Origin of the sequence: Zhongshania marina, from assembly GCF_002915595.1 — a bacterium.
GTDB lineage: Bacteria > Pseudomonadota > Gammaproteobacteria > Pseudomonadales > Spongiibacteraceae > Spongiibacter > Spongiibacter marinus_B.
In genome coordinates this window covers 57672-171096 of sequence record NZ_PQGG01000019.1, presented here as the reverse complement: position 1 = coordinate 171096, position 113425 = coordinate 57672, and the positions used below count along the sequence as shown (strand labels likewise).

General features: G+C 49.5%; 122 protein-coding genes, 1 tRNA gene and 1 other RNA gene (2 of these 124 only partly in view). 84 read left to right on the top strand and 40 right to left on the bottom strand.

What is annotated here, in order from left to right; genetic code table 11:
• Together C0068_RS08610 and C0068_RS08605 are read left to right on the top strand one after the other, a co-directional pair.
• Positions 1-2098, top strand: partial view of a methyl-accepting chemotaxis protein gene (locus tag C0068_RS08610; protein ID WP_103684083.1) — the 3' portion only. Its footprint begins 659 nt before the window's first position; only the last 2098 of its 2757 coding nucleotides appear in the window; its start codon lies beyond the left edge, outside the window; its stop codon occupies positions 2096-2098.
• Positions 2099-2145: 47 nt separating this feature from the next.
• The gene (locus tag C0068_RS08605) at positions 2146-3204 is read left to right on the top strand and encodes a protein-glutamate methylesterase/protein-glutamine glutaminase (protein ID WP_103684082.1); all 1059 of its coding nucleotides are present in this window, start codon (positions 2146-2148) and stop codon (positions 3202-3204) included.
• A gap of 58 nt (positions 3205-3262) precedes the next feature.
• Here C0068_RS08605 and C0068_RS08600 read toward each other — a convergent pair whose 3' ends face one another.
• Positions 3263-3541, bottom strand: a complete 279-nt coding sequence (locus tag C0068_RS08600) for a late competence development ComFB family protein (protein WP_103684081.1) — start codon at positions 3539-3541, stop codon at positions 3263-3265.
• A 295-nt stretch (positions 3542-3836) separates the two neighbouring features.
• Between C0068_RS08600 and C0068_RS08595 the strand changes: the two genes are divergently transcribed.
• Positions 3837-6470, top strand: coding sequence for a methyl-accepting chemotaxis protein (locus tag C0068_RS08595; RefSeq protein WP_103684080.1), 2634 nt, complete (start codon positions 3837-3839; stop codon positions 6468-6470).
• Positions 6471-6610: 140 nt separating this feature from the next.
• Here C0068_RS08595 and mutS read toward each other — a convergent pair whose 3' ends face one another.
• The gene (gene mutS / locus C0068_RS08590) at positions 6611-9196 is read right to left on the bottom strand and encodes a DNA mismatch repair protein MutS (RefSeq protein ID WP_103684079.1); all 2586 of its coding nucleotides are present in this window, start codon (positions 9194-9196) and stop codon (positions 6611-6613) included.
• Between the two features lie 161 nt (positions 9197-9357).
• On the bottom strand, positions 9358-10056 hold the full coding sequence (locus C0068_RS08585) for a spermidine synthase (RefSeq protein WP_103684078.1): 699 nt from the start codon (positions 10054-10056) through the stop codon (positions 9358-9360).
• Between the two features lie 283 nt (positions 10057-10339).
• Between C0068_RS08585 and recA the strand changes: the two genes are divergently transcribed.
• Positions 10340-11374, top strand: a complete 1035-nt coding sequence (gene recA, locus C0068_RS08580) for a recombinase RecA (RefSeq protein WP_103684077.1) — start codon at positions 10340-10342, stop codon at positions 11372-11374.
• 97 nt (positions 11375-11471) lie between these two features.
• On the opposite strand, the gene C0068_RS08575 is transcribed toward recA, so the two are convergent.
• From C0068_RS08575 to C0068_RS08520, 12 genes are all read right to left on the bottom strand, one after another.
• A complete protein-coding gene (locus C0068_RS08575; protein ID WP_103684076.1) occupies positions 11472-12632 on the bottom strand; it encodes a PilT/PilU family type 4a pilus ATPase in 1161 nt (386 codons plus the stop codon).
• 80 nt (positions 12633-12712) lie between these two features.
• A complete protein-coding gene (locus C0068_RS08570) occupies positions 12713-14725 on the bottom strand; it encodes a pilus assembly protein TadG-related protein (protein WP_103684075.1) in 2013 nt (670 codons plus the stop codon).
• Positions 14726-14732: 7 nt separating this feature from the next.
• Positions 14733-15002, bottom strand: coding sequence for a DUF3613 domain-containing protein (locus tag C0068_RS08565; RefSeq protein ID WP_103684074.1), 270 nt, complete (start codon positions 15000-15002; stop codon positions 14733-14735).
• Positions 14999-15700 carry a tetratricopeptide repeat protein gene (locus C0068_RS08560; protein ID WP_103684073.1) on the bottom strand — a complete coding sequence of 234 codons (702 nt, stop codon included), beginning with the start codon at positions 15698-15700 and terminating at the stop codon, positions 14999-15001. The genes C0068_RS08565 and C0068_RS08560 overlap by 4 nt, the downstream gene beginning before the upstream one ends.
• Before the next feature lie 16 nt (positions 15701-15716).
• Positions 15717-16586, bottom strand: a complete 870-nt coding sequence (locus tag C0068_RS08555) for a type II secretion system F family protein (RefSeq protein WP_103684072.1) — start codon at positions 16584-16586, stop codon at positions 15717-15719.
• A gap of 11 nt (positions 16587-16597) precedes the next feature.
• Positions 16598-17461, bottom strand: a complete 864-nt coding sequence (locus tag C0068_RS08550; RefSeq protein ID WP_103684071.1) for a type II secretion system F family protein — start codon at positions 17459-17461, stop codon at positions 16598-16600.
• Positions 17462-17478: 17 nt separating this feature from the next.
• A complete protein-coding gene (locus C0068_RS08545) occupies positions 17479-18732 on the bottom strand; it encodes a TadA family conjugal transfer-associated ATPase (RefSeq protein WP_103684070.1) in 1254 nt (417 codons plus the stop codon).
• 16 nt (positions 18733-18748) lie between these two features.
• Positions 18749-20062 (bottom strand): type II and III secretion system protein family protein, encoded by a 1314-nt coding sequence (locus C0068_RS08540; protein ID WP_158249951.1) that lies wholly within the window; start codon positions 20060-20062, stop codon positions 18749-18751.
• A gap of 41 nt (positions 20063-20103) precedes the next feature.
• A complete protein-coding gene (cpaB, locus tag C0068_RS08535) occupies positions 20104-21024 on the bottom strand; it encodes a Flp pilus assembly protein CpaB (protein ID WP_103684068.1) in 921 nt (306 codons plus the stop codon).
• Between the two features lie 317 nt (positions 21025-21341).
• A complete protein-coding gene (locus tag C0068_RS08530) occupies positions 21342-21803 on the bottom strand; it encodes a TadE/TadG family type IV pilus assembly protein (protein ID WP_158249950.1) in 462 nt (153 codons plus the stop codon).
• A gap of 67 nt (positions 21804-21870) precedes the next feature.
• On the bottom strand, positions 21871-22344 hold the full coding sequence (locus tag C0068_RS08525) for a prepilin peptidase (RefSeq protein WP_103684066.1): 474 nt from the start codon (positions 22342-22344) through the stop codon (positions 21871-21873).
• Between the two features lie 9 nt (positions 22345-22353).
• The gene (locus C0068_RS08520; RefSeq protein WP_233208776.1) at positions 22354-22578 is read right to left on the bottom strand and encodes a Flp family type IVb pilin; all 225 of its coding nucleotides are present in this window, start codon (positions 22576-22578) and stop codon (positions 22354-22356) included.
• 175 nt (positions 22579-22753) lie between these two features.
• Here C0068_RS08520 and C0068_RS08515 point away from each other — a divergent pair, with 175 nt between their 5' ends.
• Positions 22754-23194 (top strand): regulatory protein RecX, encoded by a 441-nt coding sequence (locus tag C0068_RS08515; RefSeq protein ID WP_103684065.1) that lies wholly within the window; start codon positions 22754-22756, stop codon positions 23192-23194.
• A 40-nt stretch (positions 23195-23234) separates the two neighbouring features.
• On the opposite strand, the gene C0068_RS08510 is transcribed toward C0068_RS08515, so the two are convergent.
• The gene (locus tag C0068_RS08510) at positions 23235-24386 is read right to left on the bottom strand and encodes an IS4 family transposase (RefSeq protein ID WP_103684064.1); all 1152 of its coding nucleotides are present in this window, start codon (positions 24384-24386) and stop codon (positions 23235-23237) included.
• A gap of 363 nt (positions 24387-24749) precedes the next feature.
• On the opposite strand from C0068_RS08510, the gene C0068_RS08505 reads away from it, so the two are divergent.
• On the top strand, positions 24750-25181 hold the full coding sequence (locus C0068_RS08505; protein WP_103684063.1) for a Spy/CpxP family protein refolding chaperone: 432 nt from the start codon (positions 24750-24752) through the stop codon (positions 25179-25181).
• Between the two features lie 68 nt (positions 25182-25249).
• Here C0068_RS08505 and C0068_RS08500 read toward each other — a convergent pair whose 3' ends face one another.
• The 3 genes from C0068_RS08500 to mnmC form a co-directional block, all read right to left on the bottom strand.
• Entirely contained in the window at positions 25250-28210 is a 2961-nt protein-coding gene (locus tag C0068_RS08500) for an insulinase family protein (protein WP_199176139.1), read from the bottom strand.
• Between the two features lie 183 nt (positions 28211-28393).
• A complete protein-coding gene (locus C0068_RS08495) occupies positions 28394-29254 on the bottom strand; it encodes a glutaminyl-peptide cyclotransferase (RefSeq protein WP_158249949.1) in 861 nt (286 codons plus the stop codon).
• 70 nt (positions 29255-29324) lie between these two features.
• Positions 29325-31388: a bifunctional tRNA (5-methylaminomethyl-2-thiouridine)(34)-methyltransferase MnmC2/FAD-dependent 5-carboxymethylaminomethyl-2-thiouridine(34) oxidoreductase MnmC1 gene (gene mnmC / locus C0068_RS08490; protein WP_103684061.1), complete on the bottom strand. Its 2064-nt coding sequence runs from the start codon at positions 31386-31388 to the stop codon at positions 29325-29327.
• A gap of 42 nt (positions 31389-31430) precedes the next feature.
• Here mnmC and C0068_RS08485 point away from each other — a divergent pair, with 42 nt between their 5' ends.
• From C0068_RS08485 to C0068_RS08420, 14 genes are all read left to right on the top strand, one after another.
• Positions 31431-33080, top strand: coding sequence for a peptide ABC transporter substrate-binding protein (locus C0068_RS08485; RefSeq protein WP_103684060.1), 1650 nt, complete (start codon positions 31431-31433; stop codon positions 33078-33080).
• 2 nt (positions 33081-33082) lie between these two features.
• Positions 33083-34027, top strand: a complete 945-nt coding sequence (locus C0068_RS08480; RefSeq protein ID WP_103684059.1) for an ABC transporter permease — start codon at positions 33083-33085, stop codon at positions 34025-34027.
• 13 nt (positions 34028-34040) lie between these two features.
• The gene (locus tag C0068_RS08475; RefSeq protein WP_103684058.1) at positions 34041-35348 is read left to right on the top strand and encodes an ABC transporter permease; all 1308 of its coding nucleotides are present in this window, start codon (positions 34041-34043) and stop codon (positions 35346-35348) included.
• Positions 35345-36358: an ABC transporter ATP-binding protein gene (locus tag C0068_RS08470; RefSeq protein ID WP_103684057.1), complete on the top strand. Its 1014-nt coding sequence runs from the start codon at positions 35345-35347 to the stop codon at positions 36356-36358. Before C0068_RS08475 ends, C0068_RS08470 begins: the two co-directional genes overlap by 4 nt.
• Positions 36355-37359: an oligopeptide/dipeptide ABC transporter ATP-binding protein gene (locus tag C0068_RS08465; protein ID WP_103684056.1), complete on the top strand. Its 1005-nt coding sequence runs from the start codon at positions 36355-36357 to the stop codon at positions 37357-37359. Before C0068_RS08470 ends, C0068_RS08465 begins: the two co-directional genes overlap by 4 nt.
• A 50-nt stretch (positions 37360-37409) precedes the next feature.
• Positions 37410-37889, top strand: a complete 480-nt coding sequence (locus C0068_RS08460) for a hypothetical protein (RefSeq protein WP_103684055.1) — start codon at positions 37410-37412, stop codon at positions 37887-37889.
• A 137-nt stretch (positions 37890-38026) separates the two neighbouring features.
• Entirely contained in the window at positions 38027-39721 is a 1695-nt protein-coding gene (locus C0068_RS08455; RefSeq protein WP_103684054.1) for an AMP-binding protein, read from the top strand.
• A 58-nt stretch (positions 39722-39779) separates the two neighbouring features.
• Positions 39780-43673 carry an ATP-dependent RNA helicase HrpA gene (gene hrpA, locus C0068_RS08450; RefSeq protein WP_233208775.1) on the top strand — a complete coding sequence of 1298 codons (3894 nt, stop codon included), beginning with the start codon at positions 39780-39782 and terminating at the stop codon, positions 43671-43673.
• 228 nt (positions 43674-43901) lie between these two features.
• Positions 43902-44354 carry an HvfA family oxazolone/thioamide-modified RiPP metallophore gene (locus tag C0068_RS08445; protein WP_103684053.1) on the top strand — a complete coding sequence of 151 codons (453 nt, stop codon included), beginning with the start codon at positions 43902-43904 and terminating at the stop codon, positions 44352-44354.
• Positions 44355-44405: 51 nt separating this feature from the next.
• Complete coding sequence (locus C0068_RS08440; protein ID WP_103684052.1) at positions 44406-45275, top strand: HvfB family MNIO-type RiPP peptide maturase; 870 nt, start codon at positions 44406-44408, stop codon at positions 45273-45275.
• A complete protein-coding gene (locus C0068_RS08435) occupies positions 45272-46018 on the top strand; it encodes an HvfC family RiPP maturation protein (protein WP_103684051.1) in 747 nt (248 codons plus the stop codon). The genes C0068_RS08440 and C0068_RS08435 overlap by 4 nt, the downstream gene beginning before the upstream one ends.
• Positions 46019-46095: 77 nt before the next feature.
• Positions 46096-46815 carry an MlaA family lipoprotein gene (locus C0068_RS08430; RefSeq protein ID WP_233208774.1) on the top strand — a complete coding sequence of 240 codons (720 nt, stop codon included), beginning with the start codon at positions 46096-46098 and terminating at the stop codon, positions 46813-46815.
• Between the two features lie 81 nt (positions 46816-46896).
• On the top strand, positions 46897-48078 hold the full coding sequence (locus C0068_RS08425; protein WP_103684049.1) for a PP2C family protein-serine/threonine phosphatase: 1182 nt from the start codon (positions 46897-46899) through the stop codon (positions 48076-48078).
• A gap of 4 nt (positions 48079-48082) precedes the next feature.
• Positions 48083-48571, top strand: a complete 489-nt coding sequence (locus C0068_RS08420; RefSeq protein ID WP_103684048.1) for an STAS domain-containing protein — start codon at positions 48083-48085, stop codon at positions 48569-48571.
• A gap of 29 nt (positions 48572-48600) precedes the next feature.
• Here the strand turns inward: C0068_RS08420 and C0068_RS08415 are convergent, their stop codons facing one another.
• Genes C0068_RS08415 through dusA form a run of 3 tightly spaced genes read right to left on the bottom strand, consistent with a single transcriptional unit; the run spans position 48601 to position 51073 of the window.
• Positions 48601-49053, bottom strand: coding sequence for a tellurite resistance TerB family protein (locus tag C0068_RS08415; RefSeq protein WP_103684047.1), 453 nt, complete (start codon positions 49051-49053; stop codon positions 48601-48603).
• 3 nt (positions 49054-49056) lie between these two features.
• Positions 49057-50007: a transaldolase gene (gene tal / locus C0068_RS08410; protein WP_103684046.1), complete on the bottom strand. Its 951-nt coding sequence runs from the start codon at positions 50005-50007 to the stop codon at positions 49057-49059.
• Positions 50000-51073, bottom strand: a complete 1074-nt coding sequence (dusA, locus tag C0068_RS08405) for a tRNA dihydrouridine(20/20a) synthase DusA (protein ID WP_103684045.1) — start codon at positions 51071-51073, stop codon at positions 50000-50002. The genes tal and dusA overlap by 8 nt, the downstream gene beginning before the upstream one ends.
• A gap of 74 nt (positions 51074-51147) precedes the next feature.
• On the opposite strand from dusA, the gene C0068_RS08400 reads away from it, so the two are divergent.
• The 3 genes from C0068_RS08400 to C0068_RS08390 all read left to right on the top strand — a co-directional run bounded on the left by C0068_RS08400 (position 51148) and on the right by C0068_RS08390 (position 54079).
• On the top strand, positions 51148-52275 hold the full coding sequence (locus C0068_RS08400) for a site-specific integrase (protein ID WP_103684044.1): 1128 nt from the start codon (positions 51148-51150) through the stop codon (positions 52273-52275).
• Positions 52276-52332: 57 nt separating this feature from the next.
• Positions 52333-53226, top strand: coding sequence for a P63C domain-containing protein (locus tag C0068_RS08395; RefSeq protein ID WP_103684043.1), 894 nt, complete (start codon positions 52333-52335; stop codon positions 53224-53226).
• A gap of 457 nt (positions 53227-53683) precedes the next feature.
• Positions 53684-54079: a hypothetical protein gene (locus C0068_RS08390; protein ID WP_103684042.1), complete on the top strand. Its 396-nt coding sequence runs from the start codon at positions 53684-53686 to the stop codon at positions 54077-54079.
• Between the two features lie 48 nt (positions 54080-54127).
• Here the strand turns inward: C0068_RS08390 and C0068_RS08385 are convergent, their stop codons facing one another.
• From C0068_RS08385 to C0068_RS08345, 11 genes are all read right to left on the bottom strand, one after another.
• Positions 54128-54406 carry a pyocin activator PrtN family protein gene (locus C0068_RS08385; RefSeq protein WP_103684041.1) on the bottom strand — a complete coding sequence of 93 codons (279 nt, stop codon included), beginning with the start codon at positions 54404-54406 and terminating at the stop codon, positions 54128-54130.
• 86 nt (positions 54407-54492) lie between these two features.
• A complete protein-coding gene (locus C0068_RS19520) occupies positions 54493-54663 on the bottom strand; it encodes a hypothetical protein (protein WP_158249948.1) in 171 nt (56 codons plus the stop codon).
• 134 nt (positions 54664-54797) lie between these two features.
• Entirely contained in the window at positions 54798-54974 is a 177-nt protein-coding gene (locus C0068_RS19515; protein ID WP_158249947.1) for a hypothetical protein, read from the bottom strand.
• Between the two features lie 167 nt (positions 54975-55141).
• Positions 55142-55639, bottom strand: a complete 498-nt coding sequence (locus tag C0068_RS08380) for a transglycosylase SLT domain-containing protein (protein WP_103684040.1) — start codon at positions 55637-55639, stop codon at positions 55142-55144.
• Positions 55636-55944: a hypothetical protein gene (locus C0068_RS08375; RefSeq protein WP_103684039.1), complete on the bottom strand. Its 309-nt coding sequence runs from the start codon at positions 55942-55944 to the stop codon at positions 55636-55638. Before C0068_RS08375 ends, C0068_RS08380 begins: the two co-directional genes overlap by 4 nt.
• The gene (locus C0068_RS08370; protein ID WP_103684038.1) at positions 55916-56245 is read right to left on the bottom strand and encodes a hypothetical protein; all 330 of its coding nucleotides are present in this window, start codon (positions 56243-56245) and stop codon (positions 55916-55918) included. The genes C0068_RS08375 and C0068_RS08370 overlap by 29 nt, the downstream gene beginning before the upstream one ends.
• Entirely contained in the window at positions 56245-56649 is a 405-nt protein-coding gene (locus C0068_RS08365) for a hypothetical protein (RefSeq protein ID WP_103684037.1), read from the bottom strand. The genes C0068_RS08370 and C0068_RS08365 overlap by 1 nt, the downstream gene beginning before the upstream one ends.
• Positions 56646-57098, bottom strand: coding sequence for a response regulator transcription factor (locus C0068_RS08360; protein WP_103684036.1), 453 nt, complete (start codon positions 57096-57098; stop codon positions 56646-56648). The genes C0068_RS08365 and C0068_RS08360 overlap by 4 nt, the downstream gene beginning before the upstream one ends.
• The gene (locus tag C0068_RS08355) at positions 57095-57349 is read right to left on the bottom strand and encodes a hypothetical protein (protein ID WP_103684035.1); all 255 of its coding nucleotides are present in this window, start codon (positions 57347-57349) and stop codon (positions 57095-57097) included. Before C0068_RS08355 ends, C0068_RS08360 begins: the two co-directional genes overlap by 4 nt.
• Before the next feature lie 176 nt (positions 57350-57525).
• Entirely contained in the window at positions 57526-57951 is a 426-nt protein-coding gene (locus C0068_RS08350) for a hypothetical protein (RefSeq protein WP_146047862.1), read from the bottom strand.
• A gap of 11 nt (positions 57952-57962) precedes the next feature.
• Positions 57963-58649: a helix-turn-helix domain-containing protein gene (locus C0068_RS08345; RefSeq protein WP_158249946.1), complete on the bottom strand. Its 687-nt coding sequence runs from the start codon at positions 58647-58649 to the stop codon at positions 57963-57965.
• 103 nt (positions 58650-58752) lie between these two features.
• Here C0068_RS08345 and C0068_RS08340 point away from each other — a divergent pair, with 103 nt between their 5' ends.
• Both C0068_RS08340 and C0068_RS19445 read left to right on the top strand, forming a co-directional pair.
• Positions 58753-58968: a helix-turn-helix domain-containing protein gene (locus C0068_RS08340; RefSeq protein ID WP_103684032.1), complete on the top strand. Its 216-nt coding sequence runs from the start codon at positions 58753-58755 to the stop codon at positions 58966-58968.
• A 90-nt stretch (positions 58969-59058) separates the two neighbouring features.
• Positions 59059-59400, top strand: a complete 342-nt coding sequence (locus C0068_RS19445; RefSeq protein ID WP_146047861.1) for a hypothetical protein — start codon at positions 59059-59061, stop codon at positions 59398-59400.
• Here the strand turns inward: C0068_RS19445 and C0068_RS08335 are convergent.
• The gene (locus C0068_RS08335) at positions 59351-59737 is read right to left on the bottom strand and encodes a hypothetical protein (protein ID WP_103684031.1); all 387 of its coding nucleotides are present in this window, start codon (positions 59735-59737) and stop codon (positions 59351-59353) included. The two genes, C0068_RS19445 and C0068_RS08335, sit on opposite strands and share 50 nt — an antisense overlap.
• A gap of 113 nt (positions 59738-59850) precedes the next feature.
• Between C0068_RS08335 and C0068_RS08330 the strand changes: the two genes are divergently transcribed.
• Both C0068_RS08330 and C0068_RS08325 read left to right on the top strand, forming a co-directional pair.
• Positions 59851-60120 (top strand): hypothetical protein, encoded by a 270-nt coding sequence (locus tag C0068_RS08330; RefSeq protein WP_146047860.1) that lies wholly within the window; start codon positions 59851-59853, stop codon positions 60118-60120.
• Positions 60113-60328 carry a hypothetical protein gene (locus C0068_RS08325; protein ID WP_103684029.1) on the top strand — a complete coding sequence of 72 codons (216 nt, stop codon included), beginning with the start codon at positions 60113-60115 and terminating at the stop codon, positions 60326-60328. Before C0068_RS08330 ends, C0068_RS08325 begins: the two co-directional genes overlap by 8 nt.
• 84 nt (positions 60329-60412) lie before the next feature.
• Here the strand turns inward: C0068_RS08325 and C0068_RS08320 are convergent, their stop codons facing one another.
• Complete coding sequence (locus C0068_RS08320; protein ID WP_103684028.1) at positions 60413-60631, bottom strand: hypothetical protein; 219 nt, start codon at positions 60629-60631, stop codon at positions 60413-60415.
• Between the two features lie 123 nt (positions 60632-60754).
• On the opposite strand from C0068_RS08320, the gene C0068_RS08315 reads away from it, so the two are divergent.
• From C0068_RS08315 to C0068_RS08150, 34 genes are all read left to right on the top strand, one after another.
• On the top strand, positions 60755-61036 hold the full coding sequence (locus C0068_RS08315) for a hypothetical protein (RefSeq protein ID WP_103684027.1): 282 nt from the start codon (positions 60755-60757) through the stop codon (positions 61034-61036).
• Positions 61036-61350, top strand: a complete 315-nt coding sequence (locus tag C0068_RS08310) for a hypothetical protein (RefSeq protein WP_103684026.1) — start codon at positions 61036-61038, stop codon at positions 61348-61350. Before C0068_RS08315 ends, C0068_RS08310 begins: the two co-directional genes overlap by 1 nt.
• On the top strand, positions 61347-61709 hold the full coding sequence (locus C0068_RS08305) for a DUF2513 domain-containing protein (RefSeq protein ID WP_103684025.1): 363 nt from the start codon (positions 61347-61349) through the stop codon (positions 61707-61709). The genes C0068_RS08310 and C0068_RS08305 overlap by 4 nt, the downstream gene beginning before the upstream one ends.
• A gap of 4 nt (positions 61710-61713) precedes the next feature.
• Complete coding sequence (locus tag C0068_RS08300; protein ID WP_103684024.1) at positions 61714-61917, top strand: hypothetical protein; 204 nt, start codon at positions 61714-61716, stop codon at positions 61915-61917.
• A 109-nt stretch (positions 61918-62026) separates the two neighbouring features.
• Positions 62027-62188 carry a hypothetical protein gene (locus C0068_RS19510; protein ID WP_158249945.1) on the top strand — a complete coding sequence of 54 codons (162 nt, stop codon included), beginning with the start codon at positions 62027-62029 and terminating at the stop codon, positions 62186-62188.
• Complete coding sequence (locus C0068_RS08290; RefSeq protein WP_103684022.1) at positions 62188-62970, top strand: DnaT-like ssDNA-binding domain-containing protein; 783 nt, start codon at positions 62188-62190, stop codon at positions 62968-62970. Before C0068_RS19510 ends, C0068_RS08290 begins: the two co-directional genes overlap by 1 nt.
• Positions 62967-63482: a hypothetical protein gene (locus C0068_RS08285; protein WP_103684021.1), complete on the top strand. Its 516-nt coding sequence runs from the start codon at positions 62967-62969 to the stop codon at positions 63480-63482. The genes C0068_RS08290 and C0068_RS08285 overlap by 4 nt, the downstream gene beginning before the upstream one ends.
• 151 nt (positions 63483-63633) lie before the next feature.
• Entirely contained in the window at positions 63634-63984 is a 351-nt protein-coding gene (locus C0068_RS19560; protein ID WP_199176138.1) for a phage holin, read from the top strand.
• Between the two features lie 26 nt (positions 63985-64010).
• Entirely contained in the window at positions 64011-64379 is a 369-nt protein-coding gene (locus C0068_RS08275) for a hypothetical protein (RefSeq protein WP_103684020.1), read from the top strand.
• Positions 64380-64673 (top strand): HNH endonuclease signature motif containing protein, encoded by a 294-nt coding sequence (locus tag C0068_RS08270; protein WP_103684019.1) that lies wholly within the window; start codon positions 64380-64382, stop codon positions 64671-64673.
• A 149-nt stretch (positions 64674-64822) separates the two neighbouring features.
• A complete protein-coding gene (locus tag C0068_RS08265; protein ID WP_103684018.1) occupies positions 64823-65326 on the top strand; it encodes a phage terminase small subunit P27 family in 504 nt (167 codons plus the stop codon).
• Positions 65289-67073, top strand: coding sequence for a terminase large subunit (locus C0068_RS08260; protein ID WP_103684017.1), 1785 nt, complete (start codon positions 65289-65291; stop codon positions 67071-67073). The genes C0068_RS08265 and C0068_RS08260 overlap by 38 nt, the downstream gene beginning before the upstream one ends.
• Positions 67070-67273, top strand: a complete 204-nt coding sequence (locus C0068_RS08255; protein WP_103684016.1) for a hypothetical protein — start codon at positions 67070-67072, stop codon at positions 67271-67273. The genes C0068_RS08260 and C0068_RS08255 overlap by 4 nt, the downstream gene beginning before the upstream one ends.
• Positions 67273-68910, top strand: a complete 1638-nt coding sequence (locus C0068_RS08250; protein WP_103684015.1) for a phage portal protein — start codon at positions 67273-67275, stop codon at positions 68908-68910. The genes C0068_RS08255 and C0068_RS08250 overlap by 1 nt, the downstream gene beginning before the upstream one ends.
• On the top strand, positions 68900-69499 hold the full coding sequence (locus tag C0068_RS08245) for an HK97 family phage prohead protease (RefSeq protein WP_103684014.1): 600 nt from the start codon (positions 68900-68902) through the stop codon (positions 69497-69499). The genes C0068_RS08250 and C0068_RS08245 overlap by 11 nt, the downstream gene beginning before the upstream one ends.
• Before the next feature lie 99 nt (positions 69500-69598).
• Complete coding sequence (locus tag C0068_RS08240; protein WP_158249944.1) at positions 69599-70822, top strand: phage major capsid protein; 1224 nt, start codon at positions 69599-69601, stop codon at positions 70820-70822.
• A gap of 73 nt (positions 70823-70895) precedes the next feature.
• Entirely contained in the window at positions 70896-71303 is a 408-nt protein-coding gene (locus tag C0068_RS08235; protein ID WP_103684012.1) for a hypothetical protein, read from the top strand.
• A gap of 75 nt (positions 71304-71378) precedes the next feature.
• The gene (locus C0068_RS08230; RefSeq protein WP_146047859.1) at positions 71379-71711 is read left to right on the top strand and encodes a hypothetical protein; all 333 of its coding nucleotides are present in this window, start codon (positions 71379-71381) and stop codon (positions 71709-71711) included.
• Positions 71698-72405: a hypothetical protein gene (locus C0068_RS08225; protein ID WP_103684010.1), complete on the top strand. Its 708-nt coding sequence runs from the start codon at positions 71698-71700 to the stop codon at positions 72403-72405. Before C0068_RS08230 ends, C0068_RS08225 begins: the two co-directional genes overlap by 14 nt.
• Positions 72402-72977, top strand: a complete 576-nt coding sequence (locus tag C0068_RS08220; RefSeq protein ID WP_103684009.1) for a head-tail connector protein — start codon at positions 72402-72404, stop codon at positions 72975-72977. The genes C0068_RS08225 and C0068_RS08220 overlap by 4 nt, the downstream gene beginning before the upstream one ends.
• Positions 72977-73294, top strand: a complete 318-nt coding sequence (locus C0068_RS08215) for a phage head closure protein (RefSeq protein ID WP_103684008.1) — start codon at positions 72977-72979, stop codon at positions 73292-73294. Before C0068_RS08220 ends, C0068_RS08215 begins: the two co-directional genes overlap by 1 nt.
• Positions 73291-73854: an HK97 gp10 family phage protein gene (locus C0068_RS08210; protein WP_103684007.1), complete on the top strand. Its 564-nt coding sequence runs from the start codon at positions 73291-73293 to the stop codon at positions 73852-73854. Before C0068_RS08215 ends, C0068_RS08210 begins: the two co-directional genes overlap by 4 nt.
• A complete protein-coding gene (locus C0068_RS08205; protein WP_103684006.1) occupies positions 73835-74575 on the top strand; it encodes a hypothetical protein in 741 nt (246 codons plus the stop codon). The genes C0068_RS08210 and C0068_RS08205 overlap by 20 nt, the downstream gene beginning before the upstream one ends.
• A gap of 109 nt (positions 74576-74684) precedes the next feature.
• The gene (locus C0068_RS08200) at positions 74685-74864 is read left to right on the top strand and encodes a hypothetical protein (protein ID WP_103684005.1); all 180 of its coding nucleotides are present in this window, start codon (positions 74685-74687) and stop codon (positions 74862-74864) included.
• A gap of 2 nt (positions 74865-74866) precedes the next feature.
• Complete coding sequence (locus tag C0068_RS08195) at positions 74867-75790, top strand: phage tail tube protein (RefSeq protein WP_103684004.1); 924 nt, start codon at positions 74867-74869, stop codon at positions 75788-75790.
• Between the two features lie 125 nt (positions 75791-75915).
• The gene (locus tag C0068_RS08190) at positions 75916-76302 is read left to right on the top strand and encodes a hypothetical protein (RefSeq protein ID WP_146047858.1); all 387 of its coding nucleotides are present in this window, start codon (positions 75916-75918) and stop codon (positions 76300-76302) included.
• 86 nt (positions 76303-76388) lie between these two features.
• A complete protein-coding gene (locus tag C0068_RS08185) occupies positions 76389-76637 on the top strand; it encodes a DUF1799 domain-containing protein (protein WP_158249942.1) in 249 nt (82 codons plus the stop codon).
• Positions 76630-83073: a coiled-coil domain-containing protein gene (locus tag C0068_RS08180; protein WP_103684001.1), complete on the top strand. Its 6444-nt coding sequence runs from the start codon at positions 76630-76632 to the stop codon at positions 83071-83073. The genes C0068_RS08185 and C0068_RS08180 overlap by 8 nt, the downstream gene beginning before the upstream one ends.
• A complete protein-coding gene (locus tag C0068_RS08175; RefSeq protein WP_103684000.1) occupies positions 83070-84524 on the top strand; it encodes a hypothetical protein in 1455 nt (484 codons plus the stop codon). The genes C0068_RS08180 and C0068_RS08175 overlap by 4 nt, the downstream gene beginning before the upstream one ends.
• A gap of 3 nt (positions 84525-84527) precedes the next feature.
• Complete coding sequence (locus tag C0068_RS08170; RefSeq protein WP_103683999.1) at positions 84528-85379, top strand: hypothetical protein; 852 nt, start codon at positions 84528-84530, stop codon at positions 85377-85379.
• The gene (locus C0068_RS08165; RefSeq protein WP_103683998.1) at positions 85380-85880 is read left to right on the top strand and encodes a hypothetical protein; all 501 of its coding nucleotides are present in this window, start codon (positions 85380-85382) and stop codon (positions 85878-85880) included.
• Entirely contained in the window at positions 85877-87226 is a 1350-nt protein-coding gene (locus C0068_RS08160; protein WP_103683997.1) for a hypothetical protein, read from the top strand. Before C0068_RS08165 ends, C0068_RS08160 begins: the two co-directional genes overlap by 4 nt.
• Positions 87227-87258: 32 nt before the next feature.
• Entirely contained in the window at positions 87259-87696 is a 438-nt protein-coding gene (locus C0068_RS08155; RefSeq protein ID WP_103683996.1) for a hypothetical protein, read from the top strand.
• Positions 87693-88091, top strand: a complete 399-nt coding sequence (locus tag C0068_RS08150) for a hypothetical protein (RefSeq protein ID WP_103683995.1) — start codon at positions 87693-87695, stop codon at positions 88089-88091. Before C0068_RS08155 ends, C0068_RS08150 begins: the two co-directional genes overlap by 4 nt.
• On the opposite strand, the gene C0068_RS19865 is transcribed toward C0068_RS08150, so the two are convergent.
• Both C0068_RS19865 and C0068_RS19440 read right to left on the bottom strand, forming a co-directional pair.
• Positions 88040-88225 carry a carbon storage regulator gene (locus C0068_RS19865; RefSeq protein WP_103683994.1) on the bottom strand — a complete coding sequence of 62 codons (186 nt, stop codon included), beginning with the start codon at positions 88223-88225 and terminating at the stop codon, positions 88040-88042. The two genes, C0068_RS08150 and C0068_RS19865, sit on opposite strands and share 52 nt — an antisense overlap.
• A 41-nt stretch (positions 88226-88266) precedes the next feature.
• Positions 88267-88602, bottom strand: coding sequence for a hypothetical protein (locus C0068_RS19440; RefSeq protein ID WP_233208772.1), 336 nt, complete (start codon positions 88600-88602; stop codon positions 88267-88269).
• A gap of 1048 nt (positions 88603-89650) precedes the next feature.
• Between C0068_RS19440 and gltX the strand changes: the two genes are divergently transcribed.
• The 18 genes from gltX to C0068_RS08050 all read left to right on the top strand — a co-directional run bounded on the left by gltX (position 89651) and on the right by C0068_RS08050 (position 106058).
• The gene (gene gltX, locus C0068_RS08135; protein WP_103683992.1) at positions 89651-91147 is read left to right on the top strand and encodes a glutamate--tRNA ligase; all 1497 of its coding nucleotides are present in this window, start codon (positions 89651-89653) and stop codon (positions 91145-91147) included.
• 126 nt (positions 91148-91273) lie between these two features.
• Positions 91274-91349: transfer RNA gene (locus tag C0068_RS08130), tRNA-Ala, on the top strand.
• A gap of 174 nt (positions 91350-91523) precedes the next feature.
• The gene (locus C0068_RS08125) at positions 91524-91802 is read left to right on the top strand and encodes a polyhydroxyalkanoic acid system family protein (RefSeq protein WP_158249941.1); all 279 of its coding nucleotides are present in this window, start codon (positions 91524-91526) and stop codon (positions 91800-91802) included.
• 96 nt (positions 91803-91898) lie between these two features.
• Complete coding sequence (locus C0068_RS08120) at positions 91899-93302, top strand: DegQ family serine endoprotease (protein ID WP_103683990.1); 1404 nt, start codon at positions 91899-91901, stop codon at positions 93300-93302.
• A 34-nt stretch (positions 93303-93336) separates the two neighbouring features.
• Positions 93337-93933, top strand: a complete 597-nt coding sequence (locus tag C0068_RS08115; RefSeq protein ID WP_103683989.1) for a DUF4136 domain-containing protein — start codon at positions 93337-93339, stop codon at positions 93931-93933.
• 116 nt (positions 93934-94049) lie between these two features.
• Positions 94050-94146, top strand: an RNA gene (gene ffs / locus C0068_RS08110) — signal recognition particle sRNA small type.
• Positions 94147-94260: 114 nt separating this feature from the next.
• A complete protein-coding gene (dnaX, locus tag C0068_RS08105) occupies positions 94261-96210 on the top strand; it encodes a DNA polymerase III subunit gamma/tau (protein WP_103683988.1) in 1950 nt (649 codons plus the stop codon).
• 12 nt (positions 96211-96222) lie between these two features.
• The gene (locus tag C0068_RS08100; protein WP_103683987.1) at positions 96223-96546 is read left to right on the top strand and encodes a YbaB/EbfC family nucleoid-associated protein; all 324 of its coding nucleotides are present in this window, start codon (positions 96223-96225) and stop codon (positions 96544-96546) included.
• 1 nt (position 96547) lies between these two features.
• Complete coding sequence (gene recR, locus C0068_RS08095; RefSeq protein ID WP_103683986.1) at positions 96548-97147, top strand: recombination mediator RecR; 600 nt, start codon at positions 96548-96550, stop codon at positions 97145-97147.
• The gene (gene rnd, locus C0068_RS08090; RefSeq protein ID WP_103683985.1) at positions 97140-98258 is read left to right on the top strand and encodes a ribonuclease D; all 1119 of its coding nucleotides are present in this window, start codon (positions 97140-97142) and stop codon (positions 98256-98258) included. The genes recR and rnd overlap by 8 nt, the downstream gene beginning before the upstream one ends.
• Positions 98255-98533 (top strand): YcgL domain-containing protein, encoded by a 279-nt coding sequence (locus C0068_RS08085; RefSeq protein ID WP_103683984.1) that lies wholly within the window; start codon positions 98255-98257, stop codon positions 98531-98533. The genes rnd and C0068_RS08085 overlap by 4 nt, the downstream gene beginning before the upstream one ends.
• 8 nt (positions 98534-98541) lie before the next feature.
• On the top strand, positions 98542-98997 hold the full coding sequence (locus C0068_RS08080) for a YcgN family cysteine cluster protein (protein WP_103683983.1): 456 nt from the start codon (positions 98542-98544) through the stop codon (positions 98995-98997).
• 7 nt (positions 98998-99004) lie between these two features.
• A complete protein-coding gene (locus tag C0068_RS08075) occupies positions 99005-99406 on the top strand; it encodes a hypothetical protein (protein WP_103683982.1) in 402 nt (133 codons plus the stop codon).
• Positions 99407-99578: 172 nt separating this feature from the next.
• On the top strand, positions 99579-100391 hold the full coding sequence (locus tag C0068_RS08070; RefSeq protein WP_158249940.1) for an FHA domain-containing protein: 813 nt from the start codon (positions 99579-99581) through the stop codon (positions 100389-100391).
• A gap of 86 nt (positions 100392-100477) precedes the next feature.
• Positions 100478-102133, top strand: coding sequence for a caspase family protein (locus C0068_RS08065; protein ID WP_103683980.1), 1656 nt, complete (start codon positions 100478-100480; stop codon positions 102131-102133).
• Between the two features lie 76 nt (positions 102134-102209).
• Positions 102210-103511 carry an autotransporter outer membrane beta-barrel domain-containing protein gene (locus tag C0068_RS08060; RefSeq protein WP_146047856.1) on the top strand — a complete coding sequence of 434 codons (1302 nt, stop codon included), beginning with the start codon at positions 102210-102212 and terminating at the stop codon, positions 103509-103511.
• 151 nt (positions 103512-103662) lie between these two features.
• Positions 103663-104463 carry an alpha/beta hydrolase gene (locus tag C0068_RS08055; RefSeq protein ID WP_146047855.1) on the top strand — a complete coding sequence of 267 codons (801 nt, stop codon included), beginning with the start codon at positions 103663-103665 and terminating at the stop codon, positions 104461-104463.
• A complete protein-coding gene (locus tag C0068_RS08050) occupies positions 104460-106058 on the top strand; it encodes a serine/threonine-protein kinase (protein WP_103683977.1) in 1599 nt (532 codons plus the stop codon). The genes C0068_RS08055 and C0068_RS08050 overlap by 4 nt, the downstream gene beginning before the upstream one ends.
• A 41-nt stretch (positions 106059-106099) precedes the next feature.
• Here C0068_RS08050 and cysK read toward each other — a convergent pair whose 3' ends face one another.
• A complete protein-coding gene (cysK, locus tag C0068_RS08045; protein ID WP_103683976.1) occupies positions 106100-107062 on the bottom strand; it encodes a cysteine synthase A in 963 nt (320 codons plus the stop codon).
• 208 nt (positions 107063-107270) lie between these two features.
• On the opposite strand from cysK, the gene C0068_RS08040 reads away from it, so the two are divergent.
• Entirely contained in the window at positions 107271-108119 is an 849-nt protein-coding gene (locus C0068_RS08040; protein WP_103683975.1) for an AAA family ATPase, read from the top strand.
• A 4-nt stretch (positions 108120-108123) separates the two neighbouring features.
• Positions 108124-109299, top strand: a complete 1176-nt coding sequence (locus C0068_RS08035; protein WP_103683974.1) for a vWA domain-containing protein — start codon at positions 108124-108126, stop codon at positions 109297-109299.
• A gap of 49 nt (positions 109300-109348) precedes the next feature.
• On the opposite strand, the gene rlmB is transcribed toward C0068_RS08035, so the two are convergent.
• Positions 109349-110119 (bottom strand): 23S rRNA (guanosine(2251)-2'-O)-methyltransferase RlmB, encoded by a 771-nt coding sequence (gene rlmB / locus C0068_RS08030; protein WP_103683973.1) that lies wholly within the window; start codon positions 110117-110119, stop codon positions 109349-109351.
• Between the two features lie 498 nt (positions 110120-110617).
• Here rlmB and C0068_RS08025 point away from each other — a divergent pair, with 498 nt between their 5' ends.
• The 3 genes from C0068_RS08025 (at position 110618) to C0068_RS08015 (ending at position 113300) form a co-directional block, all read left to right on the top strand.
• On the top strand, positions 110618-111922 hold the full coding sequence (locus tag C0068_RS08025) for an ammonium transporter (protein WP_434061418.1): 1305 nt from the start codon (positions 110618-110620) through the stop codon (positions 111920-111922).
• Positions 111923-112254: 332 nt separating this feature from the next.
• The gene (locus C0068_RS08020; protein ID WP_103683972.1) at positions 112255-112500 is read left to right on the top strand and encodes a glutaredoxin family protein; all 246 of its coding nucleotides are present in this window, start codon (positions 112255-112257) and stop codon (positions 112498-112500) included.
• Entirely contained in the window at positions 112500-113300 is an 801-nt protein-coding gene (locus tag C0068_RS08015; RefSeq protein ID WP_103683971.1) for an MOSC domain-containing protein, read from the top strand. The genes C0068_RS08020 and C0068_RS08015 overlap by 1 nt, the downstream gene beginning before the upstream one ends.
• Before the next feature lie 47 nt (positions 113301-113347).
• Here C0068_RS08015 and C0068_RS08010 read toward each other — a convergent pair whose 3' ends face one another.
• On the bottom strand, positions 113348-113425 hold the 3' portion of the coding sequence (locus C0068_RS08010; RefSeq protein ID WP_103683970.1) for a transglycosylase SLT domain-containing protein. Its footprint extends 1860 nt past the window's final position; 78 of the gene's 1938 nt are visible here — the last part of the coding sequence; its start codon lies beyond the right edge, outside the window; its stop codon occupies positions 113348-113350.

Sequence of the window (113425 nt, the reverse complement as noted above, 5' to 3'; positions counted from 1 at the left end):
TTTAGTTGTAGGTGAGCTAGTATTTAGTCTTAATGTGACAGCGCAATTAGACTCACGCGGTCATCACTCGGGCTATACCTTTGAATGGTGCGATACAACTGCACAGCGTCTTGAGCAGATAGAAGTTGCAAGAATGAAGGCTGGTGTCGATGGGGCAGAGGCAAATTTGATGATGTGTGATTCTGATTTGCGAATCACCTACGCAAACCCCGCTGTTGTTGCAATGTTTAAATATCGAGAGGATATCTTACGTCGTCACTTTCCCGCATTTGATGTTAATAAGCTAGTTGGTCAGTCTATTGATCAATTCCACAAAAATCCCAGTCATCAGCGCCATATTTTATCTAATATTGCTGCATTGCCGGCGAAGGCCGAAATCAAACTCGGTGATTTAGAGTTTGAAGTAAATGCGACGGCGGTACTCGATGCAGATGGCTGCTATATGGGAAATATGGTGGAGTGGAAGGATATAACAGAGCAAAAAGATGCCGAGCGAAAAATTGCCGATATTATTTCTGCTGCGGTTGATGGTCGTTTAGATCAGCGGCTTAATAGCGATAAATACGAAGGATTTATGAAACGGCTTAGCCAGGCCGTAAATGGCTTGATGGATACCATTGTTGCTGAACAAAATTTTGCAGAAGAGCAGATTAAGCAGCTAATTAATAGTGCGATTGCTGGTGATTTGGCAAAACGCATAGACAATGCCACTAGCTCTGGTTTCCTTCACCGAGTCTCTGACGGCTTAAATTCTCTTATGGATGCGATCGCAAAACCAGTTGAAGAAAGCGTTCGCGTGATGTCGAGTTTGGCAGAGGGAGACTTGTCGGAGGTTATGAGTGGCGAGTATCAAGGGCAGTTTCAGGCAATGCAGCAGGCTGTAAATACCTCGATTAGCAATTTGCGTGGGATGGTTGATCAGATTCGAGATGCGGCGACAAGTATTCGTAACTCTTCGTCTGAGATTGCTCAGGGTAATCTTGATTTGTCGAATCGAACGGAAAATCAGGCGGCTTCCTTAGAGAAAACGTCGGCTAGTGTTGTTCAATTTACCGCGACGGTTAAGCAAAATGCCGATAACGCTGCTAAGGCAAATAATTTAGCAAGCAGCGCCCGCAGTGAGGCGGAATTGGGCGGTAAAGTCGTCGGCGAGGCGGTTAGTGCGATGCGTGAAATTAATGCCTCGTCTAAGCGTATAGCGGACATTATTGGTGTAATCGATGAAATTGCTTTCCAGACGAATTTGCTTGCATTAAATGCAGCGGTGGAAGCCGCCAGAGCCGGTGAGCAGGGGCGGGGTTTTGCGGTTGTTGCATCGGAGGTCAGGAATTTAGCGCAGCGCAGTGCCGAGGCGGCTAAAGAAATTAAGGTGCTGATTAAAGACAGTGTCAATAAAGTGTCCGAAGGTTCCAAGCTTATAGACGAATCCGGTACACGTTTAGATGGGATTATGTCTAGTGTAAATCGGGTGTCCGATATAATTGGCGAGATTGCGATGTCGAGTCAGGAGCAATCTTTGGATATTGAGCAAGTCAGTAAAGCAGTCCGTGATATGGACCGTGTGACGCAGGAAAATGCAGCCCTAGTTGAGCAGGCCGCGGCTGCAAGCCAATCGATGGATGATCAGTCTCAAGTATTAACACAGCGGATTACGTTTTTTAAAACAGAGAGCGATAAACATGCGCGCCATCGTGGCACTCAGTTACAAAGGCAAGCGCGGCCGGTAGTTTCTGGGCGTACTGCCGAAAGACCAGCGATGAGATCAGGTCGAGAAAATACGGCTGAAACCAGAGCGCCCTTAAGTCGGCCTACGTCTGCGAGAAGTTCAGCAATTTCGGTGTCTTCTAAAGGGCCTCGATCAGAAGGAGTGGCGGAAAGGCGTCCGCCACAGGCGCGGTCTCCCGCTTCTTCGCAGTTGGTAAAACCGGTATCGGCCACAAGAACAAGTTCAGAGCGACTAGAGCGCGCGCAGCCGCCTAAATCCACTAGCTTCCGTAATTCAGCAGCTGATTCTTCCAGGGTCGCGGCGACAAGTTCTAGTGCGGTGAAATTAGTTTCGGCGTCTGCTCATGAGGACGATGATTGGGTTGAATTCTAGATCTGTAGTGTCGGTAAATGAATATCACTTAGCTTGGTGTTTACAGGATGACGGTAGAGAATAATCCTATTCGCGTTGTTGTCGTAGACGACTCTGCGTTAATGAGAAGGGTGTTGTCAGACATTCTCAATAGTGACATGAATATTGAGGTGGTGGCGACGGCACGAGATCCATTTGACGCGCGTGAAAAAATAAAACTACATAACCCAGATGTAATTACACTTGATGTAGAAATGCCTCGCATGGATGGGCTGCAATTTTTAAAAAACTTAATGCGCTTGCGTCCGATGCCAGTTGTGATGGTGTCTTCCTTAACGACGCGGCACGCCGGTGTTACTTTAGAAGCAATGCAGATGGGGGCTTTTGACTTTGTCGCAAAACCAGAAATTGATATTGCAAGGGGGCTTGCTGAATCTGGTCAGGATATCATTGAAAAGGTTAAAGCAGCTTCCCAGGCAAACGTCACCCATTTAGCTACCTTGGCTCATGCGCGAATTCCGCTTGCGGCGCCTAAGATCAGCAGTTATAGAACAACGGATCAGCTTATTGCGATTGGTGCGTCTACCGGTGGGACAGAGGCAATACGTGTGGTGTTGCAGGGGATGCCAGCAGACTGTCCGGGTATTGTGATTGTTCAGCATATTCCAGGTATGTTCAGCAGCTCTTTTGCAGAGCGCTTAAATTCTCTGTGCTGCGTCACTGTAAAGGAGGCTGAGGATGGCGATAGAATTTTAAGCGGTCACGTTTATATCGCGCCGGGGGAAAAACATCTAAGCGTTGTACGCGATGGTGCTCAGTATCGTTGTCGGGTGTCTGATGAAGACCCTGTTAATCGACATCGTCCTTCAGTGGATGTGCTATTTCATTCTGTGGCGACGGCTGCGGGGAGCAATGCTACTGGTGTTATTTTAACTGGTATGGGTAAGGACGGAGCAATAGGCATGAAGGCAATGCATGATAAAGGTGCATACACTATTGCCCAGTCTGAGCAGTCTTCAGTAGTTTGGGGTATGCCCGGTTCCGCGGTGCGTTTAGAGGGCGTTGATCGCGTAGTGGAGCTTGTCGATATCGCAGAATTACTCGCAAGTAGTACTGCCCACGCCTGAATTTTTTAACTATGATGGCTTAACCATCTATTTTTATTCGTTGATCGGATTGCTGTCTTTAATCTCGCATAGCCTCTCGTCTGCCTGATTTAACAATACTTATCGCTTTTTCTAGCGCGGTGTCTATACCGCGCAGTGCGGATTGATATTCCTCTGGTGAGAGGTTGATGCGCATATCCATTGTGCTTTTAACATACTGCGGCCTAAGTTGATTTAGAGTTAGGCAGATTACATCTTGAAGATGCTCCTCGCTCATGGACTTTTCTAGCTGTCTTTTTGCTATTGCGTCTTCTAGTAATATTTCAGAAAAATTGGTGATTCTGTCAGATATAAGCACGGTGAGACCCTATAAAAATACCTTATTTTATAGAAGGTACGCCGCCTAGTGCGTGTATAAAATAAGGGCTTACCGAAGAGGCGTCATTTAAGCCTTACATTTTTTAAGAAGTGTATTGCTAAAAATGTAAATGAATGCAGCTTGGTATGGCCTTTAATATCTAATACTGCTTATGCGTATTTTCCACAGTTTCATATATTGCGCTGACATGCAGAATAGGAAGTCACTAATTCTGTCTATTGCGTCGTTAACGCAATGGCCTGTCCCCGTCCGAAAGGCGAGCAAGGAGTTTTAAATGGCGACCAGAGCTAAGAGCGCAACCTCAACTGCAAAGAGCCGAGCGGTAAGCGCGGCGCCAACGCGGACTAGAAGCGCCAACACCGTAGAGTGCGGCCAAATACTCAAAGCAATAGGCGAGTCGCAGGCAATTATAGAATTTAATTTAGACGGTACAATACTCTCTGCTAATCAAAACTTTTTAAATGTCATGAAATACGATGAGGCTGAACTAAAAGGCCAGCATCACCGCATTTTTGTGTCCGATGATTATGCGGACTCATCCAAGTATTCAGCATTTTGGGAATCATTAGCTCGCGGTGAGTCTAAGTCTGGCGAGTTTGAGCAGTTTGATAAAAATGGCAATGTGGTGTGGATTCAGGCTTCTTATAATCCGGTTTTTAACAAAGCGGGAAAGCCGATTAGAGTTATTAAAATAGCGAGCGATATTACCCATAATAAATTACTTAATGCCGATTTTGAGGGGCAAATTCGCGCTATAGATAAAAATCAGGCGGTGATCCATTTCAGTCCAGAGGGCAAAATTCTCCACGCCAACGATAATTTTGTTAAAGCGTTGGGCTATTCCCTAGAGGAAATTTGTGGCAATCATCATTCCATGTTTATGCCAACGGAAGAACGAAATTCAGAGGCATATAAGCAGTTTTGGCAGCAATTAGCAGAAGGCCAAGCCCACGTAGGCGAATTTAGACGAATTAAAAAAGACCGTTCAGATATCTGGATTCAAGCATCGTATACACCGATAAAAGATTTATCTGGCCGCGTCATTAAAGTGGTCAAGTATGCTAGCGATATAACCGAGCAGAAACTTGCTAACGCAGATTTTAAAGGCCAGATAGATGGGATTAGCGCAACGCAAGCGGTGATATCGTTTAAGCCCGATGGCACTATTTTACATGCCAATAATAATTTTCTTTCCGCCTTGGGTTATAAACTAGACGAAGTAAAAAATCAGCATCACCGTATGTTTGTCGATCCTAGCTACGGGCGCTCGGCCGAGTATGACGCCTTTTGGGATCGCTTAGCCCATGGCGAAGCGCAAATTGGCGAGTTTCGACGAATCCGCAAAGACGGCAAAGATATCTGGATTCAAGCCTCGTACACTCCTATTAAAGATATGAGTGGTAAGGTATTTAAGGTAGTTAAATACGCTACAGATGTGACGGAGCAGAAATTACGCAATGCAGATTTTGAGGGGCAGATTGCCGGCATTCGATCCTCGCAAGCCGTTATCCAGTTTGAAACCGATGGCACGATTATCGAGGCAAATGATAATTTCCTTAATGCTCTGCAATATCGCCGTGAAGAAATAGAGGGGCAGCATCACAGCAAATTTGTAGACCCACAATTCGCACAGTCGTCAGAGTATCGCGATTTTTGGGCAGCCCTTGCTCGAGGCGAAGCTCAGGTCGGTGAATTTAGGCGCATTAAACGTGATGGTTCAGATATTTGGATTCAAGCCTCGTATACACCGGTGAAGGATGCGAACGGTAAGGTATTTAAAGTTGTTAAATATGCTAGCGACATTACTGAACAAAAGCAGACCGTTGTTGAGGTAGGTAAATTAATTGACGCAGCGAAACGCGGCGAATTAGATGATCGCGCGGCGGTAGAGGGAACAAGCGGCGATAGTCGAGTTCTGCGAGAAAATATTAATGCGATGCTCGATGCTATTACCGCGCCTATAAATGAAGTGGCGCTAGTAATGCAGGCCGTTGCTGAGAAGGATTTAACCTACTATGTTCAAGGCGAATACCACGGTAAATTTGAGGAGCTTCAAAACAACACCAACTCGGCAATTGGCCAATTAGCTGATTTTATGGCGCTGGTTATGAATTCATCGGGTGAGGTTTCATCGGCCTCTGCGCTGATCGCTTCTAGCAGCCATTCAGTGGCTACGGGCGCGGCTCAGCAGGCAAGTGCCTTAGAGCAAACCGGTGCATCCTTAGAGCAAATCTCGGCGCAAACAAAGCAGAATGCAGAGAATACTAAAGCAGCGAAGGGGCTTGCCGAGTCCACCCAAGGAATGGCGCAAAATGGTAGCGAAACCGTTGACCGCATGGTCGGTGCGATGGATAAAATCAAAGCGGCAGCGGTCAATACCAGCGCTATTATTGGCGATATTAATGAGATCGCTTTCCAAACGAATTTATTGGCGCTGAATGCGGCGGTTGAAGCGGCTAGAGCCGGCGAAGCGGGCCGGAGTTTTGCCGTCGTTGCTGAAGAGGTAAGAAACCTAGCCTTGCGCGCCAAGGTAGCAGCGACAAAAACCGAGAAGTTAATTGCCGAATCAACCGAGATGGCAGAGGAAGGAAGCTCACTGTCAAAAGACGTGAGTGTAAAGCTTGGCGATATTATTGCTGCGGTTGATAAGGTGACAAGCATTGTTGCAGAGATTGCCCTAGCGAGTGATGAGCAGGCCCTCGGTATTCAGCAGGTTAATTCGGCGATGGGTGAGATGGATAGAGTCGTGCAAACCTCCGCTGCAAATGCAGAGGAGTCATCTAGTGCGGCTGAGCAGCTTTCTGCTCAAGCTAAAGAACTCAATGCCATGGTTGAAGAGTTCAGGATCGAGCAAGGTTTTGAGCATGAGCCGGTCGCTAAGCAGTATGGTGTGCGAGGCGTTGCCTAAGCTCTGTGCACAATAGCGACATCCCACTTTATACGGCGGCGCCTAAGTTAGATGCATAGACGCCGCCGATAACATTTTTCGACGATATAACTTTAAGAGCCAGTGATAAAATAAAACTTGCGGCCTGTTTCCTTTCCCGATTATGACAATAGCTTTGCCTTTAAGGTGTAGAGCAATTCCTGTGCTTGTCTTGGGCTTAGGTTATCAGGATCAATATTTTCTAGAGCCTCAATGACGGGATGTTCCTCGGCCGGTGCCGCAAATAAATCTGTTTGCGGCCCCGCTGTAATGAGTTGGCCGTGGGCGATAGCTTGATTCTCTAATTGCTGTAATTTTGTTTTTGCAGCGCTGACCACGTTGGCGGGAATCCCCGCTAATTTTGCTACTTGTAGACCGTAGCTTCGATTTGCTGGTCCTTCTTCAACGCGGTGCAAAAACACGATGTGATCGTTGTGCTCGGTAACACCAAGATGGACATTGGCGGCTTTCGGGTGGCTGTCTGGCAGCACTGTTAGCTCAAAATAGTGGGTCGCAAATAGGGTAAAGCCCTGCACGCGATCAGCGAGGTCAATAGCACAGGCCCAGGCTAAGGATAAGCCGTCGAAGGTACTTGTTCCTCGACCAATTTCGTCCATGAGAATGAGGCTTTTGTCAGTGGCGTTGTGGAGAATGTTGGCGGTTTCGGTCATTTCCACCATGAAGGTAGAGCGGCCACCGGCAAGGTCGTCGGAGGAGCCAATGCGGGTGAAAATCTGGTCAACCAAGCTCAGTTTTACTGCTTTAGCTGGTACAAAACTGCCGATATGGGCTAGCAGAACAATCAATGCAGTTTGGCGCATATAGGTCGATTTACCGCCCATATTGGGGCCGGTAATGATCAGGGTACGGCGGTCTTGGGCCAGCTTTACATCGTTGGCGATAAAGGGTTCGTCAAGCACGCTTTCAACCACAGGGTGGCGCCCCTGGCTAATATCTAGCATGGGCTGGTCGCAAAATTCAGGCTGGCATAGCTCTAGCTGGACTGCGCGTTCAGCCAAATTTGCAATGACGTCTAGCTCACAAAGTGCCTGGGAAGAGGTTTGTAAGCCGTTGAGTTCGTCGTTTAAGGCATCTAATAGTGAATCATAAAGATACTTTTCCCGCGCCAGAGCGCGGCTTTTGCTACTCAGGGCTTTGTCTTCAAAGGTTTTAAGTTCGGGTGTGATAAAGCGTTCGGCATTTTTTAAGGTTTGTCTGCGTACATATTCCACGGGCGCTTGTGCGGCTTGTAGCTTGCTGATTTCAATATAGTAGCCATGAACTCGGTTGTAGCCGACTTTCAATGTACTTAAACCGGTTTTCTCACGCTCGCGGCGCTCCATTGCTAATAGGAACTCTCCCGCGTCGCTACTAAGGCTGCGCAGTTCGTCCAGCTCGCTGTCGTAGCCCTCGGCGATAACGCCGCCGTCTCTCAGCACCATCGGTGGATTTTCTGCCACAGCGCGGGCGAGTAAATCGTCTAAGGTCGGAAATTCGTTAACCTCAGTTCTGAGCTTCTGCAGATAAGGTATGTCTAAGGCTTTGAGTTGGCTTTGCAAAAGCGGCAATGTTGCTAATGAACGCTGAAGACGCGATAAGTCGCGGGGCCGTGCTGAGCGCAGTGCTACCCGAGACAGAATTCGTTCTAGGTCACCGATTTGTTTGAGTGTGTCGCGAATGTTTTCAAATTGATAATTTTCGATTAAACCAATAATGCCGCTTTGACGCGCTGTAAGTGTTGATTTATTGCGCAGCGGGCGATGTAGCCAGCGTCGTAGCAAGCGGCTTCCCATTGCAGTTTGGCAGCGATCAAACACCGAGGCGAGGGTGTTTTCGGTCCCGCCGCCGAGGTTTATATCCAACTCTAGATTCCGGCGGGTTGCCGCGTCCATTGCTACTGCGTCGTCGCGTGATTCGTGCTTGAGCTGGCGTATATGGGGTAGGGCGGTTCTTTGGGTATCTTTTACATATTGCAGTAAACAGCCCGCAGCGCCGATGCCAAGACTCAAGGTGTCGCAGCCAAAGCCTGCGAGATCCTGAACGCCAAAGTGCTGGCATAGTCCGCGGGTGGCGGCGTCTATATCAAATTCCCAGGGCGGCACGCGGCGCAGGCCAGGAAGCTTCGGCATGTCCTCGATCAGGAGGTCTTCCGACATCAATAATTCAGCGGGGCGTAAGCGCTGTAACTCACCAATAAATGCGGCGTGGTTGGGCACTTCTAAGACGTGGAAGCGGCCGCTACTCATATCCAGCACAGCGATGCCGATCTGTTGGCCAAGGCCGCAGGCCGCGAGCAGCAGGGCGTCTTTGCGTTCATCTAATAGGGCTTCGTCACTGATTGTGCCTGGGGTGACAATTCTTGCAACGGCGCGTTCTACCGGGCCTTTGCTTGTTGTCGGGTCGCCGATTTGCTCGCAAATCGCCACAGACCAACCGCCTTTAACAAGTTTGGCAAGGTAGCCTTCTACCGCGTGGTAAGGCACGCCGCACATGGGGATTGGATTGCCGCCTGATTTGCCGCGGGCAGTAAGAGTAATATCTAGCAGTTCTGATGCGCGCTTGGCGTCGTCAAAGAAAAGCTCGTAAAAATCCCCCATGCGATAAAAGACAATTTCATGCGGATGCTCAGCCTTAATTTTTAAATACTGCTGCATCATTGGCGTATGGCTGGAGAGGTCTGAACTGTGGGTGTTTGAGTCGAGTGCCATGGCGGTTAGGGTGGCCTTATTTATTGCATTGGTGTTTGACGGAAAGAGCGCAAGAATAGCAAACCAAGTGCAAAACCACTATTCGCAGGCGGAGTGAATGCGCGGATTTCTTTAAGGAGCTTCTGCACAACCAGCCTTGTACCCGGTTGTGCAGAGGCTCCTTAATTACTACTGGTGCTGCGCCAAGGTCGTTGGGCAATAAAGATAGTATGCCGACTTCCTTTGCCGACGCGGGCGCGAACAGTGTGGATTGACACTTTAAAACGCGCTTTTTTAAGACGGATGGTGAACATGCTGTCGGCGCCCGCCGACCAAATGGCCAAAATGCCTTCTGGTTTAAGGGCCTCAAATATTGTTTCCAAGCCACTTTGTGAGTACAGCCAGTTATTATCGCTATGGGTAAGTCCCTCTGGGCCGTTATCTACATCCAGCAAAATCGCGTCGTATTTCTCTATTTCGACCTTTAGTAGTTCGGCGACATCGCCCAAATAAACCTCTGTGCGCGGGTCTTGCAAAGGGTTCTTTGCGCATTCACCTAAGGGGCCCTTATTCCAAACTACGACCTCAGGAATAAGCTCTGCCACCGTCACTTTCGCGGTACTGGCTACTGCCTCCAAGGTCGCAGCCAAGGTGTAGCCCATCCCTAAGCCGCCAACCAGTACGTGGGCGTCGGCCTTGTCTTTTAATTCGGCGCAACCGAGTTCGGCAAGTACCTGTTCCGAATTAAAGATGCGGCTATTCATAAGCTCACCGCGCACGCCGGACAGGCGAATCGAGAACTCCTCGCCGCGTTGCGATAATTGCAGTTCACCGCCGTTATTGGGAATTTGGGCAATGCCGAGCTTTTTCCAAGGAATCATAGTGGCTCTAATGTTATGGCTATTGGTAGCATGGATAATTTGGACGCGAACTTTAGCACAGTTCTTTGCCGGTCTATTATCTATGGCCTCGGGTGCCGCCTAATTGGCTGAGTTTTGGGTGTTGGTGGGCGCCTATTTTTGTTTGAATAAGGGCTAGTGAAAGAAATTGCGTTCTGGCATTGACAAGCGCCTGGATAATACTGATCATATATACAGTTGTATGGCTGGTGACGAGTTAAGGCCATCGTAATTTACATCAACCTCCACAAAGGGTAGAGAGCACATGGATCCTAATAAGCAAAAGGCACTGGAGTCAGCGCTAGGTCAGATTGAGCGTCAGTTCGGTAAGGGTTCGATCATGAAAATGGGCGATAGCTCACGGGAAGTGATGCCCTCGGTTTCGACCGGATCGCTAGGTCTTGATATTGCCCTTGGCATAGGTGGCTTGCCCTATGGCCGTATTGTGGAAATCTACGGGCCGGAATCGTCTGGTAAAACAACGCTGTGTTTACAGGTGATGGCAGAAGCGCAAAAAGCCGGTAAGACCGTTGCGATAGTCGACGCCGAGCACGCGCTTGATCCGCAGTACGCGGAAAAATTGGGTGTTAACCTGGAAGATCTTTTGGTATCTCAGCCAGACACTGGCGAACAAGCCTTAGAAATTACCGATATGCTAGTTCGCTCTGGCTCAGTCGATGTCATTGTAATCGACTCGGTGGCGGCACTGGTGCCAAAAGCAGAGATAGAAGGCGATATGGGGGACTCCCATGTCGGTTTGCAGGCACGTTTAATGTCACAAGCCCTACGTAAGTTGACGGGTAGTATTAAACAAACCAATACCTTGGTTATTTTTATTAACCAAATTCGTATGAAAATCGGCGTTATGTTTGGTAACCCAGAGACTACCTCTGGCGGTAATGCACTGAAATTCTACGCCTCTGTTCGTTTGGATATCCGCCGTATTGGTGCGGTTAAAGAGGGTGAAGAAGTTACCGGTAACGAAACCCGCGTTAAGGTTGTTAAGAACAAGGTATCTCCACCGTTTAAACAGGCTGAATTCCAGATTCTGTACGGCCGGGGTATATATCGTCTTGGCGAAGTGATTGACCTTGGCGTTAAGCTCGGCTTGGTTGATAAGTCTGGTGCATGGTACGCCTATAAAGGGGATAAAATCGGTCAAGGTAAGGCGAATGCAGCCAAGCATCTTGCTGAGCATCCTGAGATTGCCGCTGAAATTGAAGGCAATATACGGGAGCAGTTGCTACCCAAGCCAAGCGCTAAAAAGATTGCTGATGAAGCGGTAGTAGAGTCTGAGTAAATAGCATTGGCAGTAAAGCGGGCGATATTTCGCGCTGCTTTACTGCTTTTTAGCTTACCGTGTGTTTTGTTTTAAGTTTGTTTCCTGAGCTGAAGATTTAAAGTACCTCACCGTCGTCGTCATTTTCGATGCTCAGTGAAAATGAGCTTCGTTTCTCTTCTTTCTCAATTTCTTCAACATTGCCCTCAGGAATGCCACGGCTGCTGCGTAGTTTTATTTGCAGGCGCAGGTTGTTTGCAGAGTCAGCATTTTTTAAGGCATCTTCGAAGGAAATCCTGCCGCTTTCATAGAGTTTGAATAGGGCAGAGTCGAAAGTTTGCATCCCCATATTTTCTGACTTCGCCATAATCTCCTTAATGGTTTCTATCTCTCCCTTGTGAATTGCCTGGGCGACGCTGGGTGTGCCTAAAAGAATTTCTATAGCTGCTGCGCGTTTGCCATCCGTGGTGGGAATAAGGCGTTGCGACACAAAACATTTTAAATTGAGGGATAAGTCCAACAGCAGTTGATTGCGTCGTTCTTCGGGGAAGAAGTTGATGATGCGATCTAGGGCTTGGTTTGCATTATTGGCGTGTAATGTTGAAATGCAAAGGTGGCCAGTTTCAGCAAACGCGATCGCATGTTCCATCGTTTCACGATCTCTAATCTCACCGATAAGAATGACATCTGGTGCCTGCCTGAGGGTGTTTTTTAGTGCCTGATGGAAGCTCCGAGTATCCATGCCGATCTCACGCTGATTAATAATGCTGCGTTTGTGTCGGTGCAAAAACTCGATGGGATCTTCAATCGTAATAATATGGCCACTGCTATTGGTATTGCGGTGGTCTATTAATGCGGCCAGAGAGGTAGATTTACCCGAGCCCGTCGCGCCGACAAACAGGACCAAGCCACGCTTAGTCATAATCACGTCTTTCAATATCGGCGGTAGACCGAGTGAATCGGCATTTGGTATTTCAGTGACAATATTCCGCGCAACAATAGAAATTTCATTGCGCTGCTTAAAAATATTGACACGGAAACGACCAACCCGTGGGATATGGTAGGCCAAGTTCATTTCTAATTCTTGCTCGAACTCTTCAACCTGGTCGCTATCCATAATGGCGTAGGCAATAGCTTTAATGTCGCCGGGTAGAAACGGCTCTTTTTGTAAAGGCTTAAGCTTGCCGTGAAACTTGGCGCAGGGTGGGGCGCCAGTGCTTAAAAAGAGATCTGAGCCATCGTTTTTGGCCAGTAGGGTTAAATAATCATCAAAAGTCACTTGTCCACCACCTGATTGTTATGACGTCATTGTCCTTTATTGTAGATCTATTTTACGGATGATGGAGTTCATGTGTACTTTTAATTGGTTAATCTCACCTTGTCATTCTCGCATGTAAGCGCTGCGCCTACTTCGGCATTGGCTAAATTGACACCAAGTGTATCCAGCAAGGAGTTAACCACTGGGTCTAGAATAGGCGAAAGCGCCGTTGTAATTATTGCATCCAAGCTAGAGACTAGGCTGTTGGCTACGTTACCGACTAGATTGAGTACGCCACCTAATAGGTTGCCGTTAGTTGGTTCATAGAATTCAAGCTCTATTCCAGTGAGCGTGCTCGACAAACTGGCTACAGGGTCGTCGGCAGAAAATGCTTGATATGAATTTTCAATATCTTCTTTCACGTCAGGTAAGTAAGTATCGTCAGGATTATTCTCGAATGAAGGTAAGTTTTCAGGGCCATCTCCGAGGATAGTTGTATCTAGCTTTAGGCCAATGCCACCTCCAGCAAAATCGTCACGATCTGCTAAGCTTTTATCCGATGTCCATCCTGCTCCCAGTCTGTAGCTGTAACTGCAAAATAGTAAAGCACAAGTTTTTCTAACGTGGATAGTGCCGATATCAATGATTGGGATGGGCTCTACTACAAGTTCATCTGAAGAAAAGACATTGTTCGAAGCATCTTCAGTATCACTGCCGAACTGTCCTAATGCTACAGATACCGTTGAGGTAGAAACCTCAGCATCAAGTGTTTTGGTGCCATCAATGTCACAATCTGCGTTTTTAACTCGGGCGATTCCTGAACCTGCATTAATTGCAATATCGACTCTAGGTGATTCTAATATTTTAATATCTATTTGGTCCTTTTCCTCGACGCAACTCACAAGACATAAAATATCACCAACCAAGCCAACTAGATCGAGGGATAACAAGCTGTTTACAATATTACTAACTTCAGAAATCAGGGGTGCAGACAGCAGCGCGTCAAGGCTGTTCAATACAGAGCCAACAATGGGTAAATCTAAAGAAATAAATGTTCTTACCTGCGATGTTTGGGCAAATATACCGTTACTGCCGTAAGGATTCATTTCCGCTAAGTTCGGATTGCCAATCCCTGTTTGTGCTGGTTCGGTGATTTTTGCACGTACCGTTGCATCTATAATCCCAAGTGGGATGCCAACGTCAGCAACTATACCGCTTTCACGATTTGCCAGCTGAATGCTACCTTCGATCAACTGCATAACACCTAAATCAACATCGACAGATGTCTCGGTGGCATCAGTTTGTATAGCCAATATTTCACCGAGCTGAATATTCGGTATACCAAGCGGGATATCTGATAACAGTGATTGCAATGCACTAACAGTTGCATTGCTGGCTCCATCAGCCTGTAGAACATCAGCACTTACATCGAGTATCTCAGATAGACTTACATCTGTAGTGAGAAGCGTGTCATAGGCGCCAGCTGTTACACCTATTTCTGAGGCAAGGGCATCAAAATAACTTAGTAGATTTATATTGGTATCTAACAGGCTTTGCCAGTCACCAACAGTTAAATTTAAAGTTGTACCGAGTAAACCACCAAGTACCGAATTAATTATCCCTTCGTCTACTGTTGCAATACTTGAACGTATGGATATTAGCGCGGTAGGTTCACAAGCCTTAGCTGTAGCGGATGCACTTAATTCGATTTTGTCATCTTCAGGTTTTAATATTCTTCCAAAAAGGGATGTATTAATTTTATAATCAAGAATAACGGTGACGGAATAACCTGAGTTGCTTACAGTGGCTGTTAGGTCATCAAGATTGCCATTGAAATTTCCGCGATCGCTTTTGAGTGTGTCGATTGTATCTACGCCTAGATCGCCGAGGGCATCTTCATCGATTACTCCGCGACAATAAAGCAACGCTGTCTCCAATGCTGCTAAATCAGCATTTTTCTGCAGCGACCTTTTTTCAAAATAGATCCGCCCTGTATCTGTAGTTATCGCGAGACAGGGCAACAGTACAAGTATTATCATTATTATGGAAAAGATTGTTGCGACGCCTCGTTGCGCATGATGAGGGCGAGCGTATTTTGGTCGCTGTTTTTGCATAGTTGTTTTACTCTACAGTGAAACTATCTTCGCTAAAACGTTCAGGAATCGCGTGGGAGAAGCTTTTAACGTAGCGGTTATATACTTCGGTACTGACTTTGCCGCTGAGATGTTGCTCATGCTCACTCGCATATTGGCCTGAGCGTTGTTGGTCGAGCAGTTTTTGCGTTGTCGTTTTTGGCGTTGAATTTGGCGTATAAATAATTTCCGGCTCAGCAAATGCGGAGATAGAAAGTGCGGATACGCTAAAAGCGAAGGCAATAGTTAGTTTTTTCATAATGCGGTTCCTCTTTTCACGATGTTGTTGCCGGCAATGGTAGGTTGTTTAAAACTGTTGGCTTGACTGAGTAGTTCTCTAAATTCTGAAGAGGGAATTCCGTTATTTTTGGCCATGCGAAGTGCAGTTCGGCCGTCCCCATCTAGTATTAAGCTCATGACCATATTGCGAATAGCGACTGGGTGGCCTGGTTGTAGTTGCAGGGCGGTCATAAATTCCCGTTGGGCAGCTTTAAATTCTTTGTGTGCCAGTAATATAAAGCCGTAATCATTACGAATGTCAGCATTGCTTGGCGCTAGGCGACGCGCTTTAAGCATTTGCTGATGCGCTTGTGGTATGTCGCCACGGGTTGCTAGAATTTTCGCCATTCCAGCGTGGCCGTAAGCAGCCATGCAGCTTAGGCTTAAATTGCGGTAGCTGGCGTATGCCTCTGTTAACAAGCCAGTATTGCGCTGCGCTTCGGCGCGCAGTCTCAGTACGCGGGGAGAGCTGTCTGGCGCCTTTTCGAGATACGCGAGTGCTGAGTAATATTGTTTTTCAGTGACTTGCTGTTCTATTAGGTCAAGAGTGACACTTTCTTCCTTACTCATTGCTTGATTGCAATTATTTGCTGCAATTTGTTTGCTGCTTGGCATGCTAGAGCAGCCACTGAGAATAATGAAGGCCAAGCTGCATACGGCCGCGGTGACTTTATTCATTTGAAATGCTCCTTCCTTAGTTACCTAAATTCCCTAGTGCACTAGTAACAGACATAAGGGCTGGACCCGCAACTACGATTAGTAGTGCTGGAAACAAAAACACCATCATTACCAACGACATTTTTCCCGACATTTTGTTGACTTGCTCCGCCAAATCCAACCTGCGGCGGTTTTGCAATAGTTTGTAAAGTTCATCTAGAGCCTTGTCTATACTGCCACCGGTAATGGCTTGTTGGCGGACTACGATTAGGTATTCTTTAAACCCTTCCGCATTGGTGCAGCCAATTAATTCGTAAAGCGCTTCTTCCTGGCTTTGGCCGGATTCAATTTTATTTACGGCGAGCTGTAGTTCCTGCGAGCAGGTGGGTGCAAGATTGCGTAATTGGTCACAAATAATCGCCAATGTTTTGGGAAGTGATAAGCCCACGCGCCATAGCATCCTTGTTGTTTGAACTAATATCAGCGTTTCCTGATTGAGTTTTTCTTGTCTATTAGCTGCAATCTGCTTAAGGAAAAAATAAGCTAAATAGACTAGTAGGATTAAACCCAATGTTACTGCGAATAGTATGGTCATTGGTGGGGTGCCATTGAAATATGTATATATACCAAGGCATATAGTGATAGTTACAATAGCAATGAATGTAATTGTCGTTGCATTGACTTGTTGTTCTGAGTTGAATAGCCCAGCACGGCGTAATAATTGTGATAGAGAGGCGATATGGGTGTTTTCTTCTCGTAATTGTCGCCACATATCCTTCGAGTTAAATTCAAACTCTTGCGATTTTCCCGAAGAAGCTGTTTCGACGTGAGCAATAGCCAAGAGCAGTACCGGTGCAGTACATAATATAATTGCACCCATTATATAATAGAGATGATGTGCTTCCATGTTAATTCTCCTTAGGCTCCAATCGATTTGATCATGCGCCACAGTACGACAACACCAAGAAACTGCATTGTTACCGCAAGAACAAGTGCTTGTTGTCCGCCAACACTATTCCACATATCTGTAAGAAAGTTGGGGTTGCTATAAAAAGTGTAGGCTGCAATAGCTGGCGGTAAAGCAGCTAGTATGGCGGCGGTAACTCTGGTTTCGCCGGTCATTGCGCTGAGCTCGCGCTTGCCTGAGTCCTGCATTCTTAAGATATCGACGATGTCATCGAGAATAGATCGAATGCTGCCGCCGTATTGTTCGTTTATACGTAGAGCCGTGGCCAGTACATCGAATTCGTTCAGTTGATTTACCCTAGCTTCACGTTCAAAGGCTTGATGGAGGTCGTAGCCATAATGAACTCGACGTACAACCCGTCTCATTACTGTTCCTAGGGGGCGCTCCAATGTCTCGACTGAGTCAGCAAAGGCATTTTCTACGGAAACACCAGCAGATAGTCGACGAGTTACTTGATTTACGAATGAGGGGAGTTGATTCAACATCTTGGCGCGGCGCTGTGAGCCAATAATCTTTACCAGCGAGTAGGCAATAAATATAAGCCCAGCCGTGCTAAGTACGCCTATGTTAAGCGGCAAAAGTAGTAGGCTTAATGCAATACCTGTAATTAGAGTTGCAATTGCAGCGTAGACAATAGCGGGGGGAAGCTCTACGCCATTGCTGCCCAGATAATTCTCTAGGGCTGCGGGTAGTTTTGCTCCGGCTTCGGGTATTATTTCATTCTCGGGTGTTGTTTCCTCAGATTCTCCGCTGATGATCATCAACACAACGAAGGCTAAACCGATTAAGAGCAACGCAAGTGCAATCCATAACATAGTGATGCCTCCTTTACTTATATGTGCGCCATATCTGCGGAGCGGGCGGTATTTTTTGCGCCATCAACACGGAGGACTTTTCTGCTTGCATCGTCGTAAGCAAAAATATCTTTGAGCGTTAATTCGTTATTGATGACGTGTAGCTCCGAGATTTGTAAAACGCAGCGACGGCCATCGGATTTACGACCGATGTGTACGATTAAGTCCAATGCACTTCCGATCATTTTTAGAATTAAATCGCCAGTGCCTTTAAACCCAGAAATTCCCACCATCATTTCTAGGCGGGTGATTGCGTCTCGTGCTGAGTTGGCGTGAACGGTACTCATTGAGCCGTTGTGCCCAGTGTTCATTGCTTGCAAGACGTCGAGTATTTCACCGCCGCGGCTTTCACCTACGATAATTCTGTCGGGTCGCATACGCAGTGCATTTTTTACTAATTCTCTGGCGCTAACTTCACCGACGCCTTCATTGTTTTCTGGGCGGGTTTCTAAACGTACAACGTGGCCGTTTCTAAGCTGAAGTTCGGCGGCATCTTCTATGGTGACAATTCGTTCGGTATTCGGGATGAACTGACTTAATATATTCAGCAGCGTGGTCTTACCTGAGCCCGTCGCTCCACTTATCAGAATATTGGTGCGGTTAGCGACGGCATTGGTTAAGTATTCCAATACCTCTTCGCTGATAGAGCCTGTTGCTAATAGCTCTTGTGCGGTAAGTGGATCTTTCCGGAATTTACGAATAGATAGGCAGGGGCCATCCAGTGCTAGAGGTGGCACTATTGCGTTGATACGGCTGCCGTCTTCAAGGCGACCGTCAACGATAGGGCTAGACTCGTCTATGCGGCGTCCCAGTGGTGAAATCATACGCCGAATAACTCGCAGAACATGACGATTATCGAGAAATCGTATATTCGCTTTTTCAAGGACACCTGCGCGCTCGATATAAATACTATGCGGCCCATTAATTAAAATGTCGTTGATGGTAGGATCCTCTAGCAATCCCTGTAGGGGCCCGAAGCCGACTATTTCATTCAGCAAGTGTTTTTCTAAGGAATTGAACGTTTCGCGGTCAATTGTTGCCTCGTATATCCGGCAATACTGGCGGATATACGCCGAAATGGCTTCTTCTAGTTTTCTTTGATTGTCGTCATAGATAATTTTGTCATCTTCAATTCTGTCGATAACAAATTTATGCATGTCCGATTTTAGTTTTTCATAGTCGTCAGTAGGTGCAACTTGCTTACTGGGTGCTTTACGTTCCATGAGTTTCATGACGAATACCTAATAATCAGTTAGAGAAGCCGACGCCGGCTGACGATTTTTTAGAGACAGCTGGCTTGCTACCTTTCTGGGGGTTGCCGAATAACATGCTCGTAAATGAGGGGGTGTAATCCTTGTATATGTCTCCAGGTAATTCACGTAGCTCTGTGTTTTTGGCAATGGGTTTTACCAAATGTGGCGTGACAATCATCACCAATTCTTTGTCGTCCTGCTCAAAGCGAGTGGAGCGGAATAGTGCACCTAGAATTGGGATGTCGCCGAGACCTGGGATTTTATCGGCGTTGTTATAGGTGTTGCGAGTAACCAAGCCGCTGATAATGAAGCTTTCGCCAGGTGCAAGTTGAATCGCGGTGTCGGTGCGCCGCACGCGTAGAGCAGGTACTGATACGCCGCCAGACTGTACGCCGCTACTAAAATCTAAATCGCTCACTTCTGGTGCGACTTTTAACATAATGCTGTTTTCGCTTAGCACGGTGGGTGTAAGGCGAAGGCGAACCCCAAACTCTTTAAATTCTATTTGGACTTGGCCATCGTTACTTGACACTGGGTAGGGGAACTCACCACCGGCTAAAAAGCTGGCCGTCTGGCCAGATAAACTCACTAGCGATGGTTCTGCCAAGGTATAGGCATAGCCATTCTGTTGGAGTGCATTAACTGCGGCGTTGAAGTTAGAGCCCGCGTGGCCGATCAGGATGGATGAGGTATTGCTCGATGTAACAAGCCCCCCCATTAGTGAGTCTATACCGCCAATTATGCCTGATATGTTTGGCAGTAAACCCGCTGCACCAACCGCAAATGCTGTGTCGCCACCAGTACGCGCTAGTGCTGTACCGATTTGTTTTAATTGCGAACGACTATATTCGACAATTCTGATGTCAGTTTGAACTTGAATTGCGCCTTGTTGAACAGTGTTGTCGATGACTTTTTCACCGGCTTCGCTGATCAGTTGATCATGTTGAGCTAGTGACTGGGTTCGTCCTTGAAGCACAATATTATTACCGCTAGCGTCTATCGCCACACCAGCGGTGCTTGAGTTGGCAATATCTGGCACAACGTCAATTTTAAAGGTGGTTGGATCGCCGCTACCTTGCCAGAGCAATAGCTGTGTTGAGCCAACTTGTTTGGCCGTGATTAAAAACTGCTTAGAATTCAGCACTTTTAGGCTTGCGATAGCAGGATTACCCATGGCAGAGCGTTTTACACTGTGCTGTGTTGTTAGCGCCTGTTGCTCACCGGTTGTCATCCGCAGAGTTTTATATGGACTTGCCTGAGCCACCGTAGCGAGTGCAATCAGCAAGCTGAATATGAATCCTTTTTTCATTGTGGATACTCCTTGTTGGCTTGGTAGTTTGCTCGCGTTCATTAGTTACGTACCGTGATAGTTTCGACCGAGTCACCGCTGTATACATAAACAGATTTTGGTGCTGGTGGTGGTTTTAAGCCGGTAACGTCGCGAATAAATGCAGTGCGATCCGCGTCGTTAATATGCTTGTTTTTGGCTGGGTCTGAGTTATTTGTTGTGGTTGTTGCCAGATATGACTCTATGTCTGCTTCGCCCAAGGCGACTAAGCGGAGCTCGCCACTTTCTTCAGCTAAGCTAAGTAAAGGGATATCCTCTAGCGCAATCTCAAGAACGGCAGAGCGGCTGCTTTTTCCGGATCCTTTTTCGCTTTTAGAGGTGGATTTACCTTTCTTGTCCGTCACGACGATGTTTTTGTCCTTGCTTTCTACATCGGTACCAAATGCTATCAAGCGAACATTTTTAAGTAGGCGGCGTGACATACTTTTGTTGTAGGTTGCTTTAGATGCTCTAGTAGAGAAGATGACATCTACGCGGTCACCCGCTTGTAAAAAGCCACCGGCGCTCGAGGTCTCATTCACTTTGATGGCCAATGCCCGATAACCAGGGGTGATGTGGGGTGCTAATGTGCTTTGCTTTTCAAAGTCGCTTTCTCGCAATATGGCGCCAGCAGCCACTTTAGACTCAAGCTTTTTATTGATGATGTCACTCGCCTGTGTGAAGCTGCCATCAACCATTAATGGGTAGGGGATAAGTTGTACGTCTTCGGTACGGATAATCTCGCCCTTATTCATGCCTCGGTTGGCAATATATAGCTTTTGGGCATAGGCAAAATCGCTTTGCTCTGCTGTGCTGGCTTGAGCTTGAGAAACGGAGCGACTTTTTGATGAGTCTTCTTGGCTAATTTTGTAGCCAATTATCCCCATGAATACGGCGCTAATGATTAGCAGTGCCGCGATAATTTTTAATGTCCTTGCTTGCATAGTCGTATCCCTAAAGGTCAATAAACTGCTGGTTTATTTATTACCGCTGTCTTTGAGTTGATCTTATGCACTGTGTCGTAGTGCTGCTATTGTGGGTGTTACGTATAGGGGTTAAGAGTTGTGTGCTTATGTATGGTGAGGAAGATTAGAAAGGTGCTTTTGCGGGGTGAAAATGTGAGAGGTATCACAGATTTTTATGGTTAATAGCTTTAGCTGATTCCGGTTATAGCCTGATGTCTTGTGTATATGAAAATGCATGTATATTTGCGTAAATAATTTTGTATGTTGGTGCGATTTAAGGTTTTATCTGGCCTATGCTAAAAGAGCAGGCTTGCTCTGCCAACCAATTTACTCTCCGTGTTATTACTTAGGTCAAGCAGCTTAAATCCAAAAATTGAAACGGCTGTTAGCGGGGTGGCCCGTATTTCAAGAGTGCATATGAGATCTGCGTCGCAAAAAGTATTGTCCTTTGAGTAGTATGAAGAGGGGGATATGAGAAGAAGGTCTGCTGCGAACTCCGCATATGTTTGACTTATTTCACAGTCATATTTTAATTTTTCTTCCTCAATGTCGGTGCAAGCGGCATATTCGGAACCGATGGCCTTACGAAGTATTTCTTCACTTGCATAAGTCATGTTTTGGATTACGAGAAAGGCGAGTGCATAAGCGATTACCGCGTAGCATATAGTAAATAACACGGGAAATATGATGACAAATTCAATCGCGACGACGCCTTTTTGCCGCTGCGAATTTGAGCGAAAAAATGTTGTGTTTGGCATCGTTTTTGCTCCATGCATAGTGCGCAAATAAATTGACCGTTTATTCTTGCTGATTGTGCCTTATATGCTAACTAAGTATATACGTGTATATGCTCATAAATAGAGCGCCTATTGCTATTGCGCTTCCTAGCGGTACGCCACGTTTAAGTGTGCAGCTAGTTAAATTAACTCTGTTATCACTGAGAGTGTTTGTTAATAATGTTTCTGAAAGTAGGTTGATGAATAGCATTAATAGCAGCAGGCCAAATACGCCTATTGAAAATACCCACAGTAATTGTGAAGGTGGCCACAGCGGGGCGATTGCCAGCATTAATTTTACATCGCCGCCGCCTACGATCCCTTTTAGATAGCCGGGTAGGGTAAGCGCTAGTCCAATGCCGATATTTATCATGATATATTGAATGGATATATCTGAGTAAAAGGCGGCACTAAATGCCGCCCATCCTGCGAGTATTAATACTAATTTATTGGGTATTCGACGTTGCTGCCAGTCAAGGTTCCCAATTAACATTAATAGAATAATGGTCGTAATTGATACCATACTTAAGAATTATTCTGCCGCGGGGTTTATTGCATCAATTTTATCGGTAATGTTATCGAACGAGCCTTTAAGACCGGCAGTCCCGCTTCCGTCAGTGGTGCCCGTGCCTAATATGTAGATAGCTGCAAGTATTACAACAACCAGAACAGCCGCCATAACCGCATACTCAATTGCGCTAGCGCCGCTCTCGTCATTTTTGAAGTTGTTTAGTTTGCTCATAATTTTGTTTAACATGATTCATTCTCCGTGATTAAAGTAGTAGGTCGAACATCGCAGGTTTCCCTCTCGGCCTTGGTGCTTACTTTGGTCTTTACACACATTGAAAGAAATAAGTAGTTGCCGAAGCTGGCTTAAGGGAAAACGTAGGTTTTGTGCGGAAATTGGACTTTTTTGTGATTTGGAGCACGTTTTGGCTGAAAGCCCGATAAAAAATATTCGCTTAAAAGCGATGGATTTTCTTGCAAGGCGGGAGTACTCACACAAAGAATTGAAGCAAAAATTGTTTGAGCGCTTTCCTGATAGTGCAGAAATTGAGCAAGTGCTAGATGGGCTTACAAAAGATGGCTTGCAATCTGATGCCCGCTTTGCGGATTCTTTTTTTCGTTTAAGGGTGAATGCCGGGTATGGCCCTAACTATATTCGAGCTGAATTACGGCAGCGCGGGATTGATGAGGCATTAGTTGCTGAGGTGTTTTCTGAGCAGGGCGTTGATTGGGGAGAGGCGGCTAGACAGGTATTTGACAAGAAGTTCAGCGGAGTAGATTTAAGCGATCAAAAAGCGCGCGCGAAATGTATGCGTTTTATGCAATACAAGGGCTTTACCTTCGATCAGATTAAAGATTTGTTTTGAGGTGATGTTAAAAGCCGACTCATTGCTGTCCCACAAATATTCATAGCAAGCAGAGCTGCGGATGATTGACGTTGTTCATCTGCTCTGGCGGATCGCCTCTCAGCAAAGGCAGCAACTCTCTGCGCTCAAATAAATTGAGCTGAAGAAGGCGAATCATTTGCTGCAGGCTGCGATCAATTTGGCTGCTGAACTTAATCCAGGCCAGCAGCAGATAGGCACACATGGCGATCCAAATCTGGGTCATGACCGCGTTTTTGGATGTGCCAACAAAGGATTTGATTTTCAGGTTTTGCTTGATGCATTTGAAGAACAATTCGATTTGCCAGCGGGACTTATAGATATCGGCAATCGTCTTGGCGGCAAGATGGAAATTATTGGTCAGAAACACATAGTGCTTGCCGGTTTCAGGGTCACGGAAGCCGATCCGGCGCAAAGGACCAGGGCAAGACTTTGCATTGGCGCCGGTGATGAGAATTGTCTGATCGCAGGTCAGGCCTTTGGATTTGATGGCATCGCGGCGTTCAACAATACGGTACGTGGCATTACGTTTTTGCCGGATGACAAAGAAAATTCCTTTATCATTCAGGGCGTTAAACCATGAATAATCAGTGTAGGCGCGATCCATGACCACAATGCTATCCGCAGGGAATTCAAGAACGCGACCGATAGTGACATCGTGCTTTTTACCATCGGTAATACTGACGAAGCTGGGAAGCAGTCCATCATGATCGAGGCCCACATGCACTTTTACCGCCCCTTTGGCGCGGCGGAATTTTGCCCAGGGAAACACGGAAAGGCAAAGGTCAATAGTGGTGGAGTCGAGGGAATACAGCTTATTCCCGAAACGAAATCCATGCTTTGGTGCGACGCCGTGGCAGCGGGAAAGCAGCTTATGAAACAGCGCTTCGTAAAGCGTATAGGGCTGACTTTCGTTGACGCGGGAAAGGGTGCTTCTCGTCACATTGCCGGCGCCGAGGTGGTAAAGCCGGGCTGCTTGAGCAGACAGGTTACTGACGATATCGCGCAAGCTGGATCGGCCAGAAAGTTGTGCCAGGCTCAGCGCAACGAACTGAGACCAGCGCGACATTTTGCGCAGTTTTTGCCCCTCGTGGTGCTGTTTAGCGAGGGTTTCAAATTCATGTCTCGATACCAGTTTCAGCAATTGAGAAAATACCGTGTTATGATGTGCCAAGGCTTGGATCTCCCTGTTTTTACAGTGTTTGGTCGCACATCCATTGTAGCAACTTGTTGAGGTTCAAGCCTTTTTTATGTCTGATTTATGGGACAGCAATGAAGCCGACTCTATTATTGATTTAAGATCGCTTCCGTTATTTTTATAGGTATTTTCTACCCTGTCCATCAGTCACTTTTTCCGATTACTATGGTTCGAGGCTTAGGCAGCATTGCTGCATTTGCCAACAAGCGTTAAAAATTTGCTTAAAATGCGCATTTACTACTGTAAACTGCGTTTTTGTACAGTTTTTCGCCTCGGTTTGGTGTCGTTTGCGACCTTAAACAGAGGCCTCGTCTCAGTACAACTGTTTGTGGGGAAGTTATGAAGAAATTTAGTTCTATTGTTTTGTTGACGGCGGCATTGGCCGGTTTTGCTAGCGCGCCTGTCTATGCGCAAGATGCCGCTTTTGGTGGTGCGCGCTTAGAGACCTTAACAGAGCAACTGAAGTTAACAAATGACCAGCAATTGAAAATAAAGGCATTGTTGGAAAATTACGCTAAAGAAGCGGCGGTAATTCGTGATGGTCTTATTGCTGCGCAAGAAAGCATCCGACGCGTGAATCTAGCGCGGCTCGGCGATGCCGATGTGAAGCGTTTAAGCCGGGAGGCGGGACGTTTGTCCTCAGAGCATACCGCGGCGTTGTTGAATACTCAGCGGGGTTTCTACGCGCTTTTGGATAAGGGGCAAAAGCAGGCTTATAACAAAATGCGTGCAGAAGCCCTTGAAGCCGCGGCGATTATGAACGGCAAATAAGGAATATCTATTAACAAAAAAGGGTAGCTCAAATATGGGCTACCCTTTTTTATTGCTTGCAATAAAGTTTATAAGCGCTGTATTGAAAGACCCTGTTGCGCAATCCACCCACTTAGCGCCTCGGCCTTGGTTTCATTACTGACAATGGCAATACTCGCTTCGGTATTACTAAAGTAGCGTTCACAGACGCGAACTAAATCTTCCGCTGAGACTGCCAGTACACGCTGACGGAAGAGGCGGCGCTCTGCGATTGTGCGACCAAATATATTGCTGTGATAGTCCTGCTTGGCTTCGCCCGCTGGGGAGCCCGGTTTATCGATACTGCCGACAACACCTAAAATTGCCTCCTCTAAACCCTGGGCAGACACCGCAGTATTGAGCATCCACGCGATGGATTTGTCGAAATCCTCAAGTGTTTCTTGTAAACGCGGATCGCGGTAAGAGTAGAAGCGGAACGCCGCGATGTTTGAGTCTTGGGATGCGCCGCCGCCGTAGGCGCCGCCTTGTTCGCGGATGGCACGGTGTAAATAACCATTGCGTAAATAGACTGCTAATACCGTGAGTACCGGTGCGTCTGGGTGGCCGGAGGGAACGGTTGGATAGGCTTTTGCGCAAAAATTAACTTGCGAGTTGGCTAGCCAAAACTCCTTATTTACCTCGCGTAGCTTGGGCAGCCCAAACCTGCTGAGGGGATCGCTATTAAAATCCTGCCAAATTGGCGCAAGGTCGCTGCATAAACTTTGTAATTGGTCGTCTTCAGCAATAATGAGCAATTCTTTGCTGCTCGCCAGCATTTTTTGATGGATTGCTGCCAGCTCACCGGCAAGACCAGCGAGTGATTCTTTGTTCTCGATACGCGTAGAGAGTTGCTTGAGCATTCTAATCCCACTCAAGCCGCCTAGGTCCTCGTTCACCTTGGCGATTGGGCTCATGCCCGCACTGGCAGCGCTCATGGCGAGGCCGTGACCATTGCCGGTGATTGCGGACTCTCTGCGGCCCTTCAATTGGGCGATAAGCTCCTTTAGGCGCTCGAACTCGTCAAAGCGTAGTTGTTCGAAGGTGTCTCGCATCAACTTGGCTTGCTCTTTTGCGTTTCTTAGCAGCGCCTTGGATGACAGCACCAAATAGGCTTGGGTTTCTTGTTCGTCGTTGATACCGCCACGCATGGTGGTATAGGCGCTAATACCGCCGCAAACCTGAGCTTGGCGGGCTTGTACTTGCAGATAGCTCTGTTCGCCAAGGCCTAGTTCGGTGGCAACCAAGGTGTAAATTGAAAGCAGAGACAGCTCGTGCTCCGTGAGTTCAGGAAGACTAATCAGAAGTTGCTGATATACCAAGCCATTGGTGCCACGGCCATATTGGGTGTAGGGCAGATTGCCAAACTGGGCAGTGTCAAACTGCAGGGCAGGGGTGTCCAATGGGACATCTTGGAGTGTGACTTTGGGAAGAATAGATTCATCTTCCTCCATAGTTTGGCGCTCCGCCAAGGCCGCAGCCTGTTCTATAATCTGTTGTTTTTGTTCATCACTAAGTGTGATTTTAAGCGCATTTAAACGGTCTTTTTCGGCTTGCTCGGCGCGGGCTTGAATTTGCTGGTCTGGACTCATGACCAAAGTGACACGGTGTGGATTGTCCAGCAGGTTTTGAGCAAGCTGTTTAATGTAGTCTGGGCTGGCTGTTTTTGCTCTGATTGCCTGCAGCGCAGGGTCTAAATTCAGTAGCTCAATTGGTTTGCCACGATGGGTGGCACTGCCAAGCGCCGTCAAAATTAATTGCAGACCGTAAGGGTAGCCGTCACCGCCAATCTCACGTTGGCGCAGTTCGAGCTGATGCAATACCGCATCGACGTCTTCTTTTGGAATGCCATTTTCGACCACGTTTTTGAGGGTGTCGAGTATGAGCTTTTCAACCTCATCGGCACTGCTGACATTGCTGCCCTCTACGCCGCAGGCAAAAACCATTTCACGCATGGAATCTTCAAGCCCGCACATGGGCGACGGTGCGCTGCCCAGTGAGCTTGTTTCCAGTGCGTGCAAGAGCGGGCTGGCGCTATTGTCGAGAAGCACGCCAGCGAGGAGTTGTGCTTCTAATTGGGTTTCGAGTTCAGTGCTTTTGCCCATTAGCCAGGCTACAACAACGTGGGTTTTGTCGGCAGTGTCTTCAGAGGGTGGCAGCGGGTAGCTTTCTTGTACCCGCAGAGGTGCGTGGTAGCGCTTTTCGTCGCCAACGGCGATATGGGTGTTTAGCGCCTCAAAGCGATTTAAGGCTAAGTCTTCAAAACGCGCTTGATGCTCTGCGGCGGGTATATCGCCAAAGGTCATGAAAATAGCATTACTTGGGTGGTAATGGCTTTGATAGAACGACTGTAATTGTTCGTAGCTTAGGTCGGGAATCGCTTCAGGGTCGCCACCGCTATTGTAATGGTAGGTTGTGCTCGGGAATAAGTATTTGCACAGGGTTTGCCAGAGTTGGCTTGGCACCGAACTCATGGCGCCTTTCATTTCATTAAATACAACACCTTTAAATTCCAATTCTGAATTGGGATCTTTGGGATTTTTAAATTCTAGGCGATGTCCCTCTTGCGCAAAGTCCAGCGGGTGCAGGCGTGAGAAAAATACTGCATCTAAATAGACTTGCAGCAGGTTTTCAAAATCTTTGCGATTGCTACTGGCGAAAGGGTAGGCGGTCCAGTCTGAACTGGTAAATGCGTTCATAAAACTATTTAAAGAGCGCCGAATCATCATAAAAAACGGGTCGCGAACGGGGTATTTTTCGCTGCCGCACAGTGCGGTGTGTTCTAGAATGTGGGCGACACCGGTCGAGTCTTTGGGCACCGTCCTCAGCGCGACTAAAAAAACATTCTCTGGATTATCGCTCGCAATATGGTAGTGGCTGGCGCCGGTTTTGCTGTGACGGTATTCCGCGATGCTCACCCCGAGAGCGGGTACGTCTTCGTTGCTAAGTAATTCAAAGCTGGGAAATGCAGTGGGGTTGGCAATGTTTTGCGCGGCGATGTCGGCTTGAGTCATGCGTAATCCATATGGTTGGCGAAGAAATAATACGTTTATAAACCTTTGTACGATTTTATTGTGCACATTGGCAGCGTTCGCTAAATCGCGTCCTAGCTGCTCGCTCCATTCGCGGGGCGGTCAGCGTTTAGGCTTCTGCTGGTATTCTAGGGCCTGTGAGCTGCAATTGCATTACTACTATGGCTAGGTCGATGGTTGCACCGGCAGTGCAGGTAATGTGAATTTGATTCGGAAGATCGTTGGCCACAATTTTCCGGTGACCAACCAGCTATCATTGCTGGCATCGTAGGCGACGCCGTTTAAAACTGCTTCAGGTACGAGCGGGGTGGGTTTGTTCGCAGCGCTTGCCAATGCGCTTAAATCGAGTTTTTTTAATACCTCACCACTTCGCCCGTCAATAATAAGCAAGTTGTTGGTATGCCATTGATTTGCGACGACGTAGTCGCCAAGGCACTCCAACTCGTTCAAATTATCTATGGCTTTCCCGTCTTCTTTCACGGTGACGGTACTGAGCAATTTCATGGTGTCTGCGGCTAGGCGTTGTAATTGATCGCTGCCATTACTCATTACAAAGTGGTCGGCCCGTCCTTCGACAATACTGGCGCATAGCCCCCACCCCTGACCTTGGTATGGAAAGACCCCCAGCAATTTGAAATGTTGAGGGTCGATAATCAGCCCTCGTCCCGCCCGCCATGTCAGCATATAGAGTTTGCCGCGGTATTGGCTGATACCTTCAGCAAATATATTAGCGGGTAAGGCGGTGCCGGTAATACTGTCTGTTGCTGAAGGAGGGAATTTGCGAGCGATAATTTTAGAGTGGCCGTAAAGGCCGCTGCTCTCATAGAGCTTACCTTGATAAAGCTCTAATCCCTGAGTGAATAAAGCAGGTTCATGGGGATAGGTATTCAGCAATTGATAGCTCGCATCATCAGCACAGGCAATATTTGGTATAGCGAGTATGGCGAGAGCAAATAGCCGTCGCGCCACACGCTTTGTTGCGCGAAATGAGTCTGTGCTAAGCGCGTTCAACACGGTTTCCGTCATTGCGGTCATCTTGTCTGGGCGGTGATATAGGAGTCTGCCATAAAATCGCTTGCGCGCCTAAGGTGCGAGATTATTCTAAGGGCTGATTTCTAACGAGCTTACGAATAAGGAAGCGCGCGGGGGATAGGCTTTCACAGATATGACGGGGAAGTGGACGAATTTCATGACAGATATAGCTTGTTATTAATTCGGCGCTTAGCGGTGTCGAGGTAAGCCCCCGTGATCCGTGGCCAACATTTATGTAAATATTGCGGTAGTTGCTCGCTGGGATGCTAATGCGGCGTCGAGCATCTTTGCCAAGCGGGGCATAGAGCTTGGCGAAGTCTTCTACGATGGGGGCGGCGCCAACGAGTGGCAGGTAGTCTGCACTGCTACAGCGCAGCGAAGCGCGGCCCCCGCGAACAGTGACGGGCGGGTTTAGTAGTTCGGGCGATAGCGCATCTAGTTGCGCTAAATTCCACTCGTGGTCACGGTCCTGTAAGTCGACGCTGACATCGTGCAAATTAAAACTCGCGCCTATGCAAAGACTGCCGTTAACTGCTGGGGCTAAATAGCCGTCGTGGCAAATCACGCATTTGGGCTCACATTTTAGGGCAGACGCTTCTATATAGCTGAGTTGGCCGCGAATGGGTTTGAGCGGCAGATGTCTGGTTTGAGGGAACTGCTTGGCGTCGTTGCTATTGGCTATGATAATCGCATCGCCACTGGCGACGGTATTTCCGCTGTTGTCTTTTATGTGCCATTGCGATGTGTCATCTACAAGCGAAATAGCCTCACGGTGTGAAATAAGACGAATATTGGGGTGGGCTAAATCCGCAGCGCAAACGCTAGGCGGAGAAAGCCAACCTGCCTGCGGGTAGTAATAGCCGCGCCCGCTTATTGGGATGCCGCTTATGTCTTGAAGTTCGCTTCCCTGTTTAAATTGCAGCCAATCCTGATCTTTGAAGAGTTCTTGTAACTGATCAAATTGAGCAGCGTCTTTTTTAGAATTTGCCAGTTGCAGCACCCCGCATAGATCGCCCTGAATACTGCCCTTGTTTAGACGTTCGCGGTAATAGGCTAGCGAAAATAAAAAGCTATGCAGGGTAAATAAATTCAATTCACCGGGGGTGGGCGAGAGCTTGGTATATAAGACCCCCTGGGGGTTACCAGAGGCACCGCTAGCCGGTTCATTTCGATCGATCACCGTGACCTCTATGCCGCGTTTGGCCAAGGCCGCCGCCGTGCTGCATCCAGCTAGTCCCGCGCCAATAACTAGAGCGTGTTTGACTGGCGTTTGCGCACTGGGGCGGTGCCAAGGCACCGCAACACGTTGGGGAAAAGGAGCGTTAATTTCGGCACTGCCTGTGAATGTGCCCCGCAGCATTTCTCTTTTACGGCCGTAGCCTGCAACTTTTTCAACATGAAAGCCCTGTGCACGTAGGCCGCGCTTAACAAAACCTGCAGAGGTAAAGGTGGCAAAGCTTGCCCCGACTTTACTAAGTGACCCCATGCAGCTAAATAATGTGTCGTGCCACATTGCAGGATTGCTCGCGGGGGCGAATCCGTCTAAGAACCACGCGTCTACCGCCGCAACGCTGCCTTTCGACGGACTTTGGGTGCGTGTATCTGTGCGGTTTGGGGAGTCTAACAGCGCCGGCAGGCAGTCAAGCGCATCGCCGAATAGTAAATCTAGGCAAACTTGTGCACTATTCAACATTCTGCGGTGCTGTCCAGATAACAGCGGTGGATAATTGTGCTGTAGTATAGACGCCAAGGTGTTTAACTCTGGCCACAAAGAGTGCGCTCTTTGTAAGTCATGCGGACGCAATGGATGTTTTTCGACGGATATATAGTGTAGCCGCCAATTTGCCGGTGCTAAGGTTTGCCAAAGTTGCCACGCAAGTAAAAAATTTAAACCGGTGCCGAATCCGGTTTCAACGATGGTGAACCGTCCTGCGGTGTTAGGGTCTAGTGTTTGCCAGCGTTCAGCTAGTTGATTATGCAATAAAAATACATGGCGGCTTTCGTCAATTCCGCTTTCTTGGCTGAAGTAGATGTCTCCGTAACTATCGGCTCGTGGGCTGCCGTCTTCGCCCCAAACGATGTTGGCGGGGTCTAGAGAGTAGGGACTGTGGTGAGAACTGTCGGCCATTATAATAGTGATGTCAGAATTAAAGAGGGATGTATTGTAGCAGTGAACATAGCGAAATCCTTGGCTAGTCGATTCGCGCAGACGCTTTCAGGGCAATGGCGATGGCTAGCGACTTTTTTATTTTGCTTTAGTGCTAGCCTCCCAGTAAACGCGCAGGCAGTCGATGCCGCAAATGCTAAGGTCACCCTTGCCTTGGCAACAGAACCCCCGACATTAAATAGTGCGGTTGCGACAGACACCATCGCCAGTTTTGTTCTCGCTCACATTATGGAAGGTCTGCTGGTATACGGCGCAGATGGTGAATTGGCGCCGGGTGTGGCGGAGCGTTGGGAGTTAGATGCCAATGGCGCGAGCTTTTGGCTGCGGGAGACTGCGAGGTGGAGCGATGGTAAACCCGTTACCGCCCATGATTTTGTTTTTGCTTGGCAGCACGCTCTGAAGCCAAGTACGGCTTCGCAATACGCGTTTATCTTTTATCCCATTAAAAATGCCGAGGCGGTCAATAGCGGTAAAGTGCCTGCTGCTGAACTTGGTGTTGTCGCGGTTTCGGATTATGAATTGCGGGTAGAGTTTGGGCAGCCCTGTCCTTATTTTCTTAGCCTTGCTGCCTTTATGACGTTCCTGCCGATGCGCGAAGATATAGTGGCGCACTGGGGTGGTCGCTACGCTGCAGACGGCGATAAATTAATATTTAATGGTGCGTATACACTGGATAAGTGGGTGCACGGCGCGCATTTGCGTTTACGTAAAAATAGCCATTACTGGCAGGCAGACGCCGTAAAAATTAATGAAATTGATATGCCCTATATCACTGCGGATCCCAGTGCGCAGTTTAATTTATTTCGCGACCAGCAAATTGCCATCGCACCGCTTGATACTGGGCTATTGAATGAGGCGGTAGAGCGGGGCTTTGATATTGAATATTTTCATACTGGGTCGCTGTTTTTTCTTGAGTTCAATTTTCGAGAGGGGCGTATCACCGCCAATCACTCCTTCCGCAAGGCTGTACAGCGCTTAATCGATCCTGATTTATTGGTGAACAAAATTATTGGGCTGCCGGGGATTAAACCCGCGTATTCACTTTTTCCTGTCACCGTAAAGGGTAACGAAAAGTCTTTCAGGGAAGAGTATCCGGTGATGCGGGTTGATCCAGATATTGCGGCGGCGCGCGAACATCTACAAAAGGCCAAGGCTGAATTGGGCTTCAGCGAATGGCCGCCACTGGTGTTATTGGCGGGCGATAGTCCAAGAGCGCTGCAAGAGGCAGAGTATTATCAATACCTCTTTAAAAAGGGGTTAGGGATTGAGCTTCGTATTGACCAGCAGGTTTTTAAACAGCGCCTAGAGAAAATGCGTCGAGGTGACTTCGACATTGTCGCCGCCGCTTGGGGGCCAGACTACGACGATATAATGACCTTTGCAGATTTGTTCGCGTCTTGGAATGATAATAACCGTGGTCGTTACGACAACCCGCTGTATGACCGGTGGATTCGTTTGGCGCAGGAGAGCAACGATGCTCGAACGCGATTTAATGCAATGGCGCAGATACAGCGCTTAGTGGTTGAAGACGTGCCAATACTGCCAACCTATGAAAATGGCGCGCTTTATGTGCAAAATCCGCGTTTAAAAGGGGTGCGACGTTCGATTTTTGGTGGCGATCCGCTGTTTCGTTACGCATGGATTGAAGAATAGCGATGCTGAGTTTTATTGCTAAAAGGTTGTTGTCGGGTGTGATTACCATTTGGTTTATCGCCACTGCGACGTTTTTTGCGATGCACGCTGTGCCTGGCGACCCTCTTACCCAAGAAAAGGCAATGACGCCAGCGGTGCGGGCCCAGCTTGAGGCGCGCTATGGTTTAGACAAACCTTTGTTTGACCAGTACCGTCTTTTTCTTGGCAATATGTTGAAGGGCGACTTTGGTATTTCCTTCACCCAAGAAAACCGCCGCGTGAATGATATTATTCGCGAGCATTTTCCCATCTCCGCTATTTTAGGTATCGCCGCTGTGCTAATCGCTTTGGTAGGAGGTATCGCAGCGGGTTCAGTTGCCGCCTATTGTCGCAACCGCTGGCCAGACCGGCTGGTGATGGTTGCCGTCATTGCCGCTATCTCGGTGCCCGGTTTTGTGATTGCCGGTCTCGCTCAGTTGGTGATTGTGGCGATGAATAATGCCGCAGGTAAAACATTATTACCGGTTGCCGGCTGGGGGAGTGTGAGTCAAATTTGGGTGCCAGCGCTGGTATTGGGCTTGGGTACTATGGCTTATTTAAGCCGAATTATGCGTGCTTCTATGCTTGAAGTGCTCAGCGCAGATTTTAATGTCGCCGCCAAAGCCAAGGGCGTTCACGGCTGGCGCTTGTTTTTTCACCATCAATTGCGAAACGCCGTGCTGCCAGTAGTCACCGAGTTAGGGCCAACCATTGCGGCAATTACCACCGGCGGTTTTGTTGTGGAATTGATTTTTGCTATTCCGGGGCTTGGGCGTTATTTCGTGCAGGCTGTGCAGCAACTTGATTACACCGTCATTATGGGAACAACCGTGTTTTATGGCGCGTTTTTGGTTTTAGTGGTGGTCTTGGTTGATATTAGTTATGGCTTGATTGATCCGCGGATTCGTTTGCATCGGGGCAGGTCATGAGGCTGTTAACATAATGGCAATTTCTGTATTCCGATTTGCCCCCAAAACCTGGGGCGCCGCTGACGACGTAGAAGCTGTTGCTCCGCTTCCTTTGCCGCCTATGGCAAGTCCGATGGTTGTTTTATCGGCACTCATGGTCTTGTGTTTGTTGTTGTTTGTGACTGTAGGCCCATTGCTGTGGCAGCAGAGCCCATCACAGCAATGGCTGTCGCAAATTTCTGACGGTGCGAGTAGCGCCTATTCCGTACGCATTGTGTCTGACAATGGGGATTGGCGACCCTCTGCAAAGAGTGATTCACCTCGGGGCTTAACAATTCACACCGCCAATACAGAGTATGTGCGCTTGCACTGGCCCAAGCTGGCGGGAGTTGAGCGCTACCGAATTTATCGTGGCGACGCGAATAAGCCGGGCCTAGGCTTGGCAATGGCGGAAACAGGAGATAACTATTATCAAGACCGCTTGCAGCTAAGTCGCGAGGTGTATCGTTATACCATTGCCGATGCAGAGACAGGCTTGCTGCTGTTGGCGCGGGAGGTTCGTCCTGAGCCTGCTATGTCTGCCTTTGAAGCTCAGTTGCAAGGCTTGATTCCGCTGGGCGGAAATGAAGAATGGGTTGATATTCCCGCACACCCGCTAGGCACCGATGCCTTGGGGCGCGATATTTTGGCGCGGTTAATGGCGGGTGGTAGAACGTCTTTATTCGTGGGCGTGGTAGCACCCTTGCTATATATCAGTTTTGGCTGTGTTTTTGGTGCTATCGCCGGTTTGATGGGGGGCTGGGTGGATCAGCTCGCCATGCGTTTTGTCGACTTTGTGGTCGCACTGCCATTTTTATTATTCATGATTTTATTCCGCGTCGCGTTTGGGATTGGTCCGGGGGAAAACGGCATTATGCCGCTTATCGTGGCGATGCTGGTGTTAAGTTGGCCCGGTAGCGCCAGACTGATTCGGGGGCAGGTGTTGGCCCTGCGCAGCCAACCGTTTGTTGAGGCGTCGCGGATTGCGGGGGTGGGGACGAGCCGCATTATTCTGCGTCATATGCTTCCTAATGTGCTGCCAATGATTTTAGTTGCCTTTAGTTTTGCGATTCCACAGGCCATTTTTACTGAGGCATTTTTGTCGTTTATTGGTATGGGGGTTTCACCACCGACCACCTCTTGGGGGGCTTTGTGTAACGACGGCATTAAAACGCTGCTGTCGCACCCTCGGCAATTGCTGTTGCCGGCCTTGCTGATCAGTATGTCGGTGCTCGCCTTTAATATCTTAGGTGATGCCCTGCGCGACGCCACTGATCGACGCTCGGGGGTGGTGCGCGCATGAGTTTGTTAAATCTTGAATCACTGCAGGTTAGTATCGGCTCTGTTCAGGCTGTTCGAGATGTGTCTTTGAGTTTGCAAGCGGGCGAGTGCCGAGCCTTGGTTGGCGAGTCGGGCTGCGGGAAATCCGTCACTGCAATGAGCTTGTTAGGCCTGATGCCAGGTGCTGCTAAAACGACGGCCCAGCAGTGGCAATTCGCGGGGCGCGATATGACACAGTTAACTGAACGCGATTGGCGTCAGTTGCGTGGCAATCAGATCGCCATGATTTTTCAAAACCCAATGACGGCCTTAGACCCTACCCAAACTATTGGCGCGCAAATCGCCGAGCCCTTGCGAATTCATAAGGGTATGTCGCGGCGCGACGCTAAAATGCGCGCAATTGCGCTGTTGGAGCGTTTGGCTATTGCCAACCCTGCTCAGCGCGCCGAGCAATATCCCTTCGAGTTTTCTGGCGGAATGTTGCAACGGGCCATGATTGCGATGGCGGTGGTGTGCGAGCCAGAGCTGCTTATTGCAGATGAACCCACGACGGCACTGGATGTCACCGTGCAGGCCGAGGTGCTCTGTTTGCTGCAGGAAATGCGGGAATCAAGCGGCACGGCAATGTTGTTTATTACCCATGACCTAGGCGTAGTCGCAGAGATTGCCGACTCAGTATCGGTTATGTATGCGGGGCAAACAGTTGAGTCTGGTTCCTTAAATCAGGTTTTTAGCACCGAGGCACATCCTTACACCCAGGCCTTAAAGCGGGCGGTGCCGAGTTTAGAAAACCCCAGACCGCTAGAGGCGATCGCCGGAACCCCACCGGATTTGCGCAAGCCGCCGACGGGCTGTGGATTTGCAGCACGTTGCTCACAGCGCATGGCGGTATGTGAACAGGCACCGCCGCCAATGCCTGTTGGTGAGCATCATCTAGCGCGTTGCTGGCTTTGGCACGAGGATCACCCTCAACGCTGGCGTGAGAAAGAGGGCTTTACCAAGACCTCGGTGATTGGGAGTAGTCGTTCATGACGAGTCCTTTTATCAAGGTGAGCCAACTGCGCTGTCATTTTAAAAGCGGTGAAAATTATTTGGCGGCGGTGGATGGCGTCAATTTGCAAATAGGCGCTGGTGAGGTGCTGGGCTTGGTTGGGGAGAGTGGCTCAGGCAAGTCTACCTTGGGACGAATTATCGCCGGTTTGCAGGCGAGAAGCGCTGGAACAGTGTGCATAGATGGCAAAGACATGCCGCAGCACTATAGTCGCCGTCAGTTCCGCGAGATGTCGACGAAAGTACAAATGGTGTTTCAGGATAGCTATGCGAGCTTGAATCCGCGGATGACCATCCTCGCCAGTTTACAAGAGCCCTTGTGGAGTCTTGGTGTTCGGGGTAAAGCCGCCCTCGACAAGGCAATGTATTGGCTAGATAGGGTTGGATTGCCGAGGTCGGCGGGGGAGCGCTATCCCCATGAGCTGTCCGGTGGTCAGCGTCAGCGAATTGGTATCGCCCGAGCCTTTATTGCTGAGCCTCAGCTTGTTATATGTGACGAGCCGGTGTCGGCACTAGATGTGTCTGTGCAGGCGCAAATCATAAATTTACTGCAGGAATTGCAGCGCGAGCACAATACGGCGATGTTGTTCATTGCCCACGATCTTGCGGTTGTGCGGTTTTTGGCAAGTCGTACAGCGGTAATGTATTTGGGCGAAATAGTCGAAATTGGGCCAACCACCGCAGTATTTGAGTCGCCTAGGCATCCATATACGGTAAAATTATTGGCCGCGCATCTGGACGGAAATCCCCGCGAGCGCGTATTGGGTTCACTAGCCGATGTGAAAGCGGTAGCGAATAAGGCGCCGTTGGCAAGCGACAGTGGCTGTCGATTTGCGCCGCGCTGCCAATTGGCTATTGCGGCCTGTTGTGAGAGCCCGCCGAGGCTCTTGCCTAGCTTGGTGGACACAGAAGCTGCGTGCCATCGCTTGGCGCTTATCGAAGAAGGTAGTTCGCAGATTGAGCTACTTAGCGAAAAAGAATAATTTGCTTCATAGTGATGAAGTGTTTTGTAGATGAATCAGGTAACTAAATCATGAATGTAAATCTAGATGCCCCGAGTGTGCTCGCTATTGCGGTGAATTTATTCAAAACCTGCCTACTGGATGTGGGTAGAACCGAGGCCAAGCGCTATTTTAAAGAGTTGGAGGCGGGGCGTGAGCTGTATTTAACTGAAATGTCGATGCCAGATAAATCAAAACTGCGAGTGCGTTTGCAGTTGATGCCACAGGAGTTTAACGGGCATCTCAATTTCAGCGCCTTTAAGCTACAGCTGCAGATGCTGTGCGCAGAAATCGTTAAAGTAATTAAAGCTGAGTCTGAACCAATTGTAATGAGCGACGATAGTGGTCGCCAATTGATGTTTAATATTCCAGCGATTAGTCATATCGACGGTGATTTTAACGCCTTAGTCTTAGGTGCAGACCTGCGTCGAGCCGGTGAGTTGGTCTTACAGTTGATGTTTATCGACCCTGAACAGTACCGCAAGAAGGAGGAAATTAGCGCTGAGGCGTAGCGGTGCGGGACGCTAGTGTTGACAGTGAGTACAAATACCGATAGCTTGCCACTTTTAGTATGTGTGGTTGGACTGCCAGTAGTTTAGGCACGACATTAATAACAACAAGGCATGAAGAGGGGACTACTTTGTCAGCAATGGAAGAGATCGCAGCAGCTATAAGTGCTGCACGGGAAAAGGCCAGCGTGCCAAGCAGCGTTGACCTTAGTCAATATGCTAACTTAGTCGAGATGTTCGCCTACTGTGCTACGCAGTTTGCCGATCGCCCCGTTATGTCCTGTATGGGTAAGACCTTGACCTACGGTGATTTGGACGTTTTGTCTGCCCAATTTGCCTGTTATTTGCAAAACCATACTAGCCTGCATGCCGGCGATCGTATTGCTTTGCAAATGCCGAATATTCTTCAGTATCCCGTCGCGCTTTTTGGCGCAATTCGCGCGGGTATGGTGGTAGTTAACACCAATCCGCTTTACAGCGAGCGTGAGCTTAAACACCAATTGAACGATTCCGGCGCCAAAGTGCTGGTGGTGTTAGCAAATGTTGCGGAAGCCGCTGCGGCAGTCGTTGCTGATACGCCGGTAGAAACCGTGATTGTGACTGAAATTGCCGATTTACATACTGGCTTCAAGCGGCCCTTAATCAATAACGTCGTGAAATACGTTAAGAAAATGGTGCCTGACGTTAGTTTTAAAAACGCAGTTGCGTATCGCAAGACCTTGGCTTTGGGTAAAAGTGGTCGCTATACGCCTGCAAATCCTGCGGCGGAAGACGTGGCTTTATTGCAATACACCGGTGGTACAACGGGTGTGTCTAAAGGCGCCATGATTAGTCATCGCAATTTGATGGCCAATGTATTGCAGAGCAAGCAACTGTTTGAAAGCTACGGGCTAAAGGAAGGGACAGAAACCTTTTTGTCGCCCTTGCCGCTGTACCATATTTATTCCTTTATGCTGTCTTTCTGCGTCATGATGCAGGGCAATCATGCTGTGCTTATTCCAAATCCACGGGACTTGGGTAGCGTGATTAAAGAAATGAAACGCTGGCGCTGGAGCGGTATGAGTGGCATTAACACGCTGTTTGTTCAGCTCTGTAATCATCCAGAGTTTAGAGACTTAGATTTTTCATCCGTTAAAGCAACACTGTCTGGTGGTATGGCTCTAACTGCGGGTGCAGCTAAAGAGTGGATGGAAGTCACCGGCGCTCAAGTTTATGAAGGCTACGGGCTGACAGAAACATCGCCGGTTGTCTCCATTAATCCGGGTGGTGCCAACCAGATTGGTACTATCGGCATTGCCTTGCCAGGTACGGAAGTTCGTATTGTTACTGAAGCCGGTGAAGATGTCGGTATTGGTGAGCGCGGTGAATTATGTGTGCGCGGCCCTCAGGTGATGATGGGCTATTGGCAGCGCCCTGACGAAACTGAGAAAACCATTAAAGACGGTTGGTTGCATACCGGCGACGTGGCGATTGTTCAAGAAGACGGTTATATGCGGATTGTTGATCGCATGAAAGATATGATCATTGTTTCTGGCTTCAATGTATATCCTAATGAAATTGAAGATGTACTCAGCGGGCACCCCAATATTGCAGAATGCGCCGCAATTGGTGTGCCTGATGAAAAGTCAGGCGAGGCAGTTAAAATCTTTGTTGCCGCTAAAAAAGGCGATATTGATAAAGACGAATTGAAAGCATTTTTGCGTGAACGCTTAACCGGCTATAAAATGCCGCGTTATATAGAAGTGCGTGATGAATTACCAAAGACTAATGTCGGTAAAGTATTGCGCCGTTCACTTCGAGACGAGGAGCTTGCCAAGCTCGCGAAAGCTGAGTAATTCGTCAGTTCTTAGCAAAAAGGCGCCTTAAGGCGCCTTTTTTATTTATACGGTGTTTATGTCTGAAATTACCGCGGCCAGCTTAATGGCCAGTATCGACGAATGTATGTTGGGCGACCGTTTTGGTTTTGCTAGGCAGTGTCGAGCCTTGCAAAAGCAGGCTGCTCATGCGGATACGAGTAAAAAATTACTTGCCCTTGCGCAGCGTATAAATGCCTCTGCGCTGAGAGTTAAGTCGCGCCGCGACAATTTACCGAAAGTACTTTATCCGGAAGATTTGCCAGTTGCGCAAAGGTTAGAGGATATTCGTAAGGCTATTGCCGACCATCAGGTAGTGGTTTTGGCCGGCGAGACCGGTTCGGGTAAAACCACTCAGATCCCCAAAATATGTTTAGAAATGGGGCGGGGTGTTGAGGGCTTGATTGCCCACACCCAGCCAAGGCGTTTAGCTGCTCGGGCGGTGGCGCAGCGTTTGGCAGAGGAACTGAATACGCCACTTGGCGACGGCGTTGCTTATCAAATTCGCTTTCAAGAAGTCGCGTCGCCTAACAGTTATATAAAATTAATGACCGACGGTATTTTATTGGCCGCAATCCAGCGCGACCGGTATTTGAGCGAATATGACACCATCATTATTGATGAAGCTCACGAGCGCAGCCTGAATATCGATTTTTTGCTTGGCTATTTAAAAACCCTCTTACCTAAGCGACCAGATTTAAAATTAATTATTACCTCGGCGACAATTGATGTAGAGCGCTTTTCGGCGCATTTCAATAATGCACCCGTTATCGAGGTCTCTGGACGCAGCTATCCCGTTGAATATCGGTATCGGCCTCAGGAAGAATTGAGTCCAGATAATGACCTAGGGGAGGCGGTAGAGGCGGTGCTGCGGGAGCTAATGGCAGAAGGCGCCCATCGCCACGGCGACACCTTGGTGTTTTTAAGCGGTGAGCGTGATATTCGGGAGCTAACCCGTCACCTAAAACGTGCTGACCTGCCGGGTGCCGAAGTGTTGCCTCTGTATTCTAGGCTTAGTAGTGCAGAGCAGCAGCGTATATTTGATTTGCGTGGCCGTCGCGGTTGGCGGGTCGTACTTGCCACTAACGTAGCAGAAACCTCTCTCACGGTGCCAGGCATTCGCTATGTAATCGACGGCGGCACCGCCCGCGTCAGCCGTTACAGTGTGCGCAGCAAAGTTCAGCGCCTGCCGATAGAAGCAATTTCTCAGGCTAGTGCAAATCAACGGGCGGGGCGCTGTGGCCGTGTCGCGGCGGGTATTGCTTACCGGCTTTATAGCGAAGCGGATTATTTGACTCGGCCCGAATACACCGAGCCGGAAATTCAGCGCACAAACCTTGCCGCTGTAATATTACAAATGTTACAGCTTAAGCTTGGAGATATCTCCGAGTTTCCCTTTGTTGATGCACCGGATAAAAAATTCGTCAACGACGGTTTTGCGCTACTAGCTGAGCTGGGTGCAGTAAACGATGGCCGGCTAACAAAGCTCGGCGAGCAACTTGGCCGTTTTCCGGTTGATCCCCGCATTGGCCGTTTACTATTAGCCGCTGCGGAGTCATCTTGCTTGCGCGAGATGTTGATCATCGCTAGCGCTTTAAGTATTCAAGACCCTAGAGAAAGGCCGGCAGATAAGCAGCAGGCCTCAGACGAGAAGCATCGCCGCTTTTGGCAAAAAGATTCCGACTTTGCCGCTTTTGTTGCGCTCTGGGATTACGCCGAGGAACAGCGTCAGGCTTTGTCAGCCAGCCAGTGGCGAAAACTCTGTCAGCGTGAGTTTTTGTCGTGGACAAGAATGCGTGAGTGGCGGGAAGTCCACCACCAACTTACTTTGATGTGCCGGCAGTTGGGCCTTAAGCAAAATAAAGACGCAGCAGACTTTGATAGTATCCATAAAGCCTTATTGCCAGGTTTTCTAGGGCAAATAGCAACAAAAGACGAGAACCGCGAATTTATTGGTGCCCGCAATCGCAAATTACATATATTTCCTGGTTCGGCACTATTTAAAAAACCGCCGAGTTGGATTGTCGCTGCTGAGTTAGCGGAAACCAGTCAGCTTTACGCCCGCTGTGTTGCCAAGATTGATCCGGAATGGGTATTGGGCGTGAATGATAGTCTGCTAAAGCGCAGCTATTACGAACCCCACTGGCAGGCGCGCAGTGGTCGCGTTATGGCCTTTGAACAGACCTCGCTTTATGGCTTGATAATTCGCGATAAAAAGCGTGTTCATTACGGCCCTATTGCACCGGAAGAAAGTCGAGAAATACTTATTCGCCAAGCTTTGGTGGAAGGTCGTTATCAAGGGCGCGCAGAATTTTTTCGTCACAATAAGCGCTTGATGGCAGAAATCTCTGAACTTGAAGACAAGGCTCGCCGCCGCGATATCTTGGTTTCTGATGAAGAATTATTCCAATATTACAATGAGCGTATTCCCGCCGGAATTACCACCGCTAAACATCTTGAGCACTGGTTAAAAGCAAGCGCACCACCTAAGACCTTGTTTTTAAGTCGCGGTGAATTGATGCGCCATAACGGCGGTGATGTGACCGAGCAACAATTTCCGGATTCGCTGCAGTGCGCGGGTATGAGTTTGGCGCTGAGCTATCACTTTGAGCCGGGGCATCCCGCCGACGGGGTCAGTGTTTCGGTGCCGCTGGGTAATTTAGTGCACCTAGCAGAGGGGCGTCTTGAGTGGCTTGTGCCAGGCCTGCTACGGGAAAAATGTATTGCATTGGTGAAGACCTTGCCCAAGGCACAGCGCAAGCAGTTGGTGCCGGTGCCAGATTTTGTTGATCGGGCACTGCCTATGATTAGCGCCAGTGATCAGGCATTGCTACCCCAGTTAGCTGACGCCCTGCGTCGATTAAGCGGTTTGCAAATTGATGTTAAAGAGTGGGCTGCTAACCGCCTAGACGATTATTATCTAATGAATATTCGAGTCTTAGATAATGCGGGTAAATTACTGGCCCAAGGGCGTGATTTAGCGGCTCTAAAAAGCCTGTTGGCTAACCAAGTACAGCAGGGTATATCTGAAGAGAGTCGCGGTGGATTTACGACAAAGTTACTACAGGATTGGAACTTTGGTAGCTTAGAAAAAAGTCACGAATTCAAACGCAGTGGCGCGACCTTAACCGCTTATCCTTGTCTTCGCGATGATGGCGACAAGGTCGTATTGGAATTGGCCGAATCAGAACAGGATGCGCAGCAAAAAAGCCTTTTTGGCGTTTTGCGCTTACTGTTACTGCGAATGGCTCAGCAGGCAAAAATGCTGAGGGCGAATTTGTTTCGCAGCAATGCCGTCCAACTTCAGTTTGCCGCAGTGGGGGAGCAGAAAAAGCGCTGGCTTGAAGACTGCTTGCTCGCGGCAGCGCGTCAAAGTTTCGCCGTCGATATAGAACAATTGCCAGAAACCGAAGCAGATTTTCACAGAATGTGGGAAGCAGGGCGGGCAAATTTCAGCGCTGATGCGGAGAGCTACGCTGCCTTGTTGGCAGAAATACTCGGCCACTATTCAGATATTCGACGAGTATTGAAAAAACTTAATTCTCTGAGTTGGATTCACAGTATCAATGACGTGAATACTCAGCTTCAAGCCTTGTTCTTTGAGGGCTTTATTACCGAGCTTCATCGCGAGGAGTTAAACCAGTATCCGCGCTATCTGCGGGCTGTTTTGCAACGCCTTGAAAAACTAGACGGTCATTATCAGCGAGATCGCCAATGTACCTTGGTACTGGAACCGCTTCAGCAGCAGCTGATAGATTTCTTGGCGAAGGCCCCGGCGTCGGTAAGGTCGCATCCATTATTGCGTGAGTACCGCTGGCAGCTGGAGGAATTCCGCATATCACTTTTTGCACAAAATATTGGCACGCGATCACCGGTATCAGAGAAGCGTTTAAAGCAACTTTGGAAAACCGTATATCAAGATGTAACATTTTGAGACTAGCTTGGTCTACTGTGCAAGGCCGTATATAAACAGATGATGGGGATCGGAAAGCCCTCGGGTAACGTAAACCTGCCATCGTGTTGTTAAATTTTGGTATGCGGCTATGCTAAAACGGAGTGGATATACCGAGTAGTGCCGATATTGTTTGGCCGGTTTCTACAAAGCGTGATTGCACGTATTTAACTAACTAATTCGGTGCTGAGCCGATATGGAGATTAAAGAATGGCTTCTTTTACTAAAAAACCTTTAGCAGCGGCGTTTGGTGCGGCAATGTTGGCGTCAGCGGTTAGCCCCGCAATGGCAGATAGCAATCCTTTTGCGGCCAAGCAATTAAGCGCTGGCTATGAGTTAGCAATGGGTAGCTCCGATAAAGCGGCGAAGGCTGAGCACGAAGCTAAATGTGGTGAGGCAAAGTGCGGTGCCGATAAGGCTAAAGCAGCACATGAAGGTAAGTGTGGCGAGGCAAAATGCGGTGCTGATAAAGCCAAGGCTGCCCATGAAGGCAAGTGCGGTGAAGGTAAATGTGGCGAAGGTAAGTGCGGAGCAGACAAAGCCAAGGCAGCCCACGAAGGTAAATGCGGTGAAGGTAAATGTGGAGCTGATAAAGCTGCGATGGAAGGCCAGTGCGGCGGTGATAAAGCGGCAAAAGAAGCTTCATGTGGTGCGGCTAAATAAACATCGCTACTTTTAGCATGCAAGGTATTCTGGGCAACGATGGCAGTATCAATGAATGATGGCAAAGTAGAAAACCGACGTCAGCTTGCAGGCCTTGGCCTGCGTCGCGGTCTAATGCCGGAGTTTAAACAGCTCACGCCCTCTGATATTGACTTTGTAGAAGTTGCGCCAGAAAACTGGATAGGTATCGGCGGTCGTTACGGCCGCTTGTTCCGCGACATTGCGGAGCGCTATCCAGTATATTTGCATGGTTTGTCTTTAAATATCGGTGGATTTTCGCCACTAGATAATAATTTATTAACGGCTATTAGGCGGTTTATGGATGAGTTTGACTGCCCCCTGTATTCTGAGCATTTAACTTACTGCGGTGACGAAGGTCAGTTATATGATTTGCTGCCGATCCCCTTTACCGAGGAGGCTGTGCATCATGTTGCCGAGCGTGTAAAGCGCGTTCAGGATGTATTGGGGCGGCGTATTTTGCTAGAAAACGCCTCTTATTATGCCGCGCCAGCCCAGCAAATGAGCGAAAGTGAATTTATAAATGCGGTGTTGGCGGAGGCGGATTGCGAGCTGTTATTAGATGTTAATAATATTTACGTGAATAGCATTAACCACGGCTACGACCCTTACGAATTTCTGCACTCACTGCCGCTTGAGCGCGCGAGCTATATTCATATTGCCGGTCATTACGATGAGGCCGAGGATTTGCGCGTTGATACCCACGGCGCTGATGTTATCGACCCTGTGTGGGCCTTGTTAGATGCCGCTTATGAGCGCTGCGGTCCATTGCCAACTTTATTAGAGCGCGATTTTAATTTTCCACCGATGACTGAGTTGTTAATGGAAGTACAGCGTATTAAGCGGGCTCAGCAGGTATGTCTGCAAGCGACACCTGCTCAATTCAGTGCGGCGATTCGATGAGCTCATTTCAGCAGGTTCAGCGTGAACTAACACAGTTTATCCGCGACCCAGAGCATTGCGCGGGGCCAAGCGGCATAGAGTCTCGCCGATTAGATATTTACCGTGACTTATTTTTTAACAATATTCATGGCTTTTTAAGCAATGGCTTTCCCGTTTGTCGGAGCTTGTACTGCGACGCAGACTGGGACGCGATGGTGCGGGATTTTATGATTCAGTATCAATGCTCAAGCCCTTACTTTTTAAAAATTGCTGAAGAGTTTCTGGCTTATTTGCAGCAGCGCAACAAGCTTGATAATGATCCGCCGTTTCTCATTGAACTCGCACATTACGAATGGGTGGAACTTGCCCTCGACGTTGCAGAAGAAGAACTAGCACCCCAGTGTGATGCGACTGATGATGTATTGAGCAATCAGTTATCTTTGTCACCCTTGGCGTGGTCCTTGGCCTATCAATTTCCGGTACATTTAATTAGTAGTGACAATCAGCCTACACAGCCGGGTGACGACCCGACCTATATCGTTGTGTACCGCAATCGTGCTGACAGTGTTGAATTTTTAGAAATCAATGCAGTGACCGCGCGCTTATTGGCTTTGTTTGACGGTGAAACTCCGCAAACAGGTCTTTCCGTACTTAGTATCATTGCCGATGAACTGGCTAGCAATTTAGAATCGCTGCTCGGCTTTGGTCGCGAGCTGGTGGCGCAATTAGTCAGTCTCGATATTCTGATTATTGCCGAGTCGTAATTATCAAAATAGTGCCAAGCTTCAATGCATTGCGTATAGTAATGACTGTTATCAAGACTTGATGAGTAATAATTTCAATGGAACGAATCGCCTGCACTTGGGTACTGCTGCTGTCGGTATTTTACGGCGCGCTAGCGTTTGCGGATGAGGGTGGAGATCCTCGCGACCCTTGGGAGGGGCTCAATCGAGCGATTTTCGCATTCAATGACACTGCAGATCTTTATTTGCTGCAGCCCGTTGCGCGCGGTTACAAAAAAGTGACCCCTACGTTTGTTGATCAAAGTTTAGCCAATGTTTTTAATAATATCGGTGAAGTGCAAAACATCGGTAACGATATATTACAGGGCGAGGGCCTTGATGCCCTTACTAGCACTGGTCGCTTCGTTATCAATACCACGGTAGGTGTATTGGGTATTTTTGATGTAGCAGGTGCAATTGGTTTAAAACGCGACTCCGAAGACTTTGGTCAAACCCTTGCGGTATGGGGTGTCGGTAATGGCCCTTTTATTATGCTGCCATTGCTTGGCCCCAGCACCCTGCGTGACGGTGTGGGACTTGGTGTTGACTCCTACACAGCCATTACGCGGGAGATTGACCCGGAAAGGGCGCAATACGGTATGACTCTGCTAGACTTACTACAGGTTAGGGCGTCTTTGCTGGGCTCCGAAGATTTGGTGTCTGGTGATAAATATACCTTCTTCAAAGATGTCTATTTGCAACGTCGGGACTTTCTTATCAATGACGGCAAGCTTGAAGACGATTTTGGCGATGAAGATTTCGAATCCTTTGATTTCTGAATGTGCTTGTTTTACCCCGAGCGTAAATTCTCCGCATAAATACGGCTTGTGTGTGCACTTAGATGCGAGTAAAAAGGCCGGATGAACGCAACCTTCCCCCAAAGCATCTTATTGGTCCAGCAGGCTGACGCTGTACACGCGGAGCTTGTGTCCTCTTTGAAAAAACTCGGCATGTCTGTGATTGCCGTCGCCGATTGCGCGGCTGCAATGTTGGGTTTTAGGGAAGAAGACATCGATATAGTGATGGTCGATATAGATTTTCCCGACGATCGAGGAATAGATCTATTGGGGAAAATGGCCGCTGACCCTCGGGAATTACCGTTAATTGGTGTGTCCCGACGTAAGAGTTTGGCGGATGTTGTTGAGGCGGTGCGCCACGGCGCGACAGATTACTTAATGCTGCCGCCAGAGAATTTAGACGTTATTCGCCACGTCATAGACCGCGCCGTGGAGCGCGGTACTTTAAAGCGCGAAAACTTGGCTTACCGTACCAAGCTCGAAAATGCTAACCGCGACCTGCTTGAAAGCCTGACGCTATTGCAGCAAGACCAGCAAGCGGGCAAGCACGTTCAGCAACTTTTACTTCCCGATACGCCAAAGCAAATTGGTGGTTATAGTTTCTGCCACTATATTTTGCCGTCCTTGTATTTAAGCGGTGATTTCGTTGATTACTTTTTGGTTGGTGACGATCACGCCGTGTTTTTTGTGGCCGATGTGTCTGGTCACGGCGCAAGTTCGGCATTCGTGACGGTATTCCTTAAGAATTTGTTCGCCCGTAAGCGCAGTGATTTTTTGCACCGTGGTTCAACGGCGATTTTGTCACCCGCCAAGATGCTTGCTATTGCTAATCGTGAATTATTGGAAATGGGTATCGGCAAGCATGTCACCATGTGCGTTGGCGCGTTTGATTTAAAATGTCATCAGCTATGTTATTCGGTGGCGGGTCACTTGCCTGCGCCAGCAATGGCACTAGACGGTAAAGCGGAGTTTTTGCCGGAGCACGACATGCCGGTTGGTTTATTCGCTGATGCCGAGTACAGTGATCACATGATCAGCTTCCCGGCGGGGGCTGTGCTGACCTTGTTCTCTGATGGTATATTAGAGGTCTTGGACAGCGACACCCTTGAGGAAAAAGAGCAAAAAGTGCTCGATATTCTCAAAGATGGTGAGAGTTCGTCCACGGGACTGGCGGAAACCTTTGGTCTATCAGAAATAGACGAAGCGCCAGACGATATCGCAATTTTAGTCGTGTGTAGGTTATAGGCAAATGCAGCCTGGTAGGATATTGGTAGCAGGACAGGACGGCGCGTTTGTTATCAAATTAGTTGGTGACGTGCGGCTGACGCTTTGTACAACCTTAGACGAGTTTTTCGACGAGATGCTGTCTGTCGAAGGCTTCGCCAGCGTTGTCGTAGATCTTTCTGACGCCTTAAATGTCGATAGCACCACCTTGGGCTTGCTGGCTAAATTAGCCATTAAGGCCAAAGAGCGTTTTAAGTTTGTTCCCCTTATTTTGTCCACCAACCCTGATATCACCCGCGTGCTAGAAAGCATGGGCTTTGATAGGGTGTTTAGAATTCGAGAAGAGCCCTTGCTTGACGATGAAGACCTTGGCGAATTGCCGGTCTTACCCTGTAGCGAAGACGCCGTTAAAAAGCGTGTGCTGGAGGCGCATCGTACACTAATGGGATTGAGCGACAGCAATCACGCAAAGTTTCGTGAGTTAGTGTCGCTGCTTGAAGGTCAGTGTTTTTAATTTTCTGCTAACGCAAACCCCATCCCAATCTATTTGCCAGCCGCTTTTTCTGTGCATGTTAACTTCGCGCGGATAAACTCGGTGTGGGGTAAATAGATAAGGTCAGATATTTTGCGAATTAAGTGGTCTTCGTATTTATCGATATTGCCATCTTCTATTGCCACTTCCCACAGCGCCACAATCAACTCGTATTTTTCTAGATTGTTGCAGTTGTCATTGATGTAGCGTGTAAAGGGGTAGAGCGAGGTGCTGTCTTTGTTAAGCGCGGCAGCCGTTGCCATAAACTCTTCGATGTCCGCCAGGGAAACCGAAAAGCGGCTAACTAGCAGGCCGCGTATTTTTTCAATTTCCGCAGGATCTTGCTGGTAGTCAGACTTGCTGACTTCAATGAGCAGGGCCGCCGCGGCGAGCTCTAGCGACATGGCAGAATCTTTGCTGTCTTCGTCTGCGCCACTAAAGAGCTGTTTTAATTTTTCAAACATCGCTTAATTCCACTCGCTAAGTAGGGTTTCGAGTTTAACTTGGTCGGCGGCAAAGGCGCGAATGCCTTCGGCTAGCTTCTCTGTCGCCATTGCGTCTTCGTTAAGCGCCCAGCGGAAGCCGGATTCCGTGATGTCCAGTTTGTCGTGGGCGGCAAAATCCATATCGGTTGCTAGCCGGCGCGGCAAGGGCTGGCTGTCTTCACTTAGCTCATTGAGTAACGCAGGGCTGATGGTTAAACGATCGCAGCCTGCAAGCGCCTCTATTTCGCCAATATTGCGGAAGCTTGCGCCCATGACGATGGTTTTATAATTGTGTTGTTTGTAATAACTGTAAATCGCAATAACCGATTGCACGCCGGGGTCATCGTTGGCAGTTTCGGGCTTGGCGCCTCGCGCCACATGCCAATCTAAAATACGACCAACAAAGGGTGAAATTAAGGTTGCGCCAGCCTCTGCGCAGGCAGCGGCTTGAATAAGACTGAAAAGCAGTGTGAGATTGCACTCTATGCCTTCTTTTTCTAATACTGCGGCGGCTTGTATACCTTCCCAGGTCGAGGCAATTTTAATTAATAGACGGTCCTTGGCGATACCTTTTTCTTGGTAAAGTTCTGCTATATAGCGGCCTTCGGCAATCATCGCTTCGGTATTAAATGAGAGGCGGGCATCGACTTCAGTAGAGACTTTGCCCGGCACTAATTTGCTGATTTCTGCGCCAATTTCTACAGCTAGCTTAGTGGCGGTCTTTTGCAGCCACTGGGCATCTCTGGTGCCGTCGCCTTGGCTTTCAATCACCCCTTGAATGAGTGCTTGGTATTGTGGAAGCTGCGCTGCTTTTAGAATGAGCGACGGGTTGGTGGTTGCGTCTTGCGGGGCGAAGCGGCGAATCGCCTCAATGTCGCCGGTGTCGGCAACTACGTCGGTAAATTGTTTGAGTTGTTCTAGCTTACTACTCATTACTCACTGTCCTTTTAGTCATCATGGTTTGCAGGGCGTCATCTGTTAGTTGAAGCGCCTGTTCCAATATCTCAATGCCGGCATTTGGGCGATGGGCGTATTCGCTTATATGGCGCCGGAATAGGCGGCCGCCGGGTTCTCCATTAAATAGACCTAATATATGTCGAGTCATATGATTGAGTCGGGTGCCCTTGGCGAGTTCCGCTTCAATATAGGGGAACATGCTGCGTATGACATCGCCGCGTACGGGTGTCTGCCGGTCTTGGCCGTAAAATTGTGAATCTACATCGGCAAGAATAAACGGGGTTTGATACGCGCTGCGGCCCATCATGATGCCATCCACATATGACAATTGCGAGGCGGCATCATCGATGGTTTGAATACCACCGTTAATGATGATTTCAAGATCTGGGAAGTCCTGCTTTAGTTGGTGCACCAAACCGTAGTTTAAGGGAGGAATTTCGCGGTTTTCTTTTGGGCTCAAGCCTTCTAGCCAGGCTTTGCGGGCGTGGACGATAATCGCGTCGCTACCGGCTTCTGCAATGGCGGCGACGAATTCTTGTAGAGGTTCATATCCTTCTTGCTCATCAATGCCGATGCGGTGTTTTACGGTAATGGGTAGGGAGCAGGCGTCTTTCATGGCCTTAACACAGTCTGCGACCAGCGCGGGGCGCGACATTAAGCAGGCGCCAAAAAAGCCATTTTGAACGCGGTCTGATGGGCAACCACAATTTAAATTAACTTCGTCGTAGCCCCATTGTTCTGCAAGTCGAACTGAGTGGACTAGTGCCTCTGGATCGCTACCGCCTAACTGCAATGCTACCGGATGTTCTACATCACTAAAATTTAGGTGTCGCTCAGCATCGCCGTGAATCAGAGCACCGGTGGTGATCATTTCGGTGTAAAGCACCGCTTCGGTGGTCAACTGACGCCAAAATACCCTGCAATGCCGATCTGACCAGTCGAGCATCGGTGCTACACAGAACCGTCTATCAAGGCTTTTGCGCGTGATTGGTGGGTTTGCCGGTGCTTTTGGGTGTTCTCGGCTTGTTCTATTTTCGATCATTTTTGCCCATTTCTGCCCTTTTTTTAGATGTCAGTGCTAGAATTAAGCACTGATTTCTAAATTTAAGCACTGGCATGGGCACGATTACACAGCGCAATAAAAAAGATGGTTCTAAGGTCTACGGTGCGCAGATCCGCATTCGCCGTGACGGGGCGATAGTCTATCAAGAAACGCAGACGTTTGAACGTAAACCGGCGGCGGCCGCTTGGATTAAGAAGCGGGAATATGAGTTGGCCGAACCTGGGGCGCTTGAGAAGGCGAGTAAGGTTTCGGTGTCTGTGCATGATGCAATTCATAAGTATTTGGATGAGTACGGTAAGTTGCGGCCGCTGGGTGATACTAAGCGGAATACGTTAAAGGCTATTGCGGCGTCGTGGCTCGGTAATTTGTTGCTCGCCGATTTAAACAGTCAGCGCTTAGTTGAGTATGCTCACTGGCGAATTGGTGCGGACGGCGGGGCGGTGCAGCCACAGACAGTGGGTAATGATTTGGCGCACCTCGGCGCGGTTATGTCAGTGGCGCGGCCTGCTTGGGGGTTTGACGTGGATCCCCACGCGATGACTGATGCGCGGCTGGTGTTGCGCAAGATGGGTATGGTTAGCCGCAGCCGCGAGCGCGATCGCCGGCCAAGTTTTAAGGAGCTTGATGCGCTGTTGTTGCATTATGCCGAGATGCAAAAGCGGCGGCCTGCGTCGATTAATATGCTCAAGGTGGTTGGCTTTGCTCTGTTTTCTACCCGTCGTCAGGAGGAGATCACCCGTATTCGCTGGGCTGATTTAGACGAGGCGGGGCAGCGGGTGTTGGTGCGGGATATGAAAAATCCGGGCCAGAAGATTGGTAATGATATTTGGTGTGCCCTGCCGGACGAGGCGATGGCGATTGTGAAGAGTATGCCGCAGGTTTGTGCTGAGATTTTTCCGTATAACAGCGACTCGATTTCAGCCAGCTTTACTCGAGCATGCAAGTTTTTAGAGATTGAGGATCTGCGCTTCCATGATTTGCGGCACGAGGGGGTAAGCCGGCTATTTGAAATGGATTGGGATATCCCGCGTGTTGCCAGTGTTTCTGGGCATCGAAACTGGAATTCGCTCCGTCGCTATACTCATTTGCGGGGGCGTGGTGACAAGTATGTGGGCTGGCCTTGGTTGGCGAAGATTCTGGCGGCGCCGGTTGATTTAGGGGCTAGGGAGGGTGGCCGTTAGTTTACGGATTTAGAGTTGGGTGATATTCTCGAGCACTGATATACATGGAGTGTGCTTATGGGCTTGCCACAGGAATTGGTAGCTGAGCGGGAAGGTCAGCTAGAGTTAGGTGGGTGGTTGATAGATTGTCACCACCTTAGCAATGGACGACGTGTAATTACGCAGCGATCGTTTACTGACATTATTGGTCTCAAACGAGGGACTAAAAAGGCTGGCGACAAACTTGCTGGCTTCCTTAATATTCCAGCGCTTAAGTCTGAGAATATCGCACGTCTTTCTGAAAAAATTCAAAATCCTGTCATATTTAAGATGTCGAGCGGGCCAACTGCGTTCGGTTATGAGGGCGACCTGCTGATCGAATTCTGCAAGGCAATTCTCGAGGCACGTAGAGCAGGGTACATGACTACCGCTGCAGAAAAGCGCTATGCCATGTCGTGCGAGGCCTTTGTAGTATCTTGCGCGAAAGTCGGCATCATGGCTCTTATTGATGAGGCGACTGGTTATTCTCAGGATAAGGCGAAGGATGAATATCGAGCTCTATTTACGGAATTTATTCGCGCTGAAATGCGCGAGTGGGAAAAGGAGTTTCCGCAGCAGTTCTTCGATATGATCTATAGGCTTTATGGTATTCCACGCACCAAAGGGAATCACCCGCAATTTTTTGGTGGTTTTATCCGTAAATACGTGTACCAGCCATTGGCTGCGAGTAATGGCGCAATTCTTGAGCAGCTTGACGTGAAAAACCCAGTCGTATTTGGTTTGGGTGGGCGCAAATATAGAATGCACCAGTTTCTTACCGAAGAGATTGGCGTGCCTGCTTTGCGCGAGCATTTGTGGCAGGTTATTGGTATTGGCGCCTCTGTTCGCTCCAAAGAGTCATTTAGCACGCACTTTAAGCGGGCATTTCCTCAGATCGGTGATCAAGGTGAATTTGATATAGAGTTTGAGTAAAAGACCTATGATTGGTTGTTTTTTGATCAAAATTATAACCAAGGTTAAGTTGTTGAAATATATTGAAAAAACATATTAAAGTGCCGTTTTTTTTCCAAAACATAACCAAGCTATTGGTTATGTCGGTGCGGCGGAAATTAGCAGTGTTTTGGCCTTTGCTGTACATGTATACCTACAGGCCTTGTGGTAACACCGGATAATTTCAAATTTGCAATTTTAGTTTGTCGAGCCTAAGATAGTCAGGTGATGTGGTTTTAATGCCATGGGACCGTTTTAGTAAATTTGAAAAATAGGCTCTAATATGTCTGCTGTGTGTGTAGAACCATCTGTAAAAAATCAAACGCCAAAGTTTGATTTGAAGCGTATGGAAAAAGCACTTCAATCGCCGGTTTATAAAGTTCCGGTAGGTCTTACTCGTGAGCAGAAAAGGGCTCTAATATTGTCCAAGGCATAGCGCGTGGCGTACGAGTGGAGCTTTGGTTGTAAGTTTGCCTCTGAATTTCAAAACCTTTCCCAGATTGATCAAGATAAAATACTCGACTTTACTGATATATTTGAAATAAACGGGTTTGATGATTTCACTCGTTATACCGGTAAAATTGCGCCCTCGTGGTCTGGTGATATCTCCCAAAAGAATTTCGAATTCGCTCGAAAACACGACCTCTGGCATTACCACGTTGGTATACCTGATTACAAAGCCAGGCATGATAAATATCAAACCTCTGACTGGTTGCTGCATTTTGTCCGGCAGTCATCGCAAAGAATTATTCTTGTAGACCTGTATTCGCACTACACCTCTGCAGGGGAGTTTTATTTTCCCCCTGAGAGCTATTTGGTGATAGATAATGAATAGCAAAGGATCATCCAACGCTGAATTCATTTCACGCCGCCGCCCTGCTAGTTAAGAAACCTTCCTATACCGCCCATGTAATTTGTCATTCTCTGCAATCGCCTTTTGCCGTTGTTTGTCTAGGTAGGTGGCGAGGTCTTCTAGGTGCACACCTTTGGCGGCTTTTTGGTTGTCACCCATGCGGGTGATGGGTAGATCCAGTTCGCCGGCGGCAACGCGGCGCATGAAGACGCCGGGCGTGAGGTGGCTGAAAAAGTCTGTGCAGATCTGCTCTACGGGTATGATGGCTTTGCCGTTGTATTGGGCCATGAGTAGAAATAGGGTTTGCATACTATTGATCCTGTCAATCAAAAATTAACCGGCGCGGTCAGCGTCGAAAAAGGTTTCGTTGATCCAGCGTTTTGCGGGTGTGAGTTTCATGCTGATGCCTGTTTCGCTCTGTCAATAATCGCGTCTATTTCTTCGAGCTCGCGGATATCGTCGGGGTCTGAAATGGTGCCGTCTTCATTGCTGCAGCAGTCGTAAAAGCAGTCGCGCTCTGCGATCACAAAAGCTAAAAGCTCTGCGTGTGATTGTTGGAGTGTCATATCTATCCCCACTTGTAACAGCTAAAGCCGTAACGTTCTGTGCCGCCGTTTTCTGCGGCTTCTTCAATAATGTCGTCTACTGCTGGCCTTATGATTTGGGCCATAAAGTCGGTGAACCGGCACGGTGTTTTTGTTTAGAACTCGTGCTCTATCCGGTCGCCGTTGTTGGTTTTGATCCAAAGCACCACGCGGTAACGGCGGCGCTTTTTGCCTTGCATGTCGAATCTGACAAATTTGCCGTCTTCGTCGGTGGTGCCTTGGAATACGGCAAAGGGTTTCATTTCAGCAGTCGCCATGCCCAGTAAGGCCATGACGCCACCAAGATCGCAAATGCAACGCTTACGGCTAATGCGGGTTGTTTTTTGGTGCGTCTTTGCGTGTAGCCATCGACTATGCAAATGGCTACAAATAGGCCTAGCAATAAATACATGGTCAAAAATATTTTCATGGTCTTGGTCTCTATTTGTTGGCGTTGGCCTTACCAGCCGTAAATCACAAACTCGTTATAAAACTTGAGAATGCGCTTTACGTAGGTGCGTGTTTCTGTGGCGTGTGTGCCGGTTACGCGGGGGAGCGCTGCAATAATGCTGGCGTAGTCGTTGGCGTTGCCTGCTAGTTTTTGGGCTTTTAGCAGGTGGCCAAAGCCGGCGTTGTAGCTGGCTAGGGCTAGGCAGATGCGGTCTAGCGGTGGGCGCGGTGCGGTCCAGCCGTTGAGCATTTGTGCCATGTAGGCGCAGCCAACTTGGATGTTGGTGGTGGGTTCGTCTGGGTTGGCGTTAATAAGGCCTAGTTGGCTGGCTTCTTCTGCCCATGTGTCGGGCATGATTTGCATTAGGCCTTGTGCGCCAACGGGGGAGCGGGCGTCTGTTTTCCACGCGCTTTCTTGCTGGATTTGGGCAGCAATTAGGCGCGGGTCGTAGTTGGGCAGGTAGCGTTGCGTCATGCCTACGATGGTGTTTTTGTACGGTGTGCTCATGATGCAGAGTGCTCCTGTTCTGGTTCTTTGGTTAGGTCTGGGCAGAGTTTGCAGACCAGTTCTTCGCCGGCGTCTGTTACGGCAACGACGGTGCGGTGTTTTTGAATGCGGTTGCCGTTGTGCAGTATGTAAAACTGCTGTTCTCGCAATTTAAAATGGTCGGCCGAGGCCTTGCGGCTGTAGTCCGGTACCAGTCCGGTGCCGTGTATGCTGGTTTTGATGTAGCCCAGCTTTTTAAGGCGGTTGCTTACTGCGCGGTGGCGCAGGCCGTGTTGGTCACACGCTTCTTTTAAGGTGCGTAACATTGTCTCTGGCCTCTTGTGGCGCTAGCTGCGTAATGGCTTGGTGCAGCTGGCGGGTGAGGTTGTGGTTTAGCTCGCTTAGCATCATTACTTGTGCGCTTAGCTCTTCTACTTTTTCGCTCACGGCGGCAATTTGCTCGCGCAGGGCGTCTTTTTCGTTAAGTCTGGCCACGGTGCGCGACAGCCGCCGATTGGTGTTGGCGATGGCCTTGTCTTGTTTAAAATTCCAGTTCATTAGCTTGGTGTTCGCATGCGTGAGTTTGCTGATTTGCTCTTGCTGCTTTGCCGATACGTCGCTACTCATCAAATGACCTCTGCGTGGACGATGGTTTGGCGCTGACCACGGCGGGTATACACGGCGCTGAGTAGCTGGCCGTTTGCTTCTAGCTGCTTTAGTTGCTGCTCTACCGATACTGCGTTGCCGGCAATGAGTCTTAATTCGCCGCGATTGTCGGCGGCAATGTGCGGTGGCCGTGCCGGTGAGGTTCTGCGCCATTGGGTAAGTAGCGATACCCAGCTTTTGCCGGTGGCGTATTCGTAGGCATCTGTCCAGCACGTTAATGGTGAGGCTGGGCCAAATACGCGGTGATGCTGCTTGCTGCGCACGCCTAGTAGCAGTTCTGTGTCTGAGCGCGAGCTGGTTTTTACCTCTAAGCCTTTGGCGGCAATGGCTTCGCGGGCGGCGCTGATCACTTGGTTTATGTTCATGCTGCGTTCCTTGCTGATGCGATGAGTGCTTTCCACTGGTTTAGACTCATGGGCTTAAAGCTGTCTGTGCTTTCTAGGTCTGTGGGTAGCAGGCCTTGATCGTCTTTGCGGCGGCCGCTTCTGGTGCGCTGCAGGCGGCCTACGTTGCGTTGGTCTATGTCGCCACCCGCTGCAGAGTTCAGCGCGGTAATAATTAAAAGCACGGTGCACATGTGCTTGCTCACAATTAGGCCGTGCTCCCACGCAAGGCTTACCGCGTGGGCTATGTTGCGGGCGCTGAGTTTTTCGCGGGCGCGGTCTAGGTAGCACTTTATGGTGGCGGCTGCGGCGTTCATTAGCCGTGCGCTTTCTTTGGTGCTGTTGCCTAGGGCGGCGAGTAACAGCGCTTCGCCCTCGCGAGGGGCTAGGCCCATGCCAGATTTGTATTTGAGGTTGCCGTGGCTAGTCATGCCGCTTGCCCCAGTGCCTCTTTTGCAGCAAGGCAAATTTGCGGCCAGTCGGTTTGCTCGCACTCGGCGGCGTCGTTGTAGTCGCCTTGGGCGCTTAGAACTATGTTGCGCACTTCGCCCAGGGTTAAATCTTCTGGCGGTTTGTTGGTGGCGCGAAGACGTTGCAGCAACAACGATTCAAACGGCGCGGTGCAGAAGCAAAGGCCGTGAAATTCGTAAAACAGTTCGGGTAGTGATTGGCTGTTTTGCATGGGTGTCTCCGGAAAGCTTGGTTATATTCAAACTATCGCGAATTGCGATAATTCAAATATCGCTTAATGTGATTATTATGTCAACACGTAGCGCGATATTTTTTATTGCGTGCTTTTTTGGAGGCGAAAAAAAACCCGTTTGGAGCGGGCTTTGTAGGAGATCCTAGCGGGTGTGATTAGTTGTTTGGTGGCGTGTGTTTGGAGCTTTTTGATATTAGCTTTAAATAGTGCAGGCCTTGTCCTAGGGCGGCATATAAGGAGAATTGCATCACGCCTGTGATGAGCCAAGTAATAGATGGCGTATAAGTCAGTATTTTCAATTCGTGTTCGGTGGCATCTGGCCACATTACAGCGCAAATAAAAATACCTCCTAGCAGTGCAATTGCGGACAGTAGAAATAAGAGTAAGGAAAGTGGCGAGTATTCATCGTCAGCGGTTATAGGGAGGTTGGCTTCTGATGCTGATTTGCTGAGGGCTGTTTTCGATAAGATGTATTCTTTTGCTTGCGCGCTTCCAAAGCAATTCTTGCAGTGGGCTATATTCATTTCATATCGAGCAGAGCTTTCGGTTAGCTCGCATTTACATATTTCGCAGTTCATCATGTGTCACTTTTTTAGTCATCTATCCAAGAGCCTATAACTTTGCCAAGAATGCGAAACTCGTCAAATATTGGGGGGTGGCTTGGGTTTAGTGCCTTTAGGTACATTTTATCGCCGTCGCTTGCAAGCTGTTTGAACGTGACGCGATCTTCTTTGTCTAGTTTCGCAATTATTCGGTCGCCTATGCCTACGCTTCCTCGAAGCTCTGGGTCTACGTAGATAATGGCGCCTTCTGGGTAGCTGCGACCGATGGGGGCTGTCATAGAGTCGCCTTGTACGCGTAGTGCGTAAGTTTGACGGCTATGGGTTTTGGGGCATGGAATCAATTTTTCAGCTAGTCCTGGCTGGTGTAAGTCTTCGGCTTCGTGCCATTGTCCTGCCTGTACCCATGATATGACGGGTACGAATCCGCGGGTGTCTGGGCCTGAGCTCACATCGTTGTTTATATTGTTGTAGTCGGCATCTTTCAGGCCTGTCGCGTAAGAGGCGGCTCTTTCTTTAACTTGGTATTCGAAAAATTCTGCAACGGTTATCCCTAGCGCGGCGCAAATGGCGCTTAGGTCACTGAAAGATGGTTCTCGTTCGTTGCGCTCATAGCCTGATATGCGGCTTTGGTGATCCCATCCGCAGGCGTCTGCAAGGTCTGCTTGTGACAGTCCTTTTCGATTTCTGAGTTGTTTGAGTCTGATTGCGATATTCATAGTGCACTTTTTACCACGCTGCGCGTTATCTGCATAACTCGTTACGTGTTGACAATTATCACGATTCGCGATTATTCTAGCTGTGAGCATATTGGAGCCTTCAATGAATAAGATTGCGGATTATCGAAAACAGGTGGCACTCACCCAGTCCCAAGCCGGTGAATTGGCTGGATGGGGGCAGAGCCGTTGGTCGTCATACGAAACCGGTGCGCGTACTCCTGATGCTGATGACATTAAGAAGATCCTTGCTGTTTTAGCCGGTTGCGGCGCAGACGTTAGCTTTGAAACTTTGTTTATTGAAGAGGCGTCTGCGGCCTGATTTGGTCATTTGAAATTAGCTTAACCAAGTAGCAGGTTACGTTTAAGCCGCTAATTAGCGGTGTTATTAGTGTAGAGAGTGGAGGTGGGTATGAGGTTTAAGCCTAGCCGTGTTAGTCGTTACGGCGCTAAGTCTTGCCGTCGAGGCTTTGCGGTGAGGCCACCAAGGTCTCTGGTTGTTGGTGCTTCAGATGATCTGCTGGATGATATTTGTGTGCTGCCGGAAGGCTATGGGTGGACTGACCCTAATAGTTTGTTGGGGCGCGTGGAGACGCTGTTGTTTGCTATTCGGCAGGCGCCGGAGAGTGCGGCGCGCTCTGAGTTATTTTGTGACGCGGTGTTTAAGTCGCTGGAGTGGCGCGCCAATGAGATTCGTCTTTCGATTATTGGGATGGCGGGTACAGTTCCGTCAGTTGTGAGAGAAGATGGGTGATGTCTTCTTGGGCAATCATAAGCCGTTCGAGCCAGTTGCCATTTGCGGGGTTGCTGTTGCGGGCCAGCATGAGGTTTGCGTCTGCCGATTGGGTGGCGGGATGAAAGTAGCGGCGCTCAAAGCTGTTCTGCTCGCGTATTTTGCCGTCGATGGTGCCAGTTTTGGCCGATATTTTCAGTTTGTCTTTGAGTGCGCCCAGTTTTTCCTGAAGGTCTGCTTTTTTTGTGCTGGTTATGGGTTTGCCGTCTGTAAGCTCGTTAAGAATGTCGTCGATTTGGTGGTTGATTGTGTGCAATGCGTTTATGACGGCGCGTGCTTGTTTTTCTTTGGTGTCCACTTTGATTTTCTCCTTGGTTGGGTTGGTCGCTCTTTTCAGCTTAGGAGATATCCAGTCACATGGGAAGTTGTGAGGCTTGCGGGCTGCCGCTTTTGTTGATTTTGGAGGGGGCTATGAGCACTACAGAAATAACTTATAAATCGCCACGTGAGCGGCGGGTTCATCGGACTATTTCTAAGTTTGGTGATTGTGGCGCGACGGTGTTTGAGGTGCGCAAGGTGATTGGTTTGCAGGTGTTACCTGGTACGGTAAATAACTGTATTCGTAATTTGAGTAAGCGCGGCTTGCTTGATCATGTTGGTTGCACTACTGAGGCTGAGCGTATTGGTCGCGGCTATGGTGAGGCTGATGTTTATAAGGCGAGGGTTGCGGTAAATGGCTAAGTCTATTTCTAAACGCGCCGGCGAGGCTTTAAGTCAGCAGGCGCTTGATGCGTTGAACAATTTTGATTTATGGCCGACCTTGCGGGTTGGAACGATGGGTGAGCGTAGGCACAGTTTGTTGCGGCATGAGCAGCGGATTGAGCGGGTTATGGATTCTATTCATCTTGTGCGTACGCAGGGTGTTTATACGTTAAGGAGTGCGGGCTGATGTGTGACAAGTGTGAGTGCAGCGCCGCAGTTGCTCGATTGGAGGAAGGCCTGCGGCGCTATTCGTTGGAGCAGGTGAAGCTTACTAAAGCTGCGAGATTTGCTTCTGTTGAGCCTGCCCCAGTTTTATCTCGTCTAGAACAGCCTGTCGCGCCTCGCTTAGGCATGCGGCTTTTACTTCTGGGTCTTCTGTGTTTTGTCCTTGGCTTTGCTTTAGGAGTAGGTTTGTGAAGTACGCGTTAGTGATTCCGCATGCGAGCGTCGCCTCGGCTCCGGTAAATTCAACAACTTTATTGTCCTTCATAGTATCTGTATTCCTTGTAGGTGGTGTGTGGTGCATTAATCCTAGCAGGAATCGCGTCACCTGCGCACTGGTGAGGTTTGCGGGCTGCCGCTCCTTGTTTTTTATTAGGTGGAGAGGTGGTAAATGAGTGCTGTTTTGCAGGTTGATTGCGCGGCTAAGCTGGTTACGCCAATGGAGCGCAAGGTGTTTAAGATTTTGGGCCGCTACGGTGCTGATGGGGCGACTATTTTTGAGATTAGAAAGGCGCTGAGCGGTGACGTTATGGCGGGTACGGTTCGCAATTGCCTTGTTGGTTTGATTCGTAAAGGTGTGGTGTTGCAAGACACGTTTACGTCTGACCGCGATCGTATGGCGCGGGATGTGGATCATTGTGATGTGTATCGGTTAAAGCGGGATGCGGCGTAATGCCTAGGCTGCTTATTACAGGTTGCGGTGACTCTATGCGCTGGTATGCCGGTTTGGTGGGGCAGTGTGTGCCGTACCTAGCTGATGTGGGCACCGAGTATAAAAGCCGCGAGCCGTCTGGCTTTGTTAATTTTGTTCAGTATGCAGATGCGGTTGTGCTGGCAGACGGTGAAGATCCGGCGCTGGCGTGTATTGCGGAGCTGGCTGCGCAGCTTGAGGCTGAGGCAAATGATTTTGAGCGGCGGGCGCGAATTCATCGCTATGGTGCTGCCGATTTACGGCGGACGTTGGGTAATTTTGGGGGTGTTGCGTGAAGCGCGATTGGGATGTGATTAGAAAGATTCTGTTAAAGGTTGAGTCGCTGCCTACCGATGATAGTCAGGTTGATTCTACTGAGTTTGAGGACCGAGGTATTCCCAATGAGGTGGCGGCTTATCACATGGCGTTGCTGCAAGAGGCTGGGATTATTGAGGGCGGTGGCCGCAAAGGGTCTAGCAGTCCTTATCGTTTTGCTTTTCGTTTGACGTGGCAGGGTCATGAGTTGCTGGATCAAATTAGGCGCGACACGGTGTGGGCCGCCATTAAGGCTCGGCTAATGCAAAGTGGTGTTGATGCCAGTGTTGAGGCTGTGCGGCTTGCAGCGTCGTCTTTGCTTAAACAGATGTTGGATTAGGCGGGTGGCGAAGCCTTACGTGCCCAATGTGGCAGAGCGGGTAGCTAAGCTGGAGTGGATGATTAAGCATCAGCGGCATGACATTAATTTGTCGGGCATGAAGCTAGATGCTTATTTTAAGTGCTTAGAGAAAGAGGTGGATGGCTTGAAGGATGTTTTATTTAGAACTCCGGAAGCATTTCTTTTGGCTGCGCAGAAGAGTGAGTGATATTTCTTTGAGTGTAAATAATAAGACTTTGAACCCTTGCGAGCACAAGTTAAGCGAGATTACGCGGTTGCTTGAGGCGGCGCGCTGTAATGAGCAGGTGTGTCGATCTGTGGCGCTTAATCGCTTAGAGGTGACGTATGACTTACTGATAAAAGCTGCGGATGCGGGCGGGTTGTCTGCGGTGCAGTTGCAGTCTGTTTTGCTGAGTATTGAGCATTCTATGTTGGTTGTTGAATCTAGTGGTCGCGAGCGGCCTGTGGTGGTGTGGTGATGTCTGTTTCTATTCGCTTGAGTGACGATGAAGAGGATGCGCTAAGGGGGCTGCGGCTTGATGCTAGGCTGCTTTATTTGATGGGCATTCGTCCGTTTATGGATTACTCAACAGGTATTGTCGGTGTGAAGCGGATTGTTTGTTACAAGGGTTTTCGTGAGCTGTTAGAGGTTGCGCCTGATAGGGGTAGTAAGCTGGGTGCGGTTAGTGCGCCAAGTAAGTCTTTGGTGCGTAATCTGCTGGTGTTGCTGGAGCGTCATGGCCTTGTTGAGAAGATTCCGCAGCGGCGCCGAGTTGATGCGATGGTGTTTAAATTGCCATTGGCTATTGTTGACGAAAAAATCCGTTCCGGTGAGCAGCGTCATATCTCCGTCATAGGTGGATCGCGCAAAGCAGCAACACAGAAGAATACCGATAAAAGCAATGTAAAACAGTTTGTTATAAGGGCTGCAGAGGTAAGCGCCGACATAGATGACCAGCATATTAATAATTGTGAGCAGCGTCATACCTCCGTACTTCCGTTATCTACTACAACTACTAAAAATATATCTAGCGCGAATGGCGGCAAATTGTTGGCTGCTGATTGGTTGCCTGCTGTCGATACGATGACTAGGCTAGTGCGTGATGAATTTGTGGATGCGCAGTTTGTGGATGAGTACACGGCTGAGTTTGTGATGTTTTGGACTGAGTCCGGTGTGGCTAAGGCATCTTGGGATGCTGTGTTTTTTCGGCAGTGCTTGGATCAGTGGAAGCTAAGACGTTTTTCGTGGAGGCAGCGATGATTGCTTGGGTGGGCAGGTTGTTAGATTCTTGGGCTGAGTGTGTGCGTCTGGGTGAGTCTGACGTGGCGGGCATTGGTTATCCGTCTGGGTCTGGGCCTGTTGTGGTGGCAGAGCTGAGCAGGGCGCGGCGCAGTGGCGCCGACAAGCGTACAGCGGCGGTGTTGCGTGCGGGTTTGTCTGCGGGTGTGACTGCCCATGCGGTGGCGTCTAGGCCTAGCAGGGTGGTGAATAGGGCGCCTATGCTGGGTGATGTTGAGCGCTTGGATCGGTTTATTTCTGCTGAGCTGAGTGAGGCTGAGCGCACCTTGCTTGAGGTGTTTTATGTTGATGTTTTTCATACTGCTGATGAGAAGGCGGGGCGGTTGGGTTGTTCGCGGTCGGGTATGTTTGCGAAGATTTCTGAGCTGCATGTGGTGATTGATAGATTCTTTAGGCCCTCTGCTGCGGTGCGTGATGAGGCGGCCTTGTCGTCTGCTGAGCTAGATCGGCTACTAGCGGCGCTTTCTGGTTAAGCAAGCCACTAATTAGATATTTTTTTAAATTATTTTTATTTTTTAAGTATTTGAATTTAATATTTTATTTTGAGTTATCAACAGCGATGGACATTTTGTCTTGTTGAATCCTTGGACTCTACCTAGTACGTTTATGGCACGGTCGCAATACGTGACTGCCAAGAAAGCCCAGCCATCGCGCTGGGCTTTTTTGTACCTGAATTTTTTGTTTCTGGGTGAGTGCCTTGGCCGGTTTCACCTGTCTTGCCCCACTGCATGGGGCTTTTTTGTATTTGGTAAGAAGGGTATTTGGATGACGCCGGACAAAGTGTCTACTGCGGGGAGCTATGCGGCTTCTGCGTTTACTACGTTGTTGGGCTTGTCGATCAATGAGTGGGTCGCTTTGGGTGGCTTACTGATTGGGTTTGGCACCTTTCTCACTAATCTGTGGTTTCGTCGAGAGCAGTTGAAAATTCAGCGTGAGCAGCGTCATGCGCTTGGCGATCAGCGTTCAGACCTTTGAACCTAATTATTGAATTGAGGTGTGCTATGAAAGCTTTGGGGCGTTATTCCTTTGGGGTCGTCATTGCGCTGGCGATATGTGTGTTGCCGGCGCTGTTTGTGTTGAGTTCTTTGCCTGCTCTTGCTGATGAGTCAGCTGATGCAATTGGCGTGTTGATTGGTGCGGCAAGTTCTGCGGGCTTACTGGGTAGTGCGGGCGTGTACATTGGCTATGCGGTCACTGCTGTGGGTGCGGCTTCTTTGCTGCTGCAGGGTATTGCTGCCGTGACAGGTATTACGCCGAGCACGCGTGATGATGAGTATGTTAATCAGGCTTATCGAGCAGTTGTTAAGGTGCAGAAGTGGCTAGATCGCTTGGCGTTTAATCCACCGTCCGACAAGGCGAGGCCACGTTAGTTGGCTTGGCCTTACTGCTACAAATGGCAGCAGGCAGCCAAGGGTTTTCTGCGTCGCAATCCTTGGTGTGCAGATCATAAGGCGCGGGGTGTTTACGTTACAGCTACCGTTGTTGATCACAAGGTTGCCCACCGAGGCGACATGAAGTTGTTTTGGGATAAGAACAACTGGCAGGGTTTGTGTGGCCACTGTCATGACAGTCATAAGCAGCGGCTTGAAAAGTCTGGTGTGCAGGTTGGTAGTGATGTCAACGGCTTTCCTTTAGACCCTTCGCACCCTTGGGCCAAGGGGTAGGGGGTATTAAAACTACAGAGCCCTGCGAACCTAGACCGCCCCCCTCCCTTTTCTGGCACGAGCGGGAATTTCGGGAGGGGGGGTATCTGGAGGAGGGGGTATTTAGGTGGTGATCAGTCTGATCACTTTTGCAATTCTTGAGGTGGAATATGGCAGGACAACGCGGACCAAAGCCGTTGCCGGCTAACGTCCATGCCCTTAACGGCAATCCAAGTAAAAAGCGGTTGGCCGCTTTGCATGACGGTGCGCGGGTACCGGTGGAAATACCGGACATGCCGTCGCACCTTGATACCGAGGCTCGCAAAGAGTGGAAGCGTATCAGCGTAGAGTTAGAAAAATTGGGCTTGGTCGCTAAGATCGATCGCGCCGCCCTTGGCGTTTATTGCGTGGCGTATTCGCGCTGGGCCAAGGCAGAGAAGAATTTAAAAAATATGGGCGATGACGGTTTGATTGACACCACGCCCAGTCAGTACAAGCAGATTAGTGTTTGGCTGCAAATCAGTAACCGTGCTGTTGAGCAAATGCACAAGTTCTTGGCTGAGTTTGGTATGACGCCATCTGCCCGTAACCGTGTATCTGTGACGCCGCAGCAAGAGCTTTTCCCACAGGACGCCAATGGACAACAATCTGTCACCGGAAGATTCTTCAAGTGATGATCCGGTTACGGGCTACGCGCAAGGTGTAGCCTCTGGCGAGATCATTGCGGGGCCGCATGTTCGTGCGTCTTGTGCTCGCCACTTAAAAGACCTAGAGGAAGGTGGATCGCGCGGGTTAGTTTGGGATGTAGATGCCGCGCTGCATACGATCCAGTATTACCGCGAGGTGCTTTGCCTTAACGGTGGCGAGTTTGAGGGTAAGCCGTTTTATCCTGAGCCGTGGCAGCTGTTTGTTATTGGTAGCTTGTTTGGCTGGAAGAATCGCGATGGCACCCGCCGTTTTCAGCTTGCTTATGTAGAGACCGGCAAGGGCTCGGGCAAGTCGCCACTTGCGGCTGGTGTTGGTTTGTACGGCATGACGGCTGATGGCGAATCGCGAGCTGAAGTGTACGCAGCGGCCACCAAGAAAGATCAGGCAATGATCTTGTTCCGTGACGCGGTAGCCATGGTTGATATGTCGCCTGAGCTAGATTCAAGAATTGCTCGCAGCGGTAGCCGTGGTAAAGAGTGGAATCTGGCTTACCACGAGTCAGACAGTTTCTTTAGGCCGATTAGTGCCGACGATGGCCAGTCTGGTCCACGGCCGCACATGGCCTTGCTCGATGAAATTCATGAGCACCGCGATGGTCGCGTTGTTGAAATGATTCGGGCAGGTACCAAAGGGCGCCGCAATCCGTTGATCTTTATGATCACCAACAGCGGCACCAACAAGCAGTCGGTGTGCTGGGAGTATCACCAATACGGCGCAGAAGTCGCAGCTGGTGTACGGCACGACGATACGTTCTTTAGCTATATCTGCGCGGTTGACGAAGACGACGACCCTTTTGATATTGGCTACGTTCACAATCCTGATGATCCAGAAGCGCTCGCAGAATTCTTGCGTAACTTCGCCGTGCCGGACTGCTGGTACAAGGCAAACCCGTCGCTGGGCATAACGATTCAGCCCAAGTATTTGCTGGATCAGGTGATTCAAGCGAAGGGGATGCCGGGCAAAGAGTCGATAGTAAAGCGCCTTAACTTTTGTATGTGGGTTGAAGGCCATAACCCAGCAATCAGCTACCACATTTGGCAGCAAGCGCAGGGCGACTACACGGCTGAAGATTTGCGCGGCCGGCGTTGTATTGGCGCTCTAGATTTGGGAAGCACAATCGACCTTACGTCACTGCAGCTTATCTTCCCGCCGGTGGGCGATGAGCGGGAGTGGCCAACGCTGTCTTACTTTTGGCTGCCCAACGATGGCTTGGCAGAAAAGGCGGACAAAGACAGACAGCCATACAACGTATGGCGCGACCAAGGCTGGTTAGAAACAACACCTGGGCGGGCGGTAAGCCGTTTGTTTGTTCTGCACCGTATAGCGCAGCTGCAAGATAGTTTTGATATTGAGTGCTTGGCCTTTGACCGCTGGCGCATAGAAGACCTTAAGCAGTTAGCTGATGACGAAGGTGTAAAGCTACCTCCGATGGAGCCATACGGGCAGGGGTTTAAGGATATGGCTCCGGGTGTTGATGAGTTTGAGAAGCGCTTGCTAAACGGTGAGCTAAAGCACAACGGCAATCCGGTAATGACCATGTGCGCCGCCAACGCGGTATGGGCAACTGACCCAGCCGGCAACCGCAAGCCAGCAAAAGACAAAGCTGTTGGCCGTATCGATGGCATTGTTGCTCTTGTGATGGCTGTGGGTAAGTCCATTGGCGAAAAACCTAAAAAATCTGTTTATGAAACCCGAGGAATCCGACGACTATGACGCTCAATAAAACAGCCATTAAAGCAGCGGCGATCATAGTGTTGACCAAGGGCTTAAATGGCCTGTTGGTAGTGATCGGTATAGCGGCAATCGCTTACGGAATTTGGCAGGTTTTTCCGCCGGCATCTTATGTGTTTGTGGGTGCGGCGCTTATTTGGATGGGCTTGCCAGACAAGTCTGACGTTAAGGTTGCACCCTAATGAGTATGGCGAGCCGTTTATTTTTGGGAGAGCAGCGCAGTAGCGCCATGTCTGCGCACCCGCGCGACCCAGTTGTTGCCAGCTGGTTTGGTGGCGGTGCTTCTACTGCGTCTGGTGTTACAGTTACTGCGGAGACAGCCATGCAGCTCAGTGCGGTTTATGCGTGTGTTCGCATACTAAGTTCATCCTTGGCTATGCTGCCACTTAAACCATACCGCAACATTAAAGCGGGTGGCCGCGAAGTGGCAGAAGAGCATGAGCTGTACCAGCTTCTGCGCTGGCAGCCAAACAGTTGGCAAACAAGCTTTGAGTGGCGCGAAATGCTGCAGGGGCATTTGTTGCTGCGTGGCAATGCTTACTGCTACAAAGAGTATGACGGCGGGGGTAAGTTGCGAGCGTTAAAGCCGCTGCACCCAGACCGTACCGAACCATTTTGGGCGCCAAATGGTGACATTGCTTACGCGCATACAGACGCGCAAGGTAAGCAGCACGTCTATTTGCAGCATGAGGTTTTTCATCTTCGCGGTATGAGCAGCGACGGCCTAAAAGGCCTGAGTGTTATTAACAGTCTGCGCGAAACCATTGGCCTAAGTTTGGCCGCCGAGCAATTCGGCGCGACCTATTTTGGCAATGGCACTGTTGTTAGCGGTGTGCTGCAAACGGACAAAGAGCTTAGCGACGCTGCTTTTGACCGTCTAAAGGCAGACTGGTCAAGCCGCCACCAAGGTGTAAGCAATGCCCATAACCCCGCAATATTGGAAGACGGCCTTAAGTGGCAGTCGTTAACGGTTAATCCTGAAGAGGCGCAGTTTTTAGAGACCCGTCGTTTTCAGGTGTCGGAAATCGCGCGTATTTTTGGCTTGCCGCCTCACATGATTGCAGATGTGTCTGGCTCGACCAGTTGGGGAAGTGGCATTGAATCGCAAGGTATTGGCTATGTAGTGTATTCGCTGCAGCCACACCTTACCCGTTGGGAACAGGCAGGCAAACGAGATTTGTTGAACGCCACCAAAGATAAGTCGGTTTACATTGAGTTTAGCGTTGAGGGCTTACTGCGCGGAGACTCTAAAGCGCGGGCAGAGTTTTATAAAGCGCTGTTCTCAATGGGCGCTATATCGCAAAACGAGATTCGCAAAAAGGAAAACATGAACCCTATTGACGACGGCGATCGCTTCTTTGTGCCATTGAACTTGGTGGACGTGGCTGCGATCGATAAGCCTTTAGAGGGTGAGCTGGTTGATGATGAAAAGGACGATCAGCTGCGTGGCTTTCACGCTCGGATGTTACGCCAAGCCGTTGCTAAGATTGCGTCTTGTGAAGCTCGTGCTTTAGAGCGTGCACTGCAAGCGTCGGGCGATGATGCCAAAGCATTGGAAAGGCGTGTTACCGAATTCTACGCAGACCACAATCGCTTTTTGTGTCGGCATTTGGAGCCGGTCGCTGGTGACTATGCGCCAAGCGTTATTAAGGCGCACCTAAGCAACGCACTGCGCAGCTTGCAGAGTGTTTTTGAGCAATCAGAACCAGCAGACGGCCTGCGCTCATTGATTAAGCGCTGGCAGGGTAATGAATACCAAATTGGTCTGTGCAACAACATTGCAAGCCTGGCATTGGAGGGTATTTTAAATGAAGAATAAAACCGAGGAGCGGGTCTTTAGCTCAAGTTTAAAGATTGAGCAACGCGCTGAAGGCGACAATAAAGTGCCTATGATCGTTGGTTATGCCGCGGTGTTTGATTCGCTGAGTGAGAATTTGGGTGGCTTTCGTGAACAAATTGCGGTTGGCGCCTTTGATGGGGTGTTAGGTGATGATGTTCGTTGCGCATTTAACCATGACCCCAGCATGATTTTAGGGCGCACTGTAAGCGGCACATTGCGGATTAGTGTTGACGGCACCGGCTTGCGTTATGAGTGTGATCCGCCGGACACGCAAGTTGCGCGGGACTTAATGGTAAGTCTTGAGCGCAAAGATGTGGATCAGTCTAGCTTCCGCTTTACGGTTGATGAAGATAGCTGGGACGAAGACGACGACGGCCGCGTGGTGCGCACCATTAAAAAGTTCAAACGGCTCATTGATGTGTCGCCGGTTACCTACCCAGCGTACCCAGACACCAGTGTGGCTCAGCGCAGCTTGGACGAGTGGCGCGACGAAATTAAAAAGCCTGAGCCAAATAGCTATGAAGATGAGCAAAGGGCGCTTGCCCTGCAGTTGGCAGACGTTGAATAGAAAGAATTTTTAACCCGCGCGGAGGCGAAGGTTAAAGCCAAAGGCCCAGCACACGCTGGGCTTTTTTATGTGTGAAATTTGTCTAATTGGAGAATGACCATGACAAAACGACTAAATGAACTCCGCCAAGAGCGCGGAGAAGTAATTCACAAGGCGCGTCAGATCAGCGACAAAGCCGGTGAAGAAAAGCGCAGTTTGTCTGCCGAAGAGCGGGCGCAGTTTGATGCGGCAATGAAAAAAGCTGGCGAGCTAAAGGATGATATTGCCGCTGAAGAACAGCTGGTTGAAGAAGAGCGCGCATTGGCTGCCTCTGGCGCACCGGCCGGTCACGGCGGTGGTGAAAACCGTGGCGGTGAGTCTGCAGAGGCTCGCCAAATGTCTGCATTCCGTAGCTTCTTGAGCGGTGGCGTGTCTGAGATGACCGCTGATGAGCGCCGCGATCTGCAAGTAACTGATGCCACCAAGGGCGGCAATATTATTACGCCTCAGCAGTTTGTTGCTCAGCTCATTAAAGACCTAGACAACATGGTGCATATTCGCAAGCTGGCCAATGTTATTCCTGGCGGTACGAATGGTATTGGTGTGCCAACGTTAGATGCAGACCTTGATGATTTTGAATGGACCGAAGAGCTGGCCACAGGCGGCGAAGATAGCGCCATGCGTTTTGGTAAGCGCGCAATGGAGCCTAATGCAATGGCTAAGCGTATTAAGGTTAGTAATGCCTTGCTGCGCAGCACCGGTTTAAATGCAGAAGACATCGTTCGCCAGCGCTTGGTGTACAAATTGGGTGTTACCCAAGAAAAAGCCTACCTTACAGGTGACGGTAATAAAAAACCGCTCGGTGTATTCACCGCAAGTAATAATGGTATTGCTACCTCTCGCGATGTAAGCGAGGGCAACACCTCTACCGCCATCACTGCAGACAACTTAAAACGGGTTAAATACGCGCTTAAGCAGCAGTACCGTGGCAAAGCGCAGTGGTTGTTCCACCGTGACATTATTACCGATATCGCGCTGCTGAAAGGCACCGATAATCAGTACATTTGGCGTGAGGGTTTGTCTGCTGGTGAGCCAGATCGCTTGCTTAACTTGCCGCTGGCTGAGTCTGAGTACGCGCCAAACACCAAAACGGCCTCGCAGTACGTGGGTATTTTGGGTGACTTCAGCAACTACTGGATTCTAGACAATATGCAATTCACTTTGCAGCGTCTGGTAGAGCTGTACGCAGAGTCAAACCAAACCGGCTTTATTGGCCGCTACCAAGGTGACGGTGCGCCCGTGTTAGGCGAAGCCTTTGCCCGTGTGAAGTTGGCGTCTGGTTAAGTTCTAGCCTAGTCATTGAGCCCGGCAGTGCTGGGCTTTTGCTTTTTAATTGTAGTGCCATGAGGAAATAATCATGAGTAAAGATATTCACAATGCCATTGCTGTGGCGCGGGTAATTTCGCCCATTTCGCCTGCGGCAACTGGTGTCATCGCTGGTCAAGTAATTGACATGGCAAATTTTAATTCTTGCGAGTTTGTTATTCAGTCTGGCGCGCAAACGACCGGCGGTATAACTGTTACGCCAGTGGTTAAGTCTGGTAGCGCTACGGGTGCATTGTCTGCGGTGGCTGATACCAAACTGCTTGGTACAGAGGCTGCGGCGGCATTAGATGGCGCTGCGGGAGCCAATGGCGTAACTAAAATTGGCTACGTAGGCAATGATCGTTACGTTACCTGTGATCTTGTGGTGACTGGTGCGGCTACCGGCGTGTATGCGGTAACGGCAATTAAAGGATCGCCTCGCAAGGCGCCCGCTGCTTAGTAGTTAATTGCTAGTTTGCGACCAATGCCGGCCAAGCGCCGGCATTTTTATAATTTAATTACGGTGGTGAATGCCATGAAAATTAAAATGAAATCGCTAATGTGCGGGCCAAGTGGTACGCGCAACATTGGCGAAATAGTTGAGGTGGCTGAGGCCGAGGGGCTGGCGTTGGTCGACGGCGGCTACGCAGAAGAGGTTGAGCCTACAGAGCAGGAGCTAGAGGCTGAAGCTTTGGCTTATCAGGATCAGCTAGATGCTGAAGCCAAGGCAGAAGCTGAGAAGGCAGAAGCTGAGAAGGCAGAACCAGATAACGAAACGGCAGAGCTCGTTTTAGAATCTGAAACAGCTGCTAAGCCAGTGGCCGCCAAGCCACGCAAATCAAAGTCGGCAAATAATGCAGCAGAATAAGTCTAAAAGCGTGGCCATTGTTGGTATGGGTGCTAGTCATCGCAGCTATACCGGCTTGGCTGCCAGCCTTGGTGGGTGCCATCGCCTTGCTGATCAGGTATGGGCAATTAATTCGATGGGCGGCGTGATTGAGCATGACCTGCTGTTTGCTATGGATGACTGCAGAGTACAGGAGTCGCGCGCGAAGGCTGACCCAAGCGGCAATATTGCCGGCTTAGTCGAATGGTTAAAAAGTCATCCGAACTTTGTTACTAGCAAGGTCTACGACGATTACCCGGGTGCGGTGGCATTTCCGCTGCAAGAAGCTATCGACACCTATGGTCATCCCTATTTTAACAATACCGTCGCGTACGCATTTGTTTACGCCATGATGCAGGGCTTTACCTCTATTAGCTTATTTGGCTGCGACTTTGGCTATGCCGATATAAACAAAGCGGAGCGGGGCCGTGCCTGTTTAGAGTTTTGGGTGGGTATTGCCTGTGCACGCGGTATTAGTGTGCAAGTAGCCGCCGACAGTTCTTTGTTAGATGCGAGCTGCCCGCTTGATATAAAACTTTATGGCTACGACGCCTACGATCTGAGCTTAGAGCATGTAGAGGGCAAGGCCGCGCCGCAAGTTGTGGCTAAAGCGCGTGACGTGCTGCCCAGCGCAGAAGAAATTGAACAGCGCTATAACTATCAGGGGGCGGCATGATTATTAAGCAGGCGGTGGCGCCAAGCGTTGAGCCGGTCACGATCGACGAGGTAAAGACGCAGCTAATTATTGATGGCAATGATTTAGATGCAGAAGTTGCTGCAATGATAGCGCCTGCGCGGCAATTGGTAGAGCAAATGATTGGCCGCGCCTTAATTACGCAAACATGGGACCGCTGGTATGACGCCTTTCCAGCGGTAATGAGCCTGCCTTGGTCGCCATTGCAGTCCGTAGCGGCCATTACTTATGTCAATACAGACGGCGCAGAGCAAACGCTAAGCCCTGATGTGTATACCGTAGATGCCGACAGTGAACCTGGGCGCGTTTATCTTGCTTATGGTCAAAGTTGGCCGTCTACCCGAGCCATTCCAAAGGCGGTAAAAGTGCGGTTTGTGGCGGGCTTTGGTGACACATCGGATGATGTGCCTGCTTGTATCAAGCTGGCCATTATGTTGTTGGTAGGTAGTTTAATGAATAATCGCGAAGATGACGCGCCTATAGCGCTGCACAAGGTGCCGTGGGGTGTAAAAAGCCTGCTAGCAGATCACCGTATGTACAGGCGGGCGTGCTAATGCGGGCTGGGCCAATGCGCTTTGTGGCAACGCTGCAAAATCCGTCTGCCACTGGTGATGAATACAGCACGGTTGGCGGTTACGCAGTAACAGCAACGGGTGTTCGCGTGGGCATACGTAACGTAAGCGGCAAAGAAACACACGCAGCCAAACAGACAGGTAGTGAGGTTGGTGTGGAGCTTAATACGCGCTACCGGAGCGATATTACTGGCGCGTCAAGATTTGTAGTGGGCGCCACCACGTATGAGGTGTTGTACGTTAATAATGTAGGTATGCGAAACCGCGAACTGCGTTTGCCTTGCAAGGTGGTGTCATGAATTTAGGCTTGCAAATTGATCCACCCATTAAGGCGCTGGTTGATGAGCTAAACGCCATGAAAGAAGGCTTTGGCGAAACGGGCATTATGCGCGGTTTGGTAGCGGGCTCCGCACCAATGCGCAAAGCGATCAAGGCAGCAGCCCCAAAGCAGTCGGGCGCGCTGGGTAAGTCTATTGGGTACCGGCGGTTTAAAAAAAGTGAACGAGCGGCGCTGGGTATTGGTGCGGATGCCGCGGCTATTTATGTTGGGCCAACCCGCAAAGTAAATGAAGTGATTAAGCTGAGCGGCGGCACTAGTAAAATCAAAAAGCGCTCGCAGCAGTATAAAGCCAACTGGTTTGAGAACACCGGCACCAAGGCGCACGTTATTATTCCGCGCAAAAAAGGTGGCAGCTTAAGCTTGGGCGGTTTGATTGTTAAAAAGGTTAAGCATCCGGGCATGAAGCGCAAGCCATTTATATCGGTGGGCATAGCGGCCTCTGAGTCTGCCTTTGAAAGCCGGTTTTATAGCGGCTTGATTAGCTATGTGGAGAAGCAACGTGCTAAGCGCAATTCTTGATCGATTAAATGACGAGCTAAGCAGTTTTGAAGTGGTTGCGCAGGCGCCAAGTGGCGCGGCAATCACAACCGTGGACGCAGCGGCGGCGAGCAACGCCTTAAAAACCGTATTGGCAGCAGCTGTGCCTAATGTGTATGCCGTAGAGGCAGAAGAGGGTAAAGAGCCTACGGATGCCGTTTACCGGCTGGTGTCTGCAAAGCCGGTAGAGATTGACGGTGTGCGGGTATTAACGGCGGTATCGTTTGTTGTAACCGTGCGCGCAAAAACTTACGCACTATTAATGGCTGCTTTGGGCGCAGTTGAGGCGCAAATTGTGGCCAGCGCCGAGGCGGTTAGTATTACCGACGCCATGCTGGATTATGACGACGTAAACAATTACCACTTAGCCGGCGTAGAGCTTATATATGCCGTGCCGGCGGTTGTTGGCGGCGAAGATTGGCCGGCGTTGTTGGTTGATGTAGAGAGCTATTCGGCCTCGCCAAGTGCGTACGACAATTTTGTTAAGCAGCGTGTAGAGCGCAATTACAGTTTTACCATTGTTAGTAACTCAGACAACGTAGGTGCGTTGCGTGCAGAGCTGCAGGCGGCGTTGCTTGGCTGGCAGCAGCTGCCAACTGATTATGAAATGCAGTACGTGGGCGGCGGTGCAGTGCAACTACCGGGCGGGCTTTATGCCTGGCGAGACACCTACGGCGACACCACTTATATAAGCGCTGCTTAATCTTCTATTAATCTGAAACTCAAGTAACGCCCCGTGCTTTGCGCGGGGTGTTTGCGTGGGCGTTCGTTAAGTAAACCCTAAACCACTAACCCAAAGCAGGAGGTCAGCCATGGCCAGATCTGGAGGACGTTACGTGCTCGAAAAAGACGGCAAGCGCCGCTTAGTCAGCCGTACCAACCCACAACCGCGCAAGGGCGCTGCCAAGGCTGGCAATGCCGTTGATTCTAAAACCGCACCGAAAGCGCAAAGCAAAAGCGCCTCGGTTGTTACTGAAAAAGAGGCTAAATAATCATGTTAGCGAAAAAGAAATATATTTTGGCTGTGGCAGAATCTGTGTACGGCACTGACCCCACACCAGACGGCGCCAACGCTATTTTAACCAGCAACTGCCAAGTGCAGCCGCACCAAGGTAACCGCGTTAGTCGTAATTTAGATCGCCCAGGCTTAGGGAATGATGCCGAAATTGCTACAGGCCGTTTTACTACGGTGACCTTCGATGTTGAGCTTGCGGGCTCTGGCGAGGCAGGCACTGCACCGGGTTGGGGTGTGTTGTTGCTAGGGTGTGGCTTTGACGAAACAGTAGTAGCCGACACTAGCGTAACTTACGCGCCTGTGTCTGAAAGCTTTGACTCGCTCACAATCTATTACTACATAGATAAAGAGCTGCATAAGCTCACCGGCGCACGGGGTACGGTTAACTTTAACCTAAGTCGCGATCAGATCCCAATGATGTCGTTCAGCTTTACGGGATTGCATAACGACCCAACGGCACCTGTACTCATTGCGCCAGACACTTCTGCATTTGTGCAGCCCCTGCCTGTGACTGAGGACAACACGCCTACCTATGATGTAGACAGTTTTGCGGTACGTGCAGAGACCTTTACGCTGGACATGGCCTGCAACGTGGTTTATCGCAACGTGGTAAACAGTGAGAGCGTTATTCTTACCGACCGCGCACCGGCTGGCACGTTAGTGTTTGAGCAAGAGGCAATCGGCATCAAAAACTTTTGGGCGCTTAGCAAATCTGGCGAGCTGGTTGAGATCGACATTGTGCACGGCACTACCGCCGGCAACATTGTGCAGATCACCGGTAGCCAAGTGCAGCTTAGTCAGCCAAGCCTTGGCGACAGCGACGGCCTCAGCACGATGAGCATGACTACGCTGTGGACGCCAACAGATTCGGGGGATGACGAAGTCGCTATTGTAGTGACCTAGTCAGTGCTGAGTGGTGTGCCGTCCGTCGCGCTGCCCAGCCCCGATCCTACAACGGACAACCGAAAAGCCGCGCATTTGTGCGGCTTTTTATTACCCAAAATTTAACGGATAACGGATGCAAAATTATGACTATTAAACTAGCTAAAAAAGGCCACGCCAAAATCACCATCACTGCAAAAGTGCCGTCTGATGGCCGCGCGGGTTACGACAAAAAAACCTTCACCGCGCGCATTATTAAGCTGTACGGCGATGCCAAAAAAACCTTTTTAGACAACCTTGCAGATCGCAAAGACGTAGACATCGCCCGCGAGCTCGTCACTGAGCTAGACAAGCTGGAATGGTTTGCAACAGCAGAAGACGGCAGCCCGTTAGAGCTAAAGGGCGACACGCTTGCTGAGTTTTTTGATTTGATGGAAGAATCGCAGGTCGACTACATTATGGCTCCGCTAGCTAGCGAGTGCATTAAGGTGCAAGACGAAGGCATGCGCCGGATGCTAGAAGCAAAAAACTAGAAGACGCCGGCCGGCACTGGGCGCGGCCGACCGGTAAGGACGACACCGAGGCAGATCTGGAATTTATACAATTACCAGACTCTGCCTTGCCCCCAAAAGACAACGATCATTTTGAACTCTACCCCGAAAACCTAAAAGCATGGAATGTCTTTAACGCCTGTAGCACGCAATGGCATGTGGGCATGGCGGGCTACACCGGCTTGGACTACACAGCGGTAGAAGCAGTGCTGCGCCTGCAGCGCATTAAACCCAAACACCACCCCGACATTTTTTGGCGAGTGCAGTGCATAGAGCGCGGCGCGCTAAGCGAAATGGAAAAAAAGCGTAATGGCTAAATCCTACAAGACCGGCATTATCATCACCGGTGATGCTAGTGGCGCTGTTAAGGCCTCGCAGCTTACTGGTAAAGAGCTAGATGCACTTAATCGCAAAGGTAAGCAGGTTAGCTCGCAGCTGAGCGACATTGCCGCCAAGAGTGTTAAGTGGGGTGCGGTAGCAGCGGGCGCGGCTGCGGCCGGTAGTGCTGTGCTCATACAGCGGCAGCTTGAGCTTATCGATAACACTGCAAAAACCTCCGACAAACTTGGTATTGCGACAGAGCGCTTAACAGCCTTACGTGTTCAGGCTGAGTTAACTGGTGTGGCACAAGGCACCTTGGATATGGCATTGCAGCGCATGGTGCGCAGGCTGGCAGAAGCGGCCGAAGGCACCGGCGAGGCTAAAGGTGCTTTGGCTGAGTTAAATTTAGATGCTAAGGAATTGGCGAAATTAAGCCCAGATAAGCAGTTTGCCGCTATTGCGGATGCGTTGGAGGGTGTTGAATCGCAAGGCGATAAAGTGCGTCTTGCGTTCAAGTTTTTCGACTCAGAAGGTGTGGCGCTTGTTAACACGCTGAAGGGGGGAAGCGCGGCGGCGCTTGAAGCTCAAAAGTTCACTGAGCAGTGGGGTTTGGCGATTAGTCGAGTAGACGCTGCGAAGGTTGAGCAGGCTAATGATGCTCTTACTATGGCCGCTAAAGCAGCAGATGGCTTATGGCAGCAACTCACAGTTCGGCTTAGCCCTGCGATCACGCAAGCGTCTCTTGATGTGCTTGGGTTGGGCGCTGAGTTTGGAACAGCTGCGGAGCTAGCGGATGCTGCGGTCGATACCATTGTCAACGGGCTCGATTTGATAGAAAAGGCAGCCGTGCTTGCTGGAGCGGTTTACGTAGCGCGATTAGCGGGGCCTGTGGTTCAAAGCCAAGGGGCTATTGCTGCTGCGTATGTTGCCAGTACGGCAGCTAGATTAAAAAGCAATTTCGCTGTTTATGATGGCGTGCAGGCAGAGGCAATTAATGCGGCGGCGGCAAACAAAACGGCGCTTGCAGAACTGGCCAAGGCAGATGCCACTCTTGCAGCCTCTTCGGCAGAGGTGGCGGGTTATAAAGCGACCTTGCAGTCCGTAAAGGCAGAGCTGGAGTTAGAGGCTGTGCGGTTGCGATCGCAAATTAGCGAGCAAGGGCGTGCTGCATCTATGCAGCGAATGGTTGCGGTGCGGCACGAGTTGACGGCGGCAACGGTGGCGCTTGCTCGAGTTGAGGCGGAGCATGCGTCTGTATTGACTGCTCAAACTGCGGCAAGTGCTCGGGCCACTGCCGCTACGGCAAATTACGCAGCAGCAACGGCGGCGGCTACTTTAAGTGCGCGCGCACTCGCTGGCGCACAGGCGTTGCTGGGTGGCGCTATGGCGCTGGTTGGTGGACCGGTTGGCGTTGCTGTAATTGCTGCTGCGGGCCTGTATATGTTCCGTGAGGAGCTGGGGCTGGTTGATACTACGGCCAGCGATGTGAAAAGAAGAATTTCTGAGTTGGCTGGTGAGATCGGCGGATTAGATCGAGCGGCAACGATAAGTAATATTGGCGCGCTTGAACAGTCTTTGGCTTCGCTGGAATCAATGGCGAAACAGCTACAAGGAGAATTGCTGCGCGGTACGGCTAAGCTAGAAAATAAGGGTGGCATCTTAGGCTACAGCGCTTCGCAATTACGTGGCGAATCGGAAGAGCTTAAGGAAATTGGCGCCTCCATTGCGCTGGTGTCAGGGCAGATAGATACCTTTAAGCAGCACTTAAAAGATATAGATTCTGAGAAGGATAGGCAGGATCAGATATTCCGAGAAAGGGTTGCTCAGGAAGAGAAGTCAATCTCTCAGAAAATACGGTTTTTGCGTGAAGAAAATGAGTTGCTGCGGCTTGGCTATGATCTAGAGGATGCGCGATTTGTGGTCGCATATTCTCACGCAAATGACATTAATAAAGCGCTCATGCGTCAGCAGCGTGAACAGAAAGGCATTATTGATGCTTACAAAGAAGAGGCCAGCGTTCTTGCCGACTTAGAAGAGGCTCAAAAACGTGCCGCAGAAGCCGCCGCTGATGCTGCAGAAGAAAGCCGCAAGGCGATGGAAAAATTCCTAACCGCCAGCTTTGGCGACAATCTTGCCGAGGGATTTAATCAAGGGTCCAAGGCGCTCGCCAGCTTTATTGACGGCTTTAGCGAGCTGTTAGAAGTGCAAGAGGCTTACAACGCAGCGCAGCTAGATGCCAGTGCAACCGATGCTGAAAAAGCAAAAGCGGCGACTAAATACCAGTCAGCCCAAGTTGGCTTGTATGGCGACATGGCTGCTGCGAGCAAGCAGTTTTTTGACGAAGGCAGCAGCGGCTACGAAGCGCTACAAAAAGCCGAACAGACGTTTAGGCTGTTTGAAATTGCCATGGCGGGCAAGGCGCTAGCGGCCAAGCTATTTACTGTTGAAGCATCTACCGCCGCCACGGTTGCAAGCGTGGCGCCTACGGTCGCGGCAGAAACCACTAAAGGGTTAGCCGCAGGGACGGCGGCAGCGGCATCGTCAATGGTGGGTGTGCCTTGGCCTGCAAATTTAGCTGCGCTTGCTGCAACAGTCGCGGCGCTGGCGGGCATTGGCGTGTTGCTGAGTGGTGGAGGCGGCGGCAGCTCGTATCAAAAAGTTTCTGATTCTGGTATTGCGGCTTCCGGCAGTATTTTGGGCGACGCGGAAGAGAACGCCACCTCAATCAGCAACAGCCTAGATACATTGTCAGAAATTGCAGATAGTCAGCTCGGCTATACGGCGCAAATGGCGCAATCATTGCGAAATATTGAAGCCGGTATGGTTGGTTTAACGGCTGAGTTTGCGGCGCTGCCATCAGGCGCCAGATACGAAATGACCGGCGGCAATAGTGTCGGTGGAATACTCAAAGGCGAGATAAACGCAAACGTTGGCTCGCAGCAGCTAGACATGCAAAAGTTCTTGTCGGGCTATGGCGGTTTGGCTTTGAGACTAGGTGCGACCGAGCGCGCAGCTACAGAGCTAGCAAACAACCAAGATGCACTTTCTGGGCTTGTATTAACAAGTGATTTGCAGCGCATTATCAACGGCATGATTGAAACTGTTGAAGAGGGCTTTGGTGTTATTGGTCGGTCAGCCGTTGGCGTGCGAGATGCAATTGTTGCGCTAGACCTGCCTGATTTAGTAATTGGCGCCAACATGAGCGCCGATGAAATCTCCGAAAAGCTGCAAGACTTTTTTAGTAATGTAGGCGACGGAATAATTGAAAATGTAATGCCGTCCATTGCTGTGTTTCAGCAGGGCGGCGAAACACTGCTTGATACATTCTCGCGCGTTGTTGGGCAGGTCACTGTTGTAAAAGATTTATCATCAGCGCTGGGAATAGCGCTTGATAATGAAAGCCTGACATCGATAGGTAACAACTTGTCTTTGGCGGCGGGCGGGTTTAGTGAGCTATCTACCAACGTAAGCGACTTCCTAGATTTTGCGCTTACCGATGCCGAACAATTTGAGCGCATTGGCGGCAGTGTTGCTGCGCTGTTTGAGGGGCTGAACCAGTCATTGCCCACGAGCCGTGACGGTGTTGCGGATCTAGTGCGGGCTCTCGATCTAACTACTGATGCGGGCCAAAAAGCTTTCACAACACTCACCAGCGCCAGTGACTTGCTCGACGACTACTACAGCAAGCTAGAAGACTACACAAAATCTGCTTACGACTTTGACACCGCATTTGGCCTAAACGATGGCCGCAAAGAACTGCGCGACGCACTGGCAGCGGTAGGCCACAACTTAGACGTAGTAGAGACAGCAGCCCAAGGCGGCGTTGCTGCGCTGGCAAGTTTATTTGCCGGTTTAAGCGACGTACAAAAAGCAGGGCTAGAGCCGTTTACCGATGCCATTTTGGATTTAGTGCCAGCGGCGGCAGAGGCTGCGAATGCTGTTGACGAGGTGGTGGATACCACCAGCTTAATGATCAGGCTGGCTCGTGCACAGGGCGACGAAACAAAAGCTCTGGCAATGACTCGGGAGCAAGAGCTCAAAGCTGCCACGGCAGTTGAGCGTGCCATCTTGTCTCAAATTTATGCTGCCGAAGATTTGGCGGCAGCCACACAGTCTGCTGTGCAAGCTGAGCAAGCGCTGGCCAGCGAGCGTGAGCAAATTGCCAGTCAACGGTACGCGCTAGAAACAAGATTGCTGCAACTGCAGGGAGATACAGTGCAGCTGCGTAACCGCGAAATTGCGGCGCAAGATAAATCTAACAGAGGGCTTTTGTCTTATATTTTTGCGCTTGAGGATGCCAAGGCAGCCGACGCCGCTGCGAATGCAGCAGCGAGTGCAGCCAATCAAGCTGCTGCTGATGCAGCTCGGCAATCAGCGGCCGTGATAGAAGGTATTTTAACGGACCGCGCAGCGCTTGAGTCTCGCCTTTACGCAATTATTGATGGCTCTATTGAGCAGCGTGAGCGAGAGACTGACGCAATGGATGAGACCAATAGATCACTGCGTAATCAAGTTGAGGCGCTGGAGGCGCAAAAGGCAGCCAATGATGAGTTAGTGCGGTCATTTGAGCAGTTGCGCAGTGTATCGCAAAGCGTGAGTGATTATTTGTTACAGCTTGAGCTGGGTGAGTTTGCAGGTACTCCTGAGCAGCAGGCAATTAATGCTTTAGACCAGTTTCGCGCGCTTGCTGGGGCGGCCATGCAGGGCGACGTTGAGGCGGCACAGAAATTAACGAGCGCGGCAGATTCTGCTATCAACTTATCAAGCGGCGCGTACGCAAGCGGTGTGCAGTTTCAAAGCATTTACGACGAGGTTAAGTCTACGCTTGCCGGCTTTGTGTCGTCTGTTGATGTGCAGTCTTTTGAACAACAACAGCTGGCGCTTATGCAGCAGCAAATTGACGCTGTAAATGCTGTGCTGGCATCTACAGAGGCAGACACGGCGAGTCAGCTAGAAAAGCTAAACGCCCTGGAGAGCACATCTATTGCAAACTCAACAGCTAATGTTGATGCTCTGGGTACGCTTGCAGACTACTTGCAGGCTTTGGGCGAGGCGCTAACAGTTGAGTTAACGCTTACCTCAACGTCAGAAATAGAAAAATTAATTAAATATGTTACCGACACAGACGAGCTACCGGACGACTTAAAAGAGTTGGCACTGGCATCTGCAAGCACGTTTACAAAAACACTGGACTATATAGCGGGCACACAACTGCCAACCGACTTAAAAAATCTGGCGCTAGAAAGTTTTAGCACGTTATTAAAAACCACAAACTACGTAGTTGGTAGCACCCTACCAAATGACCTAAAGGATTTGGCGCTGGCGTCTGCCAGCTCACTAACTAAAACGCTGCACTATATATCGGGCACTGAACTGCCAGATGATCTGATGAACTTGGCGTTAGAAAGTTATAGCACGCTTGTCAAAACAACCGATTACGTTGTGGGCAGTACACTGCCGAACGACCTAAAAGCGCTGGCGCTTGCAGAGAGCAGCACGCTTGCTCGCAATGTGGTAGCACAGTTTGCCAGCGGCACAAATTTTGAGGCGGTTGATTATGCGCTAGCTACCAATGGCGCAATACAAAAAACCGTGAGAGCGCTAAAGGCGGCTGGCTATAATCAAGAAGCAGCAGACATTGCATTTGCAGCTAGCAGCACTATTCAAAAAGCAATACAAGCAAGCGGCGGGAGCCTGACTGCTGATCAAAGAGCGCTGCTGAACACGCTCAACGGCACCTCAAACGTTAATGTCGATGCTGACGTGTTGCTGCGTACTGACGCAACAATGAGCGACCTGTTAGACGCCATAGTGTCTCAAACACAACTGACGGCTAATTATTCGCAGGCGACGTATCAGCGGCTATCTGAGATAGTCACAAATACAGCCAATATTTATGACAAGCTTAATTCTGTCACCCTTGGCAACCAGCGGGTTAATGTGTCTGCAAATAATACCAACCCGCTTTACGTTACCCCGTCTACCGTGGGTAGCAATGCGCTTACCGTCACATCTAAAAATCAATCAGGCAGCAATCTCGCAAAGTTTGCCAGCGGCGGTTACGTAAGCGGCGCCGGTACCAGCACTAGCGACAGCATTAGTGCAATGCTGTCTAACGGTGAATACGTTGTTAAAGCGGCGGCGGTTAAGAGCTTGGGCGTAGGGTTTTTAGACAATATTAATTCTGGCTCTGTACCAGTTGCGCCGGTGGGAATGCCTCGCCTTGCTAACAATAACGCAGAGGTAGTTGCTGAGCTCCAAACGCTGCGTAAAGACTTGAATACGTTAATGGCACAGCAAAGCGCAGACGTTAATCACCAAACTCGTATTGGTTCGGCTGGCAGCAAGCAGTTTGTTAACGAGCTTAAAATTTTAAATGCCAAGGTTGCAAATCTAGAATCTGAAATAAAACTGGCAAGGCTTGAAGCATGACCATTTGGGCGGTAGATATTGCCGCGCTCGATGGCAGCGGTACGCCAGAAACCCTGCGCTTTGCGAGCGAAGATTACACACAAGTAGAGTCTGGCCCTGCGCATTATTATTATGAGTTGCGCCTAATTCAGCCGGCACTTTTTCAGGTGCGAGCCAACACAGGGCTATTGTTGCCCGGTGGTGGGCGCACCAGCATTGGCCAAGTTGAGTTATTAAACACTGACGGTGGCTTAGATTATTTAGCGGATTACGCGGTAGATGGCAGAGCCATGACCGTGCGCAGAATAGACGGCGGCGCAGCGGTCACGTTTTTAACTGCCACGGTAGAGCGCATGACGTTTAGCGGCTCGCGGGTAGCGTTTACATTGCGCGACCCGTTGGCGCAGTTAGATGACGCCATTGCTGTTGATGTTTATGCGGGCAACAACACGCTGCCTAGCGGCGTAGAGGGCACGGCAGACGACATTGGCGGCACGCGCAAGCCTTTAGTATTTGGCAGTGTGGTAAACGCTACGCCGGTACTGGTAAACACCTCAAAACTTATTTACCAAGTGCACAATGGTAGCGACGTGACTGTGACCGCTGTGCGCGACCGTGGCGTGGCGCTTACCTTTGAGAGCACAGCAACCGACTTAAGCGACTTGCTCACCACCGCGCCGGCGGCTGGTTATTGGCGCACGTATCAGGGCTATATCAGCCTTGGTTCTGCTGCCCAGTCAATTACCTGTGACGCAGAGCGCGATGATATCGGTGCCGGTGATGTGTTCGACGAGCTCGCAACACTGGCCGGCTACACAGCAAAAGCCACCGACATAACCGCGCTTAATGCACTGGGCAATGTGGGCCTATTTGTTACGTCTGACCTTAGCTACAAATCAGCAATGGAAAGCATTGCCCACGGCTGCGGCTGCTACTACGCATTAAATGACGACGACGAAATTCGCGTTATTGCCCTGGCAGCACCGGCAACGGCAGACATAACTATTGAAGACTGGCAACTGGCCACGCTAGACCGATCTGCAATCGGCTCTGGCAGCAACGGCCTACCGATTTACAAAGTAACGCTGCAAGCAGATGCGCTAGCCACTGTGCAAAATGACTTGGCAGCAGGCGCGGTAAACCCAGCGCGTTATGCTGCCGAGTATCGCAGCGCGGTAGCAACAGACAGCGCCACAAAAACACGTCACCCACTTGCCGGCGAATTAATTATAAACAGCCCACTGCGCGACCTAAGCGACGCGCAAACAGTAGCTGATGCGATATTGCCGCTGCTTAAAGTACGGCGCGACGTAGTGGAATGCGGCGTAAAAGAGCTAGACGTAAGCGAGCTATTCATGGGTGCCACAGTAAGCATTAACACAACGCGAATTGGCTACCCGCGCAGCTTTGTATTGCTGGGTTGGCGCTTAGACGCCAACGCCAATCGCACCTATTTAAACCTGTGGGGTTAATCAATGCCATTTGCGCAAAACAAAGCGACTTTGTGCTGGCCCAACTTAATAGACGGCTGCACGTTAACAACATCTAACACCTTTACGCGGCCGCTTACTCGGCTGCAGGCACGGGTGTTAAAAGACCGCGCCATTACTACAGACTTAACAAGCCAATTTACCGCAACACTGGCAGACAACAAGCCGGTAGGGGTGGTGGGCTTGTTTGGCCATAACCTGTCTGCAGACGCAACCTGGCGTATTAGATTGTATGACGACTCAGACGAGCTGCTAGAAGACTCTGGCATTATAAATGCGTGGCCTGCGGCTTACTCAAGCCTTGAGCTCGCATGGGAAAACCCAAACTTTTGGACCGGCATTCCAGACGACGAAGACCGCTCACGCTTTACCCCGCAAGCAATCTGGATGGCAGATAAAAACTGGTACGCCAAAAAGGCCGTTATCGACATTGTTGACGAAAACAACACAGACGGTTTTGTAGCTATTGGGCGTGGATTTTTAAGCGAAGTGTATCAACCAGAATACAACTTTTCTTACGGTGTGCAGTGGACGTTTAGCGACCCAACTCAAGCAGATGAGGCGCTAGACAGCACTGAATATTTTGACGCAAAACCACAAAAGCGCGAAGTCACAATGGCTTTTGACTGGCTTAGTGAGCAAGAGGCGTTTTCGCGCATGTTTAGGCTGCGGCGCGACCTTGGTGTAAGCGGCGAGGTGCTGTTTTTTCATCGCATTAATGTCGACTCAACTTACCCACAGCGCACCATGCTTGCGCGACCATCGCAAATTGATCCGGTGGCGCATCCAGACGCGGCGCGGCACTCCCACGCTTTATCTTTAAAGGAGATTTTATAAATGGCGGGCGTAACTTTTAGCGAAGACGTAGGCGGCGACGGCTCTACCGTTACCGACGACGGCAATGCAAGCACAGGCTTAGCGCAAGACGGGCACCGCACTCGGTTTGTGCCAGCACTGGCGCAAGTAGTCGCCGTGGCAAGTTGGGTAAAGACTACCGCGCAAACCGTGCTGGGTTACAAAAACGCAGCAGCAGAAAGCGAGGCCACCGCACTAACGTATAAAAACGATGCCGCCAATTCAGTTATTGCCGCCGGCGTAAAAGTCACAGAGGCAAGCGCTCAGGCAGACCGCGCAGAAGAAGGGGCAACCAACGCTGAATACTTTGCGGGCTTGGCAGAGAGCACAAACCCAAACGCAGCAATAAGAGTAAACCCCAGAACAATCACAGAAAGCGTCGGCATTGCAAATGGCTACAACGGCTTGAGCGCTGGGCCAATCGCAATCGGTGACGGCGTCACAATCACAATCGGCGACAACGCCACATGGAGCATAGTATGAGTCAATTAATTGTAAGCGAAATTGCCGGCAAAGAAGGCGCGCCGGTTTACTTCCCCAGCGGCATACGCATGGGCAATACCGGTGCTGGCGGCATTAACGACATTGGCATACCTGGGCAACCAGGCTTTGGTGTTGGCATAGCGCCCGCATTGCCAGACGGCATGACCGCGCTACCCGGCTACACAGATGTGCTGTCAGACAACTACGGCAACTACCAATATTCAGACGGCTCAATAATGGTATGGGTGCCTGCCTTTTATTACAAATACGGCACCGGCGCCAATGGGCTAGCAATCAACGCCTGCGACATAAAAAATATAGATGCCTATACAACAGTAACTGCAGCCAATGCGGCTGGCTACGCCCTGCACCGCGCCTTTTATGACGGCGGGCAAATAAAGCAAGGCTTTTTTGTAGACAAATATCTTTGCTCTAACAACTCGGGTGTGGCGAGCAGTTTGCGCAACGGCGCGCCAATTTCATCAAGCGCTAGTAATAGCCCTGTGGCTGATTTAGATGGCGTTTCTAGCAATATAAATGCCTCGTTTATCACGGCGGCAAGCTTGCGCGGTACGGGCTTTTTCTGCCAGTCCATATTTATTTTTAAAGCAATGGCCTTGCTCAGCTACGCCCACGGTCAAGCGGCAACCAGCCCAACATACTGCGCATGGTACGACGCTGCCGGCATTACCAACTTCCCCAAGGGCTGCAACAACAACGCACTAGGCGACGTAAACGATAACAGTCTGTCGTTTACCTCAAGCGGCTATGACAATGCTGCGCTCACCGGCAGTGCTAACTTTTTGGCTAAGACGACCCACAATGGCCAAGTGTGCGGCGTTGCAGACTTAAACGGCTGCATGTGGGATGTGTGCCCCGGCTTAACAATGGATGACGGCGATGAGAGCGTTGGTCACTTTTATGTATTAAAAACATCGGTGGCAATGGCAGACGTAACGGCGGGTACGTCGCTAGCTACTGACTTATGGGGCGCCACCGGTTATGCCGCTCTGTACGACGACCTTGGTGTAATGGATACGTTCACGAGCACCGCGCTCAACTTTACAGACCGCACAGTAGATGTTGGCAGCGTGTCTAAAACCTTTTCAGAAGCGACCAGTGGCACACTGTGGCAAATGACAGGTGCCGGTATTCCGGTGGAGTCAACCGGCACTAACGTATTCGGTAATGACCGCATAAACGACTACTCAACGTCGCAAATGCTCCCCAGTGCTGGCGGCTCCTGGAGCCACAGCACGCCCGCCGGTGTTTGGGCGCTGGGTTTGAGCAGTTCGCGCGCGAGCTTGAATCCTAGCCACGGGTTTCGTGCGGCCTTGTATCTTTGATTTTTGTTGGCCAATAATTTAGGAGTTTTATCATGGGCTATATTGTTAGCTACATAAAATACACAGACGCAGTGACGACCAAAAGCTTGCTGGCGCCAGAAGGGTCAACCGAGCTTTGCACGCTTGAAGGGGTCACTTATGTGGCCATTCCCGACGGTGAGACGCTGCCAGAAAATCAGCCAGCCGAGATTGCAGCAAGCATTGAGACGGTAACGCTCACCGACACCCTTAAAGCCAGCATTAAAGCCGCAAGCCCGCACTGCGCACTAATTGCCAAGCGGGTAGAGCAGAAGATTCGTGACCAGTACAGTCAAGAAGACGAGTTTTACTTTGCCCGAATCAGCATTGGCGTGCTAACCAGCCAATACACCTTTGAAGCTGGCGAGGCAGATGCGGTTGCCGACTTTGGTGTATACGTAGAAGAGTGCAGACAGTGGGGGCGCGACCAACGGGCCGCGCTGGGGCTATGAAGATTACAGACGCGGTGATCGCCGTCGCCAAAAAGTTTGAATACCGCGCAGACCCAGACCAATGGATAGACCCTTGGTTTGTTATGCGCGAAAAAAACGGCAAACTGCATGGCGACTGCGACGACTTCACCATCAGTTGTCTCTATCGCTATCTCGGTTTTTGGAAGTTTATCTGGCAAGTATGCATAACCCACAAAGCACAAATACATCGCTTTAAAACCGTCAACGGTGAATTCCACGTGGGCGGCTGCGTAAATGGCCTCTGGTTCGACAACTACACAAGACGCGCGCTACCCAAGCGCCAGTTTTACGAAGAAACGGGCCACACCTACCTAAAACGCTACTACGTCTGGCACTTTGGCGTTAAATTGGTGGCGGGGCTGTTTGTGAGGTGACGGTCGTCAATCGTAATTACCTGATCGGTATCAATCTGCAGGTCGACCTCGTCCAGCCATCTATCGAGAACCGTAATTACGGTGTTGTCGTCGATGTAAATGCTATCGCCAACGCGTACAGTGAGTACAAGCATGGGTGATCCTCCGTGATCTATGCCTGTAGAAATATAGCAGCTTATGGCTGTGTTGGCCTCTTTACTAGGCGTAGCTGACCGTCGTCGACAACGGCATAAACCCCGATCTTAGTTAAGCACCCTTGCACCGCCATCCCAGCGGGCACATATTGCCACTTCGGCATCAGCCCGACTGATGTGCTGTACTGGTAAATGTCCAACTTCACCGGCGTGGCGCCGCTTATCTCGCGCGCATCATCTAAATCAATAAACCCTTTCCACGGCACCCGCTCAAAATCACCGTTCTTTTTTAACACGGGCAAGTATTCGTGATCAGGCGCGCTTGCTTCGCTGACGGATTTGAAAACGGCGTTGTAGCGGTATCTTAGCTGTATCATGCTGTGAATATATACAGTATTTTGTGAGCGAGCAATTTGGTGTGATGGGCGGGTGTTAAAGGCCGCCTGACCCACAAAATGGATCAAGCGGAAAGGGTTTACGACATTAAGAATAAATGTCGCCAGATATGATCTTGGCAAATGTGGGGGCAGAGAGTTAAAGTAATCTGCACTACATTCGCTAAGATCGAGAAGGTTAACTCAATTGCTGTTAAAGCAATAAGCATAACGCAGCCCTCTTTAATTTGAATGAAATCTGGCCAATAGGGTTCTGATTGGCTATGATTCCGTTGTAACACCTTGGGTCTAGTTTGACGGCGAGATCCCAAGAACCTGCGCCCCTTCTAGAAGGGGCCATCTATTTTCAGCGTTACGCGCTAATTTTTCCTCCCTCAATTTCTGCGCTCAAGATCCCAAGATAATCCGATACGAACGCCTCCACAAGCATAAGATGCCGCGTGTCTTCTGTGGATAAAGTTGGTCCCGAGGTCTCGTTTAATTCCTTTTCCTGAGGGCAACGATTAGGCTAGTTAAAATATTTTGGCAGTGGAGATATCAAAAAATGATGAGCTTGTGGGTGTAGACTTAACTGTTACCCGCTGACTGCGTGATAAAGGCGTGCAGATCGCGCAATTCTTTCATTCTTGAATATTGCTTAATTAGGGTCTAATGCTTTTAAAAGCAGCGTCTTGCGGTAGTGTTCACGTCACTCTGGGGGTGTGGTGCGCTGTAACTGAATCAGTTGTATAGAGCCGTGGGCGGCGGGGCGTTGGAATTCAGTTAGTGCTTAATATTTGCTTAATTTTGTTTTAATTTCTTTCTAACTGTTTGTTTTTTCATGGTATTTAAATTTAGTCTGGCCAGTCGAGCATGGGGGCAACGCAAAAGCGGCGATTAAGTATTTTTTTGTGCATCTGCCGCTAAATACCTTTATGGATGGGTGAATCTTGCCACGTCGGGCACGTATAATGACGGCCTGAATGGCCCGCTCACACATAATGATGCGAGGCTAAAATGTCTATTGTATTCAAATGGTAATAAACACTCCATGACTGTTCGCACTCGTATTGCTCCATCGCCCACCGGTGACCCGCATGTTGGCACGGCTTATATTGCTTTATTTAACTATTGTTTTGCGAAAAGCCAGGGTGGTGAATTTTTGCTGCGTATTGAAGATACCGATCAGCAGCGTTCAACACCTGAGTCTGAACAGGCGATTTTAGACTCTTTGCGCTGGCTCGGTCTGGAGTGGGCTGAGGGGCCCGATGTTGGTGGTCCGCATGGCCCTTATCGGCAAAGTGAGCGCAGTGAGATTTATAAAGCGCATTGTGAGCAGCTTATTGCGGCGGGCCATGCCTTTCGCTGCTACAGAACTGCTGAGGAATTAGACGCCCTGCGTGAAGCTCGTCGCGCGGCGGGTGGTCATACTGCGCTTAAGTATTCGGATCTTAAATTGGATGATGCCGAGCACGCGCGCCGCGAAGCCGCTGGCGAGCCTTACGTTATTCGTATGCACGTCCCTGAAGATGATGGTCGCTGTGAAATCGACGATTTGCTACGTGGCAAAATTGAACTGGAGTGGGGGCAGGTTGATGCTCAAATTCTATTAAAGTCAGACGGCTTACCCACCTACCATTTGGCCAATGTGGTGGATGATCATTTGATGCAGATCACCCACGTGCTGCGCGGCGAGGAGTGGATTAACTCGGCACCCAAACATAAATTGTTATATCAATATTTTGGCTGGGAAATGCCAGTGCTCTGTCATCTGCCGCTGCTGCGCAACCCTGATAAAAGCAAGTTGAGTAAACGTAAAAACCCAACCAGTATTTGGTATTACCAACGCATGGGCTTTATGCCTGAAGCGCTGCTGAATTACCTGGGTCGTATGGGTTGGTCGATGCCGGATGAAAGCGAGAAGTTCAGCCTGCAAACCATGATCGATAATTTTGACATTAGCCGGGTGAGCCTAGGTGGGCCGACATTCGATGTTGAAAAGCTCCGCTGGCTGAATGGCCTGTGGCTGCGCGAAGACTGCAGTTTAGAGCAGCTTGCAGATCGCATGCAGGAGTGGGCGCTTAACCGCGACACACTTATGAAAATGCTGCCACATGTGCAGTCGCGTATCGAAGTATTTAGCGATATGGCGCCGCTAGCAGCGTTCTTTTTGTCTGGCATGTTGCCGCTTACGCCCGCAAGTTTTGCTGCCTCTAGCCTTGGCGAAGAGGAGCTGGTCACTATGCTTCAATGCACGGCATGGCGTTTAGAAGCCTTGAATGACTGGCAGCGAGATCGTATTTTTGCTGAGGTGAAATCTGTGGCAGATGGTCTTGGTATTAAACTCAAGGATTTTATGCCGCCTTTATTTATAGCCATTGCCGGAACCACATCATCTATTTCTGTTGTGGATTCTATGGAGGTCTTGGGGCCAGATATGAGTAGGGCGCGAATTCGCCATGCTATTGAGGTCTTGGGTGGGGTAGGTAAAAAGCGCCTGAAAAAGCTGGAGAAACAATACCAAGAGCTTGGGCAAAGCTCGGTCTGAGCGGGGCGCTGGGTTTGGGCTAGGGTGTTGACTGGCCGATTGCGATTGCTAGAAAAAATACAGTGATTTCAAGTCGATGTGTTGACAAGTATGGGGGCTAACCGTAATATGCGCAGCCTCCACTTTGGGGCTATAGCTCAGCTGGGAGAGCGCTTGCATGGCATGCAAGAGGTCGGCGGTTCGATCCCGCCTAGCTCCACCAAAGTTTTGAAAAACCGCGTAATTGCGGTTTTTTTTTGCCTATACTTTTAGTTATGCCCACTGACTGCGACGAATATATCGCTAAGTGGTGACCGAGTGGGTGGCGTGCTCTTTTAGCTGCCATACTATTTGTCTGAAAAATACGAATTAATTCCTTTTGGGGAGCGATGCATCAGTGCCGAATATATCTCTTCGTCAGCGCCATAATAAAAGTCCAGAAGAACTTCGTGAGCTTATTAAGCTGATGGCGACCAAGTTAGAGGAGCGCTATCAGCTCAATGCTCGTTGGTTGAATAACGATGCCGTTGAGGTTGCGCGGCCAGGGATTAATGGGCGTATTACCCTCGGTGAGAATGAAGTCCGGGTCGAGATTAAGCTGGGGCTTATGATGAGCGCATTTAAATCGACTATTGAAAGTGAAATCTCGCGTTCTATGGCGGAGAAATTGGCGTAATAAAATCGCATAACAAATCGCGATATTATGGAATTTTTTATATAGCGCGGGGTTCTAACGGTTACAGTTAATGACTATTGGGAGTCTGAGTTAGATATGACTATTCAGTTGCGGTCTTTTCGCGTAGCACAGTATTTACCACTTAAAGCCATAGTTTTTTGTTTTTTTGCACTGCTTGCGCAGGGTAGTTGGGCGCTGTTTCCGCAGCAGGATGGCGAGGGTCGGGAGCTCCCCAGTCTGGCGCCGATGCTAAAAAATGTGAATCCAGCGGTCGTGAATATCTCGACGTTTACCACCCGAACTGTCCGCCAAAACCCTCTGCTCAACGACCCCTTTTTTAGACGCTTTTTTAATGTTCCCGAGCATCAGCTCCAGCAACCGCAGCAGCGCCGTACGCAAAGCGCCGGTTCGGGCGTTATTATTGATGCTAAAAAAGGCATTGTGCTTACCAATCACCATGTCGTAAATGGTGCGGACGAAATCACTGTAGGTATGGAGGACGGGCGCAGCTTTACCGCGACCTTGGTGGGTTCCGATCCTGATGTTGATATTGCGGTATTAAAGATTGAAGCCAAGGATTTGCATAGCGTTAAGTTGGCTGACTCAGAAAAGTTGGAAGTTGGTGACTACGTCGTAGCAATCGGCAATCCCTTTGGTCTGGGGCAAACGGTGACGACAGGTATTGTCAGTGCCTTGGGCCGCACCGGTTTGGGTATAGAGGGCTACGAAAATTTCATTCAAACAGACGCATCAATTAATCCAGGTAACTCTGGTGGTGCGCTGGTGAATTTGCGTGGTGAATTGGTTGGCGTTAATACCGCGATCTTGGCGCCTTCTGGTGGGAATGTGGGGATTGGTTTTGCCATTCCGATCAATATGGCCAAGGTCAGTATCGATCAGATTTTAGAGCATGGTGAGGTGCGCCGTGGACAGCTTGGGGTTGTCATTCAGGATTTAACTCCTGAGCTAGCCGACGCATTTAATGTGGGTAAGCGTCAGCGTGGCGCGGTTATCGCCGAGGTACAAAAGGGCTCCGCAGCGGACAAAGCGGGCTTAGAAGTTGGTGATGTTGTTGTTGAGCTTGATGATAAGGAAATACTTAGCTCTGCACAGCTACGCAACTCTGTTGGTCTAAAGCGCGTCGGTGATCGTATTACTGTTACAGTGTTGCGTGATGGTAAGCGCAAGGAGTTTCGTGCGGTATTGGCGGCGGCCTCGGCTGGAGAGGAGATAGCCACCAATAGTCAGTCAGCAGATGGTTTGCTCAAGGGCGTGACACTCCGCGATGCAGACAATGGTCAGGGTGTTTTGGTGACCGAGGTGGCCCGCGATGCAGATGCGGCGGGCAAATTATTGCAGGGCGACTTGATTGTCTCGGTAAATCAGCGTCGGGTTGTTGACGTAAAGCAGTTTAGTGAGGCTCTGTCTGCGAGTAAGGGACGTTTGTTACTTCGCGTAGTGCGTGGTCAAATGGCCTTATGGATTGTGTTGCAGCCATAAAAAGGGCTGGTGTTTTGGTGCTTAGGAGGCGGTAATGAAAAAGTTAGTGGTAGCTGGTTTGCTGGTGTTGTTAACGGCTTGTGCAGGGGTGCCGGTTTCCACCGACTATTCGCAGGATTTCGATTTCAGCAATGTATCTAGCTATGCATGGCTGTTACCTGCTAAGCACAGCAATCCTGAGGTTGATAATGATTTGGTGCGTGCTCGTGTTGTAGATGCGGTTGATGCGCAATTCACTGCGAAGGGGCTATCGCAGGTATCGGATGCCAGCAAAGCGTCGGTATTGGTTAGCTATCAACTTGGGCAGGAGGACAAGATTGCCATTGATAATTTTGGATCTTGGTATACCCATTTTGGCTATTATCCCTGCTATCGCTGCGGCTATAGACCGGGCTACGGCTATTTTGGCCACAGCCATTTTTACGACGATGACATTTGGGTGCGCAATTATAAAGAAAGCACCTTAATGATTGACGTTATCGATCCAAAATCGAAAAAATTGCTCTGGCGTGGTATGACTAAACGGATCATCCCTAGCCTTAAAACACCAGAAGAGCGGCGTTTATACGTTTTAGAAACAGTGTCTGCGATATTGGCTGAGTTTCCGCCTGGCTCCGCCGTGGCGCATTGATATTATTCACTATTTTCCGGCTATTTCGTCGGCGAGTCGCTTGCATGTGCCAAGCCTTTCGTCGACAATAGCGCCCGCATTGCAGCACTGCCGCAATGTGTCTTCTGCGGTGGTCCTTCCGGTCCCCTCGCAACGATAGATAGCAAACCCCGCCAGGCCCGGAAGGGAGCAACGGTAGTTATCAACTCGTGTGCCGGGGTGTGGCTGGTTGGGCCGCCACCAAGTCTTTGTTGATTCCCTGTCTGTGTTTATTTTCCGCTCTTATCATTGGTTTATGTCCTTGCTGGGCTGGTGTATCCTTGCGGCTTGCATGTTAGGAATTGTTCAATGAGCTATCAGGTGTTGGCGCGGAAATGGCGCCCAAAAACCTTCCGTGAAATGGCAGGTCAGAATCACGTTTTAAAAGCGTTAGTGAACGCTTTAGATCATGACCGTCTCCATCATGCCTATTTGTTTACCGGTACCCGTGGTGTGGGTAAAACGACTATCGCCCGTATTTTGGCCAAATGCTTAAACTGCCAAGTTGGGGTGAGTTCAGAGCCCTGCGGGCAGTGTAATGCCTGTGTGGCGATTAATGAGGGTCGTTTTGTTGACTTGCTTGAGGTTGACGCTGCATCGCGGACCAAGGTAGAAGACACGCGGGAAATTCTCGACAACGTCCAGTACATGCCCAGCCAAGGACGCTACAAGGTGTATCTCATCGATGAGGTGCATATGCTTAGTAGCAGCAGCTTTAACGCACTGCTTAAAACCTTGGAAGAGCCCCCCGCGCACGTAAAATTTTTGCTGGCAACAACTGATCCGCAAAAGCTACCTGCGACCATTTTGTCTCGCTGTTTGCAGTTTAATTTAAAGAATTTAAGCCCTGAGCGTATCGTCGATTATTTAAAGACGGTGCTAGAGCAAGAGATGGTGCAGTTCGACGAGTCGTCGCTGTGGCTGCTTGGGCGAGCAGCGGATGGCAGTATGCGTGACGCGCTGAGTCTCACAGACCAAGCTATTGCGTTTGGTTCTGGCAGATTAGGTGAGGGCGATGTGCGCCAAATGCTGGGCACCATCGATCACAATTCTGTTTACCGTTTAATAGAAGCGTTGGCGGCGAGTGATGGGGCCGCTTTGCTTGGGGTGGTTGCCGATCTCGCCGAAATGGGTGCAGACTTTGCCGGTGTTGTGAGTGAGCTATTGGTGGTGATGCACCGCTTAGCCGTAGCACAAACAGTGCCAGAAGGTTTGGATAATAGTCTTGGTGATCGCAATAAAATCATAGAGTTAGCATCTAAACTTGCTGCAGAAGATGTACAGTTTTATTACCAAATAGCCTTGGCTGGGCGGCGCGACATAGGCTTGGCTCCAGACCCCCGTTCCGGTCTGGAAATGTTGTTGCTGAGAATGCTGGCGTTTAAACCTCAGGGCATTATTGATGCCCCTCGCCAAAGTTTGGCGCGGCCAATAGCTGCAGTGGCGGAGGCTACAGCATCGGTAAAAAAGCCGCAGACGCCTAAGCCGGCGGCGGATACGCCGCCGAGTGAGTCTATATCTGAAGGCAGTAACTCAGCGACGGTGGTTTCAGAACAGGTTTTATCCCAAGCGAGCGACGATCAGACAATACCTAACGATATTGAAGTGCCTAATCCAGCCGATGTAATTGGGGCACCGCTAGGCATATCGCAACAAGAGCTACACTCGCAAGGCCCTGATGAATCTCAAGAACAAGCTGTGACATCGGTTGTAGCACCACCGGTGCCTGAGCCTGATTTGAGTGGCGTTGCGAGGGAGGTAATGCTTTCCGCAAATGAGGCATTTATACCGTCTCCGGACCGTCCGGATGCCAAACCACCGGAGCCTGCGGCGAGTGCGCCGGTTGAGCAGGCAGAAAAAATTGCATTTGGCGATTTAAACGATACCCTTTGGCGCGAACAATTTGATGCTTTTCAGTTGCCCGGTATGTTGGGTAGCGTAGCAAGTCACTGTCAAATTGCCAGCTTGGCGACAGATAGCTTGAGTTTTAATATTGACGAAGCCAATGCCGCTTTATTGAATGATCGCCATATTGAGCGGCTAGGCGAGTTGTTGTCTGAATACTTTGAAAAGCCGCTTAAAGTCACCGTCAATATTGGCACTTTGGCGTTTGAAACACCGGCTGCATACAAACAACGGTGCTTGGATGAGCGGCTGGTTATTGCTAAGGATGCCTTGCGTACGGATTCGTATGTGGCTCGTATAATTCAAGAGTTTGATGGTGTGCTGGATGAAGAGTCAGTGCGCCTAGTTGATTGATGAGAGAAGAACATGAAACCAGATTTGAATGAATTAATGAAAAAAGCGGCTGAAATGCAGGAAAAAATGCAGAAGGCGCAGGATGAAATTGCCAATATCGAGGTTCAGGGTGAATCCGGTGCTGGAATGGTAAAAGTGACAATGACGGGGCGTCACGATGTGCGCCGTGTTTCTATAGATCCTAGCCTAATGTCTGAGGACAAAGAGATGCTAGAAGACTTGCTTGCGGCGGCGGTAAACGATGCTGTTCGCAAGGTGGAAAAGAATAACCAAGACAAAATGGGTGGCATGATGTCTGGGCTGGGTATGCCCTCCGGCTTTAAGATGCCATTCTGATATGAGCTACAGCCCACTTATCGACGATTTAATAGATGCCTTGCGCTGTTTACCGGGAGTAGGTGTTAAGTCCGCACAGCGCATGACGTTTCAACTATTAGAGCGTAACCGTCCGGGGGCCGCGCGTTTGGCGACGGCCTTGAGCAAGGCGGCGGAACATGTTGGCCACTGCACAAGCTGCCGCACCTTAACTGAAAACGAGCAGTGTTTTATCTGCGCAGACAAGCGCAGAGATCAGCAAACCATCTGTGTGGTCGAGTCCCCAGCCGATGTTGTTGCCTTTGAGCAAAGCGGTGACTACAAGGGCTTGTACTTTGTATTGATGGGGCATTTGTCGCCCATCGATGGCATTGGCCCTGCGGAAATAGGCATAGATAGATTGCTGCAGCGCAGTGCTGAGCTATCAATTAGTGAGCTTATTTTGGCGACTAATCCGACCGTGGAAGGTGAGGCTACCGCCTACTACATCACCGAACAAATGCGCAGCCGTGGAATTGCCGTGAGCCGTATTGCTCACGGGGTGCCCTTAGGCGGAGAACTCGAATACGTGGACAGCGGCACGCTGGCACATGCACTGAAAGGACGCCGTCCCATTGACTGATCCCGTTGAATCTCGTGTCTATATTGATACCGATGCCGCACTTAACGCTGCCTGTGCCCGTTGGGCGACTGCGCCATTTCTCGCTATCGACACTGAGTTTATTCGTACCGATACTTTCTATCCCATTGCGGGTTTATTGCAGGTGGGGGCGAGCGGTGAGCTCTTCCTCATTGACCCCTTATCAATAGGGGATTGGTCTGCTTTTACGGCGTTATTACGACGTAGCGATATACCTAAAGTGATTCACTCCTGCAGTGAAGATTTAGAAGTCTTTCAAGTTTTGTTTCAGTGCGTGCCGCAGCCGTTGTTGGACACCCAGATTGGCGCTGCCTTAGCGGGTTTGGGTGGTGGTTTGAGTTACCAGCGCTTGGTTATGGATTGCCTAGGAATTCACGTTGAAAAGGGTGAAACCCGCTCAGATTGGCTGCGTCGGCCACTAAGCGAAAGCCAGTGTGTATACGCGGCATTAGATGTGCTTTATTTGCAGCGCATATATCCAATATTGTGCCAGCGCTTAGAGGAAAAGGGTGCTTTGGGGTGGTGGCATGAAGATTGTGCTGTCATTACTGCACAGGCTGAAAACCCGGTTGCGGTAAACGAATACTATTTGCGCATAAAATCGCTGTGGAAATTAAGTGCTAGGCAGCAATATGCCTTGCAGCTACTTTGCGGCTGGCGGGAAACTGAGGCTAGGGAACGGAATATCCCGCGCGGGCGGGTGTTAAAAGATGCGGCCTGCTTTGAGATTGCAAGGCAGTCACCTTCGGATAATAGTCATTTAGGGCGTATTAAAGAGGTCTCTCCGGGCTGCGTGCGCCGTTACGGCGACACGATTTTAGGGCTTCTTGCTCAGGCTCGTGACGCTGCTGATTCCTTGTTGCCGCCGCCAGCGCCTAGGCCGCTCACGCCAAGCCAAACACAGCTCTACAAAGACATGAAGGGCGTAGCTGAGCAGCTAGCAAGCGAGCTAGATATTGCCCCCGAGGTTTTTGTTAAAAAGCGTGATTTCGAAGAAATTATTCGTACTGGGTTGTTGCCATCTACATTAAGTTCGTGGCGTAAACCCCTGATAGGCGATAAGTTACTTATGCTTGGTGATAAAAAAATATGAAGCGCATTTGTGCGGTATACCGAAGTTCGCGCACCGAAGGGATGTATCTGTATGTGGATCACAAAGAGGATTTGTCCCGCGTCCCGGAGGATTTACTGGCGCGTTTTGGAAAGCCTGAGCGCTCAATGACCTTGGTCTTAAGTGCTGAGCGGAAATTGGCTCGCGCTGACGTGGCAAAAGTGATGGAAGAGATAGCCGATAAAGGATTTTATTTGCAACTGCCCCCACAGCCAGAGCGTTTGAACCCTCGCGTTGTGCCAGAGATAGATGAATAATCCGCACTATGGCAGATATTGTTAGGCGCCCATTTTGGGAACAGAAAACCCTAGCTGAGATGTCGGCTGAGGAGTGGGAGGCAGTTTGTGATGGCTGTGGAAAATGCTGCCTTCATAAACTAGAAAACCATGACGACGGCGAAGTTTTTTACACCGATGTTGCTTGTCGCCTATTAGATATTGACGTGTGCCGTTGCAGTGATTACCAGGCGCGCAAGAAATTGGTGCCTGATTGTCTTTCGCTGCGACATAGCGACCCTGCGGATATGCATTGGCTGCCGGCCAGCTGCGGGTATCGCATATTAGCAGAGGGGCGCGAGTTAGAAGATTGGCATCCGCTAATATCTGGCGACGTAAACAGTGTTCATGAGGCGGGTATGTCTATCCGCGGTCGCTGTATTAGTGGAAATGATCTTAAAAAAGATGTCGATTACGAAGATCGCATCATTTATTGGGTGGAGTAGGGATAGCATGATTGATCTCAGCGATTATAGGCTGGCATGGCAGGTCTACCTTAGTGTCGGACTGGTGGCTGCTGTAATTTGGTGCATGTTATTGCGACGCTTGTCGGTGCCTGTATTGAAATACTGGTTAATGATCGCTGGCATAGTGTTTTTGTTTTTACCTGTGCGTCACCCAGATATGACGGATTTGTGGGTGCCATCCGCCGGTGCTGCGGTGTTAACTATTTTTACAGATGGTTTAGAGGCTGCAGTACCGATGCTGTTGGCGATGGCCATAGCCCAGATTGCCGCCTTAGCTGCGGGTGTTTTACTGCCCTATGTTTTTACCAATAGTGCAGGTAATTCCAAAAAAAGTACTAGTAACAAAGTTGTTAGCCAGCGTGCTGAGCCGGATATTGGCCTAGATTAAAACGTAGGCCATTGGGGCATTCCCAGAGGGTGATTGCTTTTAAATTGCGGCGGATTCGCTATACTTTGCCTACTAATAGCAATAATGTCTCAAGATAAGGATAGGCCAAGGCGCGAAGCACGGGATTGCATGCGTTGTAGCCTTGCGTTTTGAAGCGGTTTTAAGGATGCCGATGGATCTGGAATTAGTAAGTGTAGATGGTGGTGATTCATATGTGATCACAGCGTCATCGGTACTCATCGGTCGCGATAGTGCTAATGACATTACTATTGCAAAAGATCTTCTGTCTCGGCGTCACGCAAAATTAAGTTTAGTCGATGATGAATGGCTGTTGGAGGACCTCAACTCTACCAATGGTACCTTTGTGAATAATCGCCAAATAACGCGTCCGACCAAGGTTAAAGTTGGTGATGTGATCAAGTTTGGCGAAACTGCATATTACCTTAAAGATACTGCGGACGATGGTCGAACCATTGTCGCGTCGCGCCTACCGCAAAAGGAGCTTTCTGGTGGTGGGTCTGTCGTTATTGATGAGGAGCCAGACGGCGATCTCACCTCATTTCAACAGTCTTATCAACTGCCCTCTGGCTGGACAGATGTGGCAAAGCAAATCCCTTCTTACTCCAAAGAAGCAGTAGATCAGCTGATAAAACGTACCATCACCTCAAAACAACTTAATCCGGATGTGGTTCTGGTTTTTTATACCAATCAAGCTAGGCCACTTGTTTACGGTATTTCCGCCAAGAAAACAGAAGCATTTTGGACTATCGGTCGAGGCCAGGACGTGAAAATCCGGGTCGATGATCCCAGTATTTCATCGCAACATGCTCGGCTATTATATAAGGCTGGAGAGTGGAGTTTGGATGATTCCGGTTCGACCAACGGACTGCGTATAGATGACGAGGCCTGTGCAAAAGTTGTCTTAAAAGATCAAAGCGTCGTGACGCTGGGTCGAGTAGATATGGTGTTCCGTAAGTTACAGTAGAATTAAAATAATTTAGAAGTAAGCAGTACTGCTCTATAAATGATGGATTTTATGAGTACGCTTTAGCGTAAGCAAGGGAGGCGGTCGTGGCGAATCAGAAGAGACGTTTTGATAAGTGGTGGGTTGCCAGTTCAGCGGCGTTAACGCTAATAGTTGTATCGGCATGTTCAAACACACCTGATAACGAGGCGAGTGCCGCACCCCCAAGTAGCGAGGATATTGTTGCCGGCCTGCAGATCGTGGACTGCTTATTGCCGGGACAGCTTCGTAAACTCGGCAATATGTCTTATATGACGCCGAGGCGTCCTGTAAAAACGACCGCCGCTGACTGCCGCATACGTGGCGGCGAATACGTCGCTTACGATCGCGCCGATTACAAAACAGCTTTAAAAGTTTGGCTGCCATCGGCCGAAGAGGGTGACGCTGAAGCGCAATTGTCGGTTGGTGAGATTTTTGAAAAGGGCCTAGGTACCGAGCCGAACTATGAGGTGGCAATATTTTGGTATCAAAAAGCGGCGGAACAGGGCAATAAAAGCGCGCTGTTCAATTTGGCGACCTTGTATGAGCAGGGCTTGGGCGTTGAGAAAGACAAGTTAAAAGCCATAAATTATTATCGGCAGGCTTGGGGTATGCCTGAAGACAGCTTAATTTATCAGGAAACCGCCCAGCGCGAGCAAGAGGCTTTGCGCACCGAATTGGCTGCCCAGCTAAAGGCCAAAGATCAGCAATTGGCTTTGTTAGATCGGCAGGCAGCATCGCTAAAAAAGCAGCTGAACAATAATTCTTCAAAGGCGAATAATAATGGCTCGGCCCCCGCCGCAGAATTGGCGACCTTGCATCAATTGTTAAAATCCGTTCAAGATGATCGTGCAAGCGTTGAGCGCCGTCTTTCGACCATCCCTAAATTGCGTACACCAGCATTAACTTTGCCTAGTGTTGCCCCAGCAACTGGCGGCGACGGTATTAAAGTTGATGACATGGATTTTGGGCGCTATTACGCCTTGGTCATTGGGAACAAAGATTACGCTGTTCTCGATGATTTGGCGACGCCGCTGAATGACGCCAAGGAGATTGGTGAAATTCTTGAAAAGCAGTATGGTTTTAACGTGCAGCTGCTGCTGAACTCAGATCGCTTGACGGTGATGCAGGCAATCAATGAACTGCATAGCGTATTAACCGAAAACGATAATTTGCTTATTTACTACGCGGGCCACGGCAGCATGGTAAATGTTGGTGAACGAGACACAGGTTACTGGCTGCCGATTAATGCTGATCCACCGCCTAACGATGCATTTTGGGTGTCGAATGAATTTGTCAGCAACCACTTAGGTCGCCTTCAGGCTAAGCGTGTGTTGGTCATTGCCGACTCTTGCTATGGCGGTTTATTGTCGTCAGCGCCCGGGCAGTTGTTTTTAGGGCAGGGGCGCGAATCAGATAACCCCGAGTATATTAAATATAAACTTCCTCGGCGATCTCGCTTACTGATGTCATCCGGCGGTGACAAGCCAGTAATCGATGAGGGAGGCGATGGGCACTCGGTGTTTGCTAGGGAGTTGATCAATACCCTGCGTTCAAATACGAGTTTGTTATCGGCGCCGGATTTATTTGCGGCGATTCGTGAACCGGTTAAGCGCCAAGCGGGCTTGAATGACTTTGTTCAAGAGCCGGTATATAAAATTATTAAGGGTGCGGGTCATGAAGTGGGCGATTTTTTCTTTGTTCCCAAAACCAAGATCAATTAATGGCGGTATTTTTTTGAATAAAATTATTGCGCAGTAGCGTGTTTCGCTGAGGCAATATCAAGAGAGAGTGGGCGGCGTGAAAAAATTCAGTTTGAATAAAATTGCGGTTATTGGCTTAGCGCTTGGCGGACTTTGTGTGCTTCCGTCAACTGCCGTTATGGCGGCGGAGGAATGCAAGCCCAAAGTGACAAACCCCGATAATGGTGAAAATCCTGATGATGGCACACCGTCGACGGGTGCAACTGGTGGGGCAGGTGAATTTAGTACTGCATCAGCCTTTAATGGAATACCGAGAGTGTCGGAGTTTAGTGAGCAGGAAACGCAAGAAACCCGAGGTGATTGTGGCGCGACGGTGGGTGAGTCTAGCGGTACACAGGCGCAAGAAGTCGCCATGACTATCGGCACAAAGATTATTAATCAGCGCGCCGCCCGTAAGCGCAGCGGAAATACAGGCCAGCAAGTCACTGCCTTTGATTTCCAGGCCTTCGGCGGTTCAGCTAGCGCTGACGCAGATGATGATTCTTTGCGCAATGGCAGTCGAATCTCATTATTTAGCTTTGGGGAATATTCTGAGCGTGATCGAAAAGGAACAGCGCTTAGCAGTGGTTATGAGCAGGAGCTTAGTGCATTTACTCTCGGCTTTGATTATCGATTAGATGACGCAACTTTCTTAGGTATGACGGTTAGCGGATCTGAGGGTGAGAGCGATTTAGACAGCGGGAATGGCGGTAGCGAAGTGTCGTCCACAACACTTGGTATTCATGGTGCCAGGTACTGGGGAAATAATTTTGTGGCGGGCTTTCTTGCTTACGGTTCTCTAGATATTGATGTGTCGCGTAGTACCGCAGCAGATAGTTTTAGTGCGTCAACCGAGGGTGATTATTGGTACGGGGATATTGCCGTTGGTTTTGAAGAAAACTATGGTGGCCTACGCATAACACCTCAGGCAAGGGTGCTATTTTTGTCGGGCGACATTGATGCCTACCGCGAACGCTCAGGATCGGGTGCGGGTGTGATTCGCAGTGTCGACAGTCAAGATATCGACACCACCATACTGACCTTATCGGTACAGGCAGATTACCCCGTGTTGTTAAGCTGGGGGGTATTGCTCCCTTCAATGCGAGCAGAGTTAATCTCAGACAGTGGCGACGGCTATAGCTCAAATGGTCAAACCCTTAACGACGCTGATAAAAGTGCCATTAGCACATTTGCTGATCAGGCGGATGATCCTGACTCTAGTACGGTGTCAGTATCGTGGGGAACATCTGCGCAGTTTAGAAGCGGCTTCGCTGCGTACGTCGTGTACGAGCGTTTGTTCTTTCATGACTATTTAGATAAATATACAGCGACCGTAGGTCTACGATACGAGTTACCTTGATAGATAGTTTAATAGGCAACAAAACTGGCAAAGCCTTTATGCCAATCCACTTTAGCCTGCCACTTTGAGCACCATGTATAGCCAGTGTTTTATTAACAAGCAGTCTACCTTCAGAAAAAGAACGTTTTGGTATTTGGGCTGCTTGGTTTTGATGAGCTGTATTACCGCCTGTAGTACTCCCGCGCAGCGTCTAGATATGCGTGCAGAGGACTATGGTATGCAGCGCCGAGTACTTCTTGGTGATGCCTTTAATCATATCGCTTATGTAAAAATATCCCGTCCAGAAAGCCATCGCTTGCATGTTTATATTGAGGGTGATGGTAGGCCTTGGCTCGGCGGCAAGTATATCTCTAAAGACCCAACCACAAAGCGGCCATTGGCATTGAGTCTTGCTAAGCTCGACCCAGAAAACGTACTTTATCTTGGTCGGCCCTGTTATATGGGCTTAGAGCAAGATGGGATATGCAATGAAAAGTATTGGACCTCTGCGCGTTATTCAGCAGCCGTTACGGCGAGCATGTCGGCAGCGCTTAAACAGGTGGTGGATGAATACGATATTCGGGTTACTAGTTTAATTGGTTACAGTGGTGGGGGAAGTTTAGCGATGTTGATGGCCTCTGACACCTATGCTCCGATAATACCGACATTGGAATCGGTGGTGACGTTGTCCGCTAATCTCGACGTGGCTGCTTGGGTAAAAATGCACCGTTATTTGCCACTGTCCGAATCACTAGATCCCATGCAGCTCGGGTATACCAGTGGCATAAATTTCTTACATTACAGCGGCGCTGAGGATGACAATATTCCTCCTAGCCATCTCCTTAAGTTTGTAGAGAAGCATGGCGGTCAATATAAGATTTTTGACGATGCTGATCATAGCTGCTGTTGGGTAGAGCTTTGGCCCGAATTACTAGCGCAGGAAGTAGAGTCCCTAGGGAGAGTCGCGGAATGACGAAGGATGATAAGACTGAGGTAGTGGGTGGGCCGAACTCTTCAATTGATGAGTCTACCGAGCTGGATGAATCGCTATTCGATATTGACGACAGTCTCGCCTGTGGCGATGTCTCTGTGATTAGCGATGATATTACCGAGTTGTCCTCCCCTGTAAATCTTGAGTTTGGTGACGATACGCCGCCGATAACGGTGCTCGAAGATGATGACGCGACGCGTCTCAGCGAGATAGTTAGTGGTGGCGAAGAAGCTAGCTTTCAGTTTGACGATGCCACGGTGCTGACTACTGCTGGCAGCGACGACGCCACTGCAATTGTTAATCCAGATAATACTGTTGTGGTATCTGCTGGGGCTGGTGGCGCCGGATTCAAGGTAGGTGATTTACTAAAGGATCGGTTTAGATTAGAAAAAACACTCGGTGAAGGGGGCATGGGCGCGGTGTTTTTGGCGGTCGATCAGCGCAAAATTGAAGCCCGCCATCACGATCCCTACGTTGCGATTAAATTGATTAGCGGTGAGTTTTCCAAAGACCCGCTTGCATATATTTCTTTGCAGCGCGAAACAGATAAGTCCCAAAAACTTGCCCATCCGAATGTCATTACGGTTTACGATTTTGACCGCGATGGTGATGTGTTCTTTATGACAATGGAGGCCTTAAAGGGGCAAACATTAGACACTGCCATCAAAGACACATCGCGTAGTCGAGAGCAAACGGTCCGCTATATCAATGAACTCAGTCTAGGTCTTGCCTACGCTCATCAGCGTAATATTGTTCACTCAGATATAAAGCCGCAAAATATTTTTGTGACCGAAGAGGGCGTTTTAAAAATACTGGATTTTGGTATCGCTCGCGCACTCTCAAATGTCGAGGGTGCTGTGCAGGATGAAGTTGATGAAGTCGTCGGCTTAACGCCAGCCTATGCAAGTTACGAAATGTTTGAGGGCGCAGCGCCAGCACCAGCCGACGATGTTTATGCCCTTGGGATTATCGCTTACCAACTTTTTACCGGTGAACATCCTTTCGATCGGAAAAAAGCGACCCTAGCCAGCGATGCTGGAATGCAAGCAAAACGAATAAAGGGTATTCCTCAGTATCAGTGGAAGGCAATATCAAAGGCACTTAGCTTTGAACGTACACGTCGCTGGCAGAATGCCGATGAGTTTTATCGGCAGTTTAGTGGTGCTGGTCGTAGGGCAAAGCATTTAGGTATTGCGTTATTATTGGTAGTACTAGGTTTCTCGGCTTATTTGAGTCTTTATACGCCTGAAGTTGGGCCAGACATTCCCTTTGAGGAATTGTCGCCAAGTGTGCAGGAAAAACTGCTGAATAATATTGGCGAGGCAGATCAAGCGCTAAAATTCTCTGATATAAATGGCGCACTATTTTATTTAGATAGGGCGTACAGCCTGCATCCGCGAAATCAGGAGGTAATGGATAAGCTCGATACCGTAGTCGACAAGCTGCTTGATGCCGTGAGCGCAGCTGATAGCGATATAGCCGTTCGGCAGCTAGATGAATTATTGAAATACGAGTCCCTAGCCCAGAACGCGAAATTACTTGCGCTTAAAAAGTCTATGCAAGCTAGAAATGAGTAGCAGTGTGGGCGGAAAAATACGGCATTTTTCCGCCATAGGCCTTAGCCTTCTATTTCTGTAAACGCACCTTCAAATAGCGCTGAGCTTAAGTAGCGCTCCGCTGAATCAGGTAATATGGCTACAATAGTTTTGCCGGCGTTTTCCGGTTGTGAGGCCACCCGCTCGGCAACGGCCATTGCAGCGCCGCTGGAGATGCCGGCTAAAATCCCTTCCTCCTTCATCAGTCGATGGGCCCATTGCATTGCTTCTTCATCACTGACCGCTTCGGCGGCATCAACCATACTCAAATCGAGGTTGTCTGGAAGGAAGCCTGCACCAATACCTTGAATCTTATGGGGCGCGTGGCTGGGTTCACTACCGTCAAGCGCGCTGCGAATCAAGGTTGATGAATTCGGTTCTACCGCAACAGTAGTGATGGCTTTGCCGCAGGTGTTTTTAATATAGCGAGATATACCAGAAAGGGTGCCGCCTGTGCCAACGCCACTGATTAATATGTCTATGCCACCATCGGTATCACGCCAAATTTCTGGTCCCGTGGTGCGCTCATGAATAGCTGGGTTGGCGGGGTTACTAAATTGCTGCGGCATAAAGTAGCGCGCGGGATCACTTTCAACCACAGCCTCAGCGGCGGCAATAGCGCCTTTCATACCCTTGCTGCCGTCGCTCAGAATTAATTTTGCACCTAGCGCCAGCAATACTTTGCGTCGCTCCATACTCATGGTGTTTGGCATGGTTAAGGTAATAGGGTAGCCGCGGGCGGCGGCGACAAAGGCGAGTGCAATACCGGTATTTCCACTGGTGGGTTCAACTATCTCCATCCCTGCCTTCAGCTTGCCGTCTTGCTCGGCCTGCCAAATCATATTGGCGCCGATTCGGCACTTCACACTATTCGCGGGGTTCCGGCTTTCCATTTTTACGAAGATATTGTGCTGGCTAATCCGGTTTATTTTGATTAAAGGCGTATTGCCAATGCTTAGGCTTAGATCGTCGAAGGGGGCGGACATAATGGTCTCCGTAGTGTTGATAACGATTAATTTAGCCCAATAATGCTGTAAATAGGGCTGAAATTGTAAAATTCTTGCTGGTAGTTCTACTATAACTGGCCTGATTTGTAATTGCCTTATAATGCCAGCTTGGGTAGTCTGCTGCGCAGTCTTTTTAATCACGCTCGGTGTTAATAAACGGGGCGATTTTTGTAGTCAGGAAAAAATGATGAAATTTACCGGTACCGATTCTTACGTTTCAACAGATGATCTGAGCATGGCAGTGAATGCCGCAGTGGCTTTGCAGCGCCCCTTATTGATAAAAGGTGAGCCAGGTACCGGTAAAACGCTGTTAGCGGAGCAGGTTGCCGCGTCACTTGGAAAACCACTAATTCAGTGGCACATAAAATCTACAACCAAGGCCCAGCAGGGGCTTTATGAGTACGATGCGGTATCTCGTCTGCGCGATTCGCAACTTGGAAACGAAAAAGTCCACGATATTGGTAACTACATTAAGCGCGGTAAGCTTTGGGAAGCCTTTGCGGCGGATGAGCAAGTGGTTTTATTGATCGACGAGATAGATAAGGCCGACATCGAGTTTCCAAATGATTTGCTAGTTGAGCTAGATCGTATGGAGTTCTTTGTTTACGAAACCGGCGAAACAGTTAAAGCTAAGCAGCGACCAATAATCATTATTACCAGTAATAATGAAAAAGAGCTGCCAGACGCCTTTTTGCGCCGTTGCTTCTTCCACTTTATTACCTTTCCTGATCGCGCGACCATGCAGAAAATCGTTGCCGTTCATTATCCAGATATTTCAAAGCAGCTGGTTGCAGATGCAATGGAAATGTTTTTTGAAATCCGCCAAATCCCTGGCTTAAAGAAAAAGCCCTCCACCTCTGAGTTAATAGATTGGCTTAAGTTGTTGATGGCGGATGAAATTCCGGACGAAATTTTGAAAAACCGCGATGCTAGCAAAGCGATTCCACCGCTTTACGGCGCATTATTAAAGAACGAGCAAGATGTGCATTTACTAGAGCGTTTGGCGTTTATGCATCGCCGTGAGAGCCGCGGCTAATATTATGTTAGTACAATTTTTTCTTGGGCTGAGAAACGCCGGTATCCCCGTCACGATTCGCGAACTGCTAGATTTAATTGCCGGCTTGGAGTCGCGTCTCGCCTTTGTCGATGTCGATGAGTTTTATCAGCTTGCTCGTATATGCATGGTCAAAGATGAGAAATACTATGACCGCTTCGACAAGGCCTTTGGTAGCTATTTCTCTGACCTCAGCACCTTGGACGATATTATTGAGGCGATGATTCCCGACGACTGGCTGCGAAGAGAGTTTTTAAAGCAGCTAAGCGATGAGGAAAAGGCCAAGATCGAGTCTCTGGGTGGCCTAGATAAGCTTATTGAAGAGTTTAAAAAGCGCCTAGATGAACAAAAGGGGCGCCATGCCGGCGGGAATAAGTGGATTGGCACCGGTGGTACCTCACCCTATGGGCATAGTGGTTACAACCCTGAAGGTATTCGGATTGGCGGCGAAAGCAGAAATAAAAAAGCGGTTAAAGTTTGGGAACGCCGCGATTTTAAAAACCTCGACGACAATGTGGAGTTGGGTACTCGAAATATCAAGGTCGCGCTGCGCCGCTTGCGAAAATTTGCGCGCACTGGTGCGGCGGATGAGCTTGATATTAACGACACGATCTCTTCCACCGCTAAAAATGGCGGCATGCTTGATCTGAAGATGGTGCCTGAACGCCACAATGCGGTGAAGGTGCTGTTGTTCTTTGATGTGGGTGGTTCTATGGACCCGCATATTCGCGTCTGCGAGGAGTTATTCTCTGCTGCGCGGACCGAGTTCAAGCACATGGAATATTATTATTTCCACAATTATATTTATGAATCTGTGTGGGATAACAATATTCGTCGCCACTCTGAGCGTATTCAACTGCTCGATATTCTGCATAAATACAGCTCCGACTATAAGGTGATTTTTGTCGGTGATGCATCGATGTCACCCTATGAGATTGTTCAGCCTGGTGGCAGCGTAGAGCACTGGAATGAAGAGTCTGGCGAAATGTGGATGAGGCGTCTTCGCGAAACCTACGAAAAGGTCGCGTGGTTAAATCCGGTACCACCGCAGGATTGGAATTGGACGCAGTCGATAAAGTTGGTTGAACAGCAGATGGAGGGGCATATGTACCCCATGACGCTGGGCGGCTTAGAGCAGGCAATGGCTTATTTGGCCAAATAGTACATTTATAGTCGCTTGACGCTCGTTCAGGCGGCTTTCTCTTCCTAGATTATCTATTTCCTAGAAACGCAATCAACGCCGCTGTTACCGCAACATTGAGCGACTCGACACCGTTATGCATGGGGATTTTGAGCATGAAGTCGCATTGTTTTTCTATTTCTTTGCTTACGCCATCGGTCTCATTACCCAAGATGTATATTTGACTCGCATTGTTTTGGGTGTCAAAAACCGATTGTTTTGCGTGCGACGACAAGCCGCAGAGCTGAGCACCGTCGCTCTGTAAGCGTTTTAATTCCTGCGCTAAGTTGTCGCAGTAGAAAAGCGGTGCGCGGAATAGGGTGCCCGCGCTGGCTTTGATTACGAGTGCGCTTAGCGGCGCACCGCCGCGTCGCGGCAAAATTAAACCATCGATACCACTGGCAGCGACAGAGCGAATAATCATGCCCATATTCTGTGGGTTGGTAATACGGTCTAAAGCAATATAACGCCTTGCAGCCTTGTTTAGTGTTTCTTTATTTATAACGGAGCTTGGCTGGTAAGCGGTGAGTTGCAAGTCAGCGGCGACCCCTTGATCCTGTTTGCCGTTCTTTGAAATCCGCGAAAGCGCCTTGCGTTCATGCATTTCGATACTGATATTGCGTTGTTGGGCGATTTTCTTGATGTCGCGAATAATACCGTCTTCTTTATTGCTGTCGGCAAGGTGCAATTTATAAATTTGCATTGCTGGATCTTGCAGTGCTTCTAGAACCGGTTTGCGACCATAGATGGTGAGTAACTGATCGAAGAAGGCCTTGCGCTGTTGGTAGTCAGGATTGCTCATAAGGTCTGTGTAGCCCGCTTAAATAGGAAGGGCTATTAATTGCGCCCCGCGGCAATTGTACGCATCTGCGTCCCTATTCGCAGCGTCTGTATTGGTAATTTATTTCACTATAACTATTTTGAGTTTAGCCAAAGCGCCTTTGGTGGATTACTTATAGAGGCGATAACAGCACTGCTAGGAAGTAGATTACTGTCGTTAGAATGATATTTTTGCTGCTAATTGGTGCGCCGGCACTAAGTTTGGGCACGATTATTGCTTTCAAAGTGTGCATTTTTGTTTTTATTAGATGTTGGAATAATATCTAATTAGATTTTAAACGCATAAGACTTAGCTTAATTATTTTTTTATTATAAAAAACAAAGATTTAAGCTGTTAAGAAAATTACGCTTTTTGCATAAAGCTGGTTTGACACCATCTTTTGTGCATTGTAATGGCGCATTTTGAGGGTATTTATGCCCATATCTGGTGCGCAATTAATTTTATTGGGAGAGTTTGTAAATGAAAATCAATAGAGCAAGGCAGTTGCTTCGCAGTCTTGCAGTTTTAATGATGTTTGTTGCCCCGCAATGGGGATTTTCTGAGGAAATTAACGGTGCGAATACGGCGTGGATATTAACGTCGACGGCATTGGTATTGTTTATGACCCTCCCAGGGCTTGCTTTGTTTTACGGCGGCCTAGTGCGAAGCAAAAATGTGCTCAGCGTATTGATGCAGTGTTTTAGTATTACTTGCTTGGCTTCACTGCTATGGGTAGCGGTGGGTTATAGCATGGCATTTTCAGAGGGAACTGCGTTTGTTGGTGGTCTCAGTAAAGCCTTTTTAGCGGGCGTCGGCGAGGCGAGTGTCAGCGGCGATATTCCTGAAACCGTATTTATCATGTTTCAGATGACCTTTGCCATTATTACACCTGCGCTGGTCGTTGGTGGTTTTGCTGAGCGTATTCGTTTCTCTGCTGTAATGGCGTTTTCAGCGCTGTGGCTGTTGGCGGTTTACGCTCCCGTTACCCACTGGGTGTGGGGCGGTGGCTGGTTGGCTGAAATGGGCCTGCTGGACTTTGCCGGTGGTACGGTTGTACATATTACTGCCGGTGTTGCCGCGCTCGTTGCCGCGATAATACTTGGCAAGCGTCAGGGTTTTGGGCAAATGGCTTTGCCACCGCACAATTTAACCATGACCTTTATTGGTGCCGGTATGCTCTGGGTTGGCTGGTTTGGTTTTAACGCCGGTAGCGCGCTGGCCGCTGATGGAAATGCGGGTATGGCCATGTTGGTGACTCATCTCTCGGCGGCAGCTGGCTGTCTAACCTGGTCGTTTATCGAATGGATACGTTACGGTAAGCCCAGTGCTTTAGGTGCGGTTACCGGTATGGTTGCGGGTCTAGGTACCATAACGCCAGCATCGGGCTATGTTGGGCCGGCAGGTGCAATGGTCATTGGTTTAAACGCGGGTATTGTGTGTTTCTATTGTACTTTGTGGCTAAAGCAGGTGTTTAAGATCGACGATTCGCTGGATGTGTTTCCTGTTCACGGCGTAGGGGGCATATTAGGGACGTTCATGGCAGGTATTTTTGCGAGTAGTGAGCTGGGTGTATTCAGCGGTCAAGGCTTGGCAGAAGGTATGACCATCCTGTCCCAGCTAAAGGTTCAGCTAATTGGTATCGGTGCTACCTTTGCCTATACTGCGGTAGTGAGTTTGATACTGTTCTATGTGATAGATAAGCTCATAGGCCTGCGGGTAACTGCGGACGAAGAGGCGCAGGGCTTAGATATTACCTGCCACAACGAGGTTGGCTACGATCTATAAATAGGTAATTTCTTTTAACGAGGTAGTTGTGGAATTACGCCCTGATCTTTTGGGCTAGCACTACCTCGTTTCCCCATTCCCCTATCATTGTTTTCGTGGCGGGTAGCTTTACCACCGCTAATGAATTTTTCTCTTTTTCTTACTGCGATTTATGTGTCCACTAGCGGAAGGCTGCGGTGTGTGAATTATCTTTGAGATGCAGCTTACCAGATTACGCAATCGTCATTATTTGCTTATATCTGCGCGAAAGTAATTATTTATCGATAATAATGTTGCAATGTTTTACTGAAGCCGACATTTTGACATCTATTTGAAATGGGGCTGGAGTCACTATGGAGTTTGAATTATATGGTACCTCGGCGTGCCATCTTTGTGAGTTGGCTGAGGCGGTGCTTGCCGAACTGCTAGTTGACGAAACCGCATGGCAAATCGAGTTAATCGATATTGCTGATGACGATGACACCTTGGCGCGCTATGCCTTAAAAATACCTGTGCTGCGTAGTGTGGAAGATGGTAGAGAGTTGCAGTGGCCCTTTGATGCCAGCAGCGTTCGAGAATTTGCGGCTGGGGGAGGCTAATGGATATACGGGTTTCTTCACTTTGGCGCTACCCAGTTAAGTCAATGGCGGGTGCTTCAATGCCTAGCTTGGCTGTAACCGATTGGGGGCCGAATTTAGACCGACGCTGGATGGTGATCGATAGCCAGAAGCGGTTTATCACACAGCGCCAATTGCCGAGAATGTGTAGGTTGTCTGCTTCGCTTAGCGATGCAGGAATACGTATTCAGTCATTAGATGAGCCCTCGCTGTTTATTGATGTGCCTGAGCCCATGCAAGCACCTCAGTACGAGGTTGCTGTGTGGTCCGACAACTGCGCTGCGATGGATGCCGGCGACGAAGTGGCGACATGGCTCAGCGATATACTGGGTAAATCACTGCGTCTGTGTTTTATGGCTGAAACTACTCATCGGCAAGTCGATACTCAATTTGCCGAGTTGGGTAGTCGCGTTAGTTTTGCTGATGGCTTTCCGTTTTTACTCTGTAGTGAGGCGTCGCTGGCTGTATTGAGTAAGGCCTTGGGTAGGGGCTTGGCGGTGCAACGCTTTAGACCGAATATTGTTGTGGCGGGGAGTGAGGCATTTGCGGAAGACGAATGGCGACGCATTCGTATCGCTAATATTGAATTTGATGTGCTTAAGCCATGTTCTCGCTGTGCGATTCCAACGGTAAATTTAGATACTGCGGAGCGCGAGGCGGATGTTTTTAAAATGCTGAGGGCCGAGCGTTCTAAAAATGGTGAGGTTTATTTTGGCCAGAATCTTGTTCACCGAGGTAGTGGTGAGCTTGCGGTGGGGCAGCGAGTAGAGGTGTTGGAGTAAGCATTGGGTCGACTTACAGGGGCAGGCTGCCCCTGTAAGTCGGTGTCTTAGTTTTTCTGCGCCGTCGCGGCGTTGGCTGGCCCAATAGTGCGCTCATGGCTTGCTAGCAAGGGTTTATCTAGCTT

Bases quoted from the DNA above. Each gene is read 5' to 3' on its own strand.
- C0068_RS08605 (WP_103684082.1), top strand. From the start codon at position 2,146: ATGACGGTAGAGAATAATCCTATTCGCGTTGTTGTCGTAGACGACTCT.
- C0068_RS08595 (WP_103684080.1), top strand. From the start codon at position 3,837: ATGGCGACCAGAGCTAAGAGCGCAACCTCAACTGCAAAGAGCCGAGCG.
- mutS (WP_103684079.1), bottom strand. From the start codon at position 9,196: ATGGCACTCGACTCAAACACCCACAGTTCAGACCTCTCCAGCCATACG.
- C0068_RS08585 (WP_103684078.1), bottom strand. From the start codon at position 10,056: ATGATTCCTTGGAAAAAGCTCGGCATTGCCCAAATTCCCAATAACGGC.
- recA (WP_103684077.1), top strand. From the start codon at position 10,340: ATGGATCCTAATAAGCAAAAGGCACTGGAGTCAGCGCTAGGTCAGATT.
- C0068_RS08570 (WP_103684075.1), bottom strand. From the start codon at position 14,725: ATGCAAAAACAGCGACCAAAATACGCTCGCCCTCATCATGCGCAACGA.
- C0068_RS08565 (WP_103684074.1), bottom strand. From the start codon at position 15,002: ATGAAAAAACTAACTATTGCCTTCGCTTTTAGCGTATCCGCACTTTCT.
- C0068_RS08560 (WP_103684073.1), bottom strand. From the start codon at position 15,700: ATGAATAAAGTCACCGCGGCCGTATGCAGCTTGGCCTTCATTATTCTC.
- C0068_RS08555 (WP_103684072.1), bottom strand. From the start codon at position 16,586: ATGGAAGCACATCATCTCTATTATATAATGGGTGCAATTATATTATGT.
- C0068_RS08550 (WP_103684071.1), bottom strand. From the start codon at position 17,461: ATGTTATGGATTGCACTTGCGTTGCTCTTAATCGGTTTAGCCTTCGTT.
- C0068_RS08545 (WP_103684070.1), bottom strand. From the start codon at position 18,732: ATGAAACTCATGGAACGTAAAGCACCCAGTAAGCAAGTTGCACCTACT.
- C0068_RS08540 (WP_158249951.1), bottom strand. From the start codon at position 20,062: ATGAAAAAAGGATTCATATTCAGCTTGCTGATTGCACTCGCTACGGTG.
- cpaB (WP_103684068.1), bottom strand. From the start codon at position 21,024: ATGCAAGCAAGGACATTAAAAATTATCGCGGCACTGCTAATCATTAGC.
- C0068_RS08530 (WP_158249950.1), bottom strand. From the start codon at position 21,803: ATGCCAAACACAACATTTTTTCGCTCAAATTCGCAGCGGCAAAAAGGC.
- C0068_RS08525 (WP_103684066.1), bottom strand. From the start codon at position 22,344: ATGGTATCAATTACGACCATTATTCTATTAATGTTAATTGGGAACCTT.
- C0068_RS08520 (WP_233208776.1), bottom strand. From the start codon at position 22,578: ATGTTAAACAAAATTATGAGCAAACTAAACAACTTCAAAAATGACGAG.
- C0068_RS08505 (WP_103684063.1), top strand. From the start codon at position 24,750: ATGAAGAAATTTAGTTCTATTGTTTTGTTGACGGCGGCATTGGCCGGT.
- C0068_RS08500 (WP_199176139.1), bottom strand. From the start codon at position 28,210: ATGACTCAAGCCGACATCGCCGCGCAAAACATTGCCAACCCCACTGCA.
- C0068_RS08495 (WP_158249949.1), bottom strand. From the start codon at position 29,254: ATGACGGAAACCGTGTTGAACGCGCTTAGCACAGACTCATTTCGCGCA.
- mnmC (WP_103684061.1), bottom strand. From the start codon at position 31,388: ATGGCCGACAGTTCTCACCACAGTCCCTACTCTCTAGACCCCGCCAAC.
- C0068_RS08480 (WP_103684059.1), top strand. From the start codon at position 33,083: ATGCTGAGTTTTATTGCTAAAAGGTTGTTGTCGGGTGTGATTACCATT.
- C0068_RS08475 (WP_103684058.1), top strand. From the start codon at position 34,041: ATGGCAATTTCTGTATTCCGATTTGCCCCCAAAACCTGGGGCGCCGCT.
- C0068_RS08470 (WP_103684057.1), top strand. From the start codon at position 35,345: ATGAGTTTGTTAAATCTTGAATCACTGCAGGTTAGTATCGGCTCTGTT.
- C0068_RS08465 (WP_103684056.1), top strand. From the start codon at position 36,355: ATGACGAGTCCTTTTATCAAGGTGAGCCAACTGCGCTGTCATTTTAAA.
- C0068_RS08460 (WP_103684055.1), top strand. From the start codon at position 37,410: ATGAATGTAAATCTAGATGCCCCGAGTGTGCTCGCTATTGCGGTGAAT.
- C0068_RS08455 (WP_103684054.1), top strand. From the start codon at position 38,027: ATGGAAGAGATCGCAGCAGCTATAAGTGCTGCACGGGAAAAGGCCAGC.
- hrpA (WP_233208775.1), top strand. From the start codon at position 39,780: ATGTCTGAAATTACCGCGGCCAGCTTAATGGCCAGTATCGACGAATGT.
- C0068_RS08445 (WP_103684053.1), top strand. From the start codon at position 43,902: ATGGCTTCTTTTACTAAAAAACCTTTAGCAGCGGCGTTTGGTGCGGCA.
- C0068_RS08440 (WP_103684052.1), top strand. From the start codon at position 44,406: ATGAATGATGGCAAAGTAGAAAACCGACGTCAGCTTGCAGGCCTTGGC.
- C0068_RS08435 (WP_103684051.1), top strand. From the start codon at position 45,272: ATGAGCTCATTTCAGCAGGTTCAGCGTGAACTAACACAGTTTATCCGC.
- C0068_RS08430 (WP_233208774.1), top strand. From the start codon at position 46,096: ATGGAACGAATCGCCTGCACTTGGGTACTGCTGCTGTCGGTATTTTAC.
- C0068_RS08425 (WP_103684049.1), top strand. From the start codon at position 46,897: ATGAACGCAACCTTCCCCCAAAGCATCTTATTGGTCCAGCAGGCTGAC.
- C0068_RS08420 (WP_103684048.1), top strand. From the start codon at position 48,083: ATGCAGCCTGGTAGGATATTGGTAGCAGGACAGGACGGCGCGTTTGTT.
- C0068_RS08415 (WP_103684047.1), bottom strand. From the start codon at position 49,053: ATGTTTGAAAAATTAAAACAGCTCTTTAGTGGCGCAGACGAAGACAGC.
- tal (WP_103684046.1), bottom strand. From the start codon at position 50,007: ATGAGTAGTAAGCTAGAACAACTCAAACAATTTACCGACGTAGTTGCC.
- dusA (WP_103684045.1), bottom strand. From the start codon at position 51,073: ATGATCGAAAATAGAACAAGCCGAGAACACCCAAAAGCACCGGCAAAC.
- C0068_RS08400 (WP_103684044.1), top strand. From the start codon at position 51,148: ATGGGCACGATTACACAGCGCAATAAAAAAGATGGTTCTAAGGTCTAC.
- C0068_RS08395 (WP_103684043.1), top strand. From the start codon at position 52,333: ATGGGCTTGCCACAGGAATTGGTAGCTGAGCGGGAAGGTCAGCTAGAG.
- C0068_RS08385 (WP_103684041.1), bottom strand. From the start codon at position 54,406: ATGCAAACCCTATTTCTACTCATGGCCCAATACAACGGCAAAGCCATC.
- C0068_RS19520 (WP_158249948.1), bottom strand. From the start codon at position 54,663: ATGACACTCCAACAATCACACGCAGAGCTTTTAGCTTTTGTGATCGCA.
- C0068_RS19515 (WP_158249947.1), bottom strand. From the start codon at position 54,974: ATGGCCTTACTGGGCATGGCGACTGCTGAAATGAAACCCTTTGCCGTA.
- C0068_RS08380 (WP_103684040.1), bottom strand. From the start codon at position 55,639: ATGAGCACACCGTACAAAAACACCATCGTAGGCATGACGCAACGCTAC.
- C0068_RS08375 (WP_103684039.1), bottom strand. From the start codon at position 55,944: ATGTTACGCACCTTAAAAGAAGCGTGTGACCAACACGGCCTGCGCCAC.
- C0068_RS08370 (WP_103684038.1), bottom strand. From the start codon at position 56,245: ATGAGTAGCGACGTATCGGCAAAGCAGCAAGAGCAAATCAGCAAACTC.
- C0068_RS08365 (WP_103684037.1), bottom strand. From the start codon at position 56,649: ATGAACATAAACCAAGTGATCAGCGCCGCCCGCGAAGCCATTGCCGCC.
- C0068_RS08360 (WP_103684036.1), bottom strand. From the start codon at position 57,098: ATGACTAGCCACGGCAACCTCAAATACAAATCTGGCATGGGCCTAGCC.
- C0068_RS08355 (WP_103684035.1), bottom strand. From the start codon at position 57,349: ATGCAAAACAGCCAATCACTACCCGAACTGTTTTACGAATTTCACGGC.
- C0068_RS08350 (WP_146047862.1), bottom strand. From the start codon at position 57,951: ATGATGAACTGCGAAATATGTAAATGCGAGCTAACCGAAAGCTCTGCT.
- C0068_RS08345 (WP_158249946.1), bottom strand. From the start codon at position 58,649: ATGAATATCGCAATCAGACTCAAACAACTCAGAAATCGAAAAGGACTG.
- C0068_RS08340 (WP_103684032.1), top strand. From the start codon at position 58,753: ATGAATAAGATTGCGGATTATCGAAAACAGGTGGCACTCACCCAGTCC.
- C0068_RS19445 (WP_146047861.1), top strand. From the start codon at position 59,059: ATGAGGTTTAAGCCTAGCCGTGTTAGTCGTTACGGCGCTAAGTCTTGC.
- C0068_RS08330 (WP_146047860.1), top strand. From the start codon at position 59,851: ATGAGCACTACAGAAATAACTTATAAATCGCCACGTGAGCGGCGGGTT.
- C0068_RS08325 (WP_103684029.1), top strand. From the start codon at position 60,113: ATGGCTAAGTCTATTTCTAAACGCGCCGGCGAGGCTTTAAGTCAGCAG.
- C0068_RS08320 (WP_103684028.1), bottom strand. From the start codon at position 60,631: ATGAAGGACAATAAAGTTGTTGAATTTACCGGAGCCGAGGCGACGCTC.
- C0068_RS08315 (WP_103684027.1), top strand. From the start codon at position 60,755: ATGAGTGCTGTTTTGCAGGTTGATTGCGCGGCTAAGCTGGTTACGCCA.
- C0068_RS08310 (WP_103684026.1), top strand. From the start codon at position 61,036: ATGCCTAGGCTGCTTATTACAGGTTGCGGTGACTCTATGCGCTGGTAT.
- C0068_RS08290 (WP_103684022.1), top strand. From the start codon at position 62,188: ATGTCTGTTTCTATTCGCTTGAGTGACGATGAAGAGGATGCGCTAAGG.
- C0068_RS08285 (WP_103684021.1), top strand. From the start codon at position 62,967: ATGATTGCTTGGGTGGGCAGGTTGTTAGATTCTTGGGCTGAGTGTGTG.
- C0068_RS08275 (WP_103684020.1), top strand. From the start codon at position 64,011: ATGAAAGCTTTGGGGCGTTATTCCTTTGGGGTCGTCATTGCGCTGGCG.
- C0068_RS08265 (WP_103684018.1), top strand. From the start codon at position 64,823: ATGGCAGGACAACGCGGACCAAAGCCGTTGCCGGCTAACGTCCATGCC.
- C0068_RS08260 (WP_103684017.1), top strand. From the start codon at position 65,289: ATGGACAACAATCTGTCACCGGAAGATTCTTCAAGTGATGATCCGGTT.
- C0068_RS08255 (WP_103684016.1), top strand. From the start codon at position 67,070: ATGACGCTCAATAAAACAGCCATTAAAGCAGCGGCGATCATAGTGTTG.
- C0068_RS08250 (WP_103684015.1), top strand. From the start codon at position 67,273: ATGAGTATGGCGAGCCGTTTATTTTTGGGAGAGCAGCGCAGTAGCGCC.
- C0068_RS08245 (WP_103684014.1), top strand. From the start codon at position 68,900: ATGAAGAATAAAACCGAGGAGCGGGTCTTTAGCTCAAGTTTAAAGATT.
- C0068_RS08240 (WP_158249944.1), top strand. From the start codon at position 69,599: ATGACAAAACGACTAAATGAACTCCGCCAAGAGCGCGGAGAAGTAATT.
- C0068_RS08235 (WP_103684012.1), top strand. From the start codon at position 70,896: ATGAGTAAAGATATTCACAATGCCATTGCTGTGGCGCGGGTAATTTCG.
- C0068_RS08230 (WP_146047859.1), top strand. From the start codon at position 71,379: ATGAAAATTAAAATGAAATCGCTAATGTGCGGGCCAAGTGGTACGCGC.
- C0068_RS08225 (WP_103684010.1), top strand. From the start codon at position 71,698: ATGCAGCAGAATAAGTCTAAAAGCGTGGCCATTGTTGGTATGGGTGCT.
- C0068_RS08220 (WP_103684009.1), top strand. From the start codon at position 72,402: ATGATTATTAAGCAGGCGGTGGCGCCAAGCGTTGAGCCGGTCACGATC.
- C0068_RS08215 (WP_103684008.1), top strand. From the start codon at position 72,977: ATGCGGGCTGGGCCAATGCGCTTTGTGGCAACGCTGCAAAATCCGTCT.
- C0068_RS08210 (WP_103684007.1), top strand. From the start codon at position 73,291: ATGAATTTAGGCTTGCAAATTGATCCACCCATTAAGGCGCTGGTTGAT.
- C0068_RS08200 (WP_103684005.1), top strand. From the start codon at position 74,685: ATGGCCAGATCTGGAGGACGTTACGTGCTCGAAAAAGACGGCAAGCGC.
- C0068_RS08195 (WP_103684004.1), top strand. From the start codon at position 74,867: ATGTTAGCGAAAAAGAAATATATTTTGGCTGTGGCAGAATCTGTGTAC.
- C0068_RS08190 (WP_146047858.1), top strand. From the start codon at position 75,916: ATGACTATTAAACTAGCTAAAAAAGGCCACGCCAAAATCACCATCACT.
- C0068_RS08180 (WP_103684001.1), top strand. From the start codon at position 76,630: ATGGCTAAATCCTACAAGACCGGCATTATCATCACCGGTGATGCTAGT.
- C0068_RS08175 (WP_103684000.1), top strand. From the start codon at position 83,070: ATGACCATTTGGGCGGTAGATATTGCCGCGCTCGATGGCAGCGGTACG.
- C0068_RS08170 (WP_103683999.1), top strand. From the start codon at position 84,528: ATGCCATTTGCGCAAAACAAAGCGACTTTGTGCTGGCCCAACTTAATA.
- C0068_RS08165 (WP_103683998.1), top strand. From the start codon at position 85,380: ATGGCGGGCGTAACTTTTAGCGAAGACGTAGGCGGCGACGGCTCTACC.
- C0068_RS08160 (WP_103683997.1), top strand. From the start codon at position 85,877: ATGAGTCAATTAATTGTAAGCGAAATTGCCGGCAAAGAAGGCGCGCCG.
- C0068_RS08155 (WP_103683996.1), top strand. From the start codon at position 87,259: ATGGGCTATATTGTTAGCTACATAAAATACACAGACGCAGTGACGACC.
- C0068_RS08150 (WP_103683995.1), top strand. From the start codon at position 87,693: ATGAAGATTACAGACGCGGTGATCGCCGTCGCCAAAAAGTTTGAATAC.
- C0068_RS19865 (WP_103683994.1), bottom strand. From the start codon at position 88,225: ATGCTTGTACTCACTGTACGCGTTGGCGATAGCATTTACATCGACGAC.
- C0068_RS19440 (WP_233208772.1), bottom strand. From the start codon at position 88,602: ATGATACAGCTAAGATACCGCTACAACGCCGTTTTCAAATCCGTCAGC.
- gltX (WP_103683992.1), top strand. From the start codon at position 89,651: ATGACTGTTCGCACTCGTATTGCTCCATCGCCCACCGGTGACCCGCAT.
- C0068_RS08120 (WP_103683990.1), top strand. From the start codon at position 91,899: ATGACTATTCAGTTGCGGTCTTTTCGCGTAGCACAGTATTTACCACTT.
- C0068_RS08115 (WP_103683989.1), top strand. From the start codon at position 93,337: ATGAAAAAGTTAGTGGTAGCTGGTTTGCTGGTGTTGTTAACGGCTTGT.
- dnaX (WP_103683988.1), top strand. From the start codon at position 94,261: ATGAGCTATCAGGTGTTGGCGCGGAAATGGCGCCCAAAAACCTTCCGT.
- C0068_RS08100 (WP_103683987.1), top strand. From the start codon at position 96,223: ATGAAACCAGATTTGAATGAATTAATGAAAAAAGCGGCTGAAATGCAG.
- recR (WP_103683986.1), top strand. From the start codon at position 96,548: ATGAGCTACAGCCCACTTATCGACGATTTAATAGATGCCTTGCGCTGT.
- C0068_RS08085 (WP_103683984.1), top strand. From the start codon at position 98,255: ATGAAGCGCATTTGTGCGGTATACCGAAGTTCGCGCACCGAAGGGATG.
- C0068_RS08080 (WP_103683983.1), top strand. From the start codon at position 98,542: ATGGCAGATATTGTTAGGCGCCCATTTTGGGAACAGAAAACCCTAGCT.
- C0068_RS08075 (WP_103683982.1), top strand. From the start codon at position 99,005: ATGATTGATCTCAGCGATTATAGGCTGGCATGGCAGGTCTACCTTAGT.
- C0068_RS08070 (WP_158249940.1), top strand. From the start codon at position 99,579: ATGGATCTGGAATTAGTAAGTGTAGATGGTGGTGATTCATATGTGATC.
- C0068_RS08055 (WP_146047855.1), top strand. From the start codon at position 103,663: ATGAGCTGTATTACCGCCTGTAGTACTCCCGCGCAGCGTCTAGATATG.
- C0068_RS08050 (WP_103683977.1), top strand. From the start codon at position 104,460: ATGACGAAGGATGATAAGACTGAGGTAGTGGGTGGGCCGAACTCTTCA.
- cysK (WP_103683976.1), bottom strand. From the start codon at position 107,062: ATGTCCGCCCCCTTCGACGATCTAAGCCTAAGCATTGGCAATACGCCT.
- C0068_RS08040 (WP_103683975.1), top strand. From the start codon at position 107,271: ATGAAATTTACCGGTACCGATTCTTACGTTTCAACAGATGATCTGAGC.
- C0068_RS08035 (WP_103683974.1), top strand. From the start codon at position 108,124: ATGTTAGTACAATTTTTTCTTGGGCTGAGAAACGCCGGTATCCCCGTC.
- rlmB (WP_103683973.1), bottom strand. From the start codon at position 110,119: ATGAGCAATCCTGACTACCAACAGCGCAAGGCCTTCTTCGATCAGTTA.
- C0068_RS08025 (WP_434061418.1), top strand. From the start codon at position 110,618: ATGAAAATCAATAGAGCAAGGCAGTTGCTTCGCAGTCTTGCAGTTTTA.
- C0068_RS08020 (WP_103683972.1), top strand. From the start codon at position 112,255: ATGGAGTTTGAATTATATGGTACCTCGGCGTGCCATCTTTGTGAGTTG.
- C0068_RS08015 (WP_103683971.1), top strand. From the start codon at position 112,500: ATGGATATACGGGTTTCTTCACTTTGGCGCTACCCAGTTAAGTCAATG.